113 protein-coding genes, 1 tRNA gene and 2 pseudogenes (2 of these 116 only partly in view) are annotated in these 112030 nt (G+C 63.8%); 59 read left to right on the top strand and 57 right to left on the bottom strand.

Annotated features, from left to right (window positions below; genetic code table 11):
- On the bottom strand, positions 1–190 hold the beginning of the coding sequence (hpaR, locus tag NKH95_RS09400; protein ID WP_127276380.1) for a homoprotocatechuate degradation operon regulator HpaR. It extends 206 nt beyond the left edge of the window; the window shows 190 of its 396 coding nt (coding positions 1–190); the start codon lies at positions 188–190; its stop codon lies off the left edge, out of view.
- Between the two features lie 211 nt (positions 191–401).
- Between hpaR and NKH95_RS09395 the strand changes: the two genes are divergently transcribed.
- Genes NKH95_RS09395 through hpaH form a run of 5 tightly spaced genes read left to right on the top strand, consistent with a single transcriptional unit; the run spans position 402 to position 5011 of the window.
- Positions 402–788: a 5-carboxymethyl-2-hydroxymuconate Delta-isomerase gene (locus NKH95_RS09395; protein ID WP_352891392.1), complete on the top strand. Its 387-nt coding sequence runs from the start codon at positions 402–404 to the stop codon at positions 786–788.
- Positions 789–799: 11 nt separating this feature from the next.
- On the top strand, positions 800–2317 hold the full coding sequence (gene hpaE, locus NKH95_RS09390; protein WP_352891391.1) for a 5-carboxymethyl-2-hydroxymuconate semialdehyde dehydrogenase: 1518 nt from the start codon (positions 800–802) through the stop codon (positions 2315–2317).
- 14 nt (positions 2318–2331) lie between these two features.
- Entirely contained in the window at positions 2332–3312 is a 981-nt protein-coding gene (gene hpaD, locus NKH95_RS09385; RefSeq protein ID WP_352891390.1) for a 3,4-dihydroxyphenylacetate 2,3-dioxygenase, read from the top strand.
- Positions 3313–3332: 20 nt separating this feature from the next.
- Entirely contained in the window at positions 3333–4208 is an 876-nt protein-coding gene (locus NKH95_RS09380; RefSeq protein ID WP_352891389.1) for a fumarylacetoacetate hydrolase family protein, read from the top strand.
- On the top strand, positions 4205–5011 hold the full coding sequence (gene hpaH, locus NKH95_RS09375) for a 2-oxo-hept-4-ene-1,7-dioate hydratase (RefSeq protein WP_128305123.1): 807 nt from the start codon (positions 4205–4207) through the stop codon (positions 5009–5011). Before NKH95_RS09380 ends, hpaH begins: the two co-directional genes overlap by 4 nt.
- A 27-nt stretch (positions 5012–5038) precedes the next feature.
- Here the strand turns inward: hpaH and NKH95_RS09370 are convergent, their stop codons facing one another.
- Genes NKH95_RS09370 through NKH95_RS09345 form a run of 6 tightly spaced genes read right to left on the bottom strand, consistent with a single transcriptional unit; the run spans position 5039 to position 11471 of the window.
- Positions 5039–6061 carry a phosphotransferase enzyme family protein gene (locus tag NKH95_RS09370; RefSeq protein WP_128305122.1) on the bottom strand — a complete coding sequence of 341 codons (1023 nt, stop codon included), beginning with the start codon at positions 6059–6061 and terminating at the stop codon, positions 5039–5041.
- Complete coding sequence (locus tag NKH95_RS09365) at positions 6058–7350, bottom strand: aminotransferase class III-fold pyridoxal phosphate-dependent enzyme (RefSeq protein ID WP_128305162.1); 1293 nt, start codon at positions 7348–7350, stop codon at positions 6058–6060. The genes NKH95_RS09370 and NKH95_RS09365 overlap by 4 nt, the downstream gene beginning before the upstream one ends.
- A gap of 35 nt (positions 7351–7385) precedes the next feature.
- Positions 7386–8735, bottom strand: a complete 1350-nt coding sequence (locus NKH95_RS09360; RefSeq protein ID WP_352891388.1) for an aminotransferase class III-fold pyridoxal phosphate-dependent enzyme — start codon at positions 8733–8735, stop codon at positions 7386–7388.
- A gap of 20 nt (positions 8736–8755) precedes the next feature.
- A complete protein-coding gene (locus NKH95_RS09355) occupies positions 8756–9424 on the bottom strand; it encodes an HAD family hydrolase (protein ID WP_128305120.1) in 669 nt (222 codons plus the stop codon).
- Positions 9421–10701: a Tm-1-like ATP-binding domain-containing protein gene (locus tag NKH95_RS09350; RefSeq protein WP_352891386.1), complete on the bottom strand. Its 1281-nt coding sequence runs from the start codon at positions 10699–10701 to the stop codon at positions 9421–9423. The genes NKH95_RS09355 and NKH95_RS09350 overlap by 4 nt, the downstream gene beginning before the upstream one ends.
- On the bottom strand, positions 10701–11471 hold the full coding sequence (locus NKH95_RS09345; RefSeq protein ID WP_352440634.1) for an IclR family transcriptional regulator: 771 nt from the start codon (positions 11469–11471) through the stop codon (positions 10701–10703). Before NKH95_RS09345 ends, NKH95_RS09350 begins: the two co-directional genes overlap by 1 nt.
- A 173-nt stretch (positions 11472–11644) precedes the next feature.
- On the opposite strand from NKH95_RS09345, the gene NKH95_RS09340 reads away from it, so the two are divergent.
- The 6 genes from NKH95_RS09340 to NKH95_RS09315 all read left to right on the top strand — a co-directional run bounded on the left by NKH95_RS09340 (position 11645) and on the right by NKH95_RS09315 (position 18760).
- Positions 11645–13093, top strand: a complete 1449-nt coding sequence (locus NKH95_RS09340) for an APC family permease (protein WP_352611511.1) — start codon at positions 11645–11647, stop codon at positions 13091–13093.
- A gap of 56 nt (positions 13094–13149) precedes the next feature.
- Positions 13150–14343: a cytochrome P450 gene (locus NKH95_RS09335; RefSeq protein ID WP_352611510.1), complete on the top strand. Its 1194-nt coding sequence runs from the start codon at positions 13150–13152 to the stop codon at positions 14341–14343.
- On the top strand, positions 14340–15827 hold the full coding sequence (locus NKH95_RS09330) for an aldehyde dehydrogenase (RefSeq protein WP_352611509.1): 1488 nt from the start codon (positions 14340–14342) through the stop codon (positions 15825–15827). The genes NKH95_RS09335 and NKH95_RS09330 overlap by 4 nt, the downstream gene beginning before the upstream one ends.
- A 251-nt stretch (positions 15828–16078) precedes the next feature.
- Entirely contained in the window at positions 16079–16933 is an 855-nt protein-coding gene (locus NKH95_RS09325; protein WP_352553230.1) for a MetQ/NlpA family lipoprotein, read from the top strand.
- 92 nt (positions 16934–17025) lie between these two features.
- Positions 17026–18123: a methionine ABC transporter ATP-binding protein gene (locus NKH95_RS09320; RefSeq protein ID WP_352673103.1), complete on the top strand. Its 1098-nt coding sequence runs from the start codon at positions 17026–17028 to the stop codon at positions 18121–18123.
- Positions 18104–18760 (top strand): methionine ABC transporter permease, encoded by a 657-nt coding sequence (locus tag NKH95_RS09315; RefSeq protein ID WP_023810829.1) that lies wholly within the window; start codon positions 18104–18106, stop codon positions 18758–18760. The genes NKH95_RS09320 and NKH95_RS09315 overlap by 20 nt, the downstream gene beginning before the upstream one ends.
- Before the next feature lie 75 nt (positions 18761–18835).
- Here the strand turns inward: NKH95_RS09315 and NKH95_RS09310 are convergent, their stop codons facing one another.
- Positions 18836–19345: a flavin reductase gene (locus NKH95_RS09310; RefSeq protein ID WP_352440629.1), complete on the bottom strand. Its 510-nt coding sequence runs from the start codon at positions 19343–19345 to the stop codon at positions 18836–18838.
- A 6-nt stretch (positions 19346–19351) separates the two neighbouring features.
- Positions 19352–20896, bottom strand: a complete 1545-nt coding sequence (locus NKH95_RS09305; RefSeq protein ID WP_352891385.1) for a 4-hydroxyphenylacetate 3-hydroxylase N-terminal domain-containing protein — start codon at positions 20894–20896, stop codon at positions 19352–19354.
- Between the two features lie 92 nt (positions 20897–20988).
- Between NKH95_RS09305 and NKH95_RS09300 the strand changes: the two genes are divergently transcribed.
- The 15 genes from NKH95_RS09300 to NKH95_RS09230 all read left to right on the top strand — a co-directional run bounded on the left by NKH95_RS09300 (position 20989) and on the right by NKH95_RS09230 (position 36783).
- A complete protein-coding gene (locus NKH95_RS09300) occupies positions 20989–21858 on the top strand; it encodes a helix-turn-helix domain-containing protein (RefSeq protein ID WP_352440627.1) in 870 nt (289 codons plus the stop codon).
- Positions 21859–22110: 252 nt separating this feature from the next.
- Entirely contained in the window at positions 22111–22518 is a 408-nt protein-coding gene (locus NKH95_RS09295) for a hypothetical protein (protein ID WP_245273201.1), read from the top strand.
- Positions 22519–22670: 152 nt separating this feature from the next.
- On the top strand, positions 22671–23765 hold the full coding sequence (locus NKH95_RS09290; RefSeq protein WP_023810824.1) for a transporter substrate-binding protein: 1095 nt from the start codon (positions 22671–22673) through the stop codon (positions 23763–23765).
- The gene (locus NKH95_RS09285) at positions 23762–24379 is read left to right on the top strand and encodes an ANTAR domain-containing response regulator (RefSeq protein WP_023810823.1); all 618 of its coding nucleotides are present in this window, start codon (positions 23762–23764) and stop codon (positions 24377–24379) included. The genes NKH95_RS09290 and NKH95_RS09285 overlap by 4 nt, the downstream gene beginning before the upstream one ends.
- Positions 24380–24398: 19 nt before the next feature.
- The gene (locus NKH95_RS09280) at positions 24399–25265 is read left to right on the top strand and encodes an ABC transporter permease (RefSeq protein WP_196815320.1); all 867 of its coding nucleotides are present in this window, start codon (positions 24399–24401) and stop codon (positions 25263–25265) included.
- Positions 25262–26182 (top strand): ABC transporter permease, encoded by a 921-nt coding sequence (locus NKH95_RS09275; RefSeq protein ID WP_352891384.1) that lies wholly within the window; start codon positions 25262–25264, stop codon positions 26180–26182. Before NKH95_RS09280 ends, NKH95_RS09275 begins: the two co-directional genes overlap by 4 nt.
- 82 nt (positions 26183–26264) lie before the next feature.
- Complete coding sequence (locus NKH95_RS09270; protein WP_502895179.1) at positions 26265–27860, top strand: ABC transporter substrate-binding protein; 1596 nt, start codon at positions 26265–26267, stop codon at positions 27858–27860.
- The gene (locus NKH95_RS09265) at positions 27850–28794 is read left to right on the top strand and encodes an acetamidase/formamidase family protein (RefSeq protein WP_023810819.1); all 945 of its coding nucleotides are present in this window, start codon (positions 27850–27852) and stop codon (positions 28792–28794) included. The genes NKH95_RS09270 and NKH95_RS09265 overlap by 11 nt, the downstream gene beginning before the upstream one ends.
- Positions 28795–29002: 208 nt before the next feature.
- Positions 29003–30769, top strand: coding sequence for an ABC transporter ATP-binding protein (locus tag NKH95_RS09260; protein WP_023810818.1), 1767 nt, complete (start codon positions 29003–29005; stop codon positions 30767–30769).
- A gap of 209 nt (positions 30770–30978) precedes the next feature.
- Complete coding sequence (locus tag NKH95_RS09255; RefSeq protein ID WP_128304150.1) at positions 30979–32187, top strand: ABC transporter substrate-binding protein; 1209 nt, start codon at positions 30979–30981, stop codon at positions 32185–32187.
- A 12-nt stretch (positions 32188–32199) separates the two neighbouring features.
- A complete protein-coding gene (locus tag NKH95_RS09250) occupies positions 32200–32979 on the top strand; it encodes an ABC transporter ATP-binding protein (protein ID WP_023810815.1) in 780 nt (259 codons plus the stop codon).
- A complete protein-coding gene (locus tag NKH95_RS09245; protein WP_023810814.1) occupies positions 32972–33682 on the top strand; it encodes an ABC transporter ATP-binding protein in 711 nt (236 codons plus the stop codon). Before NKH95_RS09250 ends, NKH95_RS09245 begins: the two co-directional genes overlap by 8 nt.
- A 7-nt stretch (positions 33683–33689) precedes the next feature.
- Positions 33690–34577, top strand: a complete 888-nt coding sequence (locus tag NKH95_RS09240) for a branched-chain amino acid ABC transporter permease (protein WP_023810813.1) — start codon at positions 33690–33692, stop codon at positions 34575–34577.
- A 1-nt stretch (position 34578) separates the two neighbouring features.
- Entirely contained in the window at positions 34579–35550 is a 972-nt protein-coding gene (locus NKH95_RS09235; protein ID WP_023810812.1) for a branched-chain amino acid ABC transporter permease, read from the top strand.
- Positions 35551–35724: 174 nt separating this feature from the next.
- Positions 35725–36783: an aminopeptidase gene (locus NKH95_RS09230; protein ID WP_128304151.1), complete on the top strand. Its 1059-nt coding sequence runs from the start codon at positions 35725–35727 to the stop codon at positions 36781–36783.
- A gap of 1 nt (position 36784) precedes the next feature.
- Here NKH95_RS09230 and NKH95_RS09225 read toward each other — a convergent pair whose 3' ends face one another.
- The 10 genes from NKH95_RS09225 to NKH95_RS09180 form a co-directional block, all read right to left on the bottom strand.
- On the bottom strand, positions 36785–37720 hold the full coding sequence (locus tag NKH95_RS09225; RefSeq protein WP_352891382.1) for a methyltransferase: 936 nt from the start codon (positions 37718–37720) through the stop codon (positions 36785–36787).
- A gap of 182 nt (positions 37721–37902) precedes the next feature.
- Positions 37903–38133, bottom strand: a complete 231-nt coding sequence (locus NKH95_RS09220) for a hypothetical protein (protein ID WP_023810809.1) — start codon at positions 38131–38133, stop codon at positions 37903–37905.
- Positions 38134–38237: 104 nt separating this feature from the next.
- Positions 38238–38621 (bottom strand): SMU1112c/YaeR family gloxylase I-like metalloprotein, encoded by a 384-nt coding sequence (gloA2, locus tag NKH95_RS09215; protein WP_352440625.1) that lies wholly within the window; start codon positions 38619–38621, stop codon positions 38238–38240.
- 94 nt (positions 38622–38715) lie between these two features.
- The gene (locus NKH95_RS09210; RefSeq protein ID WP_352440624.1) at positions 38716–39696 is read right to left on the bottom strand and encodes a 2-dehydropantoate 2-reductase; all 981 of its coding nucleotides are present in this window, start codon (positions 39694–39696) and stop codon (positions 38716–38718) included.
- A gap of 2 nt (positions 39697–39698) precedes the next feature.
- A complete protein-coding gene (locus tag NKH95_RS09205) occupies positions 39699–41225 on the bottom strand; it encodes an acyl--CoA ligase (protein ID WP_352440623.1) in 1527 nt (508 codons plus the stop codon).
- A 90-nt stretch (positions 41226–41315) separates the two neighbouring features.
- Complete coding sequence (gene ggt, locus NKH95_RS09200; protein WP_352440622.1) at positions 41316–42902, bottom strand: gamma-glutamyltransferase; 1587 nt, start codon at positions 42900–42902, stop codon at positions 41316–41318.
- An 81-nt stretch (positions 42903–42983) separates the two neighbouring features.
- On the bottom strand, positions 42984–43784 hold the full coding sequence (locus NKH95_RS09195) for an ABC transporter permease (protein WP_352891381.1): 801 nt from the start codon (positions 43782–43784) through the stop codon (positions 42984–42986).
- Positions 43781–44707 carry an ABC transporter permease gene (locus tag NKH95_RS09190; protein WP_352440621.1) on the bottom strand — a complete coding sequence of 309 codons (927 nt, stop codon included), beginning with the start codon at positions 44705–44707 and terminating at the stop codon, positions 43781–43783. The genes NKH95_RS09195 and NKH95_RS09190 overlap by 4 nt, the downstream gene beginning before the upstream one ends.
- On the bottom strand, positions 44707–45789 hold the full coding sequence (locus tag NKH95_RS09185; protein WP_352891380.1) for an ABC transporter ATP-binding protein: 1083 nt from the start codon (positions 45787–45789) through the stop codon (positions 44707–44709). The genes NKH95_RS09190 and NKH95_RS09185 overlap by 1 nt, the downstream gene beginning before the upstream one ends.
- 79 nt (positions 45790–45868) lie before the next feature.
- Positions 45869–46909: an ABC transporter substrate-binding protein gene (locus NKH95_RS09180; RefSeq protein ID WP_352553190.1), complete on the bottom strand. Its 1041-nt coding sequence runs from the start codon at positions 46907–46909 to the stop codon at positions 45869–45871.
- A 239-nt stretch (positions 46910–47148) separates the two neighbouring features.
- Between NKH95_RS09180 and NKH95_RS09175 the strand changes: the two genes are divergently transcribed.
- The 4 genes from NKH95_RS09175 to NKH95_RS09160 all read left to right on the top strand — a co-directional run bounded on the left by NKH95_RS09175 (position 47149) and on the right by NKH95_RS09160 (position 50016).
- Positions 47149–47850: a GntR family transcriptional regulator gene (locus tag NKH95_RS09175; protein ID WP_352797227.1), complete on the top strand. Its 702-nt coding sequence runs from the start codon at positions 47149–47151 to the stop codon at positions 47848–47850.
- Between the two features lie 192 nt (positions 47851–48042).
- Positions 48043–49251 carry an XRE family transcriptional regulator gene (locus NKH95_RS09170; protein ID WP_352891378.1) on the top strand — a complete coding sequence of 403 codons (1209 nt, stop codon included), beginning with the start codon at positions 48043–48045 and terminating at the stop codon, positions 49249–49251.
- 12 nt (positions 49252–49263) lie between these two features.
- Positions 49264–49764 carry a DUF4411 family protein gene (locus tag NKH95_RS09165; protein WP_352891404.1) on the top strand — a complete coding sequence of 167 codons (501 nt, stop codon included), beginning with the start codon at positions 49264–49266 and terminating at the stop codon, positions 49762–49764.
- A 99-nt stretch (positions 49765–49863) separates the two neighbouring features.
- On the top strand, positions 49864–50016 hold the full coding sequence (locus tag NKH95_RS09160; protein ID WP_352891377.1) for a hypothetical protein: 153 nt from the start codon (positions 49864–49866) through the stop codon (positions 50014–50016).
- An 89-nt stretch (positions 50017–50105) separates the two neighbouring features.
- Here NKH95_RS09160 and NKH95_RS09155 read toward each other — a convergent pair whose 3' ends face one another.
- From NKH95_RS09155 to NKH95_RS09140, 4 genes and pseudogenes are all read right to left on the bottom strand, one after another.
- Positions 50106–50312, bottom strand: a complete 207-nt coding sequence (locus tag NKH95_RS09155; RefSeq protein ID WP_352891376.1) for a hypothetical protein — start codon at positions 50310–50312, stop codon at positions 50106–50108.
- Between the two features lie 101 nt (positions 50313–50413).
- Positions 50414–51172 carry an SDR family NAD(P)-dependent oxidoreductase gene (locus tag NKH95_RS09150; protein WP_352891375.1) on the bottom strand — a complete coding sequence of 253 codons (759 nt, stop codon included), beginning with the start codon at positions 51170–51172 and terminating at the stop codon, positions 50414–50416.
- 527 nt (positions 51173–51699) lie between these two features.
- Entirely contained in the window at positions 51700–52794 is a 1095-nt protein-coding gene (locus NKH95_RS09145; protein WP_352891374.1) for an alkene reductase, read from the bottom strand.
- 59 nt (positions 52795–52853) lie between these two features.
- Positions 52854–53634, bottom strand: a pseudogene (locus NKH95_RS09140) (SDR family NAD(P)-dependent oxidoreductase).
- 111 nt (positions 53635–53745) lie between these two features.
- Here NKH95_RS09140 and NKH95_RS09135 point away from each other — a divergent pair.
- Positions 53746–54309 carry a TetR/AcrR family transcriptional regulator gene (locus NKH95_RS09135; RefSeq protein WP_352891373.1) on the top strand — a complete coding sequence of 188 codons (564 nt, stop codon included), beginning with the start codon at positions 53746–53748 and terminating at the stop codon, positions 54307–54309.
- A gap of 357 nt (positions 54310–54666) precedes the next feature.
- Here the strand turns inward: NKH95_RS09135 and NKH95_RS09130 are convergent.
- Both NKH95_RS09130 and NKH95_RS09125 read right to left on the bottom strand, forming a co-directional pair.
- Positions 54667–54743 (bottom strand) — tRNA-Arg (locus tag NKH95_RS09130).
- A 277-nt stretch (positions 54744–55020) separates the two neighbouring features.
- Positions 55021–56523: an ATP-binding protein gene (locus tag NKH95_RS09125; protein WP_352891372.1), complete on the bottom strand. Its 1503-nt coding sequence runs from the start codon at positions 56521–56523 to the stop codon at positions 55021–55023.
- Between the two features lie 278 nt (positions 56524–56801).
- On the opposite strand from NKH95_RS09125, the gene rpmH reads away from it, so the two are divergent.
- From rpmH to NKH95_RS09105, 4 genes are all read left to right on the top strand, one after another.
- Positions 56802–56936, top strand: a complete 135-nt coding sequence (gene rpmH, locus NKH95_RS09120; protein ID WP_008833937.1) for a 50S ribosomal protein L34 — start codon at positions 56802–56804, stop codon at positions 56934–56936.
- Between the two features lie 16 nt (positions 56937–56952).
- A complete protein-coding gene (gene rnpA, locus NKH95_RS09115) occupies positions 56953–57306 on the top strand; it encodes a ribonuclease P protein component (RefSeq protein ID WP_027040126.1) in 354 nt (117 codons plus the stop codon).
- Between the two features lie 14 nt (positions 57307–57320).
- Positions 57321–59132 (top strand): membrane protein insertase YidC, encoded by a 1812-nt coding sequence (gene yidC, locus NKH95_RS09110; protein WP_352440595.1) that lies wholly within the window; start codon positions 57321–57323, stop codon positions 59130–59132.
- A gap of 176 nt (positions 59133–59308) precedes the next feature.
- Positions 59309–59869 carry a fasciclin domain-containing protein gene (locus tag NKH95_RS09105; protein WP_023810789.1) on the top strand — a complete coding sequence of 187 codons (561 nt, stop codon included), beginning with the start codon at positions 59309–59311 and terminating at the stop codon, positions 59867–59869.
- Positions 59870–60056: 187 nt separating this feature from the next.
- On the opposite strand, the gene NKH95_RS09100 is transcribed toward NKH95_RS09105, so the two are convergent.
- Genes NKH95_RS09100 through NKH95_RS09090 form a run of 3 tightly spaced genes read right to left on the bottom strand, consistent with a single transcriptional unit; the run spans position 60057 to position 63338 of the window.
- Entirely contained in the window at positions 60057–61592 is a 1536-nt protein-coding gene (locus NKH95_RS09100; protein WP_352891371.1) for a DHA2 family efflux MFS transporter permease subunit, read from the bottom strand.
- On the bottom strand, positions 61589–62881 hold the full coding sequence (locus tag NKH95_RS09095; protein WP_352758849.1) for an HlyD family secretion protein: 1293 nt from the start codon (positions 62879–62881) through the stop codon (positions 61589–61591). Before NKH95_RS09095 ends, NKH95_RS09100 begins: the two co-directional genes overlap by 4 nt.
- Positions 62874–63338, bottom strand: a complete 465-nt coding sequence (locus tag NKH95_RS09090) for a MarR family winged helix-turn-helix transcriptional regulator (RefSeq protein ID WP_352758846.1) — start codon at positions 63336–63338, stop codon at positions 62874–62876. The genes NKH95_RS09095 and NKH95_RS09090 overlap by 8 nt, the downstream gene beginning before the upstream one ends.
- Before the next feature lie 176 nt (positions 63339–63514).
- Between NKH95_RS09090 and NKH95_RS09085 the strand changes: the two genes are divergently transcribed.
- The 3 genes from NKH95_RS09085 (at position 63515) to yihA (ending at position 65245) form a co-directional block, all read left to right on the top strand.
- On the top strand, positions 63515–63826 hold the full coding sequence (locus NKH95_RS09085; protein ID WP_352891369.1) for a hypothetical protein: 312 nt from the start codon (positions 63515–63517) through the stop codon (positions 63824–63826).
- A gap of 124 nt (positions 63827–63950) precedes the next feature.
- Entirely contained in the window at positions 63951–64589 is a 639-nt protein-coding gene (locus tag NKH95_RS09080) for a CatB-related O-acetyltransferase (protein ID WP_352758840.1), read from the top strand.
- Positions 64586–65245, top strand: a complete 660-nt coding sequence (gene yihA / locus NKH95_RS09075; protein WP_127294604.1) for a ribosome biogenesis GTP-binding protein YihA/YsxC — start codon at positions 64586–64588, stop codon at positions 65243–65245. Before NKH95_RS09080 ends, yihA begins: the two co-directional genes overlap by 4 nt.
- A 152-nt stretch (positions 65246–65397) precedes the next feature.
- On the opposite strand, the gene NKH95_RS09070 is transcribed toward yihA, so the two are convergent.
- Positions 65398–66132: a TetR/AcrR family transcriptional regulator gene (locus NKH95_RS09070; RefSeq protein ID WP_023810783.1), complete on the bottom strand. Its 735-nt coding sequence runs from the start codon at positions 66130–66132 to the stop codon at positions 65398–65400.
- Positions 66133–66264: 132 nt separating this feature from the next.
- Between NKH95_RS09070 and NKH95_RS09065 the strand changes: the two genes are divergently transcribed.
- A complete protein-coding gene (locus NKH95_RS09065) occupies positions 66265–67464 on the top strand; it encodes an HlyD family secretion protein (RefSeq protein WP_023810782.1) in 1200 nt (399 codons plus the stop codon).
- A gap of 22 nt (positions 67465–67486) precedes the next feature.
- A complete protein-coding gene (locus NKH95_RS09060; protein ID WP_023810781.1) occupies positions 67487–69082 on the top strand; it encodes a DHA2 family efflux MFS transporter permease subunit in 1596 nt (531 codons plus the stop codon).
- A gap of 112 nt (positions 69083–69194) precedes the next feature.
- Here NKH95_RS09060 and msrB read toward each other — a convergent pair whose 3' ends face one another.
- The 4 genes from msrB to NKH95_RS09040 all read right to left on the bottom strand — a co-directional run bounded on the left by msrB (position 69195) and on the right by NKH95_RS09040 (position 71953).
- On the bottom strand, positions 69195–69698 hold the full coding sequence (msrB, locus tag NKH95_RS09055) for a peptide-methionine (R)-S-oxide reductase MsrB (RefSeq protein WP_023810780.1): 504 nt from the start codon (positions 69696–69698) through the stop codon (positions 69195–69197).
- A gap of 210 nt (positions 69699–69908) precedes the next feature.
- On the bottom strand, positions 69909–70466 hold the full coding sequence (locus NKH95_RS09050; RefSeq protein ID WP_023810779.1) for a fasciclin domain-containing protein: 558 nt from the start codon (positions 70464–70466) through the stop codon (positions 69909–69911).
- A gap of 222 nt (positions 70467–70688) precedes the next feature.
- The gene (locus NKH95_RS09045) at positions 70689–71417 is read right to left on the bottom strand and encodes an anti-sigma factor (protein WP_023810778.1); all 729 of its coding nucleotides are present in this window, start codon (positions 71415–71417) and stop codon (positions 70689–70691) included.
- On the bottom strand, positions 71414–71953 hold the full coding sequence (locus tag NKH95_RS09040; RefSeq protein ID WP_013528490.1) for a sigma-70 family RNA polymerase sigma factor: 540 nt from the start codon (positions 71951–71953) through the stop codon (positions 71414–71416). Before NKH95_RS09040 ends, NKH95_RS09045 begins: the two co-directional genes overlap by 4 nt.
- Before the next feature lie 151 nt (positions 71954–72104).
- Here NKH95_RS09040 and NKH95_RS09035 point away from each other — a divergent pair, with 151 nt between their 5' ends.
- Together NKH95_RS09035 and argB are read left to right on the top strand one after the other, a co-directional pair.
- Positions 72105–73604 (top strand): amidase, encoded by a 1500-nt coding sequence (locus NKH95_RS09035; RefSeq protein ID WP_352891368.1) that lies wholly within the window; start codon positions 72105–72107, stop codon positions 73602–73604.
- Positions 73605–73763: 159 nt separating this feature from the next.
- Positions 73764–74657, top strand: a complete 894-nt coding sequence (gene argB, locus NKH95_RS09030) for an acetylglutamate kinase (RefSeq protein ID WP_013528489.1) — start codon at positions 73764–73766, stop codon at positions 74655–74657.
- 8 nt (positions 74658–74665) lie between these two features.
- Here the strand turns inward: argB and bchE are convergent.
- Together bchE and NKH95_RS09020 are read right to left on the bottom strand one after the other, a co-directional pair.
- Positions 74666–76233: pseudogene (gene bchE, locus NKH95_RS09025) on the bottom strand (magnesium-protoporphyrin IX monomethyl ester anaerobic oxidative cyclase).
- A gap of 116 nt (positions 76234–76349) precedes the next feature.
- Complete coding sequence (locus NKH95_RS09020) at positions 76350–76826, bottom strand: Lrp/AsnC family transcriptional regulator (RefSeq protein ID WP_023810775.1); 477 nt, start codon at positions 76824–76826, stop codon at positions 76350–76352.
- A 138-nt stretch (positions 76827–76964) separates the two neighbouring features.
- Here NKH95_RS09020 and phhA point away from each other — a divergent pair, with 138 nt between their 5' ends.
- Entirely contained in the window at positions 76965–77801 is an 837-nt protein-coding gene (gene phhA, locus NKH95_RS09015; RefSeq protein WP_352891367.1) for a phenylalanine 4-monooxygenase, read from the top strand.
- Between the two features lie 20 nt (positions 77802–77821).
- On the opposite strand, the gene NKH95_RS09010 is transcribed toward phhA, so the two are convergent.
- The 3 genes from NKH95_RS09010 to NKH95_RS09000 all read right to left on the bottom strand — a co-directional run bounded on the left by NKH95_RS09010 (position 77822) and on the right by NKH95_RS09000 (position 80391).
- Entirely contained in the window at positions 77822–79261 is a 1440-nt protein-coding gene (locus tag NKH95_RS09010; RefSeq protein WP_352891366.1) for a GMC oxidoreductase, read from the bottom strand.
- Complete coding sequence (locus NKH95_RS09005) at positions 79258–79434, bottom strand: hypothetical protein (RefSeq protein ID WP_023810772.1); 177 nt, start codon at positions 79432–79434, stop codon at positions 79258–79260. Before NKH95_RS09005 ends, NKH95_RS09010 begins: the two co-directional genes overlap by 4 nt.
- Before the next feature lie 195 nt (positions 79435–79629).
- Positions 79630–80391, bottom strand: a complete 762-nt coding sequence (locus NKH95_RS09000) for a GGDEF domain-containing protein (RefSeq protein ID WP_023810771.1) — start codon at positions 80389–80391, stop codon at positions 79630–79632.
- A gap of 160 nt (positions 80392–80551) precedes the next feature.
- On the opposite strand from NKH95_RS09000, the gene NKH95_RS08995 reads away from it, so the two are divergent.
- Positions 80552–81277: a pyrimidine 5'-nucleotidase gene (locus NKH95_RS08995; RefSeq protein WP_127395611.1), complete on the top strand. Its 726-nt coding sequence runs from the start codon at positions 80552–80554 to the stop codon at positions 81275–81277.
- Between the two features lie 81 nt (positions 81278–81358).
- On the opposite strand, the gene NKH95_RS08990 is transcribed toward NKH95_RS08995, so the two are convergent.
- Positions 81359–82204, bottom strand: coding sequence for an LOG family protein (locus NKH95_RS08990; protein WP_013528481.1), 846 nt, complete (start codon positions 82202–82204; stop codon positions 81359–81361).
- A gap of 227 nt (positions 82205–82431) precedes the next feature.
- Between NKH95_RS08990 and dapD the strand changes: the two genes are divergently transcribed.
- The 4 genes from dapD to NKH95_RS08970 all read left to right on the top strand — a co-directional run bounded on the left by dapD (position 82432) and on the right by NKH95_RS08970 (position 84878).
- Complete coding sequence (gene dapD, locus NKH95_RS08985; protein WP_352891365.1) at positions 82432–83286, top strand: 2,3,4,5-tetrahydropyridine-2,6-dicarboxylate N-succinyltransferase; 855 nt, start codon at positions 82432–82434, stop codon at positions 83284–83286.
- A gap of 72 nt (positions 83287–83358) precedes the next feature.
- Entirely contained in the window at positions 83359–83721 is a 363-nt protein-coding gene (locus NKH95_RS08980) for a DUF805 domain-containing protein (protein WP_352891363.1), read from the top strand.
- Positions 83714–84091, top strand: a complete 378-nt coding sequence (locus NKH95_RS08975) for a DUF805 domain-containing protein (protein WP_023810766.1) — start codon at positions 83714–83716, stop codon at positions 84089–84091. Before NKH95_RS08980 ends, NKH95_RS08975 begins: the two co-directional genes overlap by 8 nt.
- Before the next feature lie 13 nt (positions 84092–84104).
- Complete coding sequence (locus NKH95_RS08970; protein ID WP_023810765.1) at positions 84105–84878, top strand: hypothetical protein; 774 nt, start codon at positions 84105–84107, stop codon at positions 84876–84878.
- Here the strand turns inward: NKH95_RS08970 and NKH95_RS08965 are convergent.
- Positions 84781–85821 carry a 2-dehydropantoate 2-reductase gene (locus tag NKH95_RS08965; protein WP_352891362.1) on the bottom strand — a complete coding sequence of 347 codons (1041 nt, stop codon included), beginning with the start codon at positions 85819–85821 and terminating at the stop codon, positions 84781–84783. The genes NKH95_RS08970 and NKH95_RS08965 overlap by 98 nt on opposite strands.
- A 127-nt stretch (positions 85822–85948) precedes the next feature.
- Here NKH95_RS08965 and dapE point away from each other — a divergent pair, with 127 nt between their 5' ends.
- Both dapE and NKH95_RS08955 read left to right on the top strand, forming a co-directional pair.
- Positions 85949–87142, top strand: coding sequence for a succinyl-diaminopimelate desuccinylase (gene dapE, locus NKH95_RS08960; protein ID WP_352440610.1), 1194 nt, complete (start codon positions 85949–85951; stop codon positions 87140–87142).
- A 5-nt stretch (positions 87143–87147) separates the two neighbouring features.
- Entirely contained in the window at positions 87148–87783 is a 636-nt protein-coding gene (locus tag NKH95_RS08955; RefSeq protein ID WP_352440611.1) for a transporter, read from the top strand.
- Here NKH95_RS08955 and truA read toward each other — a convergent pair.
- The 6 genes from truA to def all read right to left on the bottom strand — a co-directional run bounded on the left by truA (position 87750) and on the right by def (position 91373).
- Complete coding sequence (truA, locus tag NKH95_RS08950; protein WP_128304188.1) at positions 87750–88520, bottom strand: tRNA pseudouridine(38-40) synthase TruA; 771 nt, start codon at positions 88518–88520, stop codon at positions 87750–87752. The two genes, NKH95_RS08955 and truA, sit on opposite strands and share 34 nt — an antisense overlap.
- A 23-nt stretch (positions 88521–88543) precedes the next feature.
- Positions 88544–89050, bottom strand: a complete 507-nt coding sequence (locus NKH95_RS08945; RefSeq protein ID WP_352775450.1) for a GNAT family N-acetyltransferase — start codon at positions 89048–89050, stop codon at positions 88544–88546.
- Entirely contained in the window at positions 89047–90000 is a 954-nt protein-coding gene (fmt, locus tag NKH95_RS08940; protein WP_352775447.1) for a methionyl-tRNA formyltransferase, read from the bottom strand. Before fmt ends, NKH95_RS08945 begins: the two co-directional genes overlap by 4 nt.
- Before the next feature lie 43 nt (positions 90001–90043).
- Entirely contained in the window at positions 90044–90460 is a 417-nt protein-coding gene (locus tag NKH95_RS08935; protein ID WP_023810758.1) for a type II toxin-antitoxin system VapC family toxin, read from the bottom strand.
- A 5-nt stretch (positions 90461–90465) separates the two neighbouring features.
- The gene (locus tag NKH95_RS08930; protein WP_023810757.1) at positions 90466–90726 is read right to left on the bottom strand and encodes a hypothetical protein; all 261 of its coding nucleotides are present in this window, start codon (positions 90724–90726) and stop codon (positions 90466–90468) included.
- A 116-nt stretch (positions 90727–90842) separates the two neighbouring features.
- The gene (def, locus tag NKH95_RS08925; protein WP_352891403.1) at positions 90843–91373 is read right to left on the bottom strand and encodes a peptide deformylase; all 531 of its coding nucleotides are present in this window, start codon (positions 91371–91373) and stop codon (positions 90843–90845) included.
- A 103-nt stretch (positions 91374–91476) separates the two neighbouring features.
- Here def and NKH95_RS08920 point away from each other — a divergent pair, with 103 nt between their 5' ends.
- Entirely contained in the window at positions 91477–92748 is a 1272-nt protein-coding gene (locus NKH95_RS08920; protein ID WP_023810755.1) for a DNA recombination protein RmuC, read from the top strand.
- 20 nt (positions 92749–92768) lie between these two features.
- Here NKH95_RS08920 and NKH95_RS08915 read toward each other — a convergent pair whose 3' ends face one another.
- The 3 genes from NKH95_RS08915 to NKH95_RS08905 form a co-directional block, all read right to left on the bottom strand.
- The gene (locus NKH95_RS08915; RefSeq protein ID WP_127296482.1) at positions 92769–93173 is read right to left on the bottom strand and encodes a GFA family protein; all 405 of its coding nucleotides are present in this window, start codon (positions 93171–93173) and stop codon (positions 92769–92771) included.
- A gap of 61 nt (positions 93174–93234) precedes the next feature.
- On the bottom strand, positions 93235–94200 hold the full coding sequence (locus tag NKH95_RS08910) for a cation diffusion facilitator family transporter (protein ID WP_352891361.1): 966 nt from the start codon (positions 94198–94200) through the stop codon (positions 93235–93237).
- A gap of 143 nt (positions 94201–94343) precedes the next feature.
- The gene (locus NKH95_RS08905) at positions 94344–95153 is read right to left on the bottom strand and encodes a transglutaminase-like domain-containing protein (protein ID WP_023810752.1); all 810 of its coding nucleotides are present in this window, start codon (positions 95151–95153) and stop codon (positions 94344–94346) included.
- A gap of 211 nt (positions 95154–95364) precedes the next feature.
- Between NKH95_RS08905 and NKH95_RS08900 the strand changes: the two genes are divergently transcribed.
- Together NKH95_RS08900 and sugE are read left to right on the top strand one after the other, a co-directional pair.
- Positions 95365–95490 carry a hypothetical protein gene (locus tag NKH95_RS08900; protein ID WP_013528464.1) on the top strand — a complete coding sequence of 42 codons (126 nt, stop codon included), beginning with the start codon at positions 95365–95367 and terminating at the stop codon, positions 95488–95490.
- A gap of 207 nt (positions 95491–95697) precedes the next feature.
- Positions 95698–96012 (top strand): quaternary ammonium compound efflux SMR transporter SugE, encoded by a 315-nt coding sequence (sugE, locus tag NKH95_RS08895; RefSeq protein WP_013528463.1) that lies wholly within the window; start codon positions 95698–95700, stop codon positions 96010–96012.
- 139 nt (positions 96013–96151) lie between these two features.
- Here sugE and NKH95_RS08890 read toward each other — a convergent pair whose 3' ends face one another.
- Positions 96152–96580, bottom strand: coding sequence for a DUF6481 family protein (locus NKH95_RS08890; protein ID WP_023761392.1), 429 nt, complete (start codon positions 96578–96580; stop codon positions 96152–96154).
- Positions 96581–96881: 301 nt separating this feature from the next.
- On the opposite strand from NKH95_RS08890, the gene NKH95_RS08885 reads away from it, so the two are divergent.
- The 3 genes from NKH95_RS08885 to NKH95_RS08875 all read left to right on the top strand — a co-directional run bounded on the left by NKH95_RS08885 (position 96882) and on the right by NKH95_RS08875 (position 100300).
- Positions 96882–97943 carry an LLM class flavin-dependent oxidoreductase gene (locus NKH95_RS08885; RefSeq protein ID WP_352797169.1) on the top strand — a complete coding sequence of 354 codons (1062 nt, stop codon included), beginning with the start codon at positions 96882–96884 and terminating at the stop codon, positions 97941–97943.
- Positions 97944–98060: 117 nt separating this feature from the next.
- Positions 98061–99230, top strand: a complete 1170-nt coding sequence (locus NKH95_RS08880) for an AI-2E family transporter (RefSeq protein ID WP_023810749.1) — start codon at positions 98061–98063, stop codon at positions 99228–99230.
- A gap of 68 nt (positions 99231–99298) precedes the next feature.
- Positions 99299–100300 (top strand): LLM class flavin-dependent oxidoreductase, encoded by a 1002-nt coding sequence (locus NKH95_RS08875; RefSeq protein WP_023810748.1) that lies wholly within the window; start codon positions 99299–99301, stop codon positions 100298–100300.
- A 33-nt stretch (positions 100301–100333) separates the two neighbouring features.
- Here the strand turns inward: NKH95_RS08875 and NKH95_RS08870 are convergent, their stop codons facing one another.
- Positions 100334–101353, bottom strand: coding sequence for a LacI family DNA-binding transcriptional regulator (locus NKH95_RS08870; RefSeq protein ID WP_352673003.1), 1020 nt, complete (start codon positions 101351–101353; stop codon positions 100334–100336).
- A gap of 222 nt (positions 101354–101575) precedes the next feature.
- Between NKH95_RS08870 and NKH95_RS08865 the strand changes: the two genes are divergently transcribed.
- From NKH95_RS08865 to NKH95_RS08855, 3 genes are read left to right on the top strand one after another with little or no spacing between them, the layout of a single operon-like run.
- Positions 101576–103159, top strand: coding sequence for a sugar ABC transporter ATP-binding protein (locus NKH95_RS08865; protein WP_352797164.1), 1584 nt, complete (start codon positions 101576–101578; stop codon positions 103157–103159).
- Complete coding sequence (locus tag NKH95_RS08860; protein ID WP_352891359.1) at positions 103156–104472, top strand: ABC transporter permease; 1317 nt, start codon at positions 103156–103158, stop codon at positions 104470–104472. Before NKH95_RS08865 ends, NKH95_RS08860 begins: the two co-directional genes overlap by 4 nt.
- Positions 104469–105437 carry a substrate-binding domain-containing protein gene (locus NKH95_RS08855; protein WP_023810744.1) on the top strand — a complete coding sequence of 323 codons (969 nt, stop codon included), beginning with the start codon at positions 104469–104471 and terminating at the stop codon, positions 105435–105437. The genes NKH95_RS08860 and NKH95_RS08855 overlap by 4 nt, the downstream gene beginning before the upstream one ends.
- A 40-nt stretch (positions 105438–105477) precedes the next feature.
- On the opposite strand, the gene NKH95_RS08850 is transcribed toward NKH95_RS08855, so the two are convergent.
- The 6 genes in view from NKH95_RS08850 to NKH95_RS08825 are tightly spaced (each overlapping or abutting the next) and all read right to left on the bottom strand, a layout consistent with a single transcriptional unit that may run on beyond the window.
- Positions 105478–105939: a MarR family winged helix-turn-helix transcriptional regulator gene (locus NKH95_RS08850; RefSeq protein WP_352440585.1), complete on the bottom strand. Its 462-nt coding sequence runs from the start codon at positions 105937–105939 to the stop codon at positions 105478–105480.
- Positions 105936–106520, bottom strand: a complete 585-nt coding sequence (locus tag NKH95_RS08845; protein WP_352891358.1) for an amino acid synthesis family protein — start codon at positions 106518–106520, stop codon at positions 105936–105938. The genes NKH95_RS08850 and NKH95_RS08845 overlap by 4 nt, the downstream gene beginning before the upstream one ends.
- Positions 106513–107397 carry a UPF0280 family protein gene (locus NKH95_RS08840; protein WP_352440583.1) on the bottom strand — a complete coding sequence of 295 codons (885 nt, stop codon included), beginning with the start codon at positions 107395–107397 and terminating at the stop codon, positions 106513–106515. The genes NKH95_RS08845 and NKH95_RS08840 overlap by 8 nt, the downstream gene beginning before the upstream one ends.
- Positions 107397–108938, bottom strand: coding sequence for a 6-hydroxynicotinate reductase (locus NKH95_RS08835; RefSeq protein WP_352440582.1), 1542 nt, complete (start codon positions 108936–108938; stop codon positions 107397–107399). Before NKH95_RS08835 ends, NKH95_RS08840 begins: the two co-directional genes overlap by 1 nt.
- On the bottom strand, positions 108935–111769 hold the full coding sequence (locus NKH95_RS08830) for a molybdopterin-dependent oxidoreductase (protein ID WP_352891357.1): 2835 nt from the start codon (positions 111767–111769) through the stop codon (positions 108935–108937). Before NKH95_RS08830 ends, NKH95_RS08835 begins: the two co-directional genes overlap by 4 nt.
- Positions 111766–112030: the final stretch of an FAD binding domain-containing protein gene (locus NKH95_RS08825; RefSeq protein WP_128304201.1), read on the bottom strand. 596 nt of this gene lie beyond the right edge of the window; only the last 265 of its 861 coding nucleotides appear in the window; its start codon lies off the right edge, out of view; its stop codon occupies positions 111766–111768. Before NKH95_RS08825 ends, NKH95_RS08830 begins: the two co-directional genes overlap by 4 nt.

Below are 112030 nucleotides of genomic sequence, written 5' to 3'. Positions count from 1 at the left end.
CGAGCGCCTTGATGATGCGCGTCAGGCTGGGCGGCAAAACCGAGGCGCGGTCGGCGAGTTCCGTCGCCTCGACCGGGCCGGCTTCGCTCAGCACGCGCAGCACGCGCCATTGCTGTTCGGTCACGTCATGCGCGGCAAGCATCGGCCGAAACCGCGCCATCACCGCTTCGCGGGCATGAAGCAGCGCCATCGGCAGAGAACGACGGGTTTCAGGCAGCAAGAAAAGAGCCTCCCACGCTTGCGATCGAAACAGGCCTCCCTCGGCCGAATCCGCCTGCCAGGGCCCGTTCCCGCCATCCCGTATCGTTGCGCCAAGCCCGATGCAAGGCTTGACTTCGCGCATGCTGCATGTAATTAACGCGTTAACTACAACAAGGCAATAACCCAGGGAACGAAACGCCGTGCCTCACTTCTCCATCGAGTATTCGGCCAATCTCGATGCCCAGGTCGATATGGGCGAATTGTGCGCTCTGGTGTTGCGCACAGTGCTGGACACCGGGCTGTTCGAAACCGGCGCCGTGCGGGTGCGGGCGTTTCGCGCCGAGGCCTACGCGATGGCCGACAGGCTGCCGGAAAACGCCTTTCTCGACATGTCGTTTCGCATCGGCACCGGCCGCAGCGCCGACGACAAGAAGCGGACTGGCGAGGCTGTCTTCGCGGCGGTGAGCGAATACCTTGGCACGCTGTTCGAGACCCCGCATTTCGCCATGTCGCTCGAAATCCGGGAAATCGACCCGGTGCTCAGCTGGAAGAGAAACGCAATCCACCCGCGACTGCGCGGCAAGTGACGGAACCCGACATGTCCGACCTGCAAGGCAATCTGAATAAGGCCGAGGCCTATCTGGCCCGCTTCAAGCGCGATGGCGTGTTGAACCAGATCGGCGGCGAGGCGGTGCCGGCGCTCGACGGCACGACGTTCGAAACGCTGTCGCCGGTCGACCTGAAGCCGCTGGCAAGCGTCGCGCGCGGCGGGGCTGCCGACATCGACCGCGCCGCCAAGGCGGCGAAGGCGGCTTTCCCGGCCTGGGCCGCCATGCCTGGCGAGGCACGCAAGAAGCTGCTGCACAGAATCGCCGACGCGATCGAGGCGCGTGCCGAGGAGATCGCCTTCGTCGAATGCATGGATACCGGCCAGGCGCTGAAATTTATGGCCAAGGCGGCGTTGCGGGGTGCCGAGAATTTCCGCTTCTTCGCCGACCGTGCGCCCGAAGCGCGCGACGGCGAGACGCTGCGGACCACGGGCCAGGTCAACCTCACCACGCGGGTGCCAATCGGCCCGGTCGGCATCATCACGCCGTGGAACACGCCGTTCATGCTGTCGACCTGGAAGATCGCACCAGCGCTGGCGGCCGGTTGCACCGTGGTTCATAAGCCGGCTGAATTTTCGCCGCTGACCGCCCGCCTGCTCGTCGAGATCGCCGAGGAGGCTGGCCTGCCGAAGGGTGTCTGGAACCTGGTCAACGGCCTGGGTGAAGATGCCGGCAAGGCGTTGACCGAGCATCCCGACATCAAGGCGATCGGCTTTGTCGGCGAAAGCCGTACCGGCTCGATGATCATGAAACAAGGCGCCGACACGCTGAAGCGCGTGCATTTCGAGCTTGGCGGCAAGAACCCGGTGATCGTCTTTGCCGACGCCGATCTCGAACGCGCCGCCGACGCCGTCGTATTCATGATCTATTCGCTGAATGGCGAACGCTGCACCTCGTCGTCGCGGCTGCTGGTTGAAGCCTCGGTCTATGAGAGCTTCACCGCCAAAGTCGCGGAGAGGGCGAAGCGCATCGTCGTCGGCCACCCGCTCGATCCGAAAACGGTGGTCGGGCCGCTGATCCATCCGGTGCATGAAAAGAAGGTGCTGTCCTATATCGAGATCGGCAGGTCGGAGGGGGCCACGCTCGCCGTCGGCGGCGGCAAGGTCGATGGGCCGGGCGGCGGCTGTTATGTCGGCCCGACCCTGTTCACCAACGTCTCCAACGGCATGCGTATCGCGCAGGAGGAGATTTTCGGGCCGGTGCTGAGCGCTATTCCCTTCAAGGACGAGGCTGAAGCGCTCGCGCTGGCCAACGACACCCAATACGGTCTGACCGGTTATCTCTGGACGTCCGACGTCACCCGCGCCTTCCGCTTCACCGATGCGTTGGATGCCGGCATGATCTGGGTCAACTCGGAGAATGTGCGCCATTTGCCGACACCGTTCGGCGGCGTCAAGAGTTCCGGCATCGGCCGCGACGGCGGGGACCATTCCTTCGACTTCTACATGGAGACGAAGAACGTAGCCTTCGCGACGACCGCGCACGCGATCCAGAAACTCGGCGGCTGACCGGAGGAAATCAGATGCCCTTGCCCAAGCCCAATCTCTATCCCGCCTTCAACATCGTGCGCCTCAGCCATGTCGAGCTGGCCGTCACCGACCTCGCCAAATCCCGTGCGTTCTATGTCGATACGCTCGGCCTCCAGGTCACCGACGAGACTTCGGACACCATCTATCTCAGGGCGCTGGAGGAGCGCGGGCACCATTGTATCGTGCTGAAGAAGGGGGCCACGGCCGAAGCCCGCGACCTCGGCTTCAAGGTCTTCTCGGACGAGGATCTCGACAAAGCGGTGCATTTCTTCAAGGGAAAAGGCCTGCCGGTGAAATGGGTCGAGCGACCCTACCAGTCGCGAACCTTCCGCACCCGCGATCCGCACGGCATTCCGCTCGAATTCTACGCTGAGATGGAGCGGCTGCCGCCGATCCACCAGAAATACGCGCTGTACAAGGGCGTGAAGCCGCTGCGCATCGACCACTTCAACTGCTTCTCGCCCAATGTCGACGAGTCCGTCGCCTTCTACAACGAGCTCGGCTTCCGGGTGACCGAGTATACCGAGGACGCCAGCAGCGGAAGACTGTGGGCGGCGTGGACGCACCGCAAGGGCGGCGTGCACGACATCGCCTTCACCAACGGCATCGGCCCGCGCCTGCACCACGTCGCCTTCTGGGTGCCGACGCCGCTCAACATCATCGACCTGCTCGATCTGATGGCAACGACGGGCTATTTGCCGAACATCGAACGCGGCCCCGGCCGGCACGGCATTTCCAATGCCTTCTTCCTCTATGTCAGAGACCCGGACAACCACCGCATCGAGATCTACTGTTCGGACTACCAGACGGTCGATCCGGACCTCGAGCCGATCAAATGGGACCTCAAGGACCCGCAGCGCCAGACGCTGTGGGGCGCGCCGGCGCCGAAAAGCTGGTTTGAGGAGGGTAGTGTGTTTGCCGGGGCGAAGGCACGCCAGCCGGATCTGACGGCGTCGCCGATCATTGCGCCGTGACGATGGACGAGGAGACCCGGATGACTGGACATGGGCGGCTCGCCACCTTCACCGTCGGCGGCAAGGCGCGCTATGGCGCGATCACGAGCAAGGGCGTCATCGACCTGTCGGCGCGCCACAGACAGTGGCCGACGCTGCGCGAAGTGATCGAGGCCGGCGCCTTGCGGCGGCTGGCGGAAGAGGCCGAGGCCTTCGCCCCGGACTTCCCGCTCGACGCCATCGCCTATGAAATCCCGATCCTATCGCCGGAAAAGATCATCTGCGTTGGCGTCAACTATCCCGACCGCAACGAGGAGTACAAGGACGGCCAGGCGGCGCCCGCGAATCCGTCGCTGTTCATCCGCTTTCCCCGCTCCTTCGTCGGCCATGGCGCGCCGCTGGTGCGGCCGCCGGAATCACCGCAACTCGACTATGAGGGCGAAATCGTCATCGTCATCGGCAAGGGCGGGCGCCGCATCGCGGAGGCCGATGCGCTCGGCCACATCGCGGCGCTGTCGCTGTGCAACGAGGGCACCATCCGCGACTGGGTGCGGCACGCCAAGTTCAACGTCACGCAAGGCAAGAATTTCGACCGCAGCGGCTCGATCGGCCCGTGGCTGGTACCGTTCACCGACGAGGCGCAGATCGCCGACATCGCGCTGACCACCCGCGTCAATGGCGAGCTGCGCCAGCAGGACCGCACCAGCCGGATGATCTTCTCGTTTCGCAAGATTATCGCCTATGTCTCGACCTTCACCACACTGGTGCCGGGCGATATCATCGTCACCGGCACGCCGACGGGTGCCGGCGCCCGCTTCGATCCGCCGATCTGGCTGAAGCCCGGCGATGTGATCGAGGTGGAGGCCGATGGCATCGGCGTGCTCAGAAACGGTGTCGTCGACGAGGCAGCGCAATGACCCCGGAGCAAGTGGAAGACGCCGCGGCACGGCTGTTCGAGGCCGAGCGGTCGCGCCGCCAGATCCGTCTGCTCAGCCTCGATTTTCCCGATGCGACGATGGAGGACGCCTACCGCGTGCAAGCGGCGCTGGTGACGCGCAAGATCGATGCCGGGCTGAAGCCGAAGGGCTGGAAGATCGGGCTGACATCGAAGGCAATGCAGTACGCGCTTGCCATCGACACGCCGGATTCGGGCGTGCTGTTCGACGACATGTTCTTCCATGACGGCGCGACGGTGCCGGCCGGCCGCTTCATCCAGCCGCGCGTCGAGGCCGAGATCGCCTTCGTCATGAAGGCGCCGCTGAAAGGCCCCGGCGTGACCATCTCCGACGTGCTCCACGCCACCGACTACATCACCCCGGCGCTGGAAATCCTCGACACGCGCATCGAGCGCGTCAATGCCGAGACGAAGAAGGCACGCACCTTCTTCGACACGATTTCCGACAATGCCGCCAATGCCGGCATTGTCATCGGCGGCCGGCCGCAACGTCCTGATGAGGCCGACATGCGCTGGATCGGCGCCATCGTCTCGCGCAACGCCGAGGTCGAGGAAACCGGGCTCGGTGCCGGCGTGCTCAACCATCCGGCGATGGGCATCGCCTGGCTGGCGGACAGGCTCGCCCGCTACGGCATGTCGATCGCGGCAGGTGAGGTGGTGCTCTCGGGATCGTTCGTGCGCCCGGTCGAGGCGCGGCCCGGCGACATGATCGTTGCCGATTTCGGCAGTTCGGGCACGGTCAGCATCCATTTCGCGAAGGGCTGATGACCCGCTGGTTCTTATCGATCGGCCCTAATCCCCACGCAGATAGGCAATCACCACATCGGCCGCGATGGCCGACATGCGCATGCCGACATCCCTGGTGATGTCGCCTTCGACGCGGCTCTGCACCCAGCCAAGAAAGGCGAAGGCGCGCAAGGCCGAAAACAGCGGCAGCGCGGCGATGTCGCGCGCCGTCAGCTCCCGCTCCTGCCGATAGCCGTCGAGCAGAGCGGCCTCGATCAGCGGATAGATCGCCTCCTCGCGGTTCTGGTACAGCGCGACGGCAAGGTCGTACATGTGCCAGCCATGGCCGCAATCGTCGAAGTCGATGATGCGGATCGCGCCGTCATGGACGAGCACATTCTCGCGCACCAGGTCGGCGTGGATGATGCCGAAATTGCGGGCGCTGCGTTCATGCTCCGACAGCGCCTTCACGGCCTTTCCCCGCGCCTGGAAAACCAGCTCGCGACGAGGGCCGTCGAGGAAGGGCGAGGTCTCGAAACGGCCCCAAATCGGGTTCGCACCGAAGAAGCCGTCGAAATCCCAGGCATGGCGGGCAAAGCCGGCGGGCGGCGTCCAGGCAGACGTGACATTGTGCATGTGGGCGATGGTTCGGCCCATCGCGGTAAAGACCTGTCTTGCCTGCTCGGGCGTAAAATCCAGCGGCACGCCTCGCGCGCCGACGGCGCGGCCTTCCAGCCAGCTCAAGCAATCGACTTGACGGGGTTGCACTGAGGCGTTGGCGCTGACAAGCACGAACAGATCGCCGGCCGGCGTGGCGACCGGCGAGGGTGTGGCGATGCCGGCCGATTGCAGAAAGCCCATCCATTGCAGTTCCGAGCGCAGGGCGGCGTCCGTGTGATAGCCAAGCCGATGAATGCGCATGGCGGCCGGCTGGCCTGTTGGCAAGATGACGCGAAACACCGCGTTCTCGCGGAATTTCAGCAGTTCCGGCTCACCCTCATCAATGCCCCAATGGGTGAGCGCGCGCCTGGCAAGCGCCGTGACATCGGCTGCCGTCTCGGGCTCGGACTGCGCGGAAACAGCGCTCACGCCTTCACTCCGCCGACTTCACCAAGCACTTCGTCAAGCAGCCCGATCAGGACGTCGGCATTGTCGCGTGAAAACGGCATTGGCGGGCGGATCTTCAGCACATTGCCGTGGATACCAGTCTTGCCCATCAGCACGCCGCGATGGCGCATGCGGTTGGCGGCCTGCTCGGCAATGTCGGGCGCCGGCTCGCGCGTCTCGCGGTCGTGAACCAGTTCGGCGCCGAAGAACAGGCCGGCGCCCCTGACCTCGCCGATGCATTCATGGCGCTCGGCCAGCGGGCGCAGCAGACCGAGCGCATAGGCGCCGACATCGCGTGAGTTGGCGACGAGATCGTCCTGCTCGATGACGTCGAGGACGGCATTGGCCACCGCGCAGGAAACCGGATTGCCGCCAAAGGTGTTGAAGTAACGGAAAGCGTTGCGGAAGGTCGCCAATGTGTCCTTGGTGGTGACCACGGCGGCGACCGGATGGCCGTTGCCCATCGGCTTGCCCATGGTGACGATGTCGGGAACGAAGCCGGCGCGCTGGTGGCCCCAGAAATGGCTGCCGGTTCGGCCGAAACCGGGCTGCACCTCGTCGGCGATGACCAGTCCTCCGGCGTCGCGCACCGCGCGCATGGCACCGTCGAAGAAGCCGCTGGGTAGCGTCGGAAAGCCTTCATTGGCGAGCAGCGGGCAGAGGATGATGCCGGACAGGCCGATGCCGTTCTCTTCCAGCGACGCGATGGCTTCGCGCACCGCGTCGCCAAAGGCTTTGCCGTTGGCCATCGCATCCGGATGGCGATAGCTGTCGGGCGCCGGCACCAGCCTGACGTTGCGGGCGCGGCCTCCGACCGGCGGCATGCGGGTGCTGAGCTGCGAAACCGCCGTGGTGTTGCCATGGTAGGTGGCGTCGGTGGCGATGATGCCCATGCGGCCGGTCGCGGCCTGCGCCATGCGCAGCGCGATGTCGTTGGCCTCGCTGCCGGTGCAGGTCAGGATGGCGGTCGACAGGCTGGCATCGAAGGTCGCGGTCAGCCGCTCGACATAGTCGAGGATGGCGGTGTGCAGATAGCGTGTGTGGGTGTTGAGCAGGCTTGCCTGCCGGCAAAGGGCCTCGACCACATGCGGGTGGCAGTGGCCGACATGCGCGACATTGTTGTAGGCGTCGAGGTATTTGCGGCCGTCGGCATCGTAGAGCCAGACGCCCTCGCCGCGCACCAGGTGCACGGGCTCATCATAGAACAATTGCGATTTCCCCCCGAGCAGGCGGGAACGCCGGCTAACCAGAGCTTCCTGCGATTGAGCCATTTGCATCTCGAAACTCCGTTCCATCCACTAAACCGTCAGACCTTCGACAGGCCTGCATCCAATGCTTCGCCGATTTTCGTCACGTCGGCGGCGGTGATGATGAGCGGCGGCGACAGGATGATGGCGTTGCCGGAGACGCGCAGCATGACACCGGCCTCATAGGCCGCCTCCGAAACCAGGGCCATGGTCTTCTTGTCGGCAGGCTTCTTGGTGGCACGGTCCGAGACCAGTTCCAGCGCCGCCATCAGGCCCTTGTATCTGACATCGCCGACGATCGAGTGTTTCGCCTTCAGCCCCTCCAGCGCGGCCGCGAGTTCGACGCCCCGTGCCGCCGCGTTCTCGTTCAGGCGCAGCCGTTTGGTCTCGGCAAGCGCCGCCAGACCCGCCGCGCAGCCGACCGGGTGGCCGGAATAGGTATAGCCGTGGCCGATGGCGCCGAAGCTGGTTTTGTCGGCCTCGAAGATTTCGGCCACCTTGGCGCCGATCAAGGTCGCGCCGAGCGGGAAATAACCTGACGTGATCGCCTTGGCGATGGTCATGAAATCCGGCTTCACGCCGGACAGACGCGAGCCCGACCATGCGCCGGTGCGGCCGAAGCCCGTCACCACCTCGTCGGCGATCAGCAGGATCTCGTGGCGGTCGCAGATTTCGCGCACCAGCGGCATGAAGCTCTCATGCGGAACGATGACGCCGCCGGCGCCGAGAACCGGCTCCATGATGAAAGCGGCGATGGTGTCGCCGCCCTGGAAGGCGATTTCGTCCTCCAGCGCCTTGGCGCACAGTTTTGCCAGCCGCGCGGGATCGGTCTCGTCGAACGGGTTACGGAAGGTCCAGGGCGCGGGAATGTGGAAGACGCCGGGCAGCAGCGGCTCGTAGTTGCGGCGGAAATTGGCGTTGCCGTTGACCGAGGCGCCGCCGAAATGCGTGCCGTGATAGCCCTTCTTCAGGGCGAGGAATTTTGTCCGGTCGGCCTGGCCGCGGATCTTCCAGTATTGCCGGGCCAGTCGCAGCGCTGTTTCGACCGAGTCCGAACCGCCCGAGGTGAAGAAGGTCCGCACCATGCCTTCTGGCTCGAACCATTCGCAGAGTTCGTAGGCGAGTTCGATCGACGGTCCGGTCGAAGTGCCGCGAAAGCCGGAATAATAGGGCAGCGCGCCAAGCTGGTCGGCGATCGCCTTCTTGATCGGGTCGCAGCTGTAGCCGAGATTGACGTTCCACAGGCCGCCGACGGCATCGAGCACGGTGTTGCCGGCGATGTCGGTGACCATCACGCCCTCGCCCTTCATGATCACCTTTGGCGGGTTGGCCCGCATCTCGGCCGGATGCGCCATTGGGTGCCAGATCGGCTTGGCGTTGGTCTCGGTGAGGAAATTGATGTCGCGCATGAAAGGGCTCCGCAAAAATCTCAGGCAGCTGAAACGAGGTCGAAATGGCCGAGTGCTTCGGCATAGGATTGGGCCGGGTGAGCAACGTCGAAATGAAGCGTGCGCATGCCGGCAGCACAGCCGCCATCGACATTGCGCTGCTGGTCGTCGACGAAGACGCAAGCACCGGCCGGCAGGCCGAGCGCTTCGGTGACCAAGGCATAGGCGCGCGGATCGGGCTTGAGTATGCCGGTGTAAGTGGCGTCGACGATCGTGTCGAACAGGCCGAGCAGCGGCAGCCGCCGGCGGAAATCGGCGCCGTAGAACAGGTCGAGTTCATTGGACAGGATTGCCAGCCGAAATCCGGCCGCATGCACCGTGCGGATGGCGCTGTCGGCTTCGGGCCGCACCACCTTTTCCGGCTCCGCGCCACGCGCGCGCCGGACGAAGGTTTCCATCGCCTGCCAGTCCTCGCCGACGAGACGGCCAACCTCGCTTGTGCGGGTGCGCCAATAGTCGCGCTCGCTGATCTCGTCGGCTTGCATGGCGCGCCACAGCGGATCGCCGTGCGGATCGAACGGCCCGCGCCATTGCAGCGTCCCCGGCGTGAGGCCGAGCGCCTGTTCGGTCAAGGCGTGGGTCTCGAACAGTGTGCGGGTGACGACGCCGCCGAAATCAAGGACAAGCGCCTGGGCGGGAACAGCACTCACGCTGCCACTCCCTTGGCCGGCTTGCCGCGCGGGACGATGCCTTCCTCGACCCAGCGGTCGAAGATCTCGAGCGCCTTGCCGACGAAGTCGTCGCTGTTGATGTGAGCGTCGATCTCGTGGAACTCGACCCCGGCGGGAATAGCCCGACGCATTTCATCGGCGAAGGCCGCGAGAGCCTCGGGTTCATAGAGCGGCTCACCCTGCACGTCCCATTCCTGGATGCCTCCGGTTGGCAGGATGAAGGCGGAGCGGCCTTTCGCGGCACCGAGCTTGGCGGCGATGGTCCTGGCGACCTGGCGGCGATCGTCGGCATCGACGGTGACCGAAGCGATCAGCCTGTTGTGGGCATGAAACGGCCGCGTCGAGAATTTAGCCGGCAAATCCTGCCAGGTCGGCAGATCGACCATGTCGACCGCCCCGGGTGCGGCGATCTGCGGAATGCCGCGAGCGCCGGCATTCTCCAGCCGGTCGGCGCCGGAACTGACGACGGATCCCGCGAGATGATTGGTGATTTCCTGCAGGCTGAAGTCGAAGACCGCGCAGAAATGATCTTGGCCGGCGATCGATTCGAAGGCGCGGCCGCCCATTCCGGTGGTGTGGAAGACCGCAACGTCATAGCCGCGCCGTTCCAGGGCCGGCTTCAGCGTCTTCATGTAGCGCAGGCAGCTGCTGCCGAGCGAGGTCATGCCGATGGTCGGCCCCGGTGCCTGCGCCGACGCGCGAGACGCCAGTACGATTTTAGCCGCGCCGACGACCGCACCGCAGGCCTGCGACAGGACCAGCCTGCAGATGTTGTTGAGGCCGTACAGTCCGCCCGCCCAGAGGATCATCATCAGGTCGGGGGCGACGCGCTCGGGCGGGATGAGATGCGAATAGGCGATGGTCGAGACGACGAATTTCGGCACGCCGAGCGGCAGGCAAAGCGCCACGTCGAGCGCCAGATCGGTTCCCATGGAGCCGCCTATGGCAATGAACGCGTCGATCTCGCCACTTTGATGGAGCTTGCGCACCAGCTGCACGGCGCCGCCGGCCATCAGCGTCATGGCGGTGTTCTCATCACCGCTCGAAACGATCTCGGCGATCGTCACATCTACAGCCCGGGCCACGGCGTGCTTGTCGTGGTCCGGGCTGTAGGGCGGGTCGCCCAGCACGCTGACATCCATCATCACGGCGCTGCCGCCCGACGCCTCGATGCACTGTTTCATGAACAGCAGCTCTTCGGCCTTTGTGTCGCCGGTGCCGATGACCAGGATGCGGGGCGCTGTCTCCGAGGGCATCAGGCCTGCCTCCTCAAGATTTGCAGGTTTTCGCCGTTGAGGCGCATGGAAATCTCCCGTGCCGCCTCCCTCACGGCAAGTCCCCGTTCGGCGATCGCGGCTGCCGTCGTTCTGGCCTTTGGCGCCGCCACCGCGATGGTGCCGAGCGCAAAGCCATCCGCCCCGCGGATTGCCGCCGCGACGCTGATCACACCTTCCTCATAGCCCTGGTCGCAGATCGAATAGCCGCGCTCGCGCGCCTCGCTCATGGATCTTGAGATTGCGGCCGGCTCGATCAGCGTATGGGCCGTGAAAGCGTCGAGCGAACCCGTCAGGCATGCCTTGACGGTCTCGTCGCGGGCGAAGGCCAGATAGGCGATGCCTGACGCGGTCGAATGCAGGGGCAGCAACTGACCGATGTCGATGTTGACCCGGTTCGCCCATGCCGGATGCTCGACATGGACGGTGACCAGGCTGTCGACGCCGAATTCCGACAAATGCACGGTCTCGGCCGTCGATGCTGCCAGGTCCCGCACCAGCGGAACAGCCGTCTGCAGGAAGGGAAAGCGCGCTTCGCGGATGCGCGCCAGCCGCGACAGGCCGGCGCCGAGGCGATAGTGCCGCGTGCCGATATCCTGCTCGACAAAACCATGGCCGGCCAGCGCAACCAGCAGCCGCCTTGTCGTCGCCTTGTCGAAGCCCGAGCGGCGCGCCAGATCGGACAGGCCGAGCTCGGGCTCGTCGACGCTGAACAGCTCCAGAAGCGAGATCGCTTTTCCGACCGTACTCAAATTTGCCTCCCGGTTCGGGACAATCATTTAACGTGTGAATTAACTTGACAGGCATCGGCATTGTTTGCAAGTCTATATTCAAAATAACGGTTCGAATAATGAACCGACCACCAGAGTGCATGGGACAGGCCATTCGGCCGGCGAGCCTGAGGGTTTGCAAACAGGAGGGATCAATGACGGCAGTTGCAGAACAGGCGCCGGCCAACAGGCTGCGCAAGAACAGTCTTGGCGTCGGCGCCATCACCTTCATGGTGATTTCGGCGGCCGCCCCGCTCACGGCCGTCGCCGGCGGCACGCCGCTCGGCATGCTGATGGGCAATGGCGCCGGCTTTGCCGGCACCTATCTGATCGTGACGGTGCTGCTGCTTTTGTTCGCGGTTGGCTATGTCGCCATGTCACGCCATGTCGGCAATGCCGGCGCCTTCTATGCCTATGCCGCGCGCGGCCTCGGCAGCATGGCCGGCGGCGCCACGGCGCTGATCGCCATCCTGTCCTACAATGCCATGCAGATCGGGGTCATGGGCCTGCTCGGTGCCGCGACATCAGGCCTGTTCGCCGGCTGGGGCATCAATTTGCCCTGGTGGGTGTGGAGCTTCATCGCCATCGCGCTGGTCGCCGTGCTCGGCTATCGGCAGGTCGACCTCTCCGCCAAGATCCTGACGGTGCTGGTGCTGTGCGAATATCTTGTGGTGCTGGTCCTCGACATCGCCATCCTCAAGACCGGCGGCGACAGCGGCCTGTCGGCGGCGCCATTCAGCTGGAGCCAGATCGTCAGCGGCTCGCCGGCCATCGCAATCCTGTTCTGCTTTGCCGCCTTCATCGGTTTCGAGGCGACGACGATCTATGCCGAGGAAGCCCGCGATCCAAAGGTCACCATTCCGCGCGCCACCTATTTTTCGGTCGTGCTGATCGGTGTCTTCTACATGCTCACGGCATGGCTGATGGCGGTCGGCGCCGGTGTCGACAAGCTGCTGCCGACGCTGCAAGGGCTGCAGGATCCGACGACCTTCCTGTTCGGCCTGTCGGATCGTTACGCCGGCACGATGCTGTCGCAGGCGATGAGCATCCTGTTCGTGTCGAGCCTGTTTGCCGGCGTGCTGGCGTTCCACAATGCGGTTGCGCGCTATATCTATGTCTCGGGCCGCGAAAAACTGTTGCCGCAGACGGTCGGCGTGACGCATGCGGTGCACCAGAGCCCGCATGTCGCTTCCATCATCCAGAGCGTGCTCGCCGCGGTCGTCGTCGGCCTCTTCGCCGTGCTCGGCCTCGATCCGGTGCTGGCGCTGTTTTCGTGGCTGACCAATGTCGCGACGCTCGGCGTCATCGTCATGATGGCGGTGGCCTCGCTTGCCGTGGTGATGTTCTTCCGCGCCAATCCATCGACGCAGGAGAACGCGATGAAGACCACCATCCTGCCCGGGCTGACCTTCATCGCCTTCGTCATCATCATCTACCTGATCGTCATCAATTTCGGCAGCCTGTCCGGGGCCGGCGGTTTTCTCGGTGTGTTCCTGCCGGGGCTGGTGCTGATCGCCGCGATCGTCGGCCTGCTGCTGGCCAGCGCGCTGAAGAGCCGCGATCCCATAGCCTTCGAAACCCTCGGCCAGCCGTTGAAAGATTGAGAAAAGCAAAGGGGCGGCGTGCCACGCCGCCCCTTACACCAAGGGGAGTGGCGGATTTGAGCTTTGCCGAAAATATCACCGTCGAGGCATTGGAAGCCGATCCCTACCCGATCTATGCAGAGCTCAGGCGCAGCGCGCCTGTCGCTTTCGTGCCGGCGGTCAATCTGTGGTTCGTCACCCGCTGGAAGGATGTCGAGAGCGTCGCCAAGTCGCCCGACATCTTCTCCGCCGTCGTCGGCTCGTCGCCGGTCGAGCGCTCCTTCGGCAAGCCCACCATCCTGACCACCGATGGCGAGACGCACAAGCAACTGCGCCAAGGCGTCGACCCGAAATACCGGCCGCGCACAGTCGCCGCCTATGCCAGCGACCTCGTGCGGTCGATCGCCGAACCTTTTCTCGATCGGATCGCCAACCAGGGTTCCGCCGAGCTGATGGCCGACTATTTCGAGCCGGTGTCGACGCTCAGCCTGGCGCGCTCGCTCGGCCTTGCCGACATCGACATGCCGACGCTGCGCCGCTGGTTCTATGGCCTTGCCCAGGGCGCCATCAATTTCGAGAACGACCCGAAGCGGCAGGAGATCGCCGACGCGATCAGCGCCGAGGTCGGCGACGCCATCCTGCCGACGCTGGAAAGGCTTGTCCACGCACCGGATGATTCCGCGCTGTCGCATATGCTGCATGACGGCATGCCGGAGGGCACGACGCGGCCAATCGACTTCCTGATGCCGAGCATCAAGGTCATCCTGCTTGGCGGCATGCAGGAGCCCGGACATGGCGCCGGCTCGATCGTCGCCGGCCTGCTGGCCCACCCCGAACAATTGCGGCAGGTGCTCGCCGATCCCGAGACCTTTGTGCCGAAGGCTGTCGATGAAGGTTTGCGCTGGGTGGCGCCGATCGGCACGCAGACGCGGCAGACGACGCGGGCGGTCGAGCTTGGCGGCGTGACGATCCCCGCCGGCGCCGCGGTAGCCGCCCTCGTCTCTTCGGCAAGCCGCGACGAGAGCCGCTTTGCCGATCCCGACCGCTTCGACATCAACCGCGACGAAGGCAACCATGCCGCTTTCGGCTTCGGCCATCATTTCTGCTCGGGCCGGTTCTTCGCACGCGAGCAGATGTGCCTTGCGGTAAGGCTGTTGCTCCAACGCTTCCCCGATCTCAGCCTTGTGCAGGGCAGGGAACCGGTGTTTCGCGGCTGGGAATTCCGCGCGCCCACCACATTGCATGTGTCCCTTGGAGTCCGTCATCCATGATCAGTCAGGTTGCCATCGACACGCTGCGCAAGACGGAGATCGGCGCGCGGGGCCTGTTCATCGATGGCGCACAGACCGAGGCTACAAGCGGCGAAACCCTGCCGGTGACGTCGCCGGTTGATGGCCGCCCGTTTGCCAGTATCGCCGATGGCAATGCCGCCGACATCGACCGCGCGGTCAAGTCGGCGCGCAAGGCGTTCGAGAAGGGCTCGTGGTCGCGATCAGCGCCGGCCTTTCGCAAGAAGGTGCTGACGAAATTCGCCGAGCTGGTCGAAAAGCATGCCGACGAGCTCGCCGTGCTCGGCGTGCGCGACAATGGCACCGAGATCGGCATGGCCTACAAGGCCGAACCGCTCTCGGCGGCAGGCACCATCCGCTACTACGCCGAGGCCATCGACAAGGTCTATGGCGAGATCGCGCCGACGGCCGACAATGTTCTGGGACTGATCCACAAGGAGCCGCTCGGCGTCGTCGGCGTCATCGTGCCGTGGAATTTTCCGCTGATGATCGGCGCCTGGAAGATTGCGCCGGCGCTTGCCGCCGGCAATTGCGTGGTGGTCAAGCCCCCGGAAATCGCTTCGCTCACGCTGCTGCGGCTGGCCGAACTGGCAAGCGAGGCCGGACTTCCCGCCGGTGTGCTCAATGTCGTCACCGGCCGTGGTTCGGTTACCGGCGAGGCGCTCGGCCTGCATATGGATGTCGACGCCATCGCCTTCACCGGTTCCGGCCCGGTCGGCCGGCGGCTGCTCGAATATTCCGCTCGCTCCAACCTGAAACGCGTCTTCCTCGAACTCGGCGGCAAGTCGCCCAACATCGTCTTTGCCGATGCTCCCGACCTAAAACAGGCGGCGGGCGTCTCGGCCAACGGCATTTTTCGCAATTCCGGCCAGGTCTGCGTCGCCGGCTCGCGCCTGCTCGTCCAGGCGTCGGTCTATGACCGTTTCATGGACGAGCTTCTCTTGGCAACGACCCGGCTGAAAGTCGGCGACCCGCTCGATCTCTCCAGCGACATCGGCGCGGTGTCGAGCGCCGAACAGCTGGACAAGAACCTCGGTTTCGTCGCCAGGGCCACGGAAGAAGGTGCCCGTCTCGTCACCGGCGGCGAACGGATCCTGACCGAGACCGGCGGCAGCTACATGGCGCCGACGATCTTCGAGAACGTCACGCAAGACATGCAGCTTGCGCGTGAGGAGGTGTTCGGGCCCGTACTCGGCGTCATGCGCTTCGAAACCGAGGAGGAGGCGGTCCGGCTTGCCAATTCGACCGTCTACGGGCTTGCCTCCGCGGTGTGGACCGCCAACCTCTCCACCGCGCATCGCATGGTGCGCGCCATCAATGCCGGCGTCGTCCACGTCAACACCTATGGCGGCGCCGACATCACCGTGCCGCTCGGCGGCGTCAAGCAGTCGGGCTTCGGCCGCGACAAGTCGCTGCACGCGCTGGAGAAATATCTGGAACTCAAGACCGCGTGGATCGCGCTTTGAGACCAACCGTGGCGCTGGCCTGCCTCCGAATCTGACCTTCCCACGGAGATGCCCAGGATCGCCTTAGATCCGGCGGCGGTCGGCCGAGCGCCGTCTTGTTCTCTCTTCGTTGGAATTTTTGAGAGAATATTCCTGGCTTTGGCGAGAACGGCGAAACGCGTTCTTTGATTAAATCAATAGAATTCCTGACGATGTGATCAAGGCTAGGCAGTCCGCTTGGCCGCATGACTTCACAACTGCAGAGATCAATCATGTCCGACTTCAAAAACACTTTGCCATCTTCCTCAGGGTCAACCATCAACCGGCGCAGCGGCCTGGCTCTGCTGTTCGCATCGGCCGTCGCGGTCGGCAGCCTGATGGCACCGCATGCATCGTTCGCCGAGGACAAGAAGGCGATCAAGGTCGGCATCATCAGCGGCGAGGACGAGGATGTCTGGCGCGTCGTCGTTGCCCAGGCGGCCGAAAAGGGCCTCGCCATCGAGACCGTGGTGTTCAACGACTACACCCAGCCCAACGAGGCGCTGGAGCGCGGCGAAATCGACGCCAACGCCTTCCAGCACCAGCCCTATCTCGACAACCAGATCAAGACTCAAGGCTATCACATCGTGCGTGTCGGCTATACCGGCGTCTGGCCGATCGGCCTCTATTCGAAGAAGTACAAAGCAGTCGCCGACCTGCCCGAGGGCGCGGTCGTCGGCGTGCCGAACGACCCATCCAACGAAGGCCGGGCGCTGCGCGTGCTGCAGAACGAGGGCGTGATCAAGCTGAAAGACGGCACCGGCATTCTGGCCACCACCGCCGACATCGCCGAGAATGCGAAGAAGGTGGTGATCAAGGAACTCGACGCCGGCATCGTCGGCCGCTCGGTCGAGGATCTCGACGCGGCCGTGGTCAACACCGACTGGGCGCTGAAAAGCGGCCTGACGCCGGAAAACCGCATCGCGCAGGAGCCCATCGCCGACAATCCCTACCGCAATTTCATCGCGGTGAAGGCCGGCAACGAGAACGAGGCCTGGGTGAAGACGCTGGTCGCCTCCTATCAGAACGAGGCGGTGAAGGCCGAGTTCGACAAGGTCTACAAGGGCACCGGCCTCAGCGCCTATTGACCCGATCGTCGACCGGAAACCCGGTTCGAGAGCAATAGCGGTCCGCGCTCAGGCGCGGGCCGCGATTGCGTTTTCGGAGAACAGGAACATTCATGAACCAGCATATCACGGCATCCGGAGAAACCGCCGATCCGACGCATGCCCGGCCCGACGCGTCTCAGGACGTCGTGCGCCTCGTCGACCTGAAGCGCCGCTTCGGTGTGACAGCGGCGCTCGACGGCATCTCGCTGACCGTGCGCAAGGGCGAGATCCTCGGTATCATCGGTCGCAGCGGCGCCGGCAAATCGACGTTGATCCGCTGCCTGAACGGGTTGGAACGGCCTGACTCCGGCGAGGTGTTCATCGAGGGCCGCGAGATCAGCCGGCTAGGCGAGCGCGACCTGCAGCCGTTGCGGCGACGCATCGGCATGATCTTCCAGCATTTCAACCTGCTGTCGGCCAAGACCGTCGAGGACAATGTGGCGCTACCGCTCAAGATCGAGGGGCGCCCGAAAGCCGAGAGGCTGAAGCGCGCCGCCGAACTGCTCGATCTCGTCGGCCTGTCGGAGAAAGCAAAAGCCTATCCGGCGTCGCTGTCGGGTGGCCAGAAGCAGCGCGTCGGCATCGCCAGGGCGCTGGCAGCACGGCCGGCGCTGCTTTTGTCGGATGAAGCCACTTCGGCGCTCGATCCGGAGACGACGCGCTCGATCCTTGCGCTGCTCAGGGATATCAACCGGCAGCTCGGCCTGACCATCCTGCTGATCACCCATGAGATGGAGGTGATCCGCTCGATCGCCGACCGCGTGACGGTGATCGATGCCGGGCGCATCGTCGAGCAAGGCCCGGTCTGGTCGGTATTCGCCGACCCGCGCTCGGACATCACCAGGAGCCTGCTCGGCGCCATCCGGCCGCAGCTGCCAGCCGAACTGGCGGCCCGGCTGCTGCCGGCGGCCGGCGCGGAGACGATCCTGCGCGTGGATGTGGCCGGCGAAGCGGCAAGCGGGCCATTGCTGTCCGACCTTGCCACGGCTGTTCCAGGCACCTTCCGCCTCGTCCATGGCGGCATCGACCATATCCAGCAGCAGCCGGTCGGCACGCTGTTCCTTTCGGTTCCCGGCAGCGATGCAAATCATCTCGCTGACATCATCACATTCCTGAAGGCCCGCCAGGCGCGGGTGGAGGTGCTTGGCCATGTCGCCGATCCTGTTTGAACTTCTGCTGCGTTCGATCTGGGAGACGGTGCTGATGACGGCCGCCTCCGGCCTCATCTCGCTGGTCTTCGGCCTGCCGCTCGGCCTGGCCTTGATCGCCACCGAACGCGGCGGGATTGCCGAAAGCCTGTGGGTGAACCGGTCGCTTGGCGCCGTCATCAACGGCTTCCGTTCGGTGCCCTTCATCATTCTTCTGGTCGCGCTCATCCCGGTGACGCGGCTGATCGTCGGCACCTCGATCGGCACATGGGCGGCCATCGTGCCGCTGTCGATCGCCGCCACGCCCTACTATGCGCGCATCGCCGAAGTGTCGCTGCGCGAAGTCGATCGCGGGCTGATCGAGGCGGCGCGCGCCATGGGCGGCAACCGCTGGACGATCATCCGCGAGGTGCTGGTGCCGGAAGCCCTGCCCGGCATTGTCGCCGGCTTCACGGTGACGCTGGTGACGCTGATCGGTGCCTCGGCCATGGCCGGCGCCATCGGTGCCGGCGGCCTCGGCGACCTCGCCATCCGCTACGGCTATCAACGATTTGAGACGTCCATCATGATCGCCGTGGTCATCGTGCTGATCATCCTGGTCTGCGGCATCCAGTGGGCGGGGGACCGGCTGGTGGCGAGGCTGGATCGGCGGGGGTGAAAGACTGGCTGGTGGCACGGCCGCGTACGGGATAGGCGGAGGCATCCCCGCCACCAAACCGTCTGACACCCGGCTTCACCCGCCAAAGCTGCCAAGCCGCGTCGGCTGCGTGTAGTTGCGGTCGACATAGAGCAGGGCCGAACCGCCGCTGCCGTGCCGGACATCGATGACGCGGCCGATCATGACATTGTGCGTGCCGACGATATGCACAGTCTCGATCTCGCAATCGAAATTGACGATCGCATCCGACAGCGCCGGCGTACCGGAGGTCAGCGTCTGCCAGCGTGCGGCGGAGTAGCGCGCTTCCATGTCCCTGGTCGCGCCGGCGAACTTTCCCGCCAGATGCATTTGGTCATGCGTCAGCACGTTGACGCAGAAGCGCTGGTTGGACAGGAACATGGCGGCCTGCGTCGAGCGCCCGTTCATGCACACCAGCAGCGTCGGCGGCTCGTCGGAGACGCTGCACATGGCGGTGGCGGTGAAGCCGCCGCGCCCTGCCGGGCCATCGGTGGTGACGATGTTGACCGGCGCGCAGACCCTCGCCATGGCGTCGCGGAAATCGGTTTTCGAAATCTGCGTGGCCATCTGGTTTCACTCGGCCGTTGAGACAAGCGGATTGAACCAGGTATCGCCCGTCCAGCCATTCTCGTCATAGTCGGCCATGCAGGTGTCGACGAGCTCTTCCATCGCCTTCAGCCGCCCGCCGCGTTCAGCTCCTTTCAGCACCTGCAGCCGCACCTCTTCCGGCGCGCCGGCATAGTTGAGCTCGTAGAGCGCGTGACGGCCGCCGAACTCGGTGCCGGTCGCGTCCCACAAAAGCTTCATGATCTTGATGCGCTCGATGTGGCCCATGTCGTTGGAGCCGCGCACATATTGCGCCAGATACTTGTCGATCTCGGGGTTGTTGAAGTCGCGCACCGACGACGGCAGGTAGATCAGCCCGGACGCGATCACCCGGCGCACGGTGTCGATGACGCGCGGATAGGCTTCCGACATGAAGGTGCGGTAGGCGAGCGCGGCTTCCAGATTGGGCAGCACCGCACCATTCGCCCACGGGATCGGGTTGTAGGCCATGGCGTTGGAAAAGCTCCAGAACATGTGCCGCAGTGCAATGACCTCGCCCAGTGCCGCCTGGTTGCCGCGGAAAGCATCGCCGCCCGTGGCGCGCAGCGCCTTGGCCAGCAGGCCGGCGAGGAAATCGAGCTTGACGGCGAAACGCGTGCAGCCCTGGAAGCAGTAGCCATGCATGAAGCCGGACGCCGGGTGGAAGGACAGGATCTTCTGCGCATCGCGCAGCACCAGCACGTCCTCCCAGGGGATGAAGACATTGTCGAGCACCAGGATCGCGTCGTTCTCGTCGAAGCGTGACGACAGCGGATAGTCGAACGGCGCCGCCACCGTGTTGGCCGTCTGCTCGTAGGAGACGCGGCAGAACATCTTTATCCCCGGCGCATTCATCGGCACGATGAACATCACCGACAGCGACGGATCCTCGGTGACCGTCGCCGATCCCTGCGCCAGGAAGTTATAGTGCGTCAGCGCCGAGGACGTCGCCACCACCTTGGCGCCGGAGACGTAGATGCCGGCATCCGTCTCCTTGGTGATGTGGACGAAGACGTCCTTCACCTGTTCGGCCGGCTTGTGGCGGTCAATCGGCGGGTTGACGATGGCATGGTTCATGAACAGCACGGCTTCCTGGGCACGCCTGTGCCAGGACAGGGCATTGTCCCTGAACGGCCCGTACCAGTCTGCGTTGGCGCCGAGCGTATTCATCAGCGCCGCCTTGTAGTCGGGCGTGCGCCCCATCCAGCCATAGGACATGCGTGACCACTCGGCGATCGCCGTCTGCTGGGCGGCGAGTTCGCCAGAGGATTTGGCGACGCGGAAATATTTGTGGGTGTAGCCGCCCGAGCCGCTGTCGGTCGGCGAAGTCAGCGTGTCCCGTCGCAGGGGATCATGCAGCGCATCGTAGAGGCGCGCCAGCGACCGCGCCGAATTGCGCATCGACGGGTGCGTGGTGACATCGGCAATGCGTTCGCCATTGATATAGACCTCGCGGCCGTCGCGCAGGCTCTCCAGATACTCGGCCCCGGTGAACGGCCGTGCCTTGTCGACGCGGAAGTCTTCTGATCGCATGATGGTCCTCCTCTTGAGTCGCAACACTAGCGCCTTGGGCATGCATTGGTTATGGACGGAACGGCAAAACCGATTGGACTTTTTCAGGCGCCATGAGCCAGAATTCCATCCCCGACTTCTTCGTCTATGGCGAGCCTGTGCGGCCGCTCGATGTCGGTTTCCTGCATGTCGAGACGGTGCTTGCGCGCAGCAATATCCATCTTGGTCAGGTTGCGGCGCACAAGCATCCGCAGATGGGCCAGATCACCTACTGGACCAGCGGCTCCGGCACCTACCGTATCGAAGACCGGTCCTGGGACTTTTCGGCGCCTGCCGTCAGCTTCGTGCCGAGCGCTGTCGTGCATGGCTTCTCGATCGGACCCGGCACCGATGCCATCGTCGTCTCGGTCGCCGACGGCGCGCTCGCGGCCATCGCCGCTCACAGCCTGCTGCCGCTGGACAGGCCGGTCTTTGCCGACGGTCTGCCACGACACGCAGCGTGGGCGAGACTGGCGGCGGTGCTGGAGATGATCGCCGCCGAATATGCCGAGGCGCAAGCCGGCAATGACAGGGTCCTGCCGGCGCTGATCGCCGTCGCACTCTCCCAAATTGCGCGCCTCAGCCCCGGCGTGACCGCCTCCGCCGCCTCTTCCGATGCTTCGCTGGCGCGGGGCCTGCGTCGGCTCGCCGACACGCATTTCCGCGACAACTGGCCGGTCGATCGCTACGTCGAGGCGCTGGCCACCACGCCGCATCTTCTCGACAAGGCTGCCCATGCGGTTCTGGGCGCCGGCGTCAAGCGGGTCGTCAGCGAAAGGCGGCTGCTGGAGGCCAAGCGCCTGCTGCTGTTCACCGTACGCACGGTGGAGGACATCGCCTACGAGATCGGCTTCGACGACCCGGCGTATTTTTCACGGTTCTTTCGCGCGCGAGTCGGCGAAGCGCCCGCCGCCTGGCGCCGGAAGCACTTGCAGGGCCATTGATCCTGCGTGAAATGCAGACCCCGTGACGCGCAATCCTCGATGTTGCAGCCACAGCCACTTTTTCGTGAAGCTGAACGGGTTGATCCCTTCGCCTGCCTGCCTAGGTAGAAAGGAGCGGCGGGTGCCACGCAAATCTGACATCGGACCAATCTGACGGTCGGCATGATATTTTCCTGCATTCAAAAGCTTGCCCTTCCTATTCTCTTCGTTGGCATCCAGTCTTCCTGCGTCGTTCCCGACGATACGTCGCGCGTGGCCAAGGTTGACCCCACCGCGGCGGCGGCTCGCAAGGAGATGGTCGGCCTCAGCGAAGCCGACGTCCGCATGTGCGCGGGGTTTCCGACCGCCACCGCGGACGCCGGCCGATCGGGCCAGATCTGGTCCTATAAGCGCGTCGTTCAGCGCGGCAATCTCAGCATCGTCGTCCCAACCATGGCATTGGGCGCGATCCCGGCGGTCGGTGGCTCCGTCAATGTCGCTCCCGGCGGTTATTGCGATACGCAAATTCGCATGGTCGACGGTCGCGTCGCCGAAGTTGCCTACGCCGGCGACAACAATATGCCGAACAGGCGCGACGCGCTTTGTGTCAGCACGGTGGACGCCTGCGTGACCTATGCGCGTCAACACGGTCAGAGGCCAGTGGCAGCGAAACGGCGATGACGGTCACGCAAATATCGTTGAGGGCTTGACTGACCCGCCGGACAGAATACGCTAGCGCAAAATACCGGCTCTGATCGCCGGGCGGCAAGAATGCCTCGTATGCCTCGCCCTCCCGGCGCTGGCTGCGAGGCATTGTCATTTTGGGGATCTGTTTGAAACGGCGTATCGAGATCGGCATCCTATATTCCCGCTCGGGGAGCTATCAGCTCGTCTCCGATGCGTGCCGCATCGGCGCCATGCGCGCCATCGCCGACATCAACGCCGATCGCAGCTCAGGTATCGAACTGGTGCCGGTCGAGCGCGATCCGCAAAGCAATGCCGACCGCTACGCAACGCTGTGCGAGGATATTTTCAGGACCAGCAGCGCGCGCCATGTCGTCGGGTGCGTCACCTCGTGGAGCCGCAAGGAAACCATTCCGGTGCTCGAGAAGGCGGGCGGCATGCTGTGGTACGCCTGCCCCTATGAGGGCTTCGAGGCCAACGAGCACGTCGTCTACATGCACGCCTGCCCCAACCAGCATCTGGTGCCGTTGATGGCGCATGTCGTGCCGCGTTTCGGCGCCAACGGTTTCCTGCTTGGCTCGAACTATATCTGGGGCTGGGAGATGAACCGCGTCGCCCGCGACCTGATCGCCGATGCCGGCGGCAAGGTTCTGGGCGAACGCTATCTGCGCATCGGCGAGACCGACGTGTCGCGTCTGATCGCGGAAATCCGCGCCACGCGGCCGAACTTCATCCTCAACAACCTGATCGGCACCTCGTCCTACGCCTTCCTCGCGGCCTATCGCGACCTAGGTCACGAGGATGCCGCCTTCAGTCCCGAGACTTGTCCCGTCATCTCCTGCAACCTCACCGAAGGTGAGCTGCCGGCGATCGGTGAATCCGGCAAGGGACATCTATCGGTCGGGCCGTACTTCGCGCCGCGGCCGGCCGCCTTCGCCTCGTCTTTCGAGGCCTCCGCCTATGCCTCCGTGCAGGTGATGGCCGACGTGCTCTCCAGCAATCCCGAAGCCGGTCCGGCGGAATTTTCCAGAGCCTTCGCAGAACGCCGCTTCTCCACCCGGCTCGGGCCGATCGCCATCGACGCGCACTCGCAGCACGCCACATTGCCGGTGATCATCGGGCGGATCGCGGACGGCTTCTTCGAGGTCGTCAGCCGCGAAGACGAAGTCGCGCCGGATCCCTATCTGTCGCGCTACGACCCGGCAAAAACATTCGGCCGCCCACGCCTGAGGGTGGTGTCGTGACGAGAGCCCCACGCATCCCCAATCTCGGCGGCGCCAAGGCGTTTATCCTGCATCGCCCGCATCCGACGGTGCAGGCGATCACCAGGCAATTGTCGGCCATCGGCCTGATCACGCTGGACTGCTGGCCGGAACTGCCGCCCGAGGCGCTGGCGGCCGATTTCGTGTTCTTCGACGCCGATCTCGGTTTCGACGAGCAGTTCCCCTGGAAGCCGGGCGAGGCGCCGATGCCGCTGGTGGCGCTGATCGGCTCCGAGGCGCCGGGCCGCATCGAATGGGCGCTGTCGCACAAGGCCGATGCCCAGCTCCTGAAGCCGGTCGGCAATGCCGGCGTCTACAGCGCGCTGCTGATCGCGCGCCAGAGTTTCGAGGCGCGAAAACACCTGGCCAGTGAGATTGCCTCGCTTCGCCAGCGCGTCGCCGAGCGCCAGACCATCGTGCGCGCGGTCACCGCACTGGCGAAAGGCACCGATGACGGCCGCGCCTATGCGCAGCTTCGCTCGCTGGCTATGAGCTGGCAGATCAGCGTCGAGGATGCCGCGCGGCGGATCGTGGCAATGACAAGTGAAGAAGCAACAGGGGAAGAAGGCGGCGATGACCAGTCCCATCGCGCCTGATCTCACCGCGCCAGGGCGCATGCCGGTCAAACCACGCGCCGGCGTCTGGCGCCGGCTGGTCAGGCGCCGTCTCGCACTGCTTGGGCTGATGATCGTCGCCATTGTCGTTGCCGGCGCCGTGCTGGCGCCATGGCTGACTGGCTATGATCCCAACGAGCAGATGTTCGACGGCCTGACCATCGAGGGCTCGCCCTTGCCGCCGGATGCAAAATTCTGGCTGGGCACCGACCTGCTCGGCCGTGACCTGTTGACCCGCATCCTCTACGGCGCCCGCACCTCGCTGATCATCGGCATCGTCGCCAATGGCGTGGCGCTGTTCATCGGCACGCTGGTCGGTGTTGTCGCCGGCTATTTCCGTGGCTGGATCGGCAGCGCGCTGATGCGCTTCACGGATTTGATGATGGCGTTTCCGGCACTGCTGCTCGCCATTTGCCTGGCGGCGGTGTTCGAGCCCAGCCTGTGGATCGTCGCCATGGTCATCGCGCTGGTCAACTGGGTGCAGACCGCCCGCGTCATCTACACCGAAACCTCTTCGCTGGCCGAGCGCGAATTCATCGACGCCGAACGCACCATAGGGGCGAGTGCACCGCGCATCCTGTTTCGCCATATCCTGCCGCATCTGCTGCCGACCATCATCGTCTGGGGCACGCTCGGCATCTCGACCACGGTGCTGCTCGAGGCGACACTCTCCTTCCTCGGCATCGGCGTGCAGCCGCCGACGGCGTCGTGGGGCAACATCATCTTCGAGAACCAGACCTATTTCCAGGCCGCACCCTGGCTGGTGTTCTTCCCCGGTGCCGCGATCCTGGCGCTGGCGCTGGCCTTCAACCTGATCGGCGACGCACTGCGCGACATCCTCGATCCGACGCAGAGGGGCCGGGCATGATCGCCTATCTCGGCCGCCGCCTGATCCAGTCGCTGCTGATCCTGCTCGGCGTCTCGCTGATCACTTTCGCGCTGCTCTATCTCCTGCCCGCCGATCCGGTGCGCCAGATCGCCGGTCGCAGCGCCACGCCGCAGACGGTCGAGAACATCCGCCAGCAGCTCGGCCTCGACCAGCCCTTCATCGTCCAGTACTGGCGCTATCTCACGAAGCTCATCAGCGGCGATCTCGGCCGCTCCTACATCCAGCGCTCCGAAGTCACCGAGCTGATCGTCTCACGGCTGCCGGCCAGCTTGTTGCTGATGGTCGGCGCCATCCTGTGCGAGCTGCTGCTCGGCCTGAGCATGGGCCTGATCGCTGCCGTCAAGCGCGGTACCGCCACCGACCAGACGCTGATGGTCGCCTCCTTCGTCGGCGTTTCGGCGCCGCAATTCGTCGTCGGCCTGCTGCTGCTCTACGTCTTTGCCGTGCGGCTCAGCTGGTTCCCGATCGGCGGCTATGGCACCTGGCGTCATCTCGTGCTGCCGTCGCTGACCATGGGCATACTCGGCGCCGGCTGGTACGCCCGCATGATGCGCTCGTCGATGATCGATGTTCTGCGCCAGGATTATGTCCGCACCGCCCGCGCCAAGGGCCTGGCGCGGCGAGCCATCCTGTTCCGCCATGCACTGCCCAACGCCATCCTGCCGGTCATCGCCATGATGGGCATCGACATCGGCATCTTCATGGGTGGCATTGTCGTCGTCGAAAGCGTGTTCGGCTGGCCTGGCATTGGCCAGCTGGCGTGGCAGGCCATCCAGCGCGTGGACATCCCGATCATCATGGGCGTCACCCTGATCTCGGCCTTCGCCATCGTGCTCGGTAATCTGCTGGCCGACGTCATCGCGCCCTTCATCGACCCCCGCATCAAGCTCAGATGAAAATGAAAACCAGATAGAGAAAGGGAACATAAAAATGAAAAAGTTTCTCGCATCCACGGTAGCGGTATCGGCGCTGGCGCTGATGCTCGGCATGACAAGTGTTCGCGCCGAAGACGCCGTCGACCCGAACGCCAAGCAGGGCGGCGCCATCACCATCACCTACAAGGACGATGTCGCCACGCTCGATCCGGCGATCGGTTATGACTGGCAGAACTGGTCGATGATCAAGAGCCTGTTCGACGGGCTGATGGACTACGAGCCGGGCACCACCAATTTGAAACCCGACCTCGCCGAAAGCTACGAGATCTCGCCCGACGGCAAGACCTTCACCTTCAAGCTGCGCCATGGCGTGAAATTTCACAATGGCCGCGAAATGACCGCCGACGACGTGAAATATTCGCTCGACCGCGTCACCAATCCAAAGACCCAGAGCCCCGGCGCCGGCTTTTTCGGCTCGATCAAGGGCTATGACGATGTCGCCGCCGGCAAGGCCGAGAGCCTCTCCGGCGTCACCGTCGTCGACCCCTACACGGTCAAGTTCGAACTGACCCGCCCCGACGCAACCTTCCTGCATGTCATGGCCATCAACTTCTCGCATGTCGTGCCGAAGGAAGAGGTCGAGAAATACGGCGCCGATTTCGGCAAGCATCCGGTCGGCACCGGCGCCTTCAAGCTCGCCGAGTGGACACTCGGCCAGCGCATCGTCTTCGAGCGCAATGCGGACTATTGGCACAAGGGCCTGCCGCATCTGGACAAGATCACCTTCGAGATCGGCCAGGAGCCGATCGTTGCGCTGCTGCGCCTGCAGAAGGGCGAGATCGACGTGCCCGGCGACGGCATTCCGCCGGCAAAATTCCAGGAGGTGATGGCTGATCCCGAGCAGAAGGCGCGCGTCGTCGAAGGCGGCCAGCTGCACACCGGCTATGTCACCATGAACACCACCATGGCGCCGTTCGATAATGTGAAGGTGCGCCAGGCGGTCAACATGGCGATCAACAAGGCGCGCGTGATCCAGATCATCAACGGCCGCGCCGTGCCGGCCAATCAGCCGCTGCCGCCGTCGATGCCGGGCTACGACAAGGAATACAAGGGCTATCCCTATGACGTCGCCAAGGCCAAGGCCCTGCTTGCCGAGGCCGGCCATCCCGATGGTTTCGAGACGCAATTGTTCGCCATGAACACCGATCCCAACCCGCGCATCGCCCAGGCGATCCAGCAGGACCTGGCGGCCATCGGCATCAAGGCCAGCATCCAGTCGCTCGCCCAGGCAAACGTCATTGCCGCCGGCGGCGACAAGGCCGGCGCACCGATGATCTGGTCCGGCGGCATGGCCTGGATCGCCGACTTCCCCGATCCGTCGAACTTCTACGGCCCGATCCTCGGCTGCGCCGGTGCGGTGCCGGGCGGCTGGAACTGGTCGTGGTATTGCAACAAGGATCTCGACGCCAAGGCGGCCGAGGCCGACTCGGTGGTCGATCCCGCCAAGGCTGGCGAACGCGACAAGATGTGGAGCGCCATCTACGACAAGGTGATGGAGGACGCGCCTTGGGCGCCGGTCTTCAACGAGCAGCGCTTCACCATGAAATCGGCGCGCATGGGCGGCGCCGACAACCTCTATGTCGACCCGGTCCATATCCCGATCAACTACGACAATGTGTACGTAAAAGATGTGCAATAACTGCGACTACACCATCCACGGGCGCCAACATCATTTCGGCTGGGACAATTCGTTTGCCCCGGCCGAGCGGGTGGCGCCCGGCTCGACCATCGAGTTCCAGTGCCTCGATTCCTCCGGTGGCCAGTTGCAGGCCGACAGCACGGTCGCCGACGTCGCCAAGCTCGACTTCGCCACCGTCAATCCGGTGACCGGGCCGATCTTCGTCGAGGGCGCCGAGCCGGGTGACGCACTGAAGGTGACGATCGAGATGTTCAAACCGTCCGGCTTCGGCTGGACGGCCAACATTCCGGGCTTCGGGCTGCTCGCCGACGACTTCAAGGAGCCGGCGCTGAACATCTGGAAGTACGACGCTGCCTCGCTCGAGCCGGCGCTGTTCGGCAAAAATGCGAGGGTGCCGCTGAAACCCTTCGCCGGCACCATCGGCAACGCCCTGGCGGAAAAGGGTCACCACTCGGTGGTCCCGCCAAGACGCGTCGGCGGCAATCTCGACATCCGCGATCTCGCCGCCGGCACCACGCTGTACCTGCCGGTGGAAGTGGCGGGCGCGCTGTTTTCGGTCGGCGACACCCATGCCGCGCAAGGTGATGGCGAGGTCTGCGGCACGGCGATCGAAAGCCCGATGAACGTCGTGCTCAAGCTCGATCTGGTCAAGGACGCCAGGCTGAAGACGCCGCGCTTCACCACGCCAGGCCCGGTGACGCGCCATCTCGACGCCAAGGGCTATGAGGTGACGACGGGAGTTGGGCCGGACCTGATGACGGGTGCAAAGGAGGCGGTTGCCCAGATGGTCGACCTGCTTTCCACCCGCTACAGAATAGACCCCGTCGAGGCCTACATGCTGGCCTCGGTCTGCGGCGATCTCCGCATCAGCGAGATCGTCGACATGCCGAACTGGGTGGTGTCGTTCTACTTCCCGCGCTGCGTGTTTGAATGAGGTTGGGCCGGCGCTGCACCCCCCTCTGTCCTGCCGGACATCTCCCCCGCAAGGGGGGAGATCGGATGTCACGACGGGCTTCGCCACTTTTCAACGGTGACGAATGGACGCCGCGGCAAAGCCGCCAATCTCCCCCCTTGCGGGGGAGATGTCCGGCAGGACAGAGGGGGGTGTGCCGGAGTAAATCCCCCTCCGGGTCACACGCGCAATGATCGCCGCCAGCAAACCCATACTCGACATCGCCAACCTCTGCGTCAGCGTGCGCGGTGAGGACGGCGAGCGCGAGGTCGTCTCCGACCTGTCGCTGACTTTGGCGCGTGGCGAGACGCTCTGCATTGCCGGTGAATCCGGCTCCGGCAAATCGATGACCGCACTGGCGATCATGCAGCTTCTGCCGCAGCCTGCCGCCCGGATTTCATCCGGCAAAGTCCATCTGGGCGATACAGATCTGACGACTCTGGACGAGCGCCGGATGCGGCGCATCCGCGGCGACCGCATCGCCATGATCTTCCAGGAGCCGATGACCTCGCTCAACCCGGTGCTGTCGATCGGCCGGCAGCTCACCGAATCCATCGAGGCACACACCAGCCTGTCGCAGGGCGAAGTCCGCCAGCGCGCCATCGAGGCTCTGAAAGCGGTGCGCATTTCGGAAGCCGAAAGCCGGCTGAAGCAGTTTCCGCACGAACTGTCCGGCGGCATGCGCCAGCGGGTGATGATCGCCATGGCGCTGGCGCTCGAGCCGGACGTGCTGATCGCCGACGAGCCGACGACGGCACTTGACGTCACCGTGCAAGGCGAGGTGCTGGAGCTGCTGCGCGACCTGCAGCGCCAGCACGGCACCAGCGTCATCCTGATCACCCACGACATGGGCGTGGTCGCAGAGATGGCCGACCGCGTCATCATCATGCGGCATGGCCGCATGGTCGAAGAGGGGAAAACCGCCGACATTTTTTCCAGGCCACAAGCCGACTACACGCGCGAACTGCTTGCCGCCGTACCGCGCATCGGCAGCGGCGTCGGCCGACAGACATCCAGGGAGGCCGAGGCGACGACGGCATCGGCCAATGTCGCCGAGGTCAAGGACCTGCATGTCCGCTTCGACCTGCATGGCGGTTTCTTCGGTCGGGTCAACCGGCGCGTTCACGCCGTCGAAGGCGTTAGCTTTTCGATCGCGGCCAACGAGACGCTGGCGCTGGTCGGCGAATCCGGTTGCGGCAAGTCGACCACCGCCAAGGCGCTGGCCGGACTGGTGCCCTACAGCGGAGGCGTCGTCATCGGCGGCCGCAATTTGTCTGGCCTTGGCCGCGACGAGCGTAAGGCGGTGCGCCGCGACGTGCAGATGATTTTTCAGGATCCCTACGCCTCGCTCGACCCGCGCATGCGCGTCGGCGAACTCGTCGCCGAGCCGCTGCTGATCCATGGCATCGCCTCGAAGCAAGAGCGCAGCGACCGTGTGGCCGCGCTGTTCGAGCGCGTCGGCCTGTCGGCCGATCAGATGGAACTCTATCCGCATGAATTCTCCGGCGGCCAGCGCCAGCGCGTCTGTATTGCGCGTGCCCTTGCGCTGCGGCCGAAGCTGATCATCGCCGACGAAAGCGTCTCGGCGCTCGACGTCTCGGTGCAGGCGCGCGTGCTCGATCTGTTGAAGGAATTGCAGCGCGAATTCGGCGTCGCCTATCTCTTCATCTCGCATGACATGGCTGTGGTCGAGAACATCTCCGACCGCGTCGCCGTCATGTATCTCGGCCAGATCGTCGAGATGGGCACGCGCGACCAGGTCTTTTCCAACCCGCGTCATCCCTACACCAGGCGGCTGATCGAAGCCGTGCCCGTGCCCGATCCGGCTAAGCGGCGAAGCCGCTTCGCCCGCCTCGACCAGGAGATCCCGAGCGCCACCCGCAGGATCGGCGAGGCGCCGTTGAAACTGGCGCTGAGGGATGTCGGCAACGGCCACCTCGTCGCCGCCGAGGGCTGAGGCAAGTACCGCCGCGGGTCGCGGTTCACGTGTTTGTGTTTCTATCTCGGGCTCAACGCCGGCATTCTGTCCCCAAAGCGCATCGCTTCGAACACGAAATCCGGGACGGCCTCTTGCCCTCTGTCCCTATCTTCCTCATGTTCAATACCATTGCGATGATCGATCGTAGGAGGGTCGGTCGGATTCATCGCTATGGGAGGAAGTCAACCATGAAGGTAAGCCTTTTCGTTTCCGCGGCACTTCTCGCCGCATCCGCGATCCCCGCCTCGGCCGCCGACATTTCCGACGGCAAGGTCAAGATCGGCATCCTCAACGACCAGTCGGGCGTCTATGCCGATTTCGGCGGCAAGTGGTCGGTCGAGGCGGCCAAGATGGCGGTCGAGGATTTCGGCGGCAAGGTGCAGGGAGCGCCGATAGAAATCATCAGCGCCGACCACCAGAACAAACCGGATATCGCCTCCAACATCGCGCGGCAGTGGTACGACACCGAGCAGGTCGATGCCATCATGGAACTGACGACCTCTTCGGTGGCGCTCGCCGTCCAGGGGATTTCCAAGGAAAAGAAGAAGATCGACATCGTCACCGGCGCGGCGACCACGGAGCTGACCGGCAAACAATGCTCGCCTTACGGCTTTCACTGGGCCTATGACACACATTCGCAGGCGGTGGGAACCGGCGGCTCTCTCGTGCAGCAGGGCGGCGACAGCTGGTTCTTCGTCACCGTCGACTATGCATTCGGCTATTCGCTGAAGGATCAGACCACCAAGTTCGTCGAGAGCCATGGCGGCAAGGTGCTGGGCGAGGTGCGTTATCCCCTGGGATCGACCGATTATTCGTCCTTCCTGCTGCAGGCGCAATCGTCGGGCGCCAAGGTCATCGGCCTGGCCAATGCCGGCCTCGATACCTCCAACTCGATCAAGCAAGCGGCCGAATTCGGCATCGTGCAGGGCGGTCAGCGTCTTGCCGCACTCCTGTTCACGCTGGCCGAGGTGCATGGGCTTGGCCTTCAAGCGGCGCAGGGCGTTGTGCTGACCGAAGGCTATTATTGGGATCGCGACGACAAGAGCCGCGAATTCGGGCAGCGCTTTTTCAAGCGCACCAACCGCATGCCGAACATGATCCAGGCCTCGACCTATTCGGCGGTGACGCAGTACCTGAAAGCGATCGACAAGGCCGGCACGGACGAGACCGAAGCGGTCGCCAAGCAACTGCATTCGATGCCCGTGGACGACGCCGCGATAACCAACGGCAAAGTGCAGGCGGACGGCAACATGGTCCATGACATGTACCTCTATCAGGTCAAGTCGCCAGCCGAGAGCACCCAGGAGTGGGACTACTACAAATATCTCGCCACCATTCCTGGCAACGAGGCCTTCCTTAGCGAAAAGGAAAGCGGCTGTCCGACGGCCGGCCAGTGATCGGCGCGGCCGATGGCGCCGACTGACCTGAGCGCGAACGAGCCGCCTGTGGTGCTTTCCGCCCGCGGGTTGCGGCGCGACTTTGCCGGCTTCATCGCCGTCAAAAACGTCGATCTCGATGTCCGCCATGGCAACATCCATGCCCTGATCGGACCCAACGGCGCCGGCAAGACGACCGTCTTCAACCTGCTCACCAAGTTCCTGGCGCCGACCAGCGGCAGGATCGAGCTGCTCGGCCACGACATCACCCGCACCTCGCCGGCCAGGGTCGCGCGGATGGGCCTGGTGCGCTCGTTCCAGATATCGGCGATTTTTCCGCACCTCAGCGTGCTCGACAATGTGCGCGTCGCGCTGCAGCGGCCGGGCGGGCTCAGCGTTCAGTTCTGGCGCTCGCTGGCGGCGCTCGACCGGCTGACGCCGCGCGCCGAGGAATTGCTGCGCTCGGTCGGTCTCGACGACGCCAGGAACAGGCTCGCCGGCGACCTTTCCTATGGCAGGAAACGCGTGCTCGAGATCGCTACGACCCTGGCGCTCGATCCGAAAGTGCTGCTGCTGGACGAGCCGATGGCCGGCATGGGGCATGAGGACGTGGCCACGGTTTCCAGCCTCATCCGTTCGGTGGCCAGGGATCGCGCCGTGCTGATGGTCGAGCACAATCTGACCGTCGTGGCCGACCTTTGCGACTGGATAACGGTCATGCAGCGCGGCGAGGTGCTGGCCGCCGGCGACTACGCCACCGTCAGCCGCGACGAGCGCGTCAAGATCGCCTATATGGGCACCGCCGATGACTAGTGCCGCACCTCTGCTTGCAGTCAGCGGCCTCAACGCCTGGTATGGCGAGGGCCATGCGTTGCACGGCGTCGATCTGGAGGTGTTTGCCGGCGAGACGGTCACGCTGCTCGGCCGCAACGGCGTCGGCAAGACGACGACGCTGCGCGCCATCATGGGGCTGATCCGCAAGCGAACCGGCCGGATCGCTTTCGACGGCCAGGATCTGATGCGGCTGCCGCTGCACCGGACCGCGCATCAAGGCATCGGCTTCGTGCCGGAGGAGCGCGGTATCTTCGCGACGCTGACCGTCGACGAGAACCTGGTTCTGCCGCCGGTCGTCGCGCAGGGCGGCATGAGCGTCGAGGAGATTTTCGACCTGTTCCCCAATCTGAAGGAGCGGCGCAACAGTCCAGGCACGAGGCTGTCGGGCGGCGAACAGCAGATGCTGGCGATCGCGCGCATGTTGAGAACCGGTGTGAAAATGCTGCTTCTCGACGAGCCGACGGAGGGTTTGGCCCCCGTCATCGTGCAGCGCATTGGCGCGTTGCTGGCGACGTTGAAAAAGCGCGGCATGACGATCCTACTGGTGGAGCAGAACTTCCGCTTCGCCAGCCGTGTCGCCGATCGTTTCTATCTGATGGAGCACGGCAAGGTGGTGGCGGGGTTTCCGGTCGGCGAGCTGCCGGACCGCATGACGCAGCTCCACGAAGTCCTGGGTGTATGATGGCGCCATGACGATGATCTTCGGCATCCCCGTTCAGGCTTTCCTCGGCCAGTTGCTGGTCGGCCTGATCAACGGCTCGTTCTACGCCATGCTGAGCCTGGGCCTGGCTGTCATATTCGGCCTGCTGCGGGTCATCAATTTCGCCCATGGCGCCCAATATATGCTCGGCGCCTTCGTCGGTTATCTGCTTCTCACCTATCTCGGCATCGGCTACTGGCCCGCCTTGATCCTTGCGCCGCTGATCGTCGGTGCCTTCGGCATCGTGGTCGAGCGCCTTGCGCTGTCGAGACTGTACGATCTCGATCCGCTCTACGGCCTGCTCTTCACCTTCGGCCTCGCGCTCGTGCTCGAAGGCATCTTCCGCTACTATTACGGCGTCTCGGGAAACCCCTACGCCGTGCCGCCGCTGCTTTCGGGAGGCACCAATCTCGGCTTCATGTTCCTGCCCAACTATCGCGGCTGGGTCGTCGTCGCCTCGCTGATCGTCTGCTTCGGAACCTGGGCGCTGATCGAGAAGACCAGGCTCGGTTCCTACCTGCGCGCCGCGACGGAGAATCCCCGCCTCGTCCAGGCTTTCGGCGTCAACGTGCCCTTGCTGCTGACCCTGACCTACGGCCTCGGCTCCGCGCTGGCCGGGCTTGCCGGGATTCTGGCAGCGCCGATCTATCAGGTGAGCCCGCTTATGGGGTCGGATCTCATCATCGTCGTCTTCGCCGTCGTCGTGGTCGGCGGCATGGGATCGATCCTTGGCGCCATCGTCACCGGCTACATGCTTGGCCTTGCCGAAGGCCTGACCAAGGTCTTCTACCCCGAGGCCTCCAACCTCGTGGTCTTCGTCATCATGGCGATTGTGCTTCTGGTCCGGCCGGCCGGCCTGTTCGGAAGGGACGCCTGACATGTCGGAACTGACGCTTCGCGAGACATCGGCCAAAACCTCGGCACGGCTTGAATGGACGCTGGTCGGGCTCGGCATCCTGGCGCTGCTGGTGGCGCCTTTCCTGGTCTATCCGATCTTCCTGATGAAGATGCTGTGCTTCGCGCTGTTTGCCTGCGGGTTCAATCTTCTGCTTGGTTACACCGGGCTGCTGTCATTCGGCCACGCAACCTTCTTTGGCGGCGCCGCCTACTTCACCGCGCATGCCGTCAAGGTCTGGGGCTGGCCGCCGGAAGCCGGCATTCTGCTCGGCATGGCGGGTGCGGCCTTGCTCGGCCTCGTCATGGGCTTCTTCGCCATTCGCCGGCAAGGCATCTATTTCGCCATGATCACGCTGGCACTGTCGCAGATGTTCTTCTTCTTCTGCGTGCAAGCGCCGTTCACGCAAGGCGAGGACGGCATTCAGGGCATACCGCGCGGCATGCTGCTAGGCGTCCTCGACCTGAACGTCTCGCTGAACATGTATTATTTCGTGCTGGCGGTGTTCCTGATCGGCGTCTTCGCCATCTGGCGCATCGTCAATTCGCCATTCGGCATGATCCTGCGCTCGATCCGGGAAAACGAGAATCGCGCCATTTCGCTGGGCTATTCCGTCGCCAACTACAAGCTCGGCGCCTTCGTCATGTCGGCGGCGCTGGCCGGGCTGGCCGGCTCGCTCAAGGCGATCGTCTTCCAGTTCGCCACGCTCACCGACGTCACCTGGCAGATGTCGGGCGAGGTGATCCTGATGACGCTTCTCGGCGGCATCGGTACGATGGTCGGGCCGATCATCGGCGCCAGCCTTGTCATCGGCCTGGAAAACACGCTTGCCACTTCCGGCTTTCCGGTGACCATCGCCACCGGCCTGATCTTCATGGTGTGCGTGCTGATCTTCCGGCGCGGCATCGTCGGCGAATTTTACGCGCGGATTTTCGGGCGGGCGGGAAAGGACTGATCAGCTGCAGGTTGGTGGGACGCGGTTTGCGCGTGGTGACATGCGTCACCACAATGAGCACCTGTCCGGATTTTTCAGAAAACTATAGACCTCGATCAATCGAGGCGACTGCTTGCGACCTGGGGCAATCGCGACCCCATCGGAACGGGTGAGCACTGCTGTGGACAAATCGTGATGCGTGCATTCTTTCGATTGGTTGCGGTTATGACCGTGGTGTCCGGCGTGACCGGCTGCACCAGCATTTCCTACTACGCGCAATCCATGAAGGGTCATCTGCAGATCATGACCGCACGCCAGGATGTCGGAAAACTGATCGAGGATCCTTCGACGCCGAAGGCGTTGCGCGCCCGAATGGCATCGGCGAGCGCTATACGACAGTTCGCAACGGATGAACTGGCGCTGCCCGACAACAACAGCTACCGCAGCTATGTCGACATTGGTCGGGACTCGGTGACATGGGCTGTCTTCGCCGCGCCGGCATTTTCGCTGACGCCGCGAACATGGTGTTTTCCTGTTTTCGGCTGCGTTCCCTACCGGGGGTATTTCTCCAGGAAGTCCGCGACTGAAACCGCTGTCGAACTTCAAGAACAGGGCATGGACGTCTATGTGACGGGCATCACTGCATATTCCACGCTCGGCTGGTCAAGTGACCCGCTGCTAAGCACGATGTTCGGCGAGGATAAAACCTATCTTGCAGGGCTGATTTTCCATGAACTCGCCCACCAGCGCGTCTACGTGCACGACGATTCCGCATTCAACGAGGCGTTCGCTGTCGCCGTCGAAACAACCGGCGTGAGAAAATGGTTGCGCATGACTGGCGATACCGCCGCATTGCGCCGTTACGAAGCCGCCCGGAGACGCAAGGCTGAATTTCTTGCGCTGGTGTCGCGGACCCGGGACGAGTTGGCGCAAGTCTATTCCAACGCCGGCACCTCGGAGCAAAAACTGGCCGCAAAGACGGCCGCTATTGAACGGCTGCGGATGCGCTACCGGCACATGCGCGACAGACGCTGGGGCCGATACCGGGGATACGATGCCTGGTTCGCCTCCCCGATCAACAACGCGAAGCTCGCCGCGACGTCCGTTTATAGCGATCGGGTGACCGCGTTTCTGCGCCTGTTCGACTTGTGCTCGGGCGACTATGTCAGGTTCTATGCATCGGTCCGGCGGATTGGCGCACTGGACGAAGCTCACCGCGTCGAAGCACTTGCCGCGGCAGATCGCTGTTATTGAGTCAGCCCGTGAGGCGTCCACGAAACAACGTGCAGCCGTCCGTCAGGCGCGACCTGGAGATATCCCGGAATCCGGCCTCGGTCATCCACGCGCGATACTGACCCTCAGTGTACGATTCGCCGTGGCGATAGAGGTTCAGGAAGGTGAGATTGAGAAAGACACCCTCTGGCGGGCCGAGGCGGTCGTCATCGACGACACCCCACCCGGCAATTGCGATCTCGCCGCCATGTGTAAGGCAACGCGCCGCGTTCAGGATCGAACTGCGCGCCTGGTCCGGCGGAAGCACCTGGACGACGGCCTTCAGGATCGCCAGATCGTGCCGACCGACCGATGGCGCGACGGTTATGTCCCCCTCTTCGACAACCACGTCGTCGGCACCGTATTCCGACAGGATGGCTGGCGCGACCGCTGAGACCGTCGGCAGTTCCATCAGCGTCGCCGCAATGTGCGGCCACCGCTCGCGAAGCCCGACCAGTATGGTCCCGGCACCCCCGCCGATGTCGATCACCGAACCGACCGCCGAGAGGTCCATCTCCTGGGCCAGATGTCGGCCGAAAATCACCCCACCCGGTGCGAGCATGCGGCTGAAGGCCGCCGCGGCCTCAGGTCCCGCTTCGGAAAAGTCGTGCAGCGCAGCCGGCCGGTTCTGCCGCAGCGACTCGGCGGTTAGTAGGTCGGCTCCCCAGAGCTCGCGCAGGAGCGCATGATCGCCGCCGCGATAGCTTGGCTTGGACGCATCGAGGAAGGCCGACGCTTCGGCTCCGTTGCGAAATTCACCATCCTTGACTTCAAGGAGGCCGATGCTGGCGAGCGCGTAGAGGAGCCGCGACAGACGATCGGGTTCGACTTTGAGCGTGGCCCCGAGGCTGTCAGCAGTCAGCGCGCTTTCACCGAGCCGGGTGAAGATGCCAAGGTCCAATCCGGCGCGAAGCGCCAAGGCGGGGGGCACCGCTGCGATCAGCTTGTCGATCCGGTCAGAATCCACCATGTCACATCCCCTCCGCGATCCAGGATCGGCCTTGAAACAACTCCCATGGACTAGAACTTACAGTCCCGACGTCCGGATGGCGACGGACCGGCCGAGAACTCCCAGTGGTGCGGTTGGGAGCGCGCGCGGCTCTAGTCTGAGAACTTCACGCTCACGCCGCGCTGCCGAAAATAAGCCTGCATCAACTTGCGGCCCGAGCGGTTGTTCTGCGCCAGTTTGGTCGGATCGAACACCGCCTGTTTTATCCCCTCCCGCGTCAGCGCCGCCTTAAGCGTCGCGATATGTGCGTCGATGTCGGCATTGTCCGCCCGGAGCGAGGCATAGATGCTCTCGGTCGCCTCGGCCACGGTCAGTTCGCTCATTGGTGTCGTCCTTTGGTTGGTTGGGCGGCGCTTAGCACAGATTCGCGGTCCGCCGATACCGAGACCGTCAGTACACAGCGCCCGCCGCGAAAGCGAACCGTTCCTTATGAGGCTTCGTAAAGTTCCAGCGGCAATCCATCCGGATCTCTGAAAAAAGTAAACCGTTGGTCTGTGTATGGGTCGATCCGGATTGGCTCAAAGGCAACGCCTGCGGCTTCCAGGCGGATAATTACGGGCTCAAGATTAGCCACAGCAAATGCCAGATGTCTCAGGCCTGTAGCCTCTGGGTGGGATGGCCGCATCGCCGGTGCAGGGAAGGAGAACAATTCCAGTTGGGCCGACCCGATCCGCAGATCCGCCTTCCATGACTGCCGCTCCTCCCGATAGACCTCCCGGATCAGATCGAGGCCGAGGAGTTCGACGTAGAACCGTCGCGACCGGTCATAGTCGGTGCAGATGAGCGCGACGTGGTGAATGGCGTTCAGCATGCTGCTAACTCCAGTCAAGGGGATATGAGGCCAAGGTGCTTCAAGGCCTGGATCGTCGCGCGCCACGGCTCCGATTTGCCTTGTCCTTCCCACCTCACCCATAACACCCGCGTTCCACCGCCAGCCGCCGCACCAGCGCCAGCACGGCATCGATGGTCGGGGTCGGCTTGTCCGTTAGCCGGCCAAGTTCCTGCACCGCGCTCACCAGCGCGTCGATCTCCATCGGCCGGCCGCGCTCCAGGTCCTGCAGCATCGAGGTCTTGTGTTCGCCGACATCGCCGGCGCCCTTGATGCGCCGGTCGACCGCTATGGGAAAGCGCACGCCGAGGCTTTCGCCGATCGCCTGCGCTTCCAGCATCATGGTGCGAGCGAGCGTGCGGGTGCCTTCGTCGGCGACAATTGCGGCAAGCGTGCTGCCGGTCAGCGCCGAGATCGGGTTGAAGGACAGATTGCCCCACAGCTTTACCCATATCTCGCCGCGGATGTCGTCGCGCACCGGCACCTGCAGGCCGGCCTTGACCATTTCCTCGGCCAGAAGCGTAACCCGTTCGCTGCGCTCGCCGGAGGGTTCGCCGAGCGAGAAGCGTCTGCCCTCGACATGGCGGATGAGGCCCGGCGCATCGACCTCGACGGCCGGATAGACGACCGAGCCGATGACGTGGTCCGGTCCGATCCGCTGCCAGATCTTGCCGCCGGGATCGACCGCGTTCAGCCTGGTGCCTTCGCGCGGCCCGCCAACGCCGTGGAAGTACCACCACGGCACGCCGTTCTGCATGGTGACGACGGCGGTGTCTTGCCCGAGTAGCGGTGCGATCTGGTCAAGGGCCGAGGTGAGGGAATGGGCTTTTAGCGCCAGAACCACATAATCCTGGACGCCAAGTTCCTCGGCTTTCGCGGCGGCCCGGACGGGGACGGACGTCTCCTGGCCGTCCTCGATCAGGCGCAGGCCATTTGCCTTGATCGCTTCCAGATGCGCCCCGCGCGCGACGATCGAAAGATCGGTCCGCCCAGTCATGGCAAGCTTGGCAGCGAGATAGCCGCCGATCGCACCGGCGCCGAAGATGGTGATCTTCATCGTCAAAGCCCCAGTTTGGCAGCGAGGCCGATGCGCTGCAATTTGCCGGTCGCGCCCTTGGGGATCTCGTCCAGGATCAGGATCTTGCGCGGCACCTTGAAGTCGGCAAGCCGCGTCGCGGCATAGGTGCGAATGTCGCCCTCGGTGGCACTGATGCCTTCGCGCAGCACAACCGCCGCGGCCACCTCCTCGCCAAGCTTGTCATGCGGCATGGCGAAGGTGACGACCTGCGCCACCGCCGGATGGTCCATCAGCACATCGTCGACCTCGAGCGGCGAGATTTTTTCGCCGCCGCGGTTGATGATCTCCTTGAGCCGTCCGGTGACCCTGAGATAGCCGTCTTCGTCCAGCACGCCCTGGTCGCCGGTGTGGAACCAGCCATGCGCGAAGGCGGTGGCGTTGGCATCCGGGTTCTTCTCGTAGCCAACAGTCACATTGGGCCCGCGAATGACGATCTCGCCGGTCTCGCCGGCCTTGAGCAGTCGCCCGTCGGGCGCCATGACAGCCACGTCCGGACCGGCGGAGGCCCCGACGCTGCCCGGCTTGCGCTGGCCCGGCGGCAGCCGGTTCGACGCCATCTGGTGCGCGGCCTCGGTCATTCCGTAGGATTCGATCACCGGACAGCCGAAGGTCGCTTCCAGTTCAGCCATCACTTGCGCCGGCAGCGACGCCGAGGACGAACGGATGAAGCGCAGGCGCGTTGCCGCCAGCACCTCGGCATTGCGTGCCGCGCGAGGCAGGATCGCCTGATGCATGGTCGGCACCGCCGTGTACCAACTCGGTCGTGCCTCGCCCAGCCACTGGAAGAAGCGCAGCGCGTTGAAGCCCGGCGTGCAATAGATGCTGCCACCGGCAGCCAGTGACGACAGCACGGCCGCGATCAGGCCGTGAATGTGGAACAGCGGCATGATGTTGAGGCAGCGGTCATCGGCCGTCAGGCCAAGCGTGCCGCCGATATGGGCAGCCGAGGCTGCGATGTTGGCATGGCTGAGCGGCACCAGTTTTGGCCGCGACGTCGTGCCGGAGGTGTGCAGCAAAAGCGCGATGTCGCCGTCTTGCGCCATGTCGGGTGATGCCGGGGGCCCGATCGCCGCGCCCTCGATCGCAAAACTGCCGGCGGGTGTGGCGGGCTGCACGACAAGCCGCAGCACGCCGATGCCGAGGCGTTCGGCCACCGTCACCGCAGGGCCGGTCTCGCCCTCGGCGACAAGGATCGCCTTGGCGCCGATGTCGGTGAGGTAGAAATCGAGCTCGTCGGCCCGGTAGGCTGGATTGAGCGGTGCCGTCGAGGCGGCGGCCGCCACGGCGATAAAGGCGGTGGCCATCTCGGGCCCGTTCGGCAGCACGATCGCCACCCTGTCGCCCCGGCCGATGCCGCGCGCATGCAGCTGTTTTGCCGTGTCGGCGATCAGGCTGCGCAATCCGCCATGGCTGAGCGTCGCCCTGTCGGGCGCCAGGATGGCAGGTGCATCGTCCGCCCCCGCTGCGAGACGGCGGGAGAGATCTGCGTGGGTTTCAGTTTGGGTCATGATCACCGGCTGGATTTCGAACGGCTATTGGCGGCAGCCCCGCTGACGGGCTTGCCTCGATATGGATACGCCATTGGACAACGGATTGCGTCAGTAGCCAAGCGCCAAACCATCCTTGCGCGGATCGGAAGCGCCGGTCAGCGTCCCCTTCTCCCAGTCGATCAGCACCACCTGCCCGCCGCCCAGCGGGTGATGCGGTTCGGCGATGCGGTGGCCGCGCCGGCGCAGGCCCTCGATCGCCTCGCTGGGAACGCCACGCTCGGCCTCCACGGTGTCGTCATTGTAAAACACCCTGGGCGCATCCAGCGCCTGCTGCGGGTCCATGCCGAAGTCGATCATGTTGGTCAGCAGATGGACATGGCCGAACGGCTGGTAGCCGCCGCCCATGACGCCGAACGGCATCACGACGCGGCCGTTCTTCGTCGCCATGCCCGGCATGATCGTGTGCATCGGCCGCTTGCCGGGCGCGATCGCGTTCGGATGTGCCGGGTCGAGGCGGAAGCTCGAACCGCGGTTCTGCAGCACGACACCGGTCTTCGGGCCGACGACGCCGCTGCCGAACGAATAATAGGTCGAGTTGATGAAGGAAACCGCGTTGCGGTCGCGGTCGACGATGGAGATGTAGACCGTGTCGCTGCCGGGCAGCTCCACGCGCGGCAGATGCGTCATGGCGCGGTCGCGGTCGATCTCGGCGCGCAGCCGGTCGGCATAGGCGCCGGACAGGAGCTGTTTGACCGGCACCGGGACATGATCCTGGTCGCCGAGATAGCGGTCGCGGTCGCGATAGGCCAGGCGCCCGGCCTCGATCTCCAGATGCAGGCGCTCGGCGCCATTGGGGTCAAGTCCGCCAAGCTTGAAGCCCGACAGCAAATTCAGCATCAAAAGCGCCGTCAGCCCCTGATTGTTGGGCGGCATCTGGTGGATCTCGTGGCCGCCATAAGAGGTGCTGACCGGCGTCACATAATCGCCTCGGGTCGAGGCGAAATCCTCGGCCGAATGAAGTCCGCCCAATTCGTTAAGCCGACTAACCATATCGTCGGCGACAGCGCCTTCATAGAAACCGGCTCGGCCGTGTTTGGCGATGATGCGCAACGTCGCCGCTAGTTCCGGCTGCCTGTGGATGTCACCCGCCTTCGGCGCCTTGCCGCCGGGCAGGAAGATGCGCGCGGCATGCTCGTCGGCCGACAGGTCGGTTTCCGGTTCGGCCCAGTCGAAGGCGACGCGGTCGTGCACGACATAGCCGTTCTCGGCATAGTGGATGGCCGGCGCCAGCACCTCGGCAAGGCCCTTGCGGCCATGGTCTTCGAGCAGGCGGCCCCAGGCGTCGACAGCGCCCGGCACGGTGACCGCATGCGGACCCTGCAGCGGGATGCGATCGAAGCCTTTTTCGCGGTACCAGTCGACCGTCGCTTTGGCTGGCGCCCGACCCGAACCATTGAAGGCCAGCACATTGCCCTGTCCCGCCGGGCTATAGAGCACGAAGCAATCGCCGCCGATGCCCGTCGATTGCGGCTCGACGACGCCCTGCACGGCGGCGGCGCAGACGGCGGCATCCATGGCATTGCCGCCGGAGCGCAGCATGTCGATGGCCGCAAGGGTTGCAAGCGGATGCGAGGTCGCGGCAACCGCCTCGGTGGCACGAACCGGCGAGCGGCCGGGAAACTGGAAATCACGCATTCTGTCTGGATATCCCCTGGTCACGTCTGCAAGTTGGTCACGTCTGCAAGTTGGTCACTTCTGCGAATTGGTCTGGTGAAATCAATGCCGCCGGCCGAAGATCTGCGCAACCGACAACAGCACGACCGAGAGAACGATCAGGCAGGTCGAGATGGCAGCGATCGTCGGGTCGATCTGGTCGCGCAGCGCGTTGAACATGCGGCGTGTCAATGTCGTGGTCTCGCCGCCCGATATGAACAGCGAAACCACCACTTCGTCGAAGGAGGTGATGAAGGCAAACAGCGCGCCCGAGACGATCGAGAAGCGGATCTGCGGCATCGTCACCTGCCAGAAGGCGGCGACGCGGCCGGCGCCAAGGCTGCGCGCCACGCGCTCCTGGTTCATGTCGTAGGAGCGCAAGCCCGACAGCACCGTCAGCACCACCAGCGGCAAGGCCTGCACCGTATGCGCGATGACCAGCCCGGTCAGCGTGTTGTTGAGCCCGATGCGCGCATAGAGGAAGAAGGTGCCGATGCCGATCAGGATCACCGGAACGATCAGCGACGCCGTCAGCAGCGCGTTGATGGTGCCGTTGAGGCGCAGCGTGCCCCTGTTGATGGCATAGGCTGCAGCGGTGCCGAGCGGTGTCGCGACGAGCACTGTCATAACAGCCACCTTGACCGAGACGATCGTAGCGTCGCGCCATTCCAGTGAGCCGAAATAGGTCTGGTACCAGCGCAGCGACCATTGCTGCGGCGGGAATTGCAGCAGCGTCGAATCCGAAAACGACATGATGACGATGATGATCGACGGCGCGATCAGGAACAGAAGCACGAGGCCGCCGAGGCAATAGAGCCACAGCCGTTGCCGGTGCGAAATCGGCAGGCCAAAATCCTCGCTCATCGCGAACTCCACACACCTGTGGCGCGCGCGCCGAGCAGCCACTGGAACAGGCCGAGAAGCGCCAGCGTGACCACCAGCAGCACCACGCCCAGTGCTGCACCCGCACCCCAGTTGGAATAGAGGCTGGTGGTCTGTTCCATGCGCATCGCCCACATGATGACCTTGCCGCCGCCCATGAGCGCAGGCGTGACGAAGAAGCCCAGGCACAGCACGAAGACGATGACCACGCCCGAGGCGAGGCCGGGCAGCGACAGCGGAAAGAAGATCTGCCGGAAGGTGGCGGCCGGGCCGGCGCCGAGATTCATGCCGGCGCGCAGGCAGTCGATGTCGATGGTCTTCATCGAGGCGTAGAGCGGCAGCACCAGGAACGGCAGCAGGATATGCGTCATGCCGATGACGACGCCGGAAAAATTGTTGGCGAGCGATAGCGGCTGGCTGATGACACCGAGATCGATCAGCCAGCTGTTGATCAGGCCCTTGCGCTGCAGGATCACCAGCCAGGCATAGGTGCGCACCAGAACCGATGTCCAGAACGGCAGGATGACGAAGATCAGGCAGATCGACGCCGCCCGGCGCGGCAGTTGCGACAGCATGTAGGCTAAGGGATAGCCGAGCAGCACGCAGGCGCCGGTGACGATGAAGGCGACCTTGAAGGTGGTGATAAAGGTCTTGATGTAGGAGGCCTGTTCGAAGAAGCGCGCATAATTGGCGGGACTGAAGGCGCCGGCTTCGTCGAACAGCGACAGCCAGAACAGCCAGCCGATGGGCACGATGATGATGGCGAAGACCAGCAACAGGCTCGGCGACAGCAGCGCCAGCAACCGCAACGACTCGCGCCGAGCGTCCATATGCAGCGCCTGCGTGTTCAGATCCGGGCCCGAGCGGCCGGCTTTCTCCTGCATGAGGGCGGTCTGCGCGCTCATCAGTCTGCCGCCACCAGGATCGTGTCCTGCGCATCGAGACCGAATGAGACTGGATGGCCGGGTGCGGGCATTTTCGCCAGCACATCGCTGCGGCAATAGTCGCGCAAAGTCAGCTGCCGGCCGTCGCGCAGCACGGCATAGCAGACGAAGCTGTCGCCCTGATAGATGATGTCGCTGACTTTCGCCTCGAGCACGTTGATGCCGCTTGTCGGTTTGGCGTTTGCCAAGAGCCGCAGCTTTTCCGGCCGCACCACCATCAGGTGCTGGCCTGCCGCCGGCACGGGTGCCGCGGTGTGGATTCTCCGGTCCTCATACCAGACGGAGCCGTTGCGGCACTCGACCGGAATGAAATTCGATTCGCCGATGAAGCCGGCTACAAATTGCGTCCGCGGCGTGGCGTAGAGGGTTTCGGGCTTGTCGAGCTGTTCGATGCGCCCGCCATTCATCACCGCGATGCGGTCCGACATGGTGATGGCTTCGCGCTGGTCATGCGTGACATAGACCGTGGTCATGCCAAGCCGGCGATGCAGGGCGCGCAGTTCGATCTGCATATGCTCGCGCAGGCCCTTGTCCAATGCCGACAGGGGCTCATCCATCAGCACGATGCGCGGTTCGAAGACGATGGCGCGCGCCAGCGCCACGCGCTGGCGCTGGCCGCCGGAGAGCTGGTCGACCCGGCGCTCGCCCAGCCCCTGCAATTTCACCAGATCGAGCGCCTTTTCGACACGCTCGGCCGTCTCGGCGGCGGCAACGCCGCGCTGCTTCAGCGGAAAGGCGATGTTGTGAAAGACGTTCATATGCGGAAACAGCGCGTAGTTCTGAAACACCATGCCGATGTTGCGCTTGTGCGGCGGCGTGGTGATGATCTCGTCGCCGCCGACCCTGATCGAGCCGGCATTGGCCCGCACAAAGCCGGCCAGGATCATCAACAGCGTCGTCTTGCCGGAACCGGAAGGCCCCAGCAGCGTCAGGAATTCACCAGCCTCAACGTCGAGGTTGAGGTCGCGCAGCACAGGCACGCTGCCAAATCGTTTCTCGATCCCGCGCATGCCGATCGGCAACGCGGATGGCGCAATGGACAAGATTTTTCTCTCCCAGGGGCTGAGGCGGCGAAAGCAGGGCGAGGCGTCGCCCTGCCGTGGTTTGGGTTGCGGCCGCAGCCTATTGCTGGATCAGATTGTTGAACTTTTCCGTCGCCTCGACCAGATTGTCGCGCCAGAACTCGGCATCCTGCAACACTTGCTTCTTGACGTTTTCGGGCGCCGAATTGATGTCCTCGATCCTGTCCTGTGGGATCTTGCCGGTCTCGAAAGCCTTCTCGTTGACCGGGCCATTATCGACATAGAGCGGCAGATTGGCCTGCAATTGCGGGCTGACGAACATCGCCAGCGCCTTCATCGCGGCTTCCTTGTTCTTGGAGCCCTTGGGGATGACCATGCAGTCGGCGGTCAGCACGCCCTGGTCGAAGGAGAAGCTGACCGGCGCGCCTTCCTTCTTCAAGGTGCCGGCACGGCCGTTCCAGATGCTCGCCATGTCGACTTCACCGTCCTTCACCAGCTGCATGGCCTGCGCGCCGGAGGTCCACCAGGCGTCGATATGGCCACGGATCTTGTCGACGGATTTCAACGCGCCGTCGATATTGACCGGATAGACCTTGTCGATCGGAATGCCTTCGGCCAGTGCCGCGACGCTCAGCGTTTCGGTCGCCTGGCTGCCGCTCAGCGCGCGCCGTCCCGGAAACTTTTCCGCGTTCCAGAAGTCGGCCCAGGTCTTCGGGCCTTTGTCGCCGAACACGTCGGTCCGGTAGATCAGCACGACGGATGTGTAGGAAATGCCGACCCAGTCGTCGTGGACCAGCTTCGGGTTGATGCCGCTCTTGTCGATGATGCCGTAGTCGAGCTTCTCGAACAGCCCTTCCTTCGAGCCGCGCGCACATTCGTCGGCGCCAAGTTCGGTGATGTCCCACTTCACCGCATTGCCGGTCACCTGCAGCCGGACGTCGTCGAGGCCGTTGGTGGTGTCTTCCTTGATGGTGATGCCGAGCGCGTCGGCGGTAGGCTTGAAAAACGCCTTGGTCTGCGCCTCCTGGTAGGTGCCGCCCCATGAGGCGACGGTGATGGTGTCGCCCGCCATGGCGGGGGCCGCGAGCGAAGCCATGAGGCCCGCCATCGCAACGATACTAACGCTTCTGGTCCTGTTCATTTTTTCGGCTCTCCAACCGGTGTTCCCATTGTTTTTGATTTGGCATGCTATTTTGTATACAATTTTGAGTGTAGCCTAGCGATCGATGTTGTCAACACCGCCGGCTCGATCGAATTCACGGGTTTCGAGCCGGACAAGGTGGCGAGGAATGGCGTCGCCGGGGGCGTGGCAAATTATGCCGACTGCGGCTACAGCTATGCGTGTTCCGGCTGAAAGGCCGGAGAAGTGGGAAGGGAAGCTTGGCCAAGAAAACCAAAAATACGTTGCGTGACTCGGTCTACTCCGCGCTCAAGGCGATGATCGTGACCGGCCAGATTCCGCCGGGCTCGCGCGTCACCGAAAACGACATCGCGGCGAAGCTGACTGTCAGCCGCACCCCGGTGCGCGAGGCCTTCAACCGTCTCGAGCGCGACGGGCTGGTCACCGGCCGGCCGCGCCAGGGCTATGTCGTCACCGAGTTCGACATCAACATGTTCCGCGAGGCCTTCGAGATCCGCGAGCTGCTCGACGGCCACGCGACGGAACTGGCGGCAGCGGCGGCGACGGACCAGGACAAGGCACGGCTGCGCGCCATGCTGGCCGAATGCGAGCGGCTGGCCGCCATTCCGGAGCGCACCAACAGGGAAAAATTCCAGGAGCTTGAGGTCGGCATTGACCTGCACCGCGTCATCGCCGAAATCAGCGGCAATGTGATGCTGCACGGCATGCTGTGCGGCATCCTCGACAAGTGCCAGCACTATGTCTGGACCGAACTTTTGTGGCTGGACGAATGGAAGATCGCCCGCGACGAGCATGCCGAAATCGTCGATGCCATCTGCGCTGGCGACGCCGCCAAAGCCGGCACGCTGGCGCGCGCCCATGTGCGCGGGTCGCGCGACAATGTGCTGCGCCTGCTGCAGGCCAAGTCGGACTATCGGACGTTCCTGGCCAAGGCGTCTTGAGCGGGGGGTGGGGCCTCGGATGAAGCCCTGCTGCCCACTGACCCTGACGATAAGCGCCTTATCGACACCATAGGATGGGCGCACGTCCCGTTGACCGGTCCCTAAAAATGTGTCCACGTCGTAACGAAGCGTTCGTTGGCGAGTTGTATTCTGGCGCAGTCAGCAATGGTCTCGGCGCCAAAAAGGTGAGGAATGCCACACGTCAATCCTGATGTCCTGAGATGGGCCCGCGAGACTGCGGGCTTTGACCTCGATGACGCAGCAAAGAGGTTGGACATTAAAGACACACTGTCTGACACGGGTGGTGATCGCCTTGCCGCTTTGGAGAAAGGCGATGGCGAACCGTCCCGTCCATTGCTCTTGAAGATGGCAAAGCATTACAGACGCCCGCTCCTGGCATTCTACCTACCGGCGCCACCGAGGCGAGCTGAGCGAGGCGAAGACTTTCGGACGCTGCCGGTCGAGTACGCTCGTAGGGACGAGGCGCTGGTCGACGCTCTGCTACGTGATATCCGGGCAAGGCAAGAGATGGTTCGCTCCCTGCTGGAAGTTGAGGACGAGGCGCAGAATCTACCGTTCGTTGGGAGCTTCGATATGAACGGTGGCGCCAAGGTACTTGCCAACGAAATTAAGGACGCCCTCGGTTTCAATCTTGCGCAATTCAGGCGCGGCGGCCGGAACGACGCTTTCGCCTATCTTAGAGACTTGGTCGAGCGACAAGGCGTTTTTGTCCTGTTGATTGGCAATCTCGGCAGCCACCATAGCGTCTTGGATGTCGATCTGTTCCGTGGCGTAGCACTCGCCGACGCTGTCACCCCTTTTGTAGTAATCAACGATCAGGACAGCGAGGCAGCATGGTCCTTTACGTTGCTTCATGAATTGACGCACATCTGGATTGGCCGGACGGGCATTAGCGGCGCCAATCCATCTACAGAGATCGAGGTTTTCTGCAATGACGTGGCAGGCCAGATCTTGATGCCAGGTGATGAGGCGTTGAGTGAGCACGGGCTTCATGGAGCCGATACCGATCAGGTCATTGCGAGAATTCGGCAATTGGCTGATGCTTGGCAGGTCAGCCATTCTGCTGTCGCCTACAAACTCTTCCGCGAGGGGATGATCTCCCGCGAGACTTGGGCGGAAGTGAGCGGCACCTTTCGAAGACTGTGGCTTCAGAACCGGGCCGCCGCACGAGAGCGAAATAGAGAAAATGAAAGCGGCCCGAATTATTATGTCGTTCGACGGCATAGGCTCGGCAACCGGCTGGTTGGCCTATCTGCGAGGATGCTGGCCGAGGGCGCCCTCTCCCCATCTGCGGCCGGACGAATCCTTGGTGTAAGACCGGCCAATGTCTACGCATTGACAGGCGCACCGCCTGCAGGTGCTTCCGGCCGTGCAGCTTGAGGGGGCGACAAAATTTACCTCCTCGATGCGAGCGTCCTGATCACCGCGAAAAACTCATACTACGCGTTCGATCGCGTACCCGAGTTTTGGGAATGGCTTTTGTATTGGGCGGAGCGGGGCGCCATCAAAATGCCGGTGGAGATTGTTGAAGAGATCATCGGTGGAAGCGATGATTTGGCTCAGTGGCTCGGGGACAAAGAAAACAAGACGGTCCTATGCTTGGACGAGGAAGTCGACGTCGGCCGGGTGCAGGAGGTACTAGCGATGGGATATGCAACCGATCTAACCGATTCCGAAGTCATCAAGATCGGCCGGGATCCATTCCTGATCGCCTATGCTCTTTTCGCTCCAGACATGCGCTCAGTTGTCACCACGGAAGTCTCGAAACCTAATACCCAACGGGCAAATCGCAGAATTCCCGATGTGTGCGATCAAATGCGGGTTACGTGGGGCAATAGTTTCAATTTGGTTCGGGATCTGAATTTTTCAACCAAGTGGCGGGAACGGCTTTAAGGACCGCATTGTGCCGGACGTCCGGTGCGGCATGCTCGCTAAGTGCCAGCACTATGTCTGGACGGAACCGGTTCTGGCTGGACGAATGGAAGATCGCCCGTGACGACGAAAATCGTCGACGCCATCTGCGCCGGCGACGCCGGCCGCGCCGGCACGCTCGCGCGTGCCCATGTGCGCGGTTCGCGCGACAATGTGCTGCGCCTGCTGCAGGCCAAGTCGGACTTTCGGAATTTTCTCGCCAAGGCGTCTTGAGGAACCACCTGGACGCTACCGATGCGCGCCGCGAGCCCGAGCCGTTGCTTCAGTCGGGAGATTCGAAGGGCATCATAGTCATGGAATGATCAGTGTGTGGTGGGATCGATCTGGCGGAGGCGTAAGCGCGCTTCAGCCACACGTTTTTGCTCGGATCTGATTCGGCAGCACAGGGCAAGGCTGATGCCGACGCCACGCTCCTCGTCCAGCATCTCATTCGCTCGCGTGAGAAAGAGTTCCGCACGCTTGACGCGCTGCCTGGCTCTCGCCAGTTCCAGTTCCAGATGGTCGTGCATTATTCCGCACCCGTGAGGTTTGCGGTCCCTTCAGGGGGAAAACCGCTGCTGAGCGGTTTGGTTCCCGCTGATTGGCGGAAGGCACCAGCGCCGATCGACGTTCAGCCCTTGCGCTCCTGGAGGCTGTTGCCGCCGTCGACCACCAGCAGGGCGCCGTTGACATAGCTGGCGCCTTCCGAGGCCAGGAACACCACCGTGGCGGCCACCTCGTCCGGCCGCCCGGCCCGCGCCGGCGGCGTGTGCAGGGCAGCTTGCCGCTCCATCTCGCTCGACGACCCCGTTTCGATCCAGCCGGGAGCCACGGCATTGGCCGTGATGCCGCTTTTTGCGGCTTCGAGGGCCAGCGTGCGCGTCAGCCCGACCATGCCGGCCTTGGCGGCGGAATAGGCGGCTGTGCCTTCGAAGGACACCAGCGGTCCGGTCACCGACGCCACATTGACGATGCGCCCATAGCCCGCGTCGACCATCGCCGGCAGAAACGCACGGGTGACCAGGAACGCGGTCTTCAAGCTGACGTCGATCCCTTGGTCCCAGTCGGCCTCGGTCATGGCGAGAAACGCCTTGTCGACCGAGGGCGATGCCAGCGAGCCCATGCCGGCATTGTTGACCAGTATATCGACCGCGCCGACATCAGCCCGCAGCCGCGCGACATCAGCCGCGATGGTGAGATCGGCGACCACGGCTTTGGCATCGATGCCTTCGGCACAAAGCGCGGCGGCGCGATCGAGCACACGCGCACTGGCACCCGTAAGGAAAACCGCGTGGCCGGCATAGCCAAGCTGCCGGGCAATGGCGAAGCCGATGCCGTCGGCCGCACCGGCCCCGGTGATCAGCGCACGCTTGATGGTAGAAGAAGGCATGGTCAAATCAGGCTCCGCGGGTTTCCGCCTTGTCCCAAGAAATCGGACAGCAATCAACGAACCATAATCCATGGATGGTTTTGGTTCGCCCGAAAGGATGAAACTGGGCACTCGTGTTATTGTTTGTACTATGTAGTTTTTGTGATCGCCCGCTAACGCCTGCGGGCCGGCATTGGGTCAAGGTGTCCAAAGCTCGCGGGCGGGAGCAGCAGACACGGGGCCGGAAGCGGACTTGCGGCTTGGAATGTGCGAAGCGGACGTTCAGGCGCCCCCAAGCAGCGATGCGATTTGACCCATTCACGACAGTTGAAATCACGGTGAATGGGTCCGCTTGCGCCTGTAAAGCGAACGTACGACGTGCTACGAATCTCGCTTGGCTGGTCCTGGGCGGACCAGAGGAGCTAACGTCTATACTATAGCCCTCCACGGCCCTCCTGAATCCCTGGGTTTGGACACCAGTTCGAGCGGAGCGCCAGAGAGATGCCCTGAGGCGCTGCTGTTACGTGGAGGCGCCGCCCTCCGATAGCTCATGGGCGGCTTGAGGCGGCGATCGCGGGATAGTCGGTATAGCCGGCGGAGCCGCCGCCATAGAGCGTCGCCGGGTCGAACTCCGCCAGTGGCGCGCGCGTCTGCAGCCGTTCAACAAGATCGGGATTGGCGATGAACGGGCGTCCGAAGGCGAACAGGTCCGCCTTGCCCTCGGCGAGCCGCGACGCCGCGAGTTCGAGGCCATAGCCGTTATTGGCGATATAGGTGTTGTTGAAGCGACCACGGAGCGATCCGAAGTCGAAGGGCGTGGCGTCGCGCGATCCCGCCGTGGCGCCCTCGACGACATGGATGTAGACGATGCCCAAGGCGTCGAGTTGATCGACGATATAGTCGAACTGCGCCTGGGGGGCGCTGCTCGAGACGCCGTTGGCGGGCGAGACGGGCGAAATCCGGATGCCGGTGCGCTCTGCGCCGATCTCCTCGACCACCGCAGTCGCAACCTCCAGCATCAGCCGGGCGCGGTTCTCGACCGAGCCGCCATAAGCATCCGTACGGACATTGGCACCGTCCTTGGTGAACTGGTCCAGCAGATAGCCGTTGGCGCCATGAATCTCGACGCCATCGAAGCCGGCCTCAATGGCGTTCGCGGCTGCTTGCCGGAAATCGTTGACGATCTCCGCAAGCTCATCGAGCGCCAGCGCGCGGGGCTCCGAAACCTCGACAAAGCCGTTGTTCACGAACGTCTTGGTCGCGGCCCGGATTGCCGAGGGCGCCACGGGCGCGGCGCCGTTCTCCTGCAGATCGACGTGCGAGACGCGACCAACATGCCAGAGCTGCAGGAAGATACGCCCGCCCTTGGCGTGCACGGCTGTCGTGACCTTGCGCCAGCCGTCGATCTGAGCCTGAGAGTAGATGCCGGGCGTGTCTTGGTAACCTTGTCCTTGCTGCGAAATCTGCGTGGCCTCGGAGATCAGCAGGCCGGCGGAGGCCCGCTGGCCGTAATACTCGGCGGCCAGATCGCCCGGAACGAAGCCCGGGCCAGCACGATTGCGCGTGAGGGGCGCCATGACGATACGATTGGAGAGCGTCAGCGAGCCGAGAGAATAAGGCTCAAAAAGTGCTTTGTTGGTCATAGGTCACCTTTGTTTGTCCCCGCCGCGACGAGGTCGTTTTCAAATGGATTCGTTGGTGCTCAGGCGACCTTGCGGTACCGCTCGGCGGGATGTTCGTTTCGATAGTTTGGAAGCATGGCCTGGCGCGCGGCCTGAAGCGCGTCCCACTGACCGGCATCGGGGAGTGGCGGGATGGTCACCGGTTCGCGGCGGTCGAAGCCGACCAGCGCCGCGTCAACCAGATCGTCCACCTCCATGACGTTGGAGAGCGCGTTGACGTCGGCGGCCCCAGATCTCGGTTCGCGTCGTGGCGGGCAGCACGGCCTGGACGTAGACGCCCTTCGGCTCAAGCTCGAGGCTGAGCCCCTGTGACAGAAACAGCACGAAGGCCTTGGTCGCGCCGTAAACCGTCATGCCGAACTCGGGCGCCAGCCCGACCACGGAACCGATGTTGACGATCGCCCCTGCACCCGCCTTCGCAAGTCGCGGGGCGATGGCGCTGGCAAGCCGCAGAAGTGCGGTCGTGTTGAGCGCAACCAGCCGTGCGACGTCATCGGTGCTCTGCTCGATGAAGCTTCCGCCGATGGCCGTTCCGGCATTGTTGACGAGGATCCCGATGCGGGCGTCATCGCGCAGCCTCGTCTCGACCGTCGCAAGCTCGGCAGGCTGCGTAAGATCAGCCTGGATGATGTCGATCGCAACGCCAGTTTCCTGACGGAGCCGGGCTCCCAGTGCCTCCATTCGTGCCACGTCACGGGCAACCAGCACGAGGTCGTGTCCGCGGCGGGCGAACCGTTCGGCATAGGAAGCTCCGATGCCCGTGGAGGCGCCGGTGATGAGGACTGATGGGATGGTCGTCATGGCATTGCTCTTTTCTTTGATGGCATCTATATTCATGACGGTCATCATGATTGCAGCTAAATATGATGGGCATCATGTAAATGTCAACGGGGCCGACGGAAGAATTTTGAAATGAAGGTCAGTCGAGAGCAGATGGCGGAGAACCGCCGCCGGATATTGGATGCGGCCAGCCGGCTGTTTCGCGAGAAGGGGTTCGACGCGGTCAGCGTGGCGGAAGTGATGAAAGCCGCCGGGCTCACCCATGGCGGCTTCTATGGTCATTTCAGTTCGAAGGACGACCTGATCGCGCAGACCCTTGCCCACGTCCTCGCCGCGGACTCAGGCGGAGGGGGCGATCTTCGCGCTTATGTAGGTTCCTATCTTTCGCCCCGGCATCGCGACAACTGCGCCGGCGGTTGCCCGACGGCGAGCCTTGCCGCAGCCATCCGCCATCAGACCCCGGCTGCACGCTCGGCCATGACGGAAGGCCTACGATCGCAGATCGACCGTATCGGCAAGGCGCTCCCGGAGTTGGATCCGGCAGACAGACGCCGCGCGGCGATCGGAAGCTGGGCAGCGATGGTGGGGGCAGTAATCCTCGCTCGGGCGATCGATGACCCAACGTTTTCGGATGAAGTGCTGGAACAGACGCGTGCCTGGGTCGATGCCGGGATCAGCCAAGTGTCTGCCAGCTAGGTGGTCTGCGGCAGGAGTGCTCCTGTCGAGAGCAATGCGGCTATCGGCGTTGGTTGGGTGCTATCTTGCAGAATATTGCACCGCAGCGTGCAATCAGCGGGATTCGCGGACCAAGAGGGTTTCGAACTTCCCTGTTGAGGCAACCATGCTGTCGCCCAATTTCCGCTAAACTGGCGAATGAAGCCGTTCAACGGCAGAACATCGAATGACCGCTCCTGGCGCAACTACGCCCTCAAGCGCGGTCGCCGGTGATGTCCGCTGTAAGGCGGTGGCACAACTAACTTTAACGGCCGACATGAGGCGCAAAGCTGCCGCCATCTCTGCGGTGCCCACTTCTGTTCTGGAATGGCGGAAATTTGGCGCGCCCGAAGAGATTCGAACTCCTGACCCCCAGATTCGTAGTCTGGTGCTCTATCCAGCTGAGCTACGGGCGCGCAACAGGCCATGCTTTCCATGACCCCGCAATCCGATCGTAAACGACCGGTCGCGACGAGACGTGTTCCCTAGCGACTGAATTTCCGAAAAGCAAGTCGATCCGGCAAAAGTTTTGTCACAAGTGCCTTTGTTGACGATGACGGCCCGGATCCCGGCGCTTGAAATGGCTCCGGAGTTGAGCCCGAACTCAATCCTTGAAGGGAAGAGCGCCGATCCCTGAGAAAAGGAGCGCCGGACCCGGAGGCACGAGCATCGGAGCAAAACGCGCCCGAAACATCATGCCGGGCGGCGCAGGCCGTTGCGGGCCTGGTCGAGCCGGACCGGCTGGTCGGGAATGGTGACCGCGAATGTGGTGCGTCCGCCGATGCTCTCGACCAGCTCCACCGTGCCGCCATGCGCCCGGATCAGTTCGTGCGCGATCGCCAGGCCAAGGCCGGTGCCGCCGCTGCGGGCCGAGCCACGAAAGGCTGCGAACAGGTTTTCCCGCGCTTTCGGCGGTAAGCCGGGGCCAGTGTCGCTGACGGCGATGCGGCTGACGCTGCCCAGGCGCACGGCCGACACCGCCAAGCGGCGCACCAGGGCGCTTTCGCTGTCGGCCGCCATCGCCTGCACGGAATTCCGGCACAGATTGGTGAGCACGCGGAACAGCTGGTCGGAATCGGCGTCGATCTCGAAGGCCGGCTCGACCGAATTGACGAACTCGATGCCCTGCTCGATGTCGAGCAGGCCGTGCACGTCCTCGACCAGTTGGCGCAGCCTCAAGCGCCGGCGCGCCGGCGCTGGCTCCTGCGTGCGGCCATAGGCGAGCACGCCTTCGGAATAGGACACGGCACGGTCGAGCGCGCGCAACAGTTTAGGCGCGAAGGCCTGCACGGTCGGGTCCTTGACCTGGCGCAGACGGTCGGACATCAGCTGCGCCGAGGCCAGGATGTTGCGCATGTCATGGTTGATCTTGGAGACCGCGAGGCCGAGGTCGGCAAGGTGCTTCTGCTCGGAAAGCATTTTTTGCAGCCGCTCCTGCATCTGCGACAGCTCGCGCTCGGCAACCCCGATCTCGTCGGCGCGGGCAGCCGGATGGATGATCCGTCCGGGATCGTCGGGCGCCTCGGAGAAGGACAGCATCGAGCGCGTCATCGTACGGATCGGCCCGATCATGATCAGGTCGATGGCGGCGTAGACCAGCATGGCGGTGAACAGCGAGATCAGCAGCGAGACGAAGGCGACGTTGCGCGAATAGCGCAGCATCGCATTGCGCAGGCTGTTGTCCGGCATGATCAATTCGAACTCCTTGTCGGACTCGCCGACCGGACCGAAGACGCGCAGCATCCGGTCGCCGCCGAAAAACAGCGTGTCGAGCGCACCGGTCATGCCCTTGATCATGCCGATCGAGGCGATATCGATGTGCTCGTCGACCTTCGGCGGCATTTCGGCCACCACCAGCAGCCGCGAGACGCCGCCGTCGCGCACCGCGATCGCCTTGGCGCCGATCGCCATCAGCACGTCGTTCTGGGCCGTGCGCGACAGCGAGGTGGATTCACCTTGCACCAGCACGATCGACACCGCCGCCGCCGTGCTCAGCCGCTCCTTCAGCCAGTTCAGCCGGTAGCTGGCGATCCAGGGCAGGAAGATCAGCACTTCGGCCAACAGCACGAAGACGATGGTCAGCAGCAGCAGCTTGGTCGACAGGCCGCGCGACAACGGAACCGTGCGCACGGCGGCCGGCGCCTCGGTGGCCCCCGCCGTGCCGATCCCTTCCTGTGCCTGTATGGTTTCGCTCATGCGGCTAATGTCTTCACGATCACTTGATCAACGCAGATTAGGCGATTACGGCTTTTTTGCCAATTTCATCCTTGGTCGCAAACATAAACCGGCCTGAACGGAGTCGGATTGCGCCCGACGACTCCGGATTGACTTCCAAAAGCCTTCTTTCTATAAGCCCGCACACGCTCGGGCCATTCGTCCCGGCGCGGTTTCGATCGCGCCAAAGCCGGCCCGGCAAAGCTCCTGTTACACAGTGACAGAATCAAGAAGGGCCGCACCCCGCGGTATTAAAACAAATGAAGCGTACCTACCAACCGTCTAAACTCGTCCGCAAACGTCGGCACGGCTTCCGTGCCCGCATGGCCACCAAGGGTGGTCGCGGCGTCGTCGCAGCTCGTCGCAACCGCGGCCGCAAGCGGCTCAGCGCCTGAACGGAAGACGAGATCGTTGCCCGCAACCGGCAAGCCAGTGGGACCAAATCCCAAGCGGCTTCTGAAGCGCGCGGAATTCCTGGCCGTCCGTCGTGGTGAAAAGCGACGCGGGCGGCTTTTTCTCGTTGAAGTCCTCGACCGCGGCGACGGCCTGTCGCCGCGCGTCGGCTACACCGTCACCAAGAAGGTCGGCAATGCGGTTGTCCGCAACCGTGTCCGGCGGCGGCTGCGAGAAGCCGTCCGCACGCATGCTGCAAGTGACATGGCGCCTGGCAATGACTATGTCATCGTCGGGCGCGAAGACGTGCTTACCACTCCGTTCGGCCAGTTGAAGGCCGAACTCTCCCGCCGACTGCGCGGAACACGATAGGCCAAGGGCTTTCGATGGAAAACAACCGGAACTTCTTCATCACCATCGCGCTGTCGGTGCTGATCCTGGCGGTATGGCAATATTTTTACGTGTTGCCGCGCAGCGAAGCGCAGCGCGAGGCAGCCCGCGTCGAACAGCAGCGCGTCGAGGAGCAGAAGAAGGCCGCCGGCACAAATCCCGGTACCGACACCGGAACGCCCGTCGCCCCTGGCGCCATTCCCAACGCACCGGGAACAGACGCCGTGACGCCGGCCGGCCGCGAACAGGCACTCGCCACGACCACCCGCGCCAGGATCGACACGCCGAGCCTCGAGGGTTCAATCAACCTGACCGGCGCCCGTCTCGACGACCTCAAGCTCAAGCACTACACCGAGACGGTCGACAAGAACTCGCCCGAGATCAGCCTGCTCAACCCGGCGGCACTGCCCAATGGCTACTATGCCGAGATCGGCTTCGTCGGCAACGACAAGACCGGCGCGGTACCCGGTCCCGAGACTGTGTGGGCCGTCGACGGCAATGCGACGCTGACGCCGACGACCCCGGTCACGCTGACCTATTCGAACGACAAGGGCCTGACCTTCAAGCGCACCTTTTCCGTCGACACCAACTACATGTTCACGGTGTCCGACACGGTGCAGAATGCGGGCACGGCCGCCGTCTCGCTGTCCAATTACGGCCGCGTCACCCGCTTCGACAAGCCGCTGGTTGCCAGCACCTATGTGCTGCATGAGGGCCTGATCGGCTTCACCGGCACCGAAGGCCTGCAGGAGCACAAATACGCGTCCATCGAGAAGGACAAGCAGTTCACGCCGGGCAAGTCGACCGACGGATGGCTCGGCATCACCGACAAATACTGGGCGGTGACCCTGGTGCCGACCGAGAAGCAGCCGTTCCAGCCGCGCTACGCCTATTTCGAGGACGGCCGCCATCGCTACCAGTCCGATTTCCTCACCGACCCGATCACCGTCGATGCCGGCCAGTCGGCGACGGTGGAGAGCGAAATCTTCGCCGGCGCCAAGGAAGTCGGCAAGATCAACGCCTATGCGGAAGACCGTCATATCAAGCGGTTCGATCTCCTGATCGACTGGGGCTGGTTCCACTTCATCACCAAGCCGATGTTCTGGCTGATCGACACGCTCTACAAATTCTTCGGCAATTTCGGCCTGGCCATCCTCGCCACCACCGTCATCGTCAAGGCCATCTTCTATCCGCTCGCCAACAAGTCCTACGCGTCGATGGCGAACATGAAGAAGGTGCAGCCGAAAATGCTCGAGATCCGCGAGAAATACGCGGACGATAAGATGAAGCAGCAGCAGGCGATGATGGAGCTGTACAAGACCGAGAAGATCAACCCGCTTGCCGGCTGCTGGCCGGTGGCGCTGCAGATCCCGGTCTTCTTCTCGCTCTACAAGGTGCTCTACATCACCATCGAGATGCGGCACGCGCCGTTCTTCGGCTGGATCCAGGATCTGGCCGCACCCGACCCGACGTCGCTGTTCAACCTGTTCGGCCTGATCCCGGTCACCCTGCCGCACATGCTGATGATCGGCGTCTGGCCGCTGATCATGGGCGTCACCATGTTCCTGCAGATGCGCATGAACCCGACGCCGCCGGACCCGACGCAGGCGGCGATCTTCACCTGGATGCCTGTCATCTTCACCTTCATGATGGCGGGTTTCCCGGCCGGCCTGGTCATCTACTGGGCCTGGAACAACACGCTGTCGATCCTCCAGCAGGGCATCATCATGAAGCGCCAGGGCGCCAAGATCGAGCTGTGGGACAATCTGGTCGCGCTGTTCCGAAAGAAACCATCGCCGGCCGAATAGAAGCGCAGCGCTTTCTCCAGCCTCAAAGCCCCGCTCGCGCGGGGCTTTTTCCGTTTAAGCAACTCCGGGATCACGTTCCCGTGATCGGCGAAACTTGCGCCTCGCCGGGGGCGTGACTGCCTGTGCGTTTCCAAAGGCTATCAATTCCGATCAGCCCTCACCCGGAGGAAGACCACATGCGCTTGCCGTCATTCAGGACCATCGCCTTTTCCGCGCTCATCGCCGGCGTGGCGATTGCCGCGCCCGCCTATGCCAAAAACCCGAATGTCGGCGGCGCGCCGATGTACACCACCAAGAACATCGTCGAGAACGCCGTCAATTCGAAGGATCACACGACGCTGGTCGCCGCGGTCAAGGCCGCCGGCCTGGTCGACACGCTGCAGGGCGCTGGCCCGTTCACAGTCTTTGCCCCGACCAATGCAGCGTTTGCGAAATTGCCCAAGGGCACCGTCGACACGCTGCTGAAGCCGGAGAACAAGGACAAGCTCACCAAGGTGCTGACCGCGCATGTCGTGGCCGGCAAGATTTCGGGCGCCGAAATGATGAAGAAGGCCAGGGCGATGGGCGGCAAGTACGAGATGAAAACCGTCTCCGGTGACACGCTGACCGCCGAAGTCAAGAAGGGCAAGCTCTACATCATGGATGAGTCAGGCGGCGAGGCGCGAGTGACGATCGCCGACGTCAACCAGTCGAACGGCGTCATCCATGTCGTCAACAAGGTGCTGTTGCCAAAGTAACGGCTTTCGGCAAAGGGGATCAAGGCAGGGTCCGTTGGGGCTTTCTCGGCCTGCCGTCCCACCTCATGACGAGGTGCCATGTTTCTTGGGAAGTCGTATCGGCATCGGCCGGGGTCCTGTAGTCCCTCACAGGACCCCGGTTTCTTTTCGGCTGTTGCTTGTCCAGCCAGATGAGCCTCGACCGTCATCACTCCATCACGGCGCTGTGGTCGATCTTGGCCGGAGTCGCCGGCTTGCGCAGCAACAGAACCAGCGGAATAGCGGCAAGCGACAGGATCATCATCAGCTTGAAGTCGTTCATGTAGCTGATGATGGTCGCCTGCAGCGTCACCACGCCGTCGAGCGCGGCTGCGGCGCTGTAGGGATCCATCGCCTGGGAGATCGCCGGATTGCCGAACGCCTGGTTGTAGGGCGTCACATAGGTGGCGATGTTGGCGTGGTTGATCTGCACGTTCTCCGTCAACAGCGCGGTGACGACGGATATGCCGACGCTGGAGCCGATGTTTCGCGACAGATTGTACAGCCCGGTGCCTTCCGCGCGCCGCTCCGGCGCCAGCGTGGCGAAGGTGATGGTGGTCAGCGGCACGAACAGGAAGCCGAGGCCCGCTCCCTGGATGAAGCCGGTGCTGATGATCGTCCATTGCGAGACATCAGGGGTCCAGCCGGCCATGTCGTACATCGCCCAGGCGGTGACCAGCAGGCCCGTAAACAGCAGCCAGCGCGTGTCCACCTTGCCGATCAGCCTGCCGACCAGGAACATGCAAGCCATGGTGCCGAGACCGCGCGGCCCCATGACGATGCCGGCCGTCACCACCGGATAGCCCATCAGCGTCTGCAGGTAGGGCGTCATCAGGGCCAGCGAGGCCAGATAGGTGATGCCAATGATGAAGATGAAGATCATGCCGACGGCGAAGTTGCGGTCGAGGAAAAGCCTCGGATTCACGAACGTGTTTTTGGCGGTGAAGGTGTGGACGAGGAAGATGTAGAAGGCCGACGCGCAGATCAGCGCCTCGACGATGATCTCGGACGACGAGAACCAGTTGAGCTGCTCGCCGCGATCGAGGAACATCTGCAGCGATGCGATGGTGACGCTGAGCATGCCGAAGCCCAGCCAGTCCAGCCTCGCCTTGAGGTCGGTCTTGGTTTCCTGGACGAACATCGACACGCCGGCGAAGGCCAGGGCCCCGATCGGGACGTTGATGTAGAACACCCAGCGCCAGCTGACATTCTCGGTCAGCCAGCCGCCGATGACCGGCCCGAGCACCGGCCCGACCATCACCGAAACGCCGAACAGCGCCATCGCCGAGCCGCGCTCCTCGACGCTGTAGATGTCGAGCAGGATGCTCTGCGCCAGCGGCACCAGGGCCGCGCCGAACAGGCCTTGCAGCAGGCGGAAGCCGACGATCTGCGGCAGCGACTGCGCGAACCCGCACAGCACCGATGCGACGACGAAGCCGGTGATGGATATCAAAAGGATGCGCTTGCGGCCGAAACGATTGGCAAGATAGCCCGAAGGCGGCGTCATGACGGCCGCCGCGACGATGTAGGACGTCAGCACCCAGTTTATCTGGTCGGCGCTCGCCGAAACGCTGCCCTGGATATAGGGCAGCGCCACATTGGCGATGGTCGTGTCCAGCGCCTGCATGATGACGGCGAGGATCACGCAGGCGGTGATGGCGCCGCGATTGGCGACCACGCCACCTGTCGCGGACGCGCCGGTCATGACTTTTGTCCGAACCGGCCGAGGAGGTCCGTCACGAAGTCCGGCAGGCCGCGCGCATGGCCGGTATCGATGCCGACCACGACGCTCATCCCGCCACGCAACGGCGGCTTGCCCTGGAGATCGTCCAACGTCACGCGCATCGGAATGCGTTGTACGACCTTGACCCAGTTGCCGGTGGTGTTCTGCGCCGGAAGCAAGGAGAAGCTCGACGACGACGCCGGGCTGATCGAGGCGACCGTACCGTGCCAGACGGCACCCGGGTAGCTGTCGACGCTGATCGTCGCCGTCTGTCCCGGCCGCACATAGGTCAGTTCGGTTTCCTTCGGCTCCGCCGCGATCCACAGATCGGTCGCCGAAATCAGGCTGAAGGCCGGCTGCGAAGCCGGCAGGTACTTGCCGACCTGAAGCGCGTCGACATTGGTGACGATGCCGTCGAACGGCGCCTTGACGATGGAATCGGCAAGGTTGCGCTGGGCGTCGTCGACCGCCGATTGCGCCTGAAGGTAGAACGGATTCTTCTCGACAGGCTGACTGGCGTCGCCGCCAAGCTGGGCAAGCGTCGCCTGTGCCTGCGCTTGGGCAACGGACACTTTCTGGCGGGCGGCGACGAGGTCGTGTTGGGCGCTGTCGAAGGTCGCCTTGGAGGAAGTCGAGGTCTTGAGCAGATCCTGCTGGCGCTGGAAAGCGGCCTCGTAATAGGGGATGTCGGCCTGCGCCTGCTCGATCAGCGCCTGTGACTGCAGGTAACTCGCCTGCAGGGTCAGCACCTGGTTGCGCACCGTGCCGAGCTGCGCCTGGGCGGCGGCAAGAGCGGTTTCGAAAGAGGCCGGCCGCAGCCGGAAAAGCACCTGGTCCTTCTTCACCGCCTCGTTCTCGTGCACGTCGATCTCGGACACAGTGCCGGAGACATCGGTGGAAACGCCGAGCGACTGCGCCTGGATGTAGGCGTTGTCCGTCGTCATGACCTGACCGCCGATGACGTAGTAATAGCCGCCGACGACCAGCGCGACCGGAAGCAGGGCAAATAGGATCGGCCGTGCCCGGCCGCGCTTGGGCTTGACCGGCGCCGGAGGCGCCACCGCAACCCCGGCCTGGCGTGGCTCCTTAGACGGAGCCTCGAGCGCCGCCGGCTGCAGGGCGACCGGTGCTTCGAGTTCGTCATTGTCGATGACGGTGCTCGCTCGCCTTTGCTCGCGTTCGCTGTCCAGTCGGATGACCTGATCGCGCGCCCGGTCGGCGGCGGATCCGTCTTCTTCGACAGGCTTCTTTGGTGAGGTTGATTCAGCCATGTGTTTTCTCCCGGTCGGCGGCAGGCTGGGTGCAAGCCGCGAGCAGATTGGATTTGATGAGGGATAGGGTGTGCAGCAGATGCAGTTGCGCATCCGCGGAAAGGCCGACGAAGGCCTCGTCACGCGTCTTCTGCCCATTGCTGCGCATGATTTCGATAAGCGGATGGGCTTGCGGCTTCAGGTAAAGCAGCCATGCCAGGCGGTCGGCGGGATTGGGCCGGCGCTCGATGAAGCCGCGTGCTTCCATCTTGTCGAGCAGCCGGGCGAGCGTGATCGGCGTGATCTCGATAAGGTCCGCCAATTTGTTCTGGTGGATGCCCTCATGCACGCTGAGATAGGCCAGCACCTGCCACTGGGCGCGGGTCAGCCCCGATGCCCGCGACCTCTGCTCGAACCGCTTTCGAAGCAGGCGCGCGACATTGTGCAGCACGAAGCTGATGTTGGGTGACGATGGCATGGGAGGCACTGGAGTTTTTCGGCGCGACTTTAGTGAGCATGCTTATTATCATCATGCACATAATCCCGCTCGACGCAGTGCGCAAGACGGACTAAGCCCGCCTGGAAAAATGACGCATGGACTGCTACGCCACAAAAGCCTCAGGTAGCAGGCAGTTGCCGGGCAAGGATACGACGATGAATTGGCTGAAGATCGCGACCGTGGCGGCCATCGCGGGATGGCCGGGCATTGCGTTCGCAAAGGACGCCGTCAGCTGCGGCGGCGCCGCCATGCTGGGTGGCGCGCAATTGAACTGCAGCCACGTCGAACCCCAGGCGCCGCTGTTTTGCACCTATAGCTGGGCTCTCCACATACCGGCCGGCGACCAGAAAATCGTCGAAGGCAGCTTCATGCTGCCGCCCGGCGCCACGAATGTCACCGTCTATCAGGGCAGCGGTTTCGACGGTGCGCTGTCCGATCCGATCGTGATTTGCCGCGGCAGCAAATGAGCAAGACCGTCAAGGAAAGCTCGCTCGTCGCCCGATTGGTGCTATAGGGCGGATCACGCTATTTTGAACGGGCGCATTCGAGTTTCGGATGCGCCTGGCGGCCATTTCTCTGACGGATTTCGACATGGACGGACCCAACCCAGACATCAAGCACCCGATCCCGATGCATACCCGCGTCGGCTTCCTCAAGGGGCTGGTGAACGCGCCGAACATCGAGGTCGGCGACTTCACCTATTATGACGACCCCGACGGTCCGGACAAATTCGACGAAAAATGCGTCCTGCACCACTATCCGTTCATTGGCGACAAGCTGATCATCGGCAGGTTCTGCGCCATCGCCGAGGGCGCGCGCTTCATCATGAACGGCGCCAACCACGCCATGTCCGGCTTTTCGACCTATCCGTTCAATATTTTCGGCCATGGCTGGGAAAAGGGTTTTGACCCGGCGACCTGGTCCAGGGAAGTGCGCGGCGACACCATTGTCGGCAGCGACGTCTGGATCGGCATGGAGGCGGTGATCTTGCCCGGGGTGGAAATCGGCCACGGCGCCATCGTTGCCGCGAAATCGGTGGTGACACATGACGTGCCGCCCTATGCGATCGTCGCCGGCAACGCGGCCAAGGTGGTAAAGATGCGTTTCGACGACCGGACAATCAGGCGGCTGCTGGCGGTGGCGTGGTGGGACTGGCCGGTGGACAAGGTCAGCCGCAACCTCGATGCTATCCGGGGTGCCAATATTTCTCTTCTGGAGGCAGCAGCTTGAACGCTCTGAACAGCAGCACAATCGGCACCGAACTGTTTACGCGAGGATGGATCTTCATTCGCGGCGTTCCGGCCATGAAGTTCCTGCCGCCGGAAGGGCCGCCGGAAATCGCCTTTGCCGGCCGCTCGAATGTCGGCAAGTCGTCGCTGATCAACGCACTTGTCAACCAGAAGGGGCTGGCGCGCACTTCCAACACGCCGGGGCGCACGCAGGAACTCAACTATTTCGTGCCGGACGGATTTTCGGGTGAGGGCGCCGACCTGCCGCCCTTGGCGCTAGTCGACATGCCCGGCTATGGCTATGCCACCGCGCCGAAGGAAAAGGTCGACGAGTGGACCAAGCTGGTCTTCGACTATCTCAAGGGCCGCGTCACGCTGAAGCGTGTCTATGTGCTGATCGACGCCCGCCACGGCATCAAGGCCAAGGACGATGAAGTGCTGTCGCTGCTCGACAAGGCGGCGGTGTCCTACCAGATCGTCCTGACCAAGACCGACAAGATCAAGACTGCCGGCGTGCCGAGGCTGATCGAGGAGACGCTGGCAAAGATCAAGAAGCGGCCGGCGGCGTTCCCGTTCGTGCTGGCGACGTCTTCGGAAAAAGGCGAGGGCCTTCAGGAATTGCAGGCGGCCATCGTGCTTGCCGCCAATGGCGGCTAAGCTATGTCGATATTCAGGTGATACCGGCCTGCAAACGACGGCTTTCTGCGCTTCCGGTGCTCACGGACCCGAATGTCCGCTCCGCTCCGGTTCTCGAAAGCCACCGTTTTCGGCTCGGCCTGACCTGAATCTCAACACACCTTAGAACTGGGTTAAGGCTTGGCCTCGATAGCAATCGTCTGATGGCCTTCTTCCGCCACAAGCCTTTCGGTGCCGTATGCCCTGAGGAACATGCTGACGCCTGACCTGACGATGTGATCGATCTCGTCCTGGGTCGGGGCTTTCGTGCGGTAGGCGAAGATGCACTGGCGGAACAGACCGGCCAGGCACAGTTCGGTGAACTGATAGGCGGCAAGATCGACATCGTCGATGCGCAGCAGGTCGCGCTCGATGGCGGCATTGAGAAAGGCCGCGACCTTGTCGTGGCCACGCTTGGGACCGCGCTCGTAAAAACGCGCGCCCATGTCGGGTATCCGGTCGGATGCCCCGATCACCGTGCGCTGTGCCTGGATGACCTTGGCCGACGTGATCTTGAGGGCCAGCACCTTGCCGAACTTCACCAGCGTCTCGCGCAGGTTGTCGGCGTTGTCCAGCACGTCATACATGTTCTTGAAGATGGTGCCGCGCTCTTCCTCGATCAGCGCCTCGAACAGCTCCTCCTTGTTGGCGAAGTAGACGTAGATCGTACCCTTGGAGACACCGGCCTCGCGGGTGATGTCGTTCATCGAGGCGGCTTCGAAGCCCTTGTCGATGAAGACACGACGGGCGCCGTCGATGATCTGGCTGCGCTTGACCGGATCCTGCCCCGCGGCCGGGCGGCCACGGCGCAAGCTTTCCAACAGGTCGTCGCACGACTCGTTTTCGACATTGGGCGGGGTCTCGGCCATGAAAGTCACACCTCGAAAATAATTCGAACCAAGCGGTTCGATTGCCCTTGATATGGTCCTCTTTACGCGCTATGTCAACGGCCGGATCGAACCGAACGGTTCAGTATCATATTATAACTTTAGAGAGATGTCATGTCCTCGAACGCGCCGACCACAGCCGAAGTCCGTCCCTTCCCCAACGCCAAGGTTGCGCCGGCGACGGAAGCGCCGGATATGCCTGTCCAGCCCGTCTCGTCGCCGCCGGCAGAGGCTCCGGTCAAGAAGAAGCGCTCGGTGCGTTCTTTTCTGCTGCCGATCATCGGCGTCGCCTTGCTGAGCGCCGGCGCCTGGTACGGTTACGATTACTGGACAACGGGCCGCTTCATGATCTCGACGGATGACGCCTATGTCCAGGCGGACATGGCGTTCATCTCGCCCAAGATTTCCGGCTATGTCGATCAGGTCAAGGTCAGCGAGAACCAGCTGGTCAAGGCCGGCGATCCGCTGCTCGTCGTCGATGACGGCGATTACAAGATTGCCGTCGCCCAGGCCGAGGCGCAGATCGCCACCTTGAGCAAGACGCTCGACCGTATTGACGCCCAGACCGACGCAGCCCGCGCCTCGCTGCAGCAGGCCCAGGCGCAGAAGGTCGCCGATCAGGCCGCCGCCGACAATGCAGCCAAGGTCGCGGCGCGCGCCTCGCAGCTGCTCAAGACGCATGTCGGCACGCAGGCGCAGCTGGACGACGCCCAGACGGCGGTCCAGCAGGCCGATGCCGCCCTTGTCGGCGCCGACGCACAGATCGCCGCCGCGCAGGCCAATATCGGCGTGCTGCAGGCGCAACGCGCGGAATCGGCGAGCACGCTGGCGTCCCTGCAGCTCAGCCATGACAAGGCGCTGCGCGATCTTTCCTTCACCGTGCTCAAGGCGCCTTATGACGGCATCGTCGGCAACCGCTCTGTCGAACAGGGCGACCTTGTCAGCCCCGGCCAGAAGCTCGCCGTCATCGTGCCGATGGACAAGCTCTACATCGTCGCCAACTTCAAGGAGACGCAGCTTGCCCGGCTGGTGCCCGGCGAGAAGGTCAAGATCTCGGTCGATGCGACCGACGGCCAGGACTTCGAGGGAACCGTCTCGTCGCTGGCGCCGGCTTCGGGTGCCGTGTTCTCGCTGCTGCCGCCCGAAAACGCCACCGGCAACTTCACCAAGGTCGTGCAGCGCGTTCCGGTCCGCATCGATGTGCCCGCCGATGCGCTGAAGAGCGGCAAGCTGCGCGCCGGCCTGAGCGTCGTCGTCGCCGTCGACAGCCGTACCGCCCCATCTGGTTCGGCATCAGCGGCAGCGTCGAACTGAGCGGCCGCCGGGGAGCAATGCCATGGCAACCGCAACCCTGACAGCAGGAGCGCCGCCGGCGAGGCCGGCTGTGCCTGACACCATTTCGACGCGGCGCGTCATCGCCTTCCTGGCGATGGTGTTCGGCATGTTCATGGCCATCCTCGACATCCAGATTGTCTCCGCCTCTCTGTCGGAAATCCAGGCCGGCCTGAGCGCCAGCTCCGACGAAATCCCGTGGGTGCAGACCGCCTATCTGATCGCCGAAGTGGTGATGATCCCGCTGTCGGGCTTCCTCAGCCGGATGCTGTCGACGCGCGTGCTGTTCACGATCTCGGCGGCGGGCTTCACCGCGGCCAGTGCGCTGGCGGCGACCGCCACCAACATCGACCAGATGATTGTCTACCGCGCCGTCCAGGGCTTCATCGGCGGCGGCATGATCCCGAGCGTCTTCGCCGCTGCCTTCACCATCTTCCCGCCCTCGCGCCGCGCCTTCGTCTCGCCGATGATCGGCCTGGTGGCGACGTTGGCGCCGACCATCGGCCCGACTGTCGGCGGCTACATCAGCCATGCCATGTCCTGGCACTGGCTGTTCCTGGTCAATGTCGTGCCCGGCATCCTGGTCACAGCGGCGGCCTGGACGCTGATCGACTTCGACAAACCCAACCTCAAGCTGTTCAGCAAGTTCGACTGGTGGGGCCTCGCCGGCATGGCGGCTCTCCTGGGCTGCATGGAATATGTGCTCGAGGAGGGTCCCAACAATGACTGGATGCAGGATCAGGGCGTCTTCATCTGCGCCATTGTCATGACCATCGGCGCGGTGCTGTTCTTCTGGCGGGCGTTCACCGCCGAGGAGCCGATCGTCGACCTGAAGGCCTTCACCAACATCAACTTCGCCTTCGGCTCGCTGTTCTCCTTCGTCATAGGCATCGGCCTTTACGGCCTGACCTATCTCTACCCGGTGTATCTCGGGCGCATCCGTGGCTACGATTCGATGATGATCGGCGAGGCGCTGTTCGTCAGCGGCCTGGCCATGTTCTTCACCGCGCCGATCTCGGGCATCCTGTCGAATAAGATGGACCCGCGGCTGATGATGATGATCGGCTTCTTCGGCTTCGCCACCGGCACCTGGTGGATGACGCATCTGACCGCCGACTGGGATTTCTATGAGCTGCTCATCCCGCAAATCCTGCGCGGCTGTTCGATGATGCTGTGCATGGTGCCGATCAACAACATCGCGCTCGGCACCTTGCCGCCCGAGCGGCTGAAGAACGCTTCAGGCCTGTTCAACCTCACCCGCAACCTTGGCGGTGCGGTTGGCCTCGCCCTGATCAATACCGTGCTGATCGACCGCAATGCCTTCCACTACGCAAGGCTCTCCGAACATGTGCAATGGGGCAGTGAAGCCGCGCAGACCAAGCTGCAGAACATGACGCTCAATTTCGAGCAAACCCCCGGCCTCGACGCGACAAGTGCCGCGATCTCCAAGCTGTCTGGCATGGTCCAGCAGCAGGCGGCGCTGCTGTCCTTCATGGATGTGTTCTTCATGCTGACGGTGCTGTTTGCGACGCTTGGCATGTTCACCATGCTGATCCGCAAGCCGGCCGCGGCGGGCGGAGGTGGCGGCGGCGGCCACTGATACGTGGGCAGCTGTTTCGGGAAGCTCCTCCAGTCCACGCCTGAAAAAGCTCTGACCGCGCAAAAAACTCCGGGCCCGCAAGCCCGGAGTTTTCATATCCAGTTGGAATTTGTCAGGCTGTGGCGGGCTTGAAGGTCAGCGCGACGCCGTTGATGCAGTGGCGCAGGCCGGTCGGCGCCGGACCGTCGTCGAAGACGTGGCCGAGATGGCCGCCGCAGCGGCGGCAATGCGCCTCGGTGCGCGTCATGCCGAGCGAGCGGTCCACGGTCGTGCCGATAGCCTTGGGGATCTCTTGCCAGAAGCTCGGCCAGCCGGTACCGGAATCGAATTTCGTCTCCGACGAATAGAGCGGCAGGTCGCAGCCGGCACAGGCGAAGATGCCCTTGCGGTGTTCGTTGAGCAGCGGGCTGGTGCCGGGATACTCCGTGCCTTCCTTGCGCAGCACGTTGAAGGCGGCAGGCGACAGGATGGCTTTCCACTCGGCGTCGGTCTTGGTGACTTCGAAATTTTCGGCGGCCTGTGCTGCCTGCGGATCGCCCATGCGCAGCATCGTTGCCGCGATCCCGACGACGCCGATGGCGGCGGCACCGCTCAAAAGAAAGTCGCGACGGTTCATGACCAGTTCCTCCTGATGTCCTTTTGCCAAACTATACCGTCGCGCGGAAATCAAAAGCCGGTGACGGAAGCCCCTCGAACGAACACTCCGCGCCCGCCCACATCCGAATGTGGGAGGCGCGGAGTGCGCGGGTCAATTGCGGATCACAGAGCGGGATCGTGCAATCGACGGAGGGCCCTTGCTGCCAGTTCGCCGGCAGCAAGCCCCTTGTTACATCTTCGGCAAAAGAACCTTGTCGATGACGTGGATGACGCCATTGGACTGTTCGACATCGGCGATCGTCACATTGGCGACATTGCCGTTCTCGTCTGTGACCGTGACCTTGCCGCCGTCAGCCTTGAGCGACAGCTCGCAGCCGCCGGCCGTCTTGACCTTGTGGGTGCCGCCGTCAGCCTTGGCCATCGAGGCCACGTCCGCCCCCATCGCCTTGGCACCGATGACATGGCAGGTGAGGATCTTGGTGAGCTTGTCCTTGTTTTCAGGCTTGAGCAGCGTCTCGACCGTCCCGGCCGGAAGGGCTGCGAAGGCCTCGTTGGTCGGAGCGAACACAGTGAACGGACCGGCGCCCTGTAGCGTCTCGACAAGGCCGGCGGCCTTCACGGCGGCGACCAGCGTGGTGTGGTCCTTCGAGTTCACGGCGTTCTCGACGATGTTCTTGTCGGCAAACATCGCGGCGCCGCCAACCATGGGGTTTTCGGCATAGGCGGCGGTGGCAAGGGCCGAAACGGCGATCGTACCGGCGAGCAAAAGGGTGGCGTATCTACGCATGATGTCGAACTCCTCGGGTTTTTCTCTTCCCATTTTTGGGGACGCGAGGAGATACGGGACAAAATCGCCCGAGTTTCAGAAATATCGTGATTTTTTATTTTATCTAACGCGCCCGGCGGATTTCCCAAGCAATCGGTCGCGGCCCACATGCTGTCTATGGGCATGTTCAGTGAGGGATAGACTTATGATAGTCTTTGTGATTTTTCAAGCGCGCGGAGCCGGTCAGATGCTCTTCAGGTCGCCGGCGGCGACTACCGGTCCGGTCGGCTGTCCGGTCGGCGAACCGCCTGACGGCTCGAGGCTGACGGCAAGCACCGCGCCCTGGGCAAGCTTCTGCTGGGCCGCCGGCGAGACGACAATGTGCGCCGTAGCGCCGGCCGGAATGACGCCCATCGACACCGGCGGGTTCTTGCCCTCGATCATCCACAGCTCGAAGTCCTTGCCGGAAGCACGCTCACCGGAGACATGCGACAGGCCGATTTCGTGATGCGCGGCATCATAGACGGCGAGATATCTGACGTCGCTGCCTTCGGCGGCCAGCGAAGCGACGAGGCGCGCCTGCGGCTGCTCGACCGGGGGGTTGAGGACTGGCACGGCGATGTAAATCGCCAGTGCCGCAGCCGCGGCCGCGGCAAGGCCGCGCCAGAAGGCCAGGCTGGACCACAGGCCGCCGCGCGATTCGGCGGGCGTGGTCACGGCGGCAGCGTTGGCGAACAGGCGGCGGTCGACAGCGGTCTTCACCGAAACCGACGGCTCGACTTCCCGATAGGCGGCGGCAAGCGGTGAGAGACTGACCTCCCAACTCTCGACAAGACGAGCGAAAACCGTATCCGCATCGATGCGGCGGGAGACGATCTGGCGTTCGTCGGCATCGAGCACGCCGAGAACGTATTCGGCGGCGAGCAGGTCGTCGCCTCCACGTTCCGGTCCTGTGTCTTCTGCCAGCGTCATCTTTCCAGACATTCTCTGAGTTTCAACAGGCTGCGGCGCAGCCATGTCCGCATCGTGTTCAGCGGCACGCCATGGCGCTCCGCCAGTTCGGCATAGCTCTCGCCCTTGAGATAGGCGCCCCGGACGGCGGCTGCCCGGTCCTTCTCCAACTCATCGAGACAATGGTGGATACGTTCGGATTCGTCGCCCGCCACCGCCATCGCTTCAGGCCCCGGCGCCGGATCGGCCACGTCGAGCGCGGCATCGATGTCGGCGGCGGGCTTGCGTCGCGCTCGTATGCGATCGATCGCATGGTTGCGCGCGATTGCCACCAGCCAGGAGATCGGGCTTAGATCGGAGACCGCAAAACGATCCGCCTTCGTCCATATCTTGACGAAGACTTCCTGCAGCGCTTCTTCCGCGTCTCCCCGGTCGTTCAAGACACGAAGGCAGACGCCAAAAAGTTTCGCGCTGGTCTGCCGGTAAAGCAGATCGAACGCGGCCCGATCCTTCATCGAAGTCCGAACGATCAGCTTGGTGATGTCCTGCGGCGTCATTGCAGGCAAGTTAGGCGATTGCGATGTGTTTGCAACGGCGGAAATAATCTTGTGCACGCCTAAGCTTTTGTGTGTCGCCAGCCCGGATCCGTCGACCGATTGCCAATGGAATCGCCACTGGCTAGCTTGCCCTTAGTGATGGGGAGCGCGCATGTCGGTCGAACGGACCCTTTGGGAAGAAGATGCCACGGGCCTCGCCAATCTGGTCCGCAAGGGCGACGTTTCGGCCGTCGAGCTGACCGACACCGCGATTGCCCGCGCCGAGGCCACCCGCCCCGACATCAATGCCACGGCCGAACCGCTCTACGATGCCGCCCGGGCCCGCGCCAAGACCATCGACCGCTCGCTGCCGCTGGCCGGTGTTCCCTTCGCCATCAAGGATCTCGGCATCGCCATCAAGGGCGTGCCGACGCATGGCGGCAGCCGCATTCCGGCATGGCTGGCCGATGTCAATTCGGTGCTGACCGACCGCTATCTCGCTGCCGGGCTCATCCCGATCGTCACCTCGACATCGCCGGAGCACGGGCTTCGATTGATGACCGAATCCAGGGCCTTTGGCATCACCCGCAATCCGTGGAACACCGGCCATACCAGCGGCGGCTCTTCGGGCGGTTCGGCAGCCTTGGTCGCAGCCGGCGTCGTGCCGGTGGCGCATGCCTCCGATGGCGGCGGCTCGATCCGCGTGCCTGCCGCCTGCACCGGGCTTGTCGGTCTGAAGACGTCGCGCGGCCGCACACCGCTGACGCCGCTGGTGAGCGAAAGCTGGTACGGCATGGTCGTCGACCATGCGCTCACCCGTTCGGTGCGCGATTGCGCGCTGCTGCTCGACCTCACCCACGGGCCCGATCCTCTGTCGCCCTATGCCGCGCCGCCGCCGAAAGGCACGTTCGCGGCTGCCGCCGCGCGCGATCCCGGCCAGCTCAGCCTGGCCGTGTACCGCAAATCCCCGCTTGGCCTGCCGATCTCGGACGAGACGCTCAAGGCGCTCGACAAGGCGGTGGCGCTTGCCCGCGAGGGCGGCCACACGGTCGAGGAGATCGACCTGCCCTTTATCGGCCGCGATTTCTTCGCCGATTTCTGCAGGACGGTTGCCTCCGCCGTTGCCGGCACGATGCGCGCCGAAGCGCTGCGTGTCGGGCGCTCCGTTACCGGCGACATCGAGCGGGCGACGCGCGTGCTCGCCCGCTTCGGCGAACTGGTGTCGGCCGGCGAGACCTATGCCGACCTGCAGCGGCTGCATGCCGCCTCGCGACGCCTGATTTCGGAGACCGTGCAGTACGACGCCGTGCTGATGCCGGTCATTGCCCACCCGCCGCTCGCCTGCGGCGCCATGGATCCGAAAGGCGCCGACGAACTCATCGAGAACCTGCTCGACAAGCTTCATCTGACGCCCTTGCTGAAGCTGAAGCCGTTCTTCGGGCAGCTGATGGACAAGAGCCTCTGGTTCACCCCTTGGCCGGCGATCCAGAATGTCAGCGGCCAGCCGTCGATCGCGCTGCCGGTCCATGTGACTGACGCCGGCCTGCCGCTCGGCGTCCAGGCGGCCGGCCGTCCGGGCGACGAGGAGACGCTTTTGTCGCTCGCCGCGCAGATGGAGAAGATCTCGGGTTGGCTGGACCGCAGGGCGCCGCTGATGGTGCCGCCACAATGACGAGGTCGTGAAGCGCTCGAATATGACTGCAAAGCCATTTGCGGGCGACGCCAATTCCCGCTAAGACGCCGCCGTCCTTACCTGATGCATGTCGCCCAGAAGTGTCCAGCGGTTTCGCGACAACGACATGCTTAAAATAAAAAGCCGGGAACCAAGCCGATGACGGAAATAACCGCCACCGCCGAAATGCAGGCAGCCCTGTTGTCGCGGGCGCTGCCCTACATGCAGCGCTACGAGCACAAGACGGTCGTGGTGAAATATGGCGGCCATGCCATGGGCGACATCGAGCTTGGCAAGGCCTTCGCGCGCGACATCGCGCTGCTCAAGCAGTCCGGCGTCAACCCGATCGTCGTCCACGGCGGCGGCCCGCAGATCGGCGCCATGCTGGCCAAGATGGGCATCGAATCGAAGTTCGAGGGCGGCCTGCGCGTCACCGACCAGAAGACGGTCGAGATCGTCGAAATGGTGCTGGCCGGTTCGATCAACAAGGAGATCGTCGCGCTGATCAACGCCGAGGGCGAATGGGCGATCGGCCTGTGCGGCAAGGACGGCAACATGGTGTTCGCCGAAAAGGCCCGCAAGACCATGATCGACCCGGACTCCAACATCGAGCGCGTGCTCGATCTCGGCTTCGTCGGCGAGCCGGTCGAGGTCGACCGCACCTTGCTCGATCTTCTGGCACGCTCCGAGATGATCCCGGTGCTGGCGCCGGTGGCGCCAGGCCGCGACGGCCACACCTACAACATCAATGCCGACACCTTTGCCGGCGCCATTGCCGGCGCCTGCCAGGCGACGCGCCTGCTGTTCCTCACCGACGTGCCGGGTGTGCTCGACAAGAACAAGAAGCTGATCGACGAACTGACCGTGGCCGAGGCCAAGGCGCTGATCAAGGACGGCACGGTCTCGGGCGGCATGATCCCCAAGGTCGAGACCTGCATCGAAGCGATCGAACGCGGCGTCGAAGGCGTCGTCATCCTCAACGGCAAGACGCCGCATGCGGTGCTGCTGGAACTGTTCACCGAGCATGGTGCCGGCACGCTGATCGTGCCCTGAGGGGCTCGTCAGCCGGCTAACTTTTTCGCCTCGGAATCTTCAATATTGCCGATGAGGGGAATGGCCGGCTTTCTGGCCGGGCGTCGAACGGACATCGATTCCTCCTCGGCGTCCTGCGGCGCGCCCCAGAGTTCGGCCAGCGTCGGGCCGTCTTTCACCCTGATGTCGCGGACCAGAAAGCCCCAGACCTCGCGGAACCAGACGCGGCGGCCCATCTGCGTGTACCAGCGCATCGAATGCCGCTGCTCGGGATCCCTGTGGAACAGGATGCGCGCCAGCGCCTTGGGCCGCGATTGCACTGCGAGCTCGATCAGTTTGGCGCTGAAGAACAGCATCCAGGGTTTCAGACGCGTCATCTGCAGCACCTGGTGCTTGTAGTCCCACAGGCGCGCGTCCTGCTGGATCACCTTGCGATCCCGCGCAATGCGGAAGAACGGCGTCCAGCGATGCGGCGTCACATACAGTGCCTGGATCTGGTCCGGGTCGTAGGCGATGAGCTGCCGGAAGCCGCGCCACAGGTCGCGAAACCCTTCGTCCTCGAAGCCGGCCACCCAGGTCGCCATAGACAGGATGCCGTTGAGGCGCAGCAGCCTTATCGCCTCGCGGTCGGATGAGATGCTGCCGCCCTTGCGGATCAATTGCAGCGTCTGCTCGTCGGTGTTTTCCATGCCGAGCAGCCAGCGGATGACACCGGCCTTGCGGTAGAGATGCAGGATGTCGGCATCGCGCACGATGTCGTCGGCGCGGGTCGAACCGACGATCAGCACCGGCACGTTCTCGGCGATCAGGGCGTCGAGGAAGGCCCCCCAGGCCTTCTTCGAGACCGTCGGATTCTCGTCGGCGAGATTGATCAGCTCGACGCCGTGCTCGCGGTGCAGCCAGGCGATCTCCCTGGCGAACTTTACGGGGTCGCGATGCCGCCATCGGGTCCAGAAGCCGCGCTGGCCGCAATAGTTGCACAGATGCGGACAGCCGCGCGAAAACTGCATGACCACGGCCCGCTTGCCGCCCCAGTAGCTGTACCGCGAGTGCTCAATCAGCTCCCAGCCGACGCGGTAGGCGTCGAGGTCGGCAATGGTCATGGCCGGTTGCGTGGCGAAGGGGCGGCTGAGATCGTCGCGATAGGCGATGCCGGCTACGCTCGCCGCCGGCTGGCGCATTTCCAGCGCCTCGACCAGCGCCACGACGGTCGCCTCGCCCTCGCCGCGCACGATGAAGTCGAATGATCCGTTGCGGCCAGGATGTCGCGCCAATGATAGGTGGGGAAAACGCCGCCATAGATGATGATGGTCGCCGGTTCGCGCTGCTTGATCTGCTCAGCGATCAGCAAGGCGGTCGGATGCGCCGAGGTCGAGCCGGAATGGCCGATCAGGACGAAGTCGGGGTGATCGTCGAGTGCATCGCAAACGACCCTGTCGAGCGGCATCGGCCCGAACTCGGCGTCGACGAGCCGTACTTCGTGCCCGGCATCGATCAGCGGCCCGCCGATCGCCAGCAGGCCGAGCGGCGGCAAATGATCGTCGGGCACGCGGCTGCCGATGGCGGTGTGCGGTGGATTGATCAGGACGATTTTCATGGCGGACCTCTTGGGCATTTGGTCCGCGCAAGCTGGCCGGCGATGTGGACACGCGCTTGGCCCGTTTCAGCAGTTTGCGTGCAGTTTTTCCCCAAGGAGTGCGAAGGCAGGCATTGTCACCGCCGGAGGTGGGCGAGCGGCACGTGGCCGGGTCCCTTGATGTTCTGCAGCACGAGCTGGGTGTGGACGTCGCGCACGCCGTCGAGCCGCATCAGCCGATGCATGACGAAGGCGTTGAGCTCGTCGACCGACGGCACCATGACATGCAGCAGGAAATCATGGTCGCCGGTCATCGTCCAGCACGACGACACCTCATCCATGCGCTGCACGGCGGCGATGAAGCTTTCGGGCGAGCCGTCGCTATGGCTGACAAGGCGCACCTGGATGAACACCTCGACCATCAGGCCGACCGCGCGGCGGCTGATCACCGCGGCAAAACCCTTGATGATGCCGGCATCCTGCAGCGCCTCGAAGCGCCGCGCGCACGGCGTCGTCGACAGGCCGATCTCTTGCGCCAGTTCGGAAACCGGCTTGCGCCCGTCGCGCTGCAGGACATCGAGCATCTTGATCTCGAAATCGTCGAACTGAGGCATTTTCACTCCGAGAGAGGGTTTTGTGAGTGGATATTATCTCGAATATTCCGTTCGAGCCATCATCAAAACCGATTTCCCTCGGCAAATCCGGGTAGCTTTTCGGCACGTCTGCCATTCATGATTTGCGAGGAGAAAACCATGACGACGATGAGCGTTGCCGAATACGCCCGCGACTGCGCGGCGCAAGGATTGCGCGGTGACTATTCGGTCTGCCGTGCCGATTTCACCGTGTCGCAGGGTTACGATTACAGCGAAGAAGAGCAGGCGGTGTGGCGCACGCTGTGCGACCGCCAGACCAAGTTGACGCGCAAGCTCGCCCACCATTCCTATCTCGACGGCGTCGAAAAACTCGGCCTGCTCGACCGTATTCCCGATTTCGACGAGGTCAGCGCCAAGCTGCGCAAACTGACCGGTTGGCAGATCGTCGCGGTGCCGGGGCTCATTCCCGCGGCCCCGTTTTTCGATCATCTCGCCGATCGCCGCTTCCCGGTCACCAACTGGCTGCGGACCAGGCAGGAGCTCGACTACATTGTCGAGCCCGACATGTTCCATGATTTCTTCGGCCACGTGCCGGCGCTGTCGCAACCGGTGTTCGCCGATTTCATGCAGATGTATGGCGAGAAGGCCGGCGACATCATCGCGCTGGGTGGCGACGAGATGATTTCCCGGCTCTACTGGTACACGGCCGAATATGGCCTGATGCAGGAGGCCGGCCAGCCGCTAAAGGCCTTTGGCGCCGGCCTGATGTCGTCGTTTACCGAGCTGCAGTTCGCGGTCGAAGGCAAGGACGCCCACCACGTGCCCTTCGACCTGGAAACGGTGATGCGCACCGGCTACGAGATCGACAAGTTCCAGCGCGCCTATTTCGTGCTGCCGTCCTTCGACGCCTTGCGCGATGCCTTCCAGACCGCCGATTTCGAGGCGATCGTCGCCCGGCGCAAGGACCAGCCGGCGCTCGACCCGGCGACGTTATAGCGAGCACGTTGCCGCAGACGTCAGGCGGTGACCACCTTGCTCAGATGGTCGCCCAGCCGGCAGGCCAGCGCGGTGATTGTCGTCGTCGGGTTGCATTGACCTGACGTGCAGAACACCGAGGAGCCGCCGACATAGAGATTGTCCATGCCGTGCATCTTGCAGTTGGCGTCGACAACACTTTTGGTGACGTCGGTGCCCATGCGCGTGCCGCCCATGTGATGATGGCCCGCCGTCTCGTCGTTGGTGGGATAGTCCTGGCCGTTGCTGATCCAATCGGCAATGCGCACGCGGCCGAGATTCTTCTCGATCAGTGTCTTGCCGAACAATCTGAGCCCTTCGAGCAGTGTGCGGCGCTCCATTTCCGATTTCTTCCAGTGTAGCTCGATGCGCGGCACGCCGGCGTGGTCGACATCGGTCTTCGACAACTCGATCTGGTTGGATGCCAGCGGCGCCTGTTCCCAGGCGACGTAGAGCTGGGCGGCGCAACGCAGCCTCTGGCTGAGCTTGGAGGACATCCACTCGGCCATGTCGGGCGCCGTGCAGGCGAGGTCGGCGATAAGGCTCTTGACGCCGGGATACGGCGTCTCGATCAGCCGGATGCCAAAATTCATGATCTGCAGCCGCTCCATGGCGGCAAGTGTCGGCGAGAAGAAGGCCTCGTTGACGGCATCGACCTCGAACGCGTTGTAGTCGGTCAGGATGGCATTGCCGCCCTCGAAGGTCGGATGCTCCATCCAGTAGCGGCCAAGCGCCGTCGCATTCGGCACGACGCCGCCGTTCGAGCGCTGGTTGGACCACAGAAGCAGCCGCGAATTCTCCAGCCCACCGGTGCAGACGATGAAATAGTCGGCGCTGAAGGAGCCGGCATCCTGCCCGTTCGACCACAGTCTGGCGCCAGTCACGCGTCTGCCGTCGCCGGCAAGTTCGGTGGCACAAGTGTTGAGCACCACCGCGATGTTCGTGGCCTTGTCGAGTTCATCGCCGAATTTCTCGGCGAAGCGCACGGCCGGGCTCTTGATCAGCTGCACCCAGCGAATGTCGTTCGAGATCGGCATATCGGGCCGGAGGGCCGGAAGGTCGAGAATGTCGCGCACTTCCGGCAGATAGGGTTCGATGTCGGTGCGGCGGATCGGCCAGCCCGTGTCGGGTACCCAGGCCTTCGGCTCGAAATCCTGCTTGTCGAGGACGCGGCACCAGCCTGCCCAGTGGTTGGAACTGCCCCCCATGAACCGCAGCCGGGTTATGTCGAGATCGAAATAGAAATCCCCGACCGTGCTGCCCCGGTAGAAGTCCTGCGACTCGTCGCTGAATTCGCGCGGACCGGCCTCCATCACCACCACCGGAATGCCGGCCGCACCAAGCTTGCGCGCAATCGTCGTGCCGGCCGGGCCGGAGCCGAGGATGCAGACCTTCGGGGTGAAGTTCGCGGCGCGATACGCCTGGTAGCTGTCGAAGATCATGCCAGGTCGCTCCGCTTCAGGATCCAGCCATTGACCTCGACGATCTCGTTCGGGTCGGGCTCTGGATCGGCGGCATCGGCATCAGGCAGCTTGCGGAACAAAGACAGGGCAGGCAATGCGATCAACGCCTGCACGAGCGCGCGGCGTGACATTCTTTTGATGATGAAACTCATGGCTGGTTTCTCGTCTGGGCTTCGGCACTGCACGGGCGTTCCCAGAACGGCAATTCCCGGAACGACACATGCATCACCGTGGAAGCCAGTATCGTGCCAAGTCTGGCCGCAAAGCAGTGAAAACCCGGCTAAGCGGTACAACCGAGTGCAAACAGGGTTAGAGTTTGCTTAACAGGCCGGTTGCGGCAGATCGGATCACGCCGCCTCGGAAATGCCGGTATCGATGATCGTCAGATTGCGGCCCTGGTGCTTGGCCTGGTAGAGGCGCCGGTCGGCGGCGCGCATCAGCTCCGACACACTGGCTTCCTCGCCGCAGATGGTGCCGCCGATGCTGACCGTGAGCGGGATGGTCCGCTCGTCGACGGGCCGGAAGCGGATCAGCTCGACTTCGCGGCGAATGCGCTCGGCGACGCGCTTGGCCTCCTGCTCGGTGGCGCCGATCAGAAAGGCGCCGAACTCCTCGCCGCCGATGCGGCCGAGCACATCGCCGCTGCGCACGCCGCGCTGGATCGCGCTGGCGATCAAAAGCAGCGCGTCATCGCCGGTCAGGTGGCCAAAATTGTCATTGATGGTCTTGAAGTGGTCGGCGTCGATGATCAGCAGCGCGCCGCGATCGGACTTGCGGCGCGAACCGTCAAGCGCGGCAAAGAAACTTTCCCGGTTGAGCATGCCGGTCATGTCGTCGCGGCTCGCCTTTTCCGCCAGTCGGCGATGCGCGGCGGCGAGCTGGGCATGAGCGCGGGCGAGATCGCGATGCGCGTTTTTCAGCCTGTCGCTTTGCCAGAAAGTGCTTGCGCTGGCGGCCCACGCCAGCACCAGCGGACAGAGGGTGGAGGTCAGCCAGATCGTACGATTGACCGGAAATCCCATGGCCGGAACGATGATCAGGGTCAGCAGGAGAGAGGCCGCGACTGAGGCGAAAGCAACGGCGGCGGATCTCAGAATTATGCTGTTCATCGCTTGCTCCCACAAGACTGCCTCTCTGCCAGCAAGCCCTGAAGGCCACCTTTCCCAGATGCCTAAAATTTGAATCGTGAGGCGATTTACGCAACCTCAACGAGCAGAAGTTGTGGATAAAGTCGCTTTCGGAATGCGCGTTTCATGCCATAAGGAGCCCATGACCACGCTCCCTGACCCCGCCCGCTTCGCCCATGTCACCGACTGGGTCTTCGATCTCGACAACACGCTCTATCCGCATCATTCGAATCTGTTCTCGCAGATCGACGTCAAGATGACCGCCTATGTCGGCGAACTGTTGGCATTGCCGCGCGACGATGCGCGCAAGTTGCAGAAGGAACTCTACCGCGAATATGGCACGACGCTGAACGGCCTGATGACACGTCATGGCATCGACCCCGACGATTTCCTCGAGAAGGTCCACGACATCGACTATTCATGGCTGGTGCCAGATCCCGTTCTCGGCACCGCCATCCGCCAGCTTCCGGGCCGCAAGTTCATCTTCACCAATGGCGACCGCAGGCACGCCGAGCGCACCGCGCGCCAGCTCGGCATCCTCGACCATTTCGACGACATCTTTGACATCGTCGCCGCCGGGCTCAATCCCAAGCCGGCGCGCCAGACCTACGAGAAGTTCGCTGAACTGCACGCCGTCACCGGCCACAATGCGGTGATGTTCGAAGACCTTGCCCGTAACCTTTCGGTGCCGAAGTCGCTCGGCATGACCACGGTGCTTATCGTGCCGCGCAATTTCGAGCCGACCTTTTCCGAGATCTGGGAGCGCGACCCGGCCAACGAGGATGATGTCGATTTCGTAACCGACGATCTGGCGGGGTTTCTGACGGCGATTGTGGAGGGGGAAGGAAGAGGGGAATTGAAGAATTGAAGAATTGAAGAATGAAGGACGGTCTCCACGGATCAAGTTCCCCAGTTCTTCAATTCACCAGCCCTTCAATTCCCCACTGCCCTACTCCCCCAGCTTGTAGAACCGGCTGATGATCCCCCAGGCTTCGTCGGCGGTGTCGACGAAGTCGATGATGTCCTGATCGCCGGGGCTGATCGTGCCCTGCTCGGCGAGAAAATCGAGATCGATCGCCCGCTTCCAGAAGGATTTGCCGAACAGGATCACCGGCACGCGCTCCATGCGCCCTGTCTGGATCAGGGTCAGCGTCTCGAAGAATTCGTCCATCGTGCCGAAGCCGCCCGGAAACACCGCGACCGCCTTGGCGCGCATGACGAAATGCATCTTGCGGATAGCGAAATAATGGAAGTTGAAGCAGAGCTCCGGCGTCACGTAGATGTTCGGCGCCTGCTCGTGCGGCAGGACGATGTTGAGGCCGATCGACGGCGCGCCGACATCGTCGGCGCCGCGGTTTCCCGCTTCCATCACGCCGGGCCCGCCGCCGGTCACCACGACATATTCGCGGTAATAGGAGGTAGCCGACTGTTGCGAGCAGAGGCGGGCGAATTTCCGCGCCTCCTCATAGTATTTGCTGTTCTCCTCGAGGTTCTTCTTCTGCGTCTCGTTCTTGGCCGCCCAGGCCTCGCCGCCGGGTTCCGGCAGGCGCGCGCCACCGAACAGGATCACCGTCGAGCGGATGCCGCGTTCGGCCAGGATCATCTCCGGTTTCAGGAGTTCGAGCTGCAGCCGGACCGCGCGCAACTCGCGCCGCGTCATGAAGTCGGGATCGTTCCAGGCGAGCCGGTAGGTCTCGGCACGCGTCTGCGGCGTATCCGGTACGCTCTTCGACCGCTCCAGATCCTCGTCCGAATGCGGCAGCGGCGTCCAGCCCGCCTTTTCCATAGGTGTCATATGCTCTACCCGTCCAAATTCTTCACTTGCGCCGTCCCGTGGCGCAGCCGCGATTGACCCTCACCAAGGCTTCACATAAGCAGGTTCCGCAAAAGTGTCCCGCGGTTTTGTGACAAGAACCTGCTACATGCAAAGACGCAAGCATGCGAAGCATGCATGGGGGTCCGCGCGACTTTCAAAACAGGTTAAGGCGCAGCCCCTTAACAGCTTGGTAATGGAGCGAATTCATGTCGAAGCCCGATCTGGCGAGCCTCGAAAAGACCATCGAGAAGGCCTTCGAGGAACGCGACGCGATTTCGACGGCGACGCGCGGCGAAACGCGCGATGCCATCCAGTCGGCGCTCGACCTGCTCGACCGCGGCGCCGTCCGCGTCGCCGGACGGCAGGCCGACGGCAAGTGGCATGTCAACCAGTGGCTGAAGAAGGCCGTGCTGTTGTCCTTCCGGCTCAATCCGATGGAGATCATCAAGGGTGGTCCCGGCGAAGCGATGTGGTGGGACAAGGTGCCGTCGAAGTTCGATGGCTGGGGCGCTGTCGATTTCGAAAAGTCGGGCTTTCGGGCCGTGCCGGGGTCGATCGTGCGTCGCTCGGCCTATATCGCACCGGGCGCCGTGCTGATGCCGTCTTTCGTCAATGTCGGCGCCTATGTCGATACAGGCACCATGATCGACACCTGGGTCGGGGTAGGCTCCTGTGCCCAGATCGGCAAGAACGTGCACCTTTCCGGCGGCGTCGGCATCGGCGGCGTGCTGGAGCCGATGCAGGCCGGCCCGACCATCATCGAGGACAATTGTTTTATCGGCGCGCGTTCGGAAGTGGTCGAAGGTTGCATCGTGCGCGAAGGCTCGGTGCTCGGCATGGGCGTCTTCATCGGCCAGTCGACCAAGATCGTCGACCGCGCCACCGGCGAGATCTTCTATGGCGAAGTGCCGCCGAATTCCGTCGTCGTCGCCGGAACGATGCCGGGCAAGTCCTTTCCTAACGGCGAGCCAGGTCCGAGCCTCTACTGCGCCGTCATCGTCAAGCGTGTCGACGCCAGGACCCGCTCCAAGACCTCGATCAACGAATTGCTGCGCGATTGATCTTTGCGCAAAGCGAGCGCACCTTCCGTCGGCGCGACAATCGGTCGCGCTGGTTCAACATGGAGGGGTGACATGGACTGGAAGGATCTGCTCACAAGTTTTGATGGTCGCATAAACCGTGGCAAGTTCTGGGCCGCGATTGGCGTTTTCATCGTCATTGGCATCGTTGCCTTTATTCTCGATGCGATTCTCGGTACACGCATCACCACCGCCAGTGGCGCCCAGATCGGCATCATCGGCATTCTCATCGCTCTGGCCTCGATCTATTTCGCACTCGCAGTCTACGCCAAGCGCTGGCATGATCGCGGCAAGTCGGGCTGGTGGAGCCTGATCATGCTGGTGCCGCTCATCGGCCCGATCTGGTTTCTGGTGGAATGCGGCATTCTCGAAGGCGCCAGGGGCGCCAATCAATATGGATCGGACCCGCTTGCCTGACAGATCAGATCTCACCTGGCTTTTTTTCAAAACCTCGGGCCGCGTCAGTCGCGCGGCCTATTTTCTTGGCGGGTTGCTCGTCGCCATCATCCAGGCCTTCCCGCTTTACCGCTTCACGCTGGTGCCGGAAGGTTCGGCCGAGAGCAACATGTGGTCGTTCATCTTCTTCGTCGCCTTCATCGCCTCGCTGTGGTCGAACATCGCCCTGGCGGTGAAGCGGCTGCACGATTTGGACAAGCCGGGCATTGCCGCGCTGATCCTGTTCGTGCCGGTAGTGTCGATCGTCGCCTTCCTTGTGTTGTGCCTGTTTCCGGGGCAGCCTGGACCCAACCGCTATGGCCGGCGCACCAACGAGCCGGAACAATCCTGAGGGCCGATCGGACATGCGCTACCGCACGCTTGATCCGAAGCTGATCATCGAGACCGCGGAACGGCTGGAGACGCGTGTTGCGGAGCGTTTCCCCAAGGCCGGCCTGCGCGGCGTTGCCGCCGAACTGGTCTCGCTGTCGCGCGATCTGGCACAGGGCGCCAAGGCCCTGGAAGCGCCGATCTGGTGGCTGCGCGGCCTCATCGTCGCCGCTGTCGTTGCCGGCGCATTGATGTTCATCTTCGTCGGCACCGTCCTGCCATTCGACCGCATTTCCAAACCCGGTGATGCCGTCCAGTCGGTGCAAGGCATCGAAGCTTCGCTCAACATGTTCATCCTCGCCATTGTCGGATTTCTCGCCTTGATCCGCTCCGAGGAGCGCATCAAGCGCAAGCAGGTGTTTCGCCAGCTGCATGGCCTGCGCTCGCTGATCCACGTCATCGACATGCATCAGCTGACCAAGGATCCGGCGGCGCTGTCGGCCGATTTCAAGCCGACGTCGCATTCGCCCGCCCGCATCACCAATGCCGCCGACCTGGCCCGTTACCTCGATTATTGCTCCGAAATGCTGTCGATCACGGGCAAGATCGCCGCATTGTTCGCACAGTCGGTCAATGACGACGTGGTCATCGACGGCGTCAACGACATCGAGAACCTGGCGTCAAACCTGTCGCGGAAAATCTGGCAGAAGATCACGTTGATCGACGGCCGGCCGGTGCAACAACCTGCTCCGGCGGCAGGCCCGGCGAGCCAAGCCGCTCCGCTTCCGCCGCGCGCACCAAGGCGGTGATCCGCTGAACCGTCGGCACGGGCGTGCCGGCCTTCCCCGCCAGCTGCAAGATGGCGCCTTGCAAGTCGTCGATCTCCGTCGGCCGGCCGCGCTGAAGATCGTCCCACATCGACGAGCGCGCCTGCGCGTCGATCGCCAGCATGCGCCGCGCCAGCAGCTTGAACAGCCAGTCCGGCAGCCTGAGCACCTTCGGCAGCAGCGCCGGCCGCAGGCCGGCGATCCGCGCCGGCTCGATGCCGGACGCTCTCATCGCTCTCAGTGCCTCGTCGATCTGGCTGGCCAGGATCAGCCGCCAGCGTCGATCGGCCAGTTCGGTTGCGAGCGGCAGACCGGAAAGCGCCACCAGTGCGTTGTTCAAATTCATCAGCAGCTTGCCCCACAGCACAGCCTTCATGTCGCCACGGGTTTCGACCGCAAACCCTTCGACTCCAAGCAGGTCGGCCAGGCCGGCGTCGCCATCCTCGACCATTACCGTGCCGTCGCTGGCGCGGTGAACGCGCAGCGGCAGTTCGCTGTCCGGCGACTGCACCACATTGAACGGCACCATGCCGGCCAGCACCGTACGTCCGGCAAGTTCAGCGCGCAGCCTGTCGGCATTGCCGACACCGTTCTGCAGGCTGATCACCACGGCATCGGGGCGGGCATGGGCCTTGATGAGGTCCGCCATATCCTGCGTGGCGCCGCTCTTGACCGTGACCAGGATCACGTCCGCCGGCGGCAGGGCGACGGCCGGATCGGCGGTGACGACAAGCGCCTCGGGCTTGATCGAGCGATCGCGGCCCTGGAGGTCGCTGACCCGCAATCCGTCCTGCCGCAACGCTGCCTCGATGCGCGGCCGCGCCAGCAGAATGACCTCTCGGCTGGCCAGCGCCAGGCAGCCGCCGGCATAGCAGCCGATGCTGCCGGCACCGGCTATGACGATCCGTTTGTCCTTGTCTGCCATCCTGTCGCCCGCGCCGGGTCGCAACTATACGACATGAAAACCATAATATCGGCGGTATCGCCAGCCATGAGGCTGGCCCCTATGTCTGGCCGTGACAGGCCCTGCGCTTTCGACTATCGCTTTTGCCATGACGCTGCCGACCGATCCCGCCGAAAACCTCGCCGCCCTTATCCGTTGCGCTTCGGTGACGCCCGCTGAGGGCGGTGCGCTGACCGCGCTGGAGACGATGCTCAAACCGCTCGGTTTCCTGGTCGATCGGCCGGTGTTTTCCGAAGACGGCACGCCCGATATCGAAAACCTCTATGCAAGGCGTTCCGGCAACGGCCCTCATCTGATGTTCGCCGGCCACACCGACGTGGTGCCTGTCGGCGACGAAGCCGCCTGGACGCATCCGCCTTTCGCCGCCGAGATCGCCAATGGCGAGATGTATGGCCGCGGCGCCGTCGACATGAAGGGCGGCATTGCCTGTTTCATCGCCGCCGTGGCGCGCCATGTCGAGGCCAATGGCGGTCCGAAAGGGTCGGTCTCGCTGCTGATCACCGGCGACGAGGAAGGCCCCGCGATCAACGGCACGGTGAAGCTGCTCGAATGGGCGGCTTCGCGGGGCGAGAAATGGGATGCCTCTGTCGTCGGCGAGCCGACCAATCCGGACGCTCTCGGCGACATGATCAAGATCGGCCGCCGCGGCTCGATGTCCGGCGCCGTCACCGTCAATGGCCGCCAGGGCCATGTCGCCTATCCCCTGCTTGCCGACAATCCGGTGCGCGGGCTGATGAGCCTGGTCGACGCCTTGCTGCATCCGGTTTTCGACAAGGGAACCAGGGATTTCCAGCCGACCAATCTGGAGATCACCTCCATCGACGTCGGCAACCCCGCCACCAATGTCATTGCGGCCAAAGCGACCGCGACCTTCAACATCCGCTTCAACGACACCTGGACGGACGAGACCCTGCAGGCCGAGATCCACAACCGGCTCGACCAGGCGGCCAGGCGCAAGAAGTACCGGCAGGGCAAGAAGACGCCGGTCGACTACGAGCTCGTCTGGCGCGACCGGCCTAGCCATGTCTTTCTGACGCGCGACGACAGGCTTATCGAAACGCTGCGCGGCTCGATCAAGTCGGCGGTCGGCAAGGAGCCGACGCTGTCCACCTCCGGTGGAACGTCCGACGCGCGTTTCATCAAGGACTATTGTCCGGTGGTCGAGTTCGGGCTGGTCGGCAAGACCATGCACATGGTCGACGAGCGCGTCGCCATTGCCGATCTCGAAACGCTGACGCAAATTTACCAGCGCTTCATAGAAGACTGGTTCGGACAGGGCTGAACGGCATGCTTTCGGCGGACGAAACCCAAGCTTCGCTGACGGGCGCCTGGCGATTGATGCTCGGCAAGGTCGACGGCCTGCGCCTGCTCGACCTGTCGGCCGACGGCTTCTGGAATTCCTTCTTCGCCATTGTCGTTGCAGCACCGGCGCTGATCGTCGGCTGGGTCGGCATCGCCAACGAAATCGGCGATCCCGACGCCTTCGCGGGGCGCTTCAGCATGCTGGTGCGCCTGGCGACGGTCGACATCGGCTCCTGGGTGCTGCCGCTGGTTGCGCTCGCTTTGATCGCGCCGCGCGCCGGCATCGGCGGCCGCTTCGTCCACTACGTCGTCGCCAGCAACTGGGCTTCGGCCATCACCGCCTGGCTGATGCTGCCCTCGGCGCTGATCCGGCTTTTCCTGTCGTCCGCAAGCCAGGCTGCGAGCCTTGTGTCGCTGTTCCTGTTTGCCCTGTCGATGGTGCTGACCTGGCGCATGACCAACGCCACGATCGGCAGGGGCGCATCGGTCGGCACCGCCGTTTTCGTCGGCATGTTCATCGCCTCGCTGCTGGTGCTGTTCGGCCTGCAGACGCTGCTCGGCATCACCGTGCCGGACGATGTCGGAGTTCAGAGCCTGTCCGGGCTCGTCTCGACTGGATAATCGACACCGGTGAGAAACAGCCCGTCGGGCGGCGCCACCTGGCCGCAGGCGGCGCGGTCGTGCGCCTCGAGCGCCGTTTTCAGGTCGGCCGCGCTCCAGCCGCCGTCGCCGACGCGCTTCAGTGAGCCGACCATCGAACGCACCTGGTTGTGCAGGAACGAGCGCGCCGAAGCCCTGACCTCGACTATGTCGCCCTGTCGGCTCACATCGAGCCGTTCCAGCGTCCTGATCGGGCTGTTGGCCTGGCACTGGGTCGAGCGGAAGGTGGTGAAGTCATGCCGTCCGAGCAGGACTTTCGCCGCTTCGTGCATGGCGCCGGCGTCGAGCCGCTTCGGCACCCACCACACCTTGCCCTTGTCGAGCGCGGCCGGGGCACGGCGGTTTAGGATGCGGTAGAGATAGTGGCGGCCGATGGCCGAGAAGCGGGCGTCGAAGCTGTCGGAAACGACCGTCGCTTTCAAGATGGCGATGCGCGCCCCGGCCGCCTGCAGATGGGCGTTGACGGCATCGCGCACCTTGTCGCCCGGCCACCCCTTGACGAGATCGACATGCGCCACCTGCGCTGTCGCATGCACGCCGGCATCGGTGCGTCCGGCGGCGCGCAGCCTGATCGCTTCGCCGCAGAATTTTTCAATCGCCCGCTCGATCGCCTGTTGCACCGAAGGCTGATCCGCCTGGTGCTGCCAGCCGGCAAACAGGCTGCCATCATATTCGATGTCGAGGCGAAAACGCGGCATGCCGGGCGGCTATACGCTCTCGCCTAGGCGGCGAGAGCGGTGAAGGCGGAGGCGTATACCAGCCTGCCGGCGTCAGGCGCATCGCCCCAAGCCAGCGCCTGCAGCGCTTCGCCCTGGTATTCGCTCGCGAAGTTCTCGGCACGCTTGTGGCTGTAGCCGAAGCGGCTGTAATAGGTGGGATCGCCGAGCACCACGGCCAGCGTTTCGCCGGCATCCTTGAGGCGGATATGCGCCTCGCGGATCAGCGCGCCGCCGATGCCGCTGCCATGGAACGAGGGCTCCACCGCCAGCGGCGCGAGCGCCACGGCGGCGAAGGTCTTGCCGCCATTCTGGACGAACAGCCGCGAAAACAGGATATGGCCGACCACCTGGCCGTCTTCTTCCGCCACCAATTCGGCAACCGCGTCGCCGCCGGTCACCAGCGCGTCGACCAGACCGGCCTCCGCCTGCTGGCCGAAAGCGTGTTCCTCGACGAGGCGGATGGCCTCGCGATCCCGCGGCGTTGCCGCGCGTATCGACATCATGCTCATGAGAATTTCAGTCCTTTTTCGATCTTGGCCCCGCGCAGGAATTCCGACGCGGCAGCGGGCTTTCCGCCCGCCCGTTGAACTTCGACCAGCCTGATCGCGCCTGCCCCGCAGGCGACCGTCAGCCGATCATCGAGAATTCCTCCCGACTCGCCCAAATCTTCCGAAGGCGACAGGCCTTGCGACAGCGTCGAGCGAAGCAGTTTCAGCCGCTCCCGGCGGCCGCCAATTCCTATCTCCGACCAAGCGCCGGGAAAGGGCGACAGGCCGCGAATATGATTGTGGACCTCACTTGCTGAGCGAGTCCAGTCCACGCGAGTCTCGGATTTATCGATTTTCTTGGCGTAGGTCACCCCCTCCACAGCTTGTGTGGTGAATGTCAGGGTGTTCCCTTCCAACCGCGCCAGCGCTTCCACCATCAAGGCAGCACCGACGCTCATCAACCGATCATGCAAATCGCCGGCTGTCATATCGGGTTCGATGGCGCATTTTTCAATCAGCCCGACCGGGCCGGTGTCCAGCCCCTCTTCCATGCGCATCACCATCATGCCGCTTTCCAGGTCGCCGGCCATGATGGCGCGCTGGATAGGCGCGGCACCGCGCCAGCGCGGCAGAAGCGAGGCATGGCCGTTGATGCAGCCGAGCCGGGTCGCCTCCAAAACCGCCTTCGGCAGCAGCAAGCCATAGGCGACGACCACAGCGACGTCGGCCCGCAAGGCACGGAAGGCGGTCTGCTCGGCCTCGCCTTTGAGCGAAACCGGCGCTCGCACCTCGATGCCCAGTCGCTCCGCCTCGCGCTGCACCGGCGACGGTGTCAGCTCCAGCCCGCGCCGTCCGGCAGCGCGCGGCGGCTGGGTATAGACGACTGATATCTCATGGCCAGCCTCGGCGATCGCGCGCAAAGTCGGCACCGAAAACTCCGGCGTGCCCATGAAGATGACGCGAAGGGGCATTTTTCTTCCGAGACCTTCTCTCTACCTGCGCCGGGAAGTCAGCTCAGGCTTCAAACGGGTTTACCAGCTTCAGGTCAAGTCCGTCGAAGTCTCGAACGTTGCGGGTGGCAAGCGTGGCGTCGTGCACCTGGCAGATCGCAGCTATCATCGCGTCCTTGGTTTCGACAGGTCTGCCAGCGAGTCGTCTTGCCGCGGCAATGCGGCCATAGTGTTCTGCGGGCAGATCCCCAAAAACCAGGATCCGACCCGAAAATTCGCCCCGGATCCTCGAAATGCTTTGGAGAAGACCATCCCGCCGGATGGCCTCCTGAACGAGGTAGGCTCCGAAATAGAGCTCTGCAAAAACAATGGTGGAGAGGAAAAGGGTCGCAGGCTCTTGGCCATTCAACCAGTTGAGAACGTTTTTGCTCCGTTGCCGCGATAGCACGTCCGATATGACGTTGGTGTCCAGTATAATCATTTCGGTCAACGGAAATCAGGCGGCCCACGATCGGCCTCACTTCGCGACCTCGCTATTTCCTGAATCTCGTCGCTTGTGAAACGATCATCGCCGACGAGCGAATAGAGGCGATCGCCGACTTTTTCGGCGCCAGCAAATTGTGTTGCAAAACCCTTCTGTATCAAGACGACCGCTTCCTCCGAAAGGCTGCGCCTGTTCAGCCGCGCACTTTCCTCGAGACGCCGTTTCAATTCCGGATTGATCCCACGGATCAGCATGTCACCCATAGACACCTCCTACGTGATATCACTGATATCACAGCAAGTCGGTATTTTCAATCGAAGGTTCGTGAAGCTGAACCGCCGAGGCTGATCGGAGGGGGCGTGCTCCGACAGAGCATGCCCTATCCCACCAGCTTGCCCGGCGCTTTGTCCTTGGCGAGCTTCTTGAATTTCTTCACCACCATGTCGCGCTTCAGCTTCGAGATGTGGTCGATGAACAGGACGCCATTGAGGTGGTCGATCTCATGCTGCAGGCAGGTGGCCATCAGGCCCTCGGCCTCCATCTCCTGCAGCTTGCCGTCGCGGTCGAGATACTTGACCCGTACGGCGGCCGGGCGTTCGACCTCGGCGTAATAATCCGGGATCGACAGGCAGCCTTCCTCGTAGACGGAGCGCGCATCGGTGCTCTCCAGGATTTCCGGATTGATGAAGACATGCGGCGCCGGCGTCTCGTCTTCCTTGGCGAGATCGATCACCAGCAATCGCAGCGGCTCGCCGATCTGGATTGCCGCCAAACCGATGCCAGGTGCGTCATACATGGTCGCCAGCATGTCGTCGGCTAATCTGCGCAGGGGCGCGTCGACACGCTCCACCGGTTGGGAAACCTGGCGCAGGATGGGGTCGGGAAGGATGATGAGCGGCTTGATCGGCATGGCGTTCCACGTAAGACCTCCAGCGAAAAGCGTCAACCGGTTGGCATGAGGCTCGTTCACGTTTTGATCTGTGCTATCGCGGCGAATCGTCTATGCTGTCCACATGAATGATTTGAGCACCATCCTTTCGGAGCCTGTCGCCCGGCTTGGCGCCACAACCATCACGCTCGGCCATGCGCTGGCCTTCGGCGCTTTGCTGTTTCTGGCCCTGTTCGTGGCGCTGGTCATTGCGCTGTGGCGGTCGGCGAAGGCGCGCGCCGTGGCGGCTGCGGAAGCCGCCGATCATGCCCGCGATGCCGAGGCGCGGATGGCCGGAATTCTGCAAAGCCAGGCCGAAATGCAGGGTCGCATGGGCGCCATTGCGGAAGTGTTCGGCGCACGGCAGGCGGAGCTGACGCAATCGATCGGCCAGCGCCTGGACGCGATGACCGGCCGGCTCGGCCAGACCATGACCGAGCAGACCAAATCCACGCATGAGAGCCTGGCCAAGTTGCAGGAGCGGCTGGCTATCATCGATGTCGCGCAGGGCAACATCCAGTCGCTCGCCGGCCAGGTCGTGCAGCTGCAGGCGATCCTCTCCAACAAGCAGACGCGCGGTGCTTTCGGCCAGTCGCGCATGGAGGCGATCGTTGCCGACGGCCTGCCGCATGGCGCCTATGAATTCCAGGCGACGCTGTCGAACGGCAGCCGTCCCGACTGCCTGGTGAAGATGCCGAACGGCGCGCCGTCGCTGGCCATCGACGCCAAGTTTCCGCTCGAGGCCTGGAATGCCATCCGCGCCGCCGACGGCGCCGACCTGCAGAAGGCCGCCTCGCAGGCCTTCCGCCGCGACATCGAGATCCATGTCCGCGATATCTCGGAAAAATACCTGATCCAGGGCGAGACGCAGGACACGGCCTTCATGTTCGTGCCGTCGGAATCGGTGTTCGCCGAGATCCACGAGAATTTCGAGGCGATCGTCCACAAGGCGCACCGTGCCCGAATCGTCATCGTCTCGCCGTCGCTGCTGATGCTGTCGATCCAGGTCATCCAGGCGATCCTCAAGGATGCCCGCATGCGCGAACAGGCGCATCTGATCCAGGGCGAGGTCATTCGGCTGATGGAGGATGTCGCGCGTGTCGATGAGCGGGTGCGCAAGCTGCAGGTCCATTTCGGCCAGTCGGCCAAGGACATCGACGACATCCTGGTTTCGACGTCGAAGGTCACCAAGCGCGGCCAGAAGATCGAAGCGCTGGAGTTCGGCGCGCAGCCCGACGGCGATGCCGCCGCGGACGCAGCGTCACGGGCTCCCGCCGCGAAAGTCGATACTGGCGCGCGCGTTGCCGATTCGAAAACCGGGCAGCTCAGGCTGAGGGTCGTCGAAGGCGACGACTGAGCAGCAGCGCCGGATCCGCCCTACTGCTCTTCCTTGGTCGTCATACCCGGGAATTCCGGCAACCAGGGCAGCGCCGAGCGGTGCCAGCTTTGCCGTCTCGGGACCAGCTGTTCACGTTGCCGCGCCGTGCCGACCCGGATGCCATAAACCTTCGGCCCGTCGCCAACCGATGTCGCGTAGAGATGCGAGCCGCACTCGCCGCAAAAGCCCTGCGCGCGCTTGTCGCCGCTCGATCCTGTCTTGATATAGACCTTTGGCGCACCCTTGGTGATCCGGTAGTGGCCTTCCGGCGCGCCCACGGTCACGCGAAAAGCCGTTCCGGTCAGTTGTTGGCAATCGGTGCAGTGGCAGATTCCGGTGTTCTCCGGGTCGACCTCCGCCTCGTAGGTGATGGCGCCACAATGACAGCCGCCGTCTATTCTCATCTTCGTTCCTCCAAAGTCCCTTCAATCTAGCGGGGCAAGGCCGTGAGGCAATGGCGCGCCGCTAGTCCAGGGTCGGATCGGATGCGTTCTCGATCAGCCTGCGCCGCTGCTCCCAGGTGCCTGACGTCTGCGGCTTGACGAACAGCCGCGTGATCTCCGGCATCTCCTTCTTCAGCTGCGCCTCCAGGCGCTCGACGCAAGCTTCGATCTCGGGCGCCGTCAAATGGTCCTCGAACTCGATGCTGAGCCCGGCGACGATCTCTGCCGGCCCCATATGGACGGTCAGCACGCCGTTCGCCCGCTGCACCGCCGGATCCTGCTGGGCGATCGTCAGCACCTGTCTCTGGACCTCGAGCGAGGCCGGCTCGCCGATCAGCAGGCCCTTGCTTTCGCGGGCCAGGAAGATTGCCGTCGCGCCCAGGATCAGCCCAATGCCGATGGAGGCGGCGCCGTCGAGTTCCGGCATCTCCAGAACTTCCGCCGCCAGGATGCCGGCGAACGCGACGATCAGGCCGAGAAGTGGTGCGCTGTCCTCGAACAGCACGGTGTAGACGCTCGGGTCCTTGCTCGACTGCACCGCCCGCAGCCAGCCCTGCTTGCCCTTCTGCTGGCGGAACTCTTTCAGCGCCACCCACCACGAACTGCCTTCGAACAGGAAGGAAAGGCCGAGCACGATGTAGGTCACCTCGGCGTTGGCGACCGGCTCCGGCGCCATCATATGGATCACGCCTTCGTAGAACGACACGCCGGCGCCCAGCGCGAAGACGAGGAGCGCGACGATGAAGCTCCAGAAGTAGAGTTCCCGGCCGTGACCGAGAGGATGCGTCCGGTCGGCCGGGCGGGCGGCACGGTGCATGCCGTAGAGCAGCAGGCCGCCATTGCCGGTATCGACCAGCGAATGCACGCCCTCCGACAGCATCGCCGAACTGCCGGTAAAGGCGGCGGCGGCGAACTTGGTCAGCGCGATGGCGAAATTGCCGGCGAGCGCCGCGTAGATCACCTTTTTTGAGCCGCCGTGCCCGGCCATGGTGCTGTCCCCATTCGATGCACACCCAGTCTAATGGTCAGATGGAAGAAGCTCCACAGCCACCACAACGTGTGAACCGCTGGCTCGTTCAAAAACGGCGGTCGTTAAAGAGGTTTGTCGTTAGAGACTGGTAGGCAGAACGACTACTCGATGATCTCGCTGGTCCACACCTTGAAGCCGGCAAGCGTTCCCGGCCCGAATATATGGGTCAACGGAACGTCGGCGGCGTCGCGGCCGGAGGCGATCAGGATGCGGCCGATGCGCGGTGCATTGTTGCGCGGGTCGAAGACATGCCAGCGGCCGCCGAGATAGACTTCCATCCAGGCGCAGAAATCCATGCTCGCCCATGGTTTCGGCATACCGATGTCGCTGATGTAGCCGGTGCAATAGCGCGTCGGGATGTTGAGTGCCCGGCAGAAGGTGACCGCGAGATGCGCATAGTCGCGGCACACGCCGCTCTGTTCGCGATAGGCTTCCGCGGCGGTGCGTGTCGGCCGAGCATTGCCGTAGTTGAAGACGATGTGATTGTGGACGAAGTCGCAGACCGCCTGCACGCGCGGAATGCCCAGCGGCGTGTTGCCGAACAGCCGCCACGCTTCATCAGCCAGAAGGTCGCTTTCGCAAAAACGGCTGGGCAGCAGAAACAGCAGCGTGTCCGCCGGCAGATCGCGCACCTCGTGCTGCCAGGCCATCAGGTCGCCCATCTCGAAAGTGCCGGGATCGCGGATCACCGCGTCGGTGCCGAAGGTGAAACGCCCGGGCGGCGCAACGAACCGGTTGCACCAATTGCCGAAACTGTCGCGATAGCTTTCGATCGGCACCGGCGGGTTGGAGATCAGGAAATCCGGCCGCTCGAGATCGGAGGCACGCGAATAGTGGACATTCAGCATTGCGATGAGCGGCGTTTCCTGCGGAAAGTCGAAGCTCATCTCGCAGCCGATGTGAATTCGCATTGTCGTCCTGACGGCCTGCCTGACGATCACCGGGCGGAGGCACGGGTTGATGCTGCAGTGCGAAGACAACCATGGCATGGACCGCCATGGTTTACGAGCAAATTAGAAACCGGTTGAAAGCGAGCCGCTGACGGCGGCAGCAGTCGCTAACCCCTTGCAGTCCGGCGGTTCTCTTGTTTCACTTCGCTTCCCACATCAGGAGGAACGAATCATGGCTAAAGGTGCGATGAAGGCAGGCAAGGAAGCCCGCAAGCCGAAGAAGGACGCCAAGAAGCCCGCCCCGGCTCCGGCCCTGAAGGCGCCGCCGGTGAAGGCGATGAAGCTCAAGGACAAGTAAGTCCGGCCGATTTGCTTCGAAATGGGATTGCGACCGGCAGCGCTGTTGCCGGTCGTTGTTGATCGAGCGCTCGAAATTCATATATTGGCGTGGCGGGGACGACCTCGCGCTTCCCCAAAATCCGGACGGGACGACCCGCCATTGTTTGACTGATCGTCGGACGCCGAAAATCGCTTTTCGGCCCGATGCTCTGATGGAGCGTTGTCGATGTCGTGGATTCTTCTCTTTTTCGCCGGCCTGTTCGAGATCGGCTGGGCAATCGGCCTCAAATACACCGATGGCTTCTCGAAGCTGGTGCCGACCGTGCTGACCGTTGCCTCGATGGTCGTCAGCCTCACTCTGCTCGGCCTGGCGCTGAAGGCGCTGCCCGTCGGCACCGCCTATGCGGTGTGGACCGGCATCGGCACCGTCGGTACGGCACTGCTCGGCATCTGGCTGCTCGGCGAACCAGCCACCGCGATCAGGCTGGCCTGCATTGCGCTCATTGTCTGCGGCATCATGGGATTGAAGTTCGCCGCCTGACCGATAGCGCTTCTTGTTTTATGCATGTCGTCCTCCCAAAACCGGGACCACTTATGGGCGACATGCATGGGACAAACACAATCAGGGCCGCTGCGAGGCGACCCTGGTTCTCGAAGCCGATTGCTTCGTAGCCTGGAGGCTAGCGGGCCGAGAAGCCCGGCGGCGTCCTGCCGGTGCGCTGCTTGCGTGCCGCATAACGCGCGTCACGCTTGGCCTTGCGCTCGGCTTCATCGGCCAGAAAACGGGCGATGCGCTCGTTCTCTTCGGATTCCCGAATCTTGGCCTCAGCCTGTGCAGCTTCCTCGGCGGCGATACGTGCCGCTTCGGCTGCTGCCTCGCGCTCGGCCTTCTCGACCGCTTCGCGTGCCAGCTTCTCCTGCTTCAGCCGGGCCTTTTCGGCCTCGCGGATTTCGCGAGCCGCAAGGATAGCCTTGCGTTCAGCCTGCCGCGCCAGCACTGCGGGATCATCCGCCGCCGGCTTTGCCTTGAAGCGCTCGAGGAGCGCCTTCTTTGCCTCGTTTGCGGCGTTGCGCCGCTCGAAAACGTCTTTTTCCCTGTAGATAGCCAAGTCCACTTCCCTGAAGTCAATTCGCGACGCTTACATACGCGCGAAAACCGAGAGTTCAAGCGCCAAAACGGCATGGCAGCCATGAAATTGTCGGCTGTTGCAGCCGGGAGACGCCTTTGGAGCAATTCCAGGAGAAGTGTGAAGCGGTTTTCCCGGGAAAAGCGCGCAGCGCTTTCCCTTGGGAATTGCGACGAAGAGATAGAGTCGAAAACGACATGCACTGTTCACCGTCGCCCCTCTGGCAGCGAGGTTGGCGGATGGCTACGTCTAGCGGCAAATTCCAACATCAGGATGACCTTAGATGGAACTCGGTCTCTACACCTTCGCCGACGTCAGCCCGCAGCCGGGCCCCGGCGCAATCGGCCCGCATGAGCGGCTGCGCAACCTGATCGAGGAGGTCGAACTGGCCGACCAGGTCGGCCTCGACGTCTTCGGCCTCGGCGAGCATCACCGGCCCGACTATGCCGCCTCCGCACCGGTCGTGGCCTTGGCCGCGGCGGCCGAGCGTTCGAAGCGCATCAAGCTGACCAGCGCGGTCACCGTTCTGTCCTCCGACGACCCGGTGCGCGTTTTCCAGCAATTCGCCACGCTCGATCTTCTGTCGGGCGGCCGCGCCGAGATCATGGCCGGGCGCGGCTCGTTCATCGAATCCTTCCCGCTGTTCGGTTACAACCTCGAGGATTATGACGAGCTGTTCGCCGAAAAGCTCGATCTGCTGCTTGCCATCCGCGACAGCGTGAAGGTCACCTGGTCGGGCAATCTGCGCGCGCCGATCAACGATCGCGGCGTTTATCCCCGGCCCTTCCAGGACAGGCTGCCGGTCTGGATCGCCATTGGCGGCACGCCGCAGTCTGCCGCCCGCGCTGGCGCGCTCGGCCTGCCGCTGGCGCTCGCCATCATTGGCGGCGAGCCGGCGCGTTTCGCGCCGCTGTTCGATCTCTACCGCGAAGCCGCCAAGCGCGCCGGTAGTGATCTGGCGGGCCTCGCCACCAGCATCAACGTGCACGGCTTCATCGCAGAGACGACCGAGCAGGCGGCCGACGATTTTTACCGCCCGCAGGCGGAGGTGATGAACCGCATCGGCCGCGAGCGCGGCTGGGGTCCGACATCCCAAGCGCATTTCGACCAGTCGCGCGGCCCGAACGGGGCCTTGTTCGTCGGCGGCCCCGAGCAAGTGGCTGAGAAGATCGTCGCCCAGCACAAGATCTTCAAAAACGACCGCTTCCTGCTGCAGATGGCGATCGGCACCATGCCGCATGCCAAGATCATGAAGGCGATCGAACTCTACGGCACCAGGGTGGCGCCAATCGTACGCAAGGAAACAGCCAAGGCTGAGCCGGCACCGGCAGCGCCGGTCGCCTGACCCGGAGTCCGGTGCGAGCGGCCTCATTCCGGAAGCCGGCTCATGGAACCTGCGCCCATAACTCTGCGTTCATGCAGGCAATAGCCGATCGCCGAGGGCGCCGGCTCGAGGGTGAGCATGAAAACCGAACCCGCTGCCTTGGCTCACGCCGTCGCCGACGAATCGGATTCGCGCGTTGCGGCCCGCGCCGACACGCATCTGATGCGTTCGCTGCTCGTCGGCATTTTCCTGTTCATGGCCATCTATGCGCTCTACTTCGCTCGCGCTTTCTTCATGCCGGTCATTCTGGCTTTCCTGCTGGCGCTGACGCTGACGCCGATCGTTAGGCTCCTGCGCAGGCACGGCATCTCCGAAGTGATTTCGGCGACCCTTCTGGTGCTGGTGTCGATCTGCATCTTTGCCAGCGTAGGCTACCTGCTCAGCGGACCGATCATCGACCTCATCAACAACACCTCTTCGATAGGCCAGCAACTTGCCGAACGGCTGGCACAATTGCGCCGCCCGCTCGAGAAGATCATGCAGATTTCGCATCAGATCGAACAGCTGACCCAGACTTCGCAGGAGCCGGGCATTCAGAGGGTGGCGGTGGCGCAGTCCGGCATCCTGTCGGCGGCCGCCAGCAACATCCTGTCGGCGGGAACAGGCCTGACCATCATCTTCGTGCTGTCGCTGTTCCTGCTCGCCTCCGGCACGATGTTTTATGAAAAGATCATCCAGTCCTTCGCCCGCCTCAGCGAAAAGAAACGGGCGCTGCGCGTCGTCTATGACGTCGAGCGCGAAATCTCGCACTATCTGCTCACCGTCACCATCATCAATGCCGGCCTTGGCACAGTCATCGCTCTCGGTCTGTGGGCGCTTGGCATGCCCAATCCGCTGGTCTGGGGAGCCGCCGCGGCGTTGCTCAACTTCTTGCCCTATGTCGGAGCGCTGATCACCATTGCGCTTGTCACGGTCATGGCGTTGATCAGCTTCGATACCATCTTCTACGCGCTTCTGGCGCCGGCCTTCGTGATCTTGTGCGACATCGTCGAAGGCCAGTTCGTGACGCCGATGGTGGTCGGCCGGCGCCTGGAGATCAACGCCGTGGCGATCTTGATCGCCATCGCCTTCTGGTCATGGCTGTGGGGCTTCGTCGGCGCCCTGATGGCGGTGCCGCTGCTGGTCGTCATCAAGGTATTCTGCGATCATTTCGACGGGCTTAGCCATGTCGGCAATTTTCTCTCCGCGCAGCACGCGGTTGTCGTCGAGGAGGACGACATCGCCGACCCCGAAGCTGTCAAAGGCTGATCAATATTTTTGAATTTGCGGCGCCGCCGGATGCTTCCTACATGCGGTCCTGACACAGGATCCCACCCATGACCGCTCTTTCCGTTCTCGACCTGTCGCCGATCGTCGAAGGCAGCGATGCCTCGCAGTCGCTGGCCAACTCGCTCGATCTTGCCCGCCATGCCGAGCGCCTGGGCTACAAGCGTTTCTGGCTGGCCGAGCATCACAACATGCCGGGTATCGCCAGCGCGGCCACAGCCGTCGTCATTGCCCATGTCGCCGGCGGCACCAAGACCATTCGCGTCGGCGCCGGCGGTATCATGCTGCCCAACCATTCGCCGCTTGTGATTGCCGAGCAGTTCGGCACGCTGGCCGCCTTGCATCCGGGCCGCATCGATCTCGGCATCGGCCGGGCGCCCGGCACCGACATGGGCACCGCCCGTGCCTTGCGCCGCAATCTCGAGGCCGGGGTCGACAATTTCCCTCAGGATGTCGTCGAGCTGATGGGCTATTTCCAGCCGGCTGAGGAAGGCCAGCGTATCCGCGCCGTGCCCGGCGAAGGCCAGGACGTGCCGGTCTGGATTCTTGGCTCCAGCCTCTACGGCGCGCAGCTCGCCGCCATGCTCGGCCTGCCCTACGCCTTCGCTTCGCATTTCGCGCCGGCGGAGCTGGATCACGCGCTGGATGTCTACCGCTCGCGCTTCCAGCCGTCCGAGCAGCTCGACAAGCCGCATGTCATGCTTGGCCTCAATGTCTTCGCCGCGCCCACCGATGCGGAGGCCCGTTTGTTGTTCACCTCGCTGCAACAGGCTTTCGTCAATCTGCGCACCGGTCGGGCCGGCCGGCTGCCGCCACCTGTCGAGAACTATGACCGCGATCTCGATCCCATGGCAAAGACAATGCTCGGCCAGGCATTGTCCTGCGCCGTCGTAGGCTCCCCGGAAACGGTGCGGCAAGGCATCGATGCCTTCGTGCGCCGCACCGGCGCCGACGAACTGATGGTCACCGCGCAGATTTTTGATCATGCGGCGCGGGTGCGATCGTTCGAGATCCTGGCCGAGGCGCACAAATCCCTGTCGCAGGCGGCCTGACAACTCCTGGTACGAATATACGCTGGCGAAAGACTACGCGCTTACGCTCTGCGCCATCGCCCCGAGCGGGCGGCATGAATTGCGGATCATCAGCCTACCCTTGAGCAAAAGCTTGCGCGGCGGCGCGTCCCTGTTGCCGGCGAGACGGTCGAGAAGCAGATTGGCCGCCTGTTCTCCGATCGCCTGCACCGGCTGGGCCACCGTGGTCAACTGCGGCTGGAACACGTCGGACCATGGAAAGTCGTCGAAGCAGGCGACCGAAATGTCTTCCGGGCAGGACAGGCCGATGTCGCGGATCGCCTTCATGGTGCCGATCACCATCGGGTTGTTGGCCGAGAAGATAGCACTTGGCCGATCATGCGAGGAAAGCATCTGCATGGTTTCGGTATAGCCGTCGATCTCATGGAAATTGCCGAAGCGGATCAGTTCTTCGGCGATCGGCAGGCCGGCGGCGTGAAGCGCCTCGCGATATCCTGCCATGCGGTCATGCATCGGCGAGATGTCCGAGGTGCCGGTGATGTAACCGATGCGCCGGTGGCCGAGATTGATCAGATAGGTGATGGCGTCGAACACCGCGCGCTGGTTGTCCAGCACCACGGCATCGGTGTCGACGCCTTTGCAGATACGATCGAGCAGCACGACCGGCACGTTGGCGTCGTCGACGATCCGCTTGAGGATCGCGCCGTCGCCGACGCGCGCCACGATCAGCCCGTCGACCATGCGGTCGAGCAGCAGCCTGATCTGGTCGTCCTGGGTGTTCAAATCCTCGTCCGTGCAGCACAGCATGACGGCATAGCCGGCCCGGTCGAAGGCCTGCTGGATGACCGAGACGACATCGGTGAAGAACGGGTTGGTGATGTGCGGCACGGTCAGTCCGATGGTGCGGGTCGTGCCCATCTTCAGGCTGCGGGCGATCGCGTTGCGCTTGTAGCCGATATCGCGGATCGCCTGCTCGATGCGCTGGCTAAGCTCCGGGCTGACCGTCGCCGTGCCATTGATCAGCGCCGAAACGGTGGCGACAGAAACACGCGCCGCTTCAGCCACATGAAGCATGGTGGGCGCGGTGGATTTGCGGTGTCTTTTTTGCCCTGACGCTGTCATTTTCGAAACGTTTCGCCACCCCTTGCTGGCCAACACGTACGGAATCCTGTCCTTTTAAGCAAGAATCGAAATTGCATCAAACGTCCGGCACCTTATATCGGCTTGACTTGATCGAAACGTTTAGATTAGCGTTTGCGGGAAATTGACGACGACGGAAGGGAGGCCGCCATTGTCATGCAAGAGAGCAATTCCCTGTCCCCGGAGCACGGTGCGGCTGATCGGTCGGACACCGTTCTGAGTGCCGAGCGCATTTCCAAGAGCTTCGGCGGCATCGCCGCGCTTGTCGATGTCGGCTTTGAGCTGCGTCGCGGCGAGGTTCATGCCTTGATGGGCGAGAACGGCGCCGGCAAGTCGACGCTGATGAAGATCCTCTCCGGCGTCTATACCGGCTATGACGGCACGGTCAGCGTCGATGGCCGCCCGGTCAGCTTCGGCGGCGTGCGCGACGCCGAGGATGCCGGCATCGCCATCATTCATCAGGAGCTCAACCTGGTGCCCGAACTCAGCGTCGCCGACAACATCTTCCTCGGCCGCGAGAAGCTGATCGCGGGCCTGATCGTCGACCGCAAGGCGAGCAGCCGCGCGGCGGGCACATTGTTGCAGCGGCTCGGCATCGAACTCGATCCGCAAGCCCGCGTCGGCGCCCTGCGTGTCGGCGAGCAGCAACTGGTCGAGATCGCCAAGGCACTGTCTATGTCGGCACGCATCCTGATCATGGACGAGCCGACCTCGGCGCTGTCGCCGGCCGAATGCCAGCGGCTGTTCCGCATCATCCGCCAGCTTGTCGACAGCGGTGTCGCCATCGTCTACATCTCGCACCGCATCGACGAGGTCATGCATCTGGCCGGCCGCGTCACCGTGTTTCGCGACGGACGCCATGTGCTGACCGAGCCGATGGCCAGGCTCGACGAAGATGCGATCATTTCGGCGATGGTCGGCCGCAACCTGCTTGCTTCCTCCCAGGAAGAGCGCAACACCACTGGCATGACCGTGCTTTCGGTCGAAAACCTGTCGCTGTCGAAGCCCGATGCGCATGGCTGGCGCACGGTGATCGACGGCGTCGGCTTCGATCTTGCCGCTGGAGAAATCCTTGGCATTGGCGGGCTGCTGGGTTCGGGCCGCACCGAGATCCTGGAAGCGATCTTCGGTTCGAGCGATGGCCGCACCGGCGGCGAAATCCGTATCGACGGCCAGCGCATGGATATCCGTTCGCCGCGCGATGCAAGGCGGCTGGGCATCGCGCTGGTGACCGAGGATCGCAAGACGCAAGGGTTGCATCTGCAGGCTTCGATCGCGGACAATGTCGCGCTGCCGCTGGTCGGCTCGCTGGCCCGCTTCGGCATCCGCTCGCTGGCCGGCGAGCAGGGGCTGGCGCGGCAGGCGGTCGAGGCCCTCGGCATCCGCTGCCGGGACATCGATCAGCCCGCCGGTACGTTGTCGGGCGGCAACCAGCAGAAGGTCGTCATCGGCAAGTGGCTGGCAACCAGGCCAAGGGTGCTGCTGCTCGACGAGCCGACGCGCGGCATCGATGTCGGCGCCAAGCGCGAGATCTACGACCTGATCTTCAGGCTGGCGCGCGACGGCCTCGCCATCGCCGTCATCAGCTCCGAACTGCCGGAGCTGCTGCACCTCTCCGACCGCATCCTGGTGATGGCCGATGGCCGCCAGACAGGCATTCTTTCCCGCGACGCGGCCAGTGAGGAGGCCATCATGCGCCTCGCCGCCCCGCGTCGGACCATATCGAGACCAGCCGCATGACTGCCCTGAAACTCCTGTCCCGAACCAAGCTCTATTGGGGCCTGATCGCCATCTTCCTGATCGGCGTGCTCGGCTCGCCGATGAGCTCGAAGGGCAACAACATCTTCCTCTCCTACGGCAATCTGCTCGATGTGCTGCGCCAGGTGTCGACCACCGGCCTGATCGCCACCGGCATGACGGCTGTGATCATCACCGGCGGCATCGATCTCTCCGTCGGCTCGCTGATGGCTATCTGCTCGGTGGTCTGCGCCATGCTGCTGACGGTTCCAGGCGTGACACCAGGCGTCGTGCTGGGCGTGCCGACCGTCGCTTTGGTGGCGCTTTGCCTCGGTTTCGTCGTCACCCGCTTCATTTTCCAGAACCTGGCAAAATCCCGTGCCGGCGCCGACCTCCTCCGTGAGATCAAGTTGGACGGGATTCGCGGCCTGGTCACGCCCGCCGCCGTCGGCGTGGTCCTGTGCTGCCTGTCGCTGTGGTTTCTGCTGCCGCAGATCGAGCCGAAATTCGGCGTGCTCGGCGTGCTGCTGGTGGCGCCATGCGTCGGCTTGCTGTTCGGCGCGCTCAACGGCTTCATCATCGTTGCCGGGCGGCTGCAACCCTTCATCGTCACCTTGGCGATGATGGTGACGGCGCTCGGCATCGCCCGGCTGACCGCCGGCCAGAACAATGCGGTGCTGCCGGTCTATACCGGCTCCAACGCGACCGCCGATTTCGAGATCCTGCGCTCGCTGGTGTTCGGCATCATCCCGATGCCGGGCCTGTTCTTCCTCGGCGCCATCCTGATCTATGGCGCGGTGCTGCGCTTCACGCCGTTCGGCCGCTATGTCTACGCCATCGGCGGCAACGAGGAGGCGGCGCGCCTCTCCGGCATCGCCGCCGGCCGCGTCAAGATCGCTACCTATGCTGTCTCCGGGCTGCTCGCCGGCATCGCCGCCGTGCTCTATGTCGCGCAGTACCGGCAAGGCAAGCCGGATGCCGGCGCCGGGCTGGAGCTCGATGCCATCGCCGCCGTGGTCATCGGCGGCACCAGCCTGATGGGCGGCCGCGGCAGTCTCACCGGCACGTTCTGCGGCGTGCTGATCTTCGGCCTGCTCTCCAACATCCTGCAGCTCCACAACATCAATTCGAACCTTCAGCTGGTGCTGAAGGGGATGATCATCATCGGCACCGTGCTCGTGCAGGAGCGCAATGCCGGTGATCTCCTGGCCTATCTGCGCCTGCCCGGCGGGCAATCGGCGCACAAGGAAACGGCCGCGGCAAAGCGGCCGTCGCAAGAGACACCGTCTCTCAATCTCGGAGGAAACAAAAAATGAAACGACGTGACATGCTGAAGCTTGCCGCCCTGACCGCGGCGCTGCTGACCACCACCGCGCTTCTGACCACCGGCAATGCCTTCGCCCAGGACAAGAAGTGGAAGATCGGCTTCTCGCAGGTGACGACCATCGAGCCCTGGCGCGCGCAGTTCAACAAGGACATCCTGGCCGAAGCCGCCAAGCATCCCGAGGTCGAACTGATCATCACCGACGGCGAGGACAAGACCGAAAAGCAGGTCGCCGATGTCGAGAACCTGATCCGCCAGGAGGTCGATGCGCTGTTGGTGTCACCGAAGGAATCTGCCGGCTTGACCGGCGTCGTGCAGCAGGCGATCGACGCCAAGATCCCGGTCTTCGTGCTCGACCGCAATGTCGACACCAAGGACTACACGCAGTTCGTCGGCGGCGACAACGCGCTGATCGGTCGCGCGGCCGGCGAATATGCCGTCGAACTGCTTGGCGGCAAGGGCAAGGCTGCAGGCAACGTCGTCGAGATCTGGGGCGGCATGGGCACCCAGCCGGCGCATGACCGCCATGACGGTTTCCATGAATTCACCGACAAGGAACCGGGCATCAAATATCTGCTCGACCAGCAATCGGGCGACTGGAAGCAGGACCAGGCCTACAATCTGATGGCCAACGCGCTGAAGAGCAACGAGAAGATCGATCTCGTTTACGGCCACAACGACCCGATGGCCTATGGCGCCTATCTCGCCGCCAAGGATGTCGGCCGCGAGAAGGACATCAAGTTCATCGGCATCGACGGCCTGCCCAATGAAGGCGTGCAGATGGTGAACAAGGGCGAGCTGACGGCGACCTTCACCTATGTCACTCCCGGCGCCGAAGGCCTGCGCCAGGCGATCAAGTTCCTCAACGGCGAGAAGGTCGAAAAGACCATCACTCTGCCGACCGAGAAGATCACCAAGGAAAACGCTGCCCAGGTGCTGAAGGACAACGGCCTCTGAGCCAAGCTTCCTGCCGGGTGCCTTTTTGGCGCCCGGCGGTCTAAGCCAGCTTCACCAGCAGCTTCATGAAGGTGGCGATCTCCTTGGCGGAGAGCGGCGCCAGCGTCTCCTGGGTGATCTCGCGCGCCAGCGGGATCAGGCGCTCGATCGCATCGCGGCCTGCCGCGGTCAGATTGACCAGAAGCCGTCTTTTGTCGACCTCGTGCTTGGAAAGCTCGACCAGGCCGCGCGCCTTCAGCCGGTCGATGACGCCCTTCACCGTCGCCGCATCCATCGCGATCAGCGTGCCGAGCTGGTTCTGCGAGGTCTCGCCGACGTCACGCAGCTTGGCCAACGCCGCGAATTGCGGCGGCGTCAGGTCGCCGATATGCGCGGCAAAGATCGCGACATGGCGCTGATGCGCCTTGCGCAGGATGAAGCCGACCTGCTCCTGCAGGAGGTAATCCTGGTCGTCCGGCGCCTCGACCTCGACCAGCTTGAGCAGATTGTCCTCGCCGCTCACCGCAAGCCATCCCAGGCTTTGATGTCATCGGCCGCGAGACCACCCATGCGATCGTGGATGCGCGGGCCGCAGGTCATGGCGAGGCAGAACAGGATCTCGTCGGGGCGCGGACCATCGGACATGCCGACTTCCATGGCGTCGAAATGGCTGCGCACATAGGCGGCGTTGATGTGGCCGAGCGGCACGTCGAGCTTCGAACCGAAAGCGCCGACCTTCTTCGCCGATGGCACGATCGCCTTGGCGTCGCCGAGCCGCTCGCGCATGGCGTAGCCGCCGGGCACATGCCACAGCGCGCCGTGTTCCAGCTCACCCGCCGTGCCGACAATGGCGCCCTTGCCGTAGCCGTCGATCTGCTTGACGTCGCCGCCGAGCGCCGCGATCAGCCGGTCGGCGAGCAGCAGGCCGAGCGGCTTGAGATCGTCCATGGCGCTCTGCAGCTCCTCGACATAGCGCCCGGCGAACGGGTTTTTCACGAGCGCCATGGCGGCGGCGCGGCGGCGCGGCACCCTGGCCACCGGCCCGCCCTCGTGAAAAATCTCTTCGGTCAGCACCGCGATCTTGCGGATCGGAAACTCAGGCATGGGCAACCTCCTCCCTCGAACTTTTGTTGGGCGCGGCAAGCGCAACCGAGCCACTGATGCGGGCCTCACCGCCAAGAAACAACGCCGATCCGGCAATGAGGCCGCGCCGGCGAAAATCTTCGGCGACGGCAAGGCCATTGTCCAGCGCCTGCGCCACTTCGCCAGGTGCAAGCGTGCCGACGTGTTGGGTCACCAGCAGCGAGCCAAGATCGCTGTCGGGCGACAGTTCATGTGCGGAAATGCGTCTGATGGCGGGATTGCCAGGCAGGTCCACTGCGTTGGCAATGAGGGTCGCCGCCGCATCGGCCTCGGCGCCGGTCCGCGCGAGCACGGTGACGGCGTCGGCAATGCCAAGCGAGAAGGAGCGGCCGCGCCAGCCGCTGGTGGCAACGCCACGAACGCCATCTTCCGCGCGGATCGTGATCCGGTCGGCCATGCCGTTGCCGGTGCCGGCGACCGCCAATCCCATCGACTGTCCCCTGCCGATATGGATTGCGCAGTCGCCACCGTTGTTGACATAGGCGCGATCGAGCTTGCGACCCTCAAGCAATGCGGCGAGCATTTCGTCGGCTACCGATCCCGCGACGGCGGCCATCGGTGTTATGAAGCATTCCGCCAGGGGCATGACGGCTGCCTCCATGCGGCGCGCCGTCGGGCCGGCGAATGTGCGCGGCGCCAGGAAAAACGCCGGCAGCCGCAATTCGGGGAGTTCCTCGACCAGCTCCATCAGGATCGTCTGGAACCGCGCTACGGCTTGTTCATAGGCTCGGCGGCATTCATCCGCCTCACCAAAAACCTCGACGATCAGGTCGATCGGCCCGTGGTTGAGATGCAGCCGCCTGCCGTCCTGCAGCCAATGGGTTTGCGGACCTTGCATCACCCGGCCCCGTTCGGGCCGGCACGACGTAGCTGCGCGAGTGGCGGCCATGGATTGTTGGCTTCGGCGCCGGTGCCGCGGCGCGGATTCAGGTACTCACCGCCTTTTGCGACAATGTCCTCGACGCTGCGTATCTCGGCCTCGTAGCCGCCGAGCCTGACATAGTCGTCGCGGCGCAGCGTGAACTCGATCGGGGCCACCAGCGCCGGCGTCGGCACATAGCCGAAGGCGCCTTCCGGCACTCGTGTGACATCGACCATCAGCGTGATGCCGCCGCCCGGCCAAACATAGACCGGCGCGCCGCCGACCGTCACATAGGTCTTCAGGCCCTGAACCGAGCGGGTGAGATTGACCGGGTTTTCGGTGACGCCGGCCCGCAGCGAACCGCCGGCACCGCCGATGAACAGCACCGTGCACAAAGCCGGCTCGCAATTGTCCTCGATCAGGCCGACCGACTTTTGCAGCCGTTCGGGGAAAGGTTTTTGCACCGGTTTCAGCTCGTCATCGAGCTCGTAATAGGCGAACTGCTCGCCGGTGGTCGACACCATCAGCAGCGACAGACCCGGCCGCGCGCCTTTCTTGGCGTTCCACTCGCCGAGGATCGACAGTGGGTCGGAAATGCTGGTGCCGCCCCAGCCGAGACCGGGTTCGGAGACCTTGAAATAGCGGCCCGGCGTCGAACGGCGGCCAATGATCTTGATGCCCGTATCCTGCCAGCCCAGCACCTTGCCGGCCTGGTGCTCGGAAACGACGCCGGTGATGTGGTCGTCGACCACCACCACCTCGTCGACCAGGCCGCGCCATTGCGTGGCGAACATGCCGATGGTCGCCGAGCCGCAGCCGACGCGCATGCGGTGTTCCTGCTTGCCGTCGATGACAGGCGCCTTGCCGGCTTCGACTGTTATGGTGGCGCCGCCGTCGATGGCCAGTTCCACCGGCTTGCGGTTGCACAGATTGAGCAGAGCGTCGCAGGTGGCGCGGCCCTCGGCCTTGGAGCCGCCGGTCAGGTGATGCACACCGCCCAGCGACAGCATCTGCGAGCCATATTCTCCCGTCGTGACATGGCCGATCGCTTCGCCTTGCGATCGCACGACAGCCGTTTCGGGTCCGATATGACGGTCGGTGTCGATCTTCACCTTGACGCCGCAATACGAAAAAATGCCTTCGGTGACCACGGTCACGAGATCGACGCCTTCGACTTCCTGGCTGACGATGAACGGGGCCGGCTTGTAGTCGGGATAGGTGGTGCCGGCGCCGATTGCCGTGACGAAGCGGCGGCCGGTGTTGACCAGTTCGCCGTCCCAGGCCTCGCCTTCGGCAATGAACGGCACGATTGCCGCGCCGGTCTCGGCCGCATGGTCGAGGATCGTCAGCGGGTCCATCCGCACGATCCTGCCGCCGACATTGCCGTAGCGGTCGCAGGCGCCCGTGCGCCCATCCGCGATGTAGCACATCACCGGACAGGCATCGCAGCGGATCTTCTCCGCCACCAGCTTCTCGCCGGGATCATGGGTTTCGAAGCGTTCGGCAAGCTCGCTCATCGGCGTGCCTCCTTTTCGCGGATGCCATCTTTTTCGCGGATGCCAGCGCGGATACGCGTCGGCGTCGCCGGTATCTTGGTGACCAGGACGCCGGTGGCGTGGCGGATGGCATTGAGGATTGCCGGTGCCGTCGGGATCAGCACATGCTCGCCCAAACCCTTGGCACCGAAGGGTCCTTCCGGGTCCGGAACTTCAATGAGAATGGTCTCGACCGGCGGCACGTCGCCAATGGTCGGGATGAGATAGTCGTGCAGATTCTCGGTGCGGCCGGGGATGTACTCTTCCATCAGCGCCATGCCGATGCCTTGCGCGATACCGCCTTCGATCTGGCCCTCGGCCAGCAGCGGGTTGATCGCCTTGCCGACATCGTGCGCGGCGGTGATTTTCAGCAGCTTCACCGTGCCGAGCTTGAGGTCGACCTCCAGTTCGGCGATCTGCGCGCCATAGCCGTAAACGGCGTATGGTTTGCCCTGGCCCTTGGCGTCGAGGGGCAGCGTCGGCGGATCGTAGGTCTCCTCGGCGCGGAAGACGAAGCCTTCGGCGTCCACGTCGAGCGAGGCGAGGTCCATGCGGCGGACAGCTTCGCCTTCGCGGATGACGATCGCCGGGCCGTCGAGTTGCAGGGCTGCGTTTTCGGAAACATTGGCAAAGCGCAGGATCTTTTCACGCAAGGCGCGGCCGGCCTTTTCGGCCGCCTTGCCGGTGACGAAGGTCTGGCGCGAGGCCGAGGTCTTGCCGGCGTCGGGGGTGATGGCTGTATCGGCGCTCTTCAACTTGAATTTCTCAAGCGGCAGGCCGAGCGCGTCGGCGCATATCTGGGCGATGACCGTGTTGGATCCCTGGCCGATATCGACGGCGCCCTGGTGCAGGATGACCGTGCCGTCAGCCGCGATGCCGACCCGGATTGTCGACGGGTTGGGCAGCGAGGTGTTGCCGCAGCCATACCAGCAGGACGCGACGCCAACGCCGCGCTTTCTATCCCTGTTGGCACGGTTGAATGCATCCGCATCAGCCGTCGCGCGCACCCAATGCGGCTGCAGCGATTCGAGGCATTCGGCAATGCCGACGCCGGACTCCAGGCGCTGCCCGGTAACCGTTTCGGAGCCGTTCCGGAGGCAGTTCCTTAAGCGGAAGTCGAGCCGGTCCATGCCGAGCTTGCCGGCCAGCTCGTCATAGAGCGTCTCCTGCATGATCGTCGCTTGCGGGACGCCGAAGCCGCGGAAGGCACCGGAAATTGGCCCATGCGTGTGAATGGCGCGGCCTTCGGCGCGGTAGTTCGGCGTCGCGTAGGGTCCGGAGGCGTGCACCGGCACGCGGTTGGCCACGGTAGGGCCCCAGCTTGCATAGGCGCCGGTGTTGAAATCGCCCTCAAAGATCATGCCGGTGACGAGGCCATCGGCATCGGTGCCGATAGTCGCTTTCATCTCGGCCGGATGGCGCTTGGTGGTCGACATCATCGATTCGTTGCGGGTGTAGGCGAGTGCCGCCGGCCGCCCCGTCTTCATCGCCACAAGGCCGATCAGCGGCTGCAGCGAAACGTCGAGTTTGGAGCCGAAACCGCCGCCGGTCGCGGTCGGCACGATGCGCACCTTGTCGACGGCTAGGCCGAGCACCTTCGCCGTCTCGTCGCGGTCCATATAAGGCGCCTGGGTGCAGGCGACGACCACCAGCGTGTCGCCGTCCAGATAGGCATAGCCGGCTTCCGGTTCGATATAGGCGTGCTCGACATAGGAGGTGTCGATGGCGCCGGACACGGTGAACGCAGCGCCGGCAAGCGCCGTCTCGGGGTCGCCGCGTTCGACCAGGCCGGAGGTGAGCAGGTTCGCCGGCCGACTTTCATGGATCAGCGCAGCACCCTCAGCCTGCGCCTCAGTGGGTTGCAGAAAATGCGGCAGTTCGCTCCAGCGGATAGGAAAATCCGACAGGTCGAGATCGAGGATCGCCTCGCGCTCGCCGGCGACCAGCGCCACCGCCTCGCCGCGAAGACGAGTAAAACCTACGGCCAGCGCCGGCTGGTCGGCGAATGGGCCGATAGCGCCGAAACAGTTTTTTCCCGGAATGTCGGCGGCGGTGAAGACCCCGGCGATGCCAGGATGCTGTTTCGCCCAGCCGTCGAGGTCGCCGAAGGCGAAACTGGCGTGATAATGCGGCGAGCGGACCACCAGCACGGCCAGCGCATCGGCGGGGAAGGAATCGCCGCCGAATTTCTCAGCCCCGGTGACCTTCGGCACGCCGTCGAGTCGGATCGGCGAGGAGCCGATCGCGTGGCCGGATGGAGGCAAGCGGAAATCCAGGCTTACTGCCTGCACGGAGGCATCCATCACTGCGGCAATGATCTTCCGGTAGCCGGTGCAGCGGCACAGAATTCCGCCGAGCGCGTCCTGTACCTCGACCTCGGTGGGGCTCGCCTTCTTCTCCAGCAACGCCGTCGCCGCAACCAACAGGGCGGGCGTGCAGATCCCGCACTGCGCGGCGCCGTAGGCGAGGAAAGAGGCCTGCAACGCCGACAGCCGGCCGTTGGAAAGCCCTTCGACTGTCGTCACCGATGCGCCGGCAGCGGAAGCCGCCGGCATCAGGCAGGCGCAGACGGGATCGCCGTCGACCAGCACCGTACAGGCGCCGCAATCGCCGGCATCGCAGCCGACCTTGGTGCCGGTCAGCCCCAGTTCGTCGCGCAGCACCAGAGACAGCCGGCGCAGCGGCGGCACATTGACCGAGACGGCGGCGCCGTTGACCTCGAAGACGATATCGGCGCGCGCAGCGCCGAAGCCTGGCTGGGCACTGCTCGGATCGGGCAAGGCTTCACGCGCGTCAGGCTGAATTTGGCTCATGCCGCCACCTCTTCGCCAGTCGTCCGGCCCACAGCCGCGAGCACGGCGCGGGCAACAATCTCGCGCACCGCATCGAGCCGGTATTCGGCGCTGCCGCGCACATCGGCGATCGGCGACAGTTCGCTCATCGGCGCGGACAGGACCGCAAAGGCAAGTCCGCCATCCGCCGGCAGCCCGCACAACGCGGCTTCGACGCCGGCCAGCCGCCTGGCCACCACCGAGCAGGAGCCGGCGGCGACCGCCGCTTGCCGGACAAGGCCG

This window comes from Mesorhizobium sp. M0848 (assembly GCF_040319805.1).
Lineage (GTDB): Bacteria > Pseudomonadota > Alphaproteobacteria > Rhizobiales > Rhizobiaceae > Mesorhizobium.
This window is presented reverse-complemented; position numbering and strand designations above follow the sequence as displayed.

What these genes read in the sequence shown, in the direction of transcription:
- hpaE (WP_352891391.1), top strand. Translation starts at nt 800, where the DNA reads ATGTCCGACCTGCAAGGCAATCTGAATAAGGCCGAGGCCTATCTGGCC.
- hpaD (WP_352891390.1), top strand. Translation starts at nt 2,332, where the DNA reads ATGCCCTTGCCCAAGCCCAATCTCTATCCCGCCTTCAACATCGTGCGC.
- NKH95_RS09380 (WP_352891389.1), top strand. Translation starts at nt 3,333, where the DNA reads ATGACTGGACATGGGCGGCTCGCCACCTTCACCGTCGGCGGCAAGGCG.
- hpaH (WP_128305123.1), top strand. Translation starts at nt 4,205, where the DNA reads ATGACCCCGGAGCAAGTGGAAGACGCCGCGGCACGGCTGTTCGAGGCC.
- NKH95_RS09365 (WP_128305162.1), bottom strand. Translation starts at nt 7,350, where the DNA reads ATGGCTCAATCGCAGGAAGCTCTGGTTAGCCGGCGTTCCCGCCTGCTC.
- NKH95_RS09360 (WP_352891388.1), bottom strand. Translation starts at nt 8,735, where the DNA reads ATGCGCGACATCAATTTCCTCACCGAGACCAACGCCAAGCCGATCTGG.
- NKH95_RS09350 (WP_352891386.1), bottom strand. Translation starts at nt 10,701, where the DNA reads ATGCCCTCGGAGACAGCGCCCCGCATCCTGGTCATCGGCACCGGCGAC.
- NKH95_RS09340 (WP_352611511.1), top strand. Translation starts at nt 11,645, where the DNA reads ATGACGGCAGTTGCAGAACAGGCGCCGGCCAACAGGCTGCGCAAGAAC.
- NKH95_RS09330 (WP_352611509.1), top strand. Translation starts at nt 14,340, where the DNA reads ATGATCAGTCAGGTTGCCATCGACACGCTGCGCAAGACGGAGATCGGC.
- NKH95_RS09325 (WP_352553230.1), top strand. Translation starts at nt 16,079, where the DNA reads ATGTCCGACTTCAAAAACACTTTGCCATCTTCCTCAGGGTCAACCATC.
- NKH95_RS09320 (WP_352673103.1), top strand. Translation starts at nt 17,026, where the DNA reads ATGAACCAGCATATCACGGCATCCGGAGAAACCGCCGATCCGACGCAT.
- NKH95_RS09315 (WP_023810829.1), top strand. Translation starts at nt 18,104, where the DNA reads ATGTCGCCGATCCTGTTTGAACTTCTGCTGCGTTCGATCTGGGAGACG.
- NKH95_RS09310 (WP_352440629.1), bottom strand. Translation starts at nt 19,345, where the DNA reads ATGGCCACGCAGATTTCGAAAACCGATTTCCGCGACGCCATGGCGAGG.
- NKH95_RS09305 (WP_352891385.1), bottom strand. Translation starts at nt 20,896, where the DNA reads ATGCGATCAGAAGACTTCCGCGTCGACAAGGCACGGCCGTTCACCGGG.
- NKH95_RS09300 (WP_352440627.1), top strand. Translation starts at nt 20,989, where the DNA reads ATGAGCCAGAATTCCATCCCCGACTTCTTCGTCTATGGCGAGCCTGTG.
- NKH95_RS09280 (WP_196815320.1), top strand. Translation starts at nt 24,399, where the DNA reads ATGCCGGTCAAACCACGCGCCGGCGTCTGGCGCCGGCTGGTCAGGCGC.
- NKH95_RS09275 (WP_352891384.1), top strand. Translation starts at nt 25,262, where the DNA reads ATGATCGCCTATCTCGGCCGCCGCCTGATCCAGTCGCTGCTGATCCTG.
- NKH95_RS09270 (WP_502895179.1), top strand. Translation starts at nt 26,265, where the DNA reads ATGCTCGGCATGACAAGTGTTCGCGCCGAAGACGCCGTCGACCCGAAC.
- NKH95_RS09265 (WP_023810819.1), top strand. Translation starts at nt 27,850, where the DNA reads ATGTGCAATAACTGCGACTACACCATCCACGGGCGCCAACATCATTTC.
- NKH95_RS09260 (WP_023810818.1), top strand. Translation starts at nt 29,003, where the DNA reads ATGATCGCCGCCAGCAAACCCATACTCGACATCGCCAACCTCTGCGTC.
- NKH95_RS09255 (WP_128304150.1), top strand. Translation starts at nt 30,979, where the DNA reads ATGAAGGTAAGCCTTTTCGTTTCCGCGGCACTTCTCGCCGCATCCGCG.
- NKH95_RS09250 (WP_023810815.1), top strand. Translation starts at nt 32,200, where the DNA reads ATGGCGCCGACTGACCTGAGCGCGAACGAGCCGCCTGTGGTGCTTTCC.
- NKH95_RS09245 (WP_023810814.1), top strand. Translation starts at nt 32,972, where the DNA reads ATGACTAGTGCCGCACCTCTGCTTGCAGTCAGCGGCCTCAACGCCTGG.
- NKH95_RS09240 (WP_023810813.1), top strand. Translation starts at nt 33,690, where the DNA reads ATGACGATGATCTTCGGCATCCCCGTTCAGGCTTTCCTCGGCCAGTTG.
- NKH95_RS09235 (WP_023810812.1), top strand. Translation starts at nt 34,579, where the DNA reads ATGTCGGAACTGACGCTTCGCGAGACATCGGCCAAAACCTCGGCACGG.
- NKH95_RS09230 (WP_128304151.1), top strand. Translation starts at nt 35,725, where the DNA reads ATGCGTGCATTCTTTCGATTGGTTGCGGTTATGACCGTGGTGTCCGGC.
- NKH95_RS09220 (WP_023810809.1), bottom strand. Translation starts at nt 38,133, where the DNA reads ATGAGCGAACTGACCGTGGCCGAGGCGACCGAGAGCATCTATGCCTCG.
- gloA2 (WP_352440625.1), bottom strand. Translation starts at nt 38,621, where the DNA reads ATGCTGAACGCCATTCACCACGTCGCGCTCATCTGCACCGACTATGAC.
- NKH95_RS09210 (WP_352440624.1), bottom strand. Translation starts at nt 39,696, where the DNA reads ATGAAGATCACCATCTTCGGCGCCGGTGCGATCGGCGGCTATCTCGCT.
- NKH95_RS09205 (WP_352440623.1), bottom strand. Translation starts at nt 41,225, where the DNA reads ATGACCCAAACTGAAACCCACGCAGATCTCTCCCGCCGTCTCGCAGCG.
- ggt (WP_352440622.1), bottom strand. Translation starts at nt 42,902, where the DNA reads ATGCGTGATTTCCAGTTTCCCGGCCGCTCGCCGGTTCGTGCCACCGAG.
- NKH95_RS09195 (WP_352891381.1), bottom strand. Translation starts at nt 43,784, where the DNA reads ATGAGCGAGGATTTTGGCCTGCCGATTTCGCACCGGCAACGGCTGTGG.
- NKH95_RS09190 (WP_352440621.1), bottom strand. Translation starts at nt 44,707, where the DNA reads ATGAGCGCGCAGACCGCCCTCATGCAGGAGAAAGCCGGCCGCTCGGGC.
- NKH95_RS09180 (WP_352553190.1), bottom strand. Translation starts at nt 46,909, where the DNA reads ATGAACAGGACCAGAAGCGTTAGTATCGTTGCGATGGCGGGCCTCATG.
- NKH95_RS09170 (WP_352891378.1), top strand. Translation starts at nt 48,043, where the DNA reads ATGCCACACGTCAATCCTGATGTCCTGAGATGGGCCCGCGAGACTGCG.
- NKH95_RS09155 (WP_352891376.1), bottom strand. Translation starts at nt 50,312, where the DNA reads ATGCACGACCATCTGGAACTGGAACTGGCGAGAGCCAGGCAGCGCGTC.
- NKH95_RS09150 (WP_352891375.1), bottom strand. Translation starts at nt 51,172, where the DNA reads ATGCCTTCTTCTACCATCAAGCGTGCGCTGATCACCGGGGCCGGTGCG.
- NKH95_RS09145 (WP_352891374.1), bottom strand. Translation starts at nt 52,794, where the DNA reads ATGACCAACAAAGCACTTTTTGAGCCTTATTCTCTCGGCTCGCTGACG.
- NKH95_RS09135 (WP_352891373.1), top strand. Translation starts at nt 53,746, where the DNA reads ATGAAGGTCAGTCGAGAGCAGATGGCGGAGAACCGCCGCCGGATATTG.
- NKH95_RS09125 (WP_352891372.1), bottom strand. Translation starts at nt 56,523, where the DNA reads ATGAGCGAAACCATACAGGCACAGGAAGGGATCGGCACGGCGGGGGCC.
- rpmH (WP_008833937.1), top strand. Translation starts at nt 56,802, where the DNA reads ATGAAGCGTACCTACCAACCGTCTAAACTCGTCCGCAAACGTCGGCAC.
- yidC (WP_352440595.1), top strand. Translation starts at nt 57,321, where the DNA reads ATGGAAAACAACCGGAACTTCTTCATCACCATCGCGCTGTCGGTGCTG.
- NKH95_RS09105 (WP_023810789.1), top strand. Translation starts at nt 59,309, where the DNA reads ATGCGCTTGCCGTCATTCAGGACCATCGCCTTTTCCGCGCTCATCGCC.
- NKH95_RS09100 (WP_352891371.1), bottom strand. Translation starts at nt 61,592, where the DNA reads ATGACCGGCGCGTCCGCGACAGGTGGCGTGGTCGCCAATCGCGGCGCC.
- NKH95_RS09095 (WP_352758849.1), bottom strand. Translation starts at nt 62,881, where the DNA reads ATGGCTGAATCAACCTCACCAAAGAAGCCTGTCGAAGAAGACGGATCC.
- NKH95_RS09090 (WP_352758846.1), bottom strand. Translation starts at nt 63,338, where the DNA reads ATGCCATCGTCACCCAACATCAGCTTCGTGCTGCACAATGTCGCGCGC.
- NKH95_RS09085 (WP_352891369.1), top strand. Translation starts at nt 63,515, where the DNA reads ATGAATTGGCTGAAGATCGCGACCGTGGCGGCCATCGCGGGATGGCCG.
- NKH95_RS09080 (WP_352758840.1), top strand. Translation starts at nt 63,951, where the DNA reads ATGGACGGACCCAACCCAGACATCAAGCACCCGATCCCGATGCATACC.
- NKH95_RS09070 (WP_023810783.1), bottom strand. Translation starts at nt 66,132, where the DNA reads ATGGCCGAGACCCCGCCCAATGTCGAAAACGAGTCGTGCGACGACCTG.
- NKH95_RS09065 (WP_023810782.1), top strand. Translation starts at nt 66,265, where the DNA reads ATGTCCTCGAACGCGCCGACCACAGCCGAAGTCCGTCCCTTCCCCAAC.
- NKH95_RS09060 (WP_023810781.1), top strand. Translation starts at nt 67,487, where the DNA reads ATGGCAACCGCAACCCTGACAGCAGGAGCGCCGCCGGCGAGGCCGGCT.
- msrB (WP_023810780.1), bottom strand. Translation starts at nt 69,698, where the DNA reads ATGAACCGTCGCGACTTTCTTTTGAGCGGTGCCGCCGCCATCGGCGTC.
- NKH95_RS09050 (WP_023810779.1), bottom strand. Translation starts at nt 70,466, where the DNA reads ATGCGTAGATACGCCACCCTTTTGCTCGCCGGTACGATCGCCGTTTCG.
- NKH95_RS09045 (WP_023810778.1), bottom strand. Translation starts at nt 71,417, where the DNA reads ATGACGCTGGCAGAAGACACAGGACCGGAACGTGGAGGCGACGACCTG.
- NKH95_RS09040 (WP_013528490.1), bottom strand. Translation starts at nt 71,953, where the DNA reads ATGACGCCGCAGGACATCACCAAGCTGATCGTTCGGACTTCGATGAAG.
- NKH95_RS09035 (WP_352891368.1), top strand. Translation starts at nt 72,105, where the DNA reads ATGTCGGTCGAACGGACCCTTTGGGAAGAAGATGCCACGGGCCTCGCC.
- argB (WP_013528489.1), top strand. Translation starts at nt 73,764, where the DNA reads ATGACGGAAATAACCGCCACCGCCGAAATGCAGGCAGCCCTGTTGTCG.
- NKH95_RS09020 (WP_023810775.1), bottom strand. Translation starts at nt 76,826, where the DNA reads ATGCCTCAGTTCGACGATTTCGAGATCAAGATGCTCGATGTCCTGCAG.
- phhA (WP_352891367.1), top strand. Translation starts at nt 76,965, where the DNA reads ATGACGACGATGAGCGTTGCCGAATACGCCCGCGACTGCGCGGCGCAA.
- NKH95_RS09010 (WP_352891366.1), bottom strand. Translation starts at nt 79,261, where the DNA reads ATGATCTTCGACAGCTACCAGGCGTATCGCGCCGCGAACTTCACCCCG.
- NKH95_RS09005 (WP_023810772.1), bottom strand. Translation starts at nt 79,434, where the DNA reads ATGAGTTTCATCATCAAAAGAATGTCACGCCGCGCGCTCGTGCAGGCG.
- NKH95_RS09000 (WP_023810771.1), bottom strand. Translation starts at nt 80,391, where the DNA reads ATGAACAGCATAATTCTGAGATCCGCCGCCGTTGCTTTCGCCTCAGTC.
- NKH95_RS08995 (WP_127395611.1), top strand. Translation starts at nt 80,552, where the DNA reads ATGACCACGCTCCCTGACCCCGCCCGCTTCGCCCATGTCACCGACTGG.
- NKH95_RS08990 (WP_013528481.1), bottom strand. Translation starts at nt 82,204, where the DNA reads ATGACACCTATGGAAAAGGCGGGCTGGACGCCGCTGCCGCATTCGGAC.
- dapD (WP_352891365.1), top strand. Translation starts at nt 82,432, where the DNA reads ATGTCGAAGCCCGATCTGGCGAGCCTCGAAAAGACCATCGAGAAGGCC.
- NKH95_RS08980 (WP_352891363.1), top strand. Translation starts at nt 83,359, where the DNA reads ATGGACTGGAAGGATCTGCTCACAAGTTTTGATGGTCGCATAAACCGT.
- NKH95_RS08970 (WP_023810765.1), top strand. Translation starts at nt 84,105, where the DNA reads ATGCGCTACCGCACGCTTGATCCGAAGCTGATCATCGAGACCGCGGAA.
- NKH95_RS08965 (WP_352891362.1), bottom strand. Translation starts at nt 85,821, where the DNA reads ATGGCAGACAAGGACAAACGGATCGTCATAGCCGGTGCCGGCAGCATC.
- dapE (WP_352440610.1), top strand. Translation starts at nt 85,949, where the DNA reads ATGACGCTGCCGACCGATCCCGCCGAAAACCTCGCCGCCCTTATCCGT.
- NKH95_RS08955 (WP_352440611.1), top strand. Translation starts at nt 87,148, where the DNA reads ATGCTTTCGGCGGACGAAACCCAAGCTTCGCTGACGGGCGCCTGGCGA.
- truA (WP_128304188.1), bottom strand. Translation starts at nt 88,520, where the DNA reads ATGCCGCGTTTTCGCCTCGACATCGAATATGATGGCAGCCTGTTTGCC.
- NKH95_RS08945 (WP_352775450.1), bottom strand. Translation starts at nt 89,050, where the DNA reads ATGAGCATGATGTCGATACGCGCGGCAACGCCGCGGGATCGCGAGGCC.
- fmt (WP_352775447.1), bottom strand. Translation starts at nt 90,000, where the DNA reads ATGCCCCTTCGCGTCATCTTCATGGGCACGCCGGAGTTTTCGGTGCCG.
- NKH95_RS08935 (WP_023810758.1), bottom strand. Translation starts at nt 90,460, where the DNA reads ATGATTATACTGGACACCAACGTCATATCGGACGTGCTATCGCGGCAA.
- NKH95_RS08930 (WP_023810757.1), bottom strand. Translation starts at nt 90,726, where the DNA reads ATGGGTGACATGCTGATCCGTGGGATCAATCCGGAATTGAAACGGCGT.
- def (WP_352891403.1), bottom strand. Translation starts at nt 91,373, where the DNA reads ATGCCGATCAAGCCGCTCATCATCCTTCCCGACCCCATCCTGCGCCAG.
- NKH95_RS08920 (WP_023810755.1), top strand. Translation starts at nt 91,477, where the DNA reads ATGAATGATTTGAGCACCATCCTTTCGGAGCCTGTCGCCCGGCTTGGC.
- NKH95_RS08915 (WP_127296482.1), bottom strand. Translation starts at nt 93,173, where the DNA reads ATGAGAATAGACGGCGGCTGTCATTGTGGCGCCATCACCTACGAGGCG.
- NKH95_RS08910 (WP_352891361.1), bottom strand. Translation starts at nt 94,200, where the DNA reads ATGGCCGGGCACGGCGGCTCAAAAAAGGTGATCTACGCGGCGCTCGCC.
- NKH95_RS08905 (WP_023810752.1), bottom strand. Translation starts at nt 95,153, where the DNA reads ATGCGAATTCACATCGGCTGCGAGATGAGCTTCGACTTTCCGCAGGAA.
- NKH95_RS08900 (WP_013528464.1), top strand. Translation starts at nt 95,365, where the DNA reads ATGGCTAAAGGTGCGATGAAGGCAGGCAAGGAAGCCCGCAAGCCGAAG.
- sugE (WP_013528463.1), top strand. Translation starts at nt 95,698, where the DNA reads ATGTCGTGGATTCTTCTCTTTTTCGCCGGCCTGTTCGAGATCGGCTGG.
- NKH95_RS08885 (WP_352797169.1), top strand. Translation starts at nt 96,882, where the DNA reads ATGGAACTCGGTCTCTACACCTTCGCCGACGTCAGCCCGCAGCCGGGC.
- NKH95_RS08880 (WP_023810749.1), top strand. Translation starts at nt 98,061, where the DNA reads ATGAAAACCGAACCCGCTGCCTTGGCTCACGCCGTCGCCGACGAATCG.
- NKH95_RS08875 (WP_023810748.1), top strand. Translation starts at nt 99,299, where the DNA reads ATGACCGCTCTTTCCGTTCTCGACCTGTCGCCGATCGTCGAAGGCAGC.
- NKH95_RS08870 (WP_352673003.1), bottom strand. Translation starts at nt 101,353, where the DNA reads ATGCTTCATGTGGCTGAAGCGGCGCGTGTTTCTGTCGCCACCGTTTCG.
- NKH95_RS08865 (WP_352797164.1), top strand. Translation starts at nt 101,576, where the DNA reads ATGCAAGAGAGCAATTCCCTGTCCCCGGAGCACGGTGCGGCTGATCGG.
- NKH95_RS08860 (WP_352891359.1), top strand. Translation starts at nt 103,156, where the DNA reads ATGACTGCCCTGAAACTCCTGTCCCGAACCAAGCTCTATTGGGGCCTG.
- NKH95_RS08855 (WP_023810744.1), top strand. Translation starts at nt 104,469, where the DNA reads ATGAAACGACGTGACATGCTGAAGCTTGCCGCCCTGACCGCGGCGCTG.
- NKH95_RS08845 (WP_352891358.1), bottom strand. Translation starts at nt 106,520, where the DNA reads ATGCCTGAGTTTCCGATCCGCAAGATCGCGGTGCTGACCGAAGAGATT.
- NKH95_RS08840 (WP_352440583.1), bottom strand. Translation starts at nt 107,397, where the DNA reads ATGCAAGGTCCGCAAACCCATTGGCTGCAGGACGGCAGGCGGCTGCAT.
- NKH95_RS08835 (WP_352440582.1), bottom strand. Translation starts at nt 108,938, where the DNA reads ATGAGCGAGCTTGCCGAACGCTTCGAAACCCATGATCCCGGCGAGAAG.
- NKH95_RS08830 (WP_352891357.1), bottom strand. Translation starts at nt 111,769, where the DNA reads ATGAGCCAAATTCAGCCTGACGCGCGTGAAGCCTTGCCCGATCCGAGC.